Here is a 115343-nt window from a genome sequence, read left to right as displayed (position 1 = left end):
GTTCTGCTTGCATCTGGCACTTATCCTCCAACCCCAAGAGCCTTAGCACGAGAATAACGATAGTTATTAACGGGTGGTGATTGGTTAGGTTGCTGGATGAACCGTAGCACGGTGAACCATTGACTTGCTGAAACCGGGCATGAGTGAACGATGGTTCATGAATGGATGGTTGAAGGTAGTCAGCTTATCAGATGGTCAACGGTAGTTGGTCAGATGATAATTAAGCGCACAGCGCAAAGGTGATTTACGCCACGGCGTAATATGCTTGTGCCTGACTCACGTCAAGGCCAAAGCCTGGCACAATCCCAACTTGTAAAGAGGTAACGCTTTGCTGCGTCGTGAGCGGCTGACCGAGGAGCCACCCAACGGCGAAACAGGTCACTTGCCAGGCGATACACGCCAGCAAAGATCTTTGCGACAAGCGCAAAACACAGATCTTTTAGAAATCTCTTTCTTTAGGATCGATTTCTAAAATCTCTTTCTATTGCACGGGTTTTTCACTGGTATCATTGCCGAATACTCGGGTTATTACCGTGTATCCGTTCTGAACAGTCGGGTTTTTCCCGTGTATGCTTCATCTCGCTAATTTTGATAGACGGGTTTTTTCCGTATATTACGAGAGTAACAAAACGGTACTTTCAGCCCTTCACCCAACGGTAGACCGTCGCCCTGCTCACTCCGAACCGTCCATGCCGCAAAGCATAAGATTAATCTGGGATTATCCCTATCAAACAGGCATCAAATCCGGTGGTAATTGGCAGGTAAAGAAGCGCTAGTGAGCGGGGTCAAGTTGCCAAACCAACAATGATAGTGGCAATTGACACTATCACGCACATTGCGTAAAGGCTTGCGTCGTGCAGTGTTCGAAGAAGTGATAATAAAAATAATTATGATGCTGGTGTTAAGCAACCTGCCTTTATTCGAATTAAAATACCAGGCGCGTTTAATCCCAGCCTTTACTGAGAATCATCAGTGTCAAATGTCTTTGCATACGGACACTGCCCTTTAGTGACGTAGGTAAAAACATAGTAGCTGTTCTCGTACGTGCAAAGTGTCTTTCCGCTCTCCGTCTTTTCCTGCTGGGGATCGGTCATTGTGATCTGTTCTGCTGCTGCCAACTGTCAAAACAGTAGCCCACATATCACTAACATTGCTCTTCTAATATAGTCCTCCCGTTGATTTTGTTGCTAAAACCCTCGCTCCATGGCAACTGTGCACGCGGATTATAGTTCCGATGTTGATCAATTTTATCGATCGATACAATAGAAATTGATCGTTTTTATCAATTAACAATTTATAATGGCTCCTGATGAATTCTTAACTAACAACCAAAAGGAAGACCATGAAAAAATTGATTCTCGCAACGCTGATCGTTCTCCCCTTCGCCTCAAGTGCAACCACATTCACCTGTAAAGTCATTCAGGAAGGGCAGATCGATTCTGGTAGCCAGAAATCTTCAGTCGAAACTCGCCTCGATGTGCAAGACAAAAGCATGAAGGTCAGCATGGGCGGCAAAATCTGGCGGCTGGGTTTATTAGGTGAGAAAAGCATTGCGAAAATGTACGCTACGCCAGACGGTGGGATTGCAGTCACGTACATTGATAACGGCAGTGAGCCTGTTTTCGTTATGCGCCCGACCAACAATGACGGACAAACCGCTATCTATACACTTAGCTTATGTTCTGAGGCTTAAAATCAGGCGTGAGAAATCACGCCAACTTCTTCTTAATTTGGTAGAAAGTGGCGCGTGATACTCCAGCCACCCCATCACATTAGCGGGTTTGTGTCCTGCATTAAGTAATGATTAAACAACCTCTTGCGTCCTTTCATCCTAAGCTTCACCCAAAAACAGCAATTAATGAGGACGTTTGAGGTAGCACCGGAAGCATTCTCAATATTTTTCTCCCTAAGTTAATGTAACTAACTCATCGGCTGAAAGATCCTCTAACGCTCTTCTTGGACAGAATGTGGGGAGCATTCCTTTAACAACATTTCCAGTTCAATATATTTTCCTAAAAGCAAGGCGTCCTGACAGAGTTAAAACAATTCTGCTTTCATCAATACTTCTTTTGCATATAAATATTAAAAATCAAAAAGTTAAAAGAATCAGCTTACTACTATTCGATGCTACTACAATCCATTTATGGCGACGGTAATGAATTCTCTGAACCATGGCCTGTGACGTTTCTCATATCAGACAACCGCTAGGTAAGCAGAAACTGTGCAAGTTGCTTCAGTGACAGCCTTGATTCGGTTATTTCTTCTTTTAAGAAACGCTATTTGCGCTACGAATGGCCTTTTTGTAGCAAATTCACCGTCGTTGCAGATCTTTCGCTGTTAAAAAGTTGCATTTGACTGAAAAATGATCAATTTTTAAACAGTTATTCAGCTTGATATGAACTCAGGAATGGCTAGATGAATATAAAAAACGATAATAAACAGCACATTAACGTTGCGGCCTATCTTAGAATGTCTACTGAACATCAACAATATTCAATTGATAATCAGGTGCAGTTCATTCAGAAATATGCGGATGATCACAACATGATGATTGTCAGGATTTACGATGATGAAGGCAAAAGCGGTATCTCTGCCATCGGAAGAGATAACTTTAAAAGGCTTATAAAAGACGTTGTGACTGGAGAGCTAAGCGTTGAAGCTCTTCTGGTGTATGATGTCAGCCGTTTTGGACGGTTTCAGGATAATGATGAAGCTGGGTATTACAGCTATCTGCTTAAGTTTCATGGTGTAAGAATCATTTATTGCGCAGAAAATCTACCCGAACACTCACCTGAAATTCAGATGCTTACTCTGCCAGCGCTAAGGTATGCCGCCGGAGCTTACAGCCGAAACTTATCTATTAAGGTTTTTGCCGGTCATGTAAATTTGGTTCAGAGAGGTTTTTATCAGGGCGGTGTACCGGGTTATGGACTGCGACGAAAACTGGTAGATAGCGAAAGGAAAGAGAAATTCATTCTGCAGTCTGGAGAAAGAAAAAGCCTGCAAACAGACAGGGTCATCTTGGTGCATGGCCCAGATGAAGAAATAAAGATCATAAAAAAAATATTTAATCTTTTTATTTTTAATTGCTTTAATGAGTACCTTATCGCTGAAACTCTCAACCGTGAGGGAAGTACATCCAGTGATAGTGAGATGTGGAACCGTAGCAAAATACACGCGATATTGACTAATCAAAGACTGACTGGGAATTATTTCTACAACAAATCTTCGAATAAATTAAAAAGCAAGCGGATGAACAACCCAGAGAGTGAATGGATTAAATACGAAGGTTTTTTAGAACCAATAATTCCAGATGAAAAATTTCAATTGGTACAACGTATAATCCGTGAACGAAGTGCCCATCTTTCTGATAATGATGTCCTAAATTACCTCAAGGAAAAACTACTTGAGCACGGTAAGCTTTCCGGTTTCATTATTAATGAAGATCCAAATGGACCTTCAAGCAGTGTTGTATCACACCGTTTTGGCGGTTTAATTAATGCCTATCAACTAATAGGTTACACACCAGAGAAGGATTATAGCTATCTTATCATTAACCAAAAACTACGTGAAATTCACTCTTCACAAATTAAAAAAATACATGATTACTTAGCGCTACAAAATGTAGATATTGCCACCGATAATTTACTTACAGTAAACAATAATCTTAGGATATCCGTAGTACCATCCCGGTGTAAGGCAATGAAATCAGGAAGGCTTCGTTGGATTGTCAGACTTGAGCGAAGCCTTACACCTGATATCAGCATCGTAATGAGAATGAATAATAGTAACACCGAAGTTGTTGACTATTACATTCTTCCCCATTTAGAAAAAATAGAAAATATGCTGGATTTGAAAGAGAGTAACTCATTCCTACTGGAGTTATTCCGGTTTGATGATCTTCAAATTCTCATGAATTTATTATCTCCTTATCCTATGAGGGTTGCATAATGAACAACCATCCTGAAGGAATAATATTAATAAAAACCTCCTTAATTAAAATTTTAAACCCACGCTCAAGAAATAAATTTCGACATGGAGAAATAACTGAAAGCATTGATAAAAGTGGATTAAGAAAGCCAATTACCGTTAGAAAGATTAATGATAAAGAGTATGAATACGCATTGGTGTGTGGACAGGGAAGACTTGAAGCTATTAATAATCTAAATGAGGATATGATACCAGCTTTCATTATCGATATAGATGATGAGACGGCCTATCTGATGAGCTTGATTGAAAATATGGCCCGCGTGAATCCAAGAGCTGGCGAACAATTCAATCGAATAAAAGAGATGAAAGCAGAAGGGCTGACAGATAAAGAAATATCAACAGTTACAGGTTTTTCATATGGGTGGATCAGTAGTATAACCATGCTCATCGATAAAGCAGAGAACAAATTACTTGCTGCTGTTGAGTCAGGAAAAATACCGATTTCGCTCGCTGTCGAGATCGCTAAAACAGATTATCAAGGTGCACAGGAACTTTTTGTTCAGGCCTTTGAGAAAGGTGAAATCAAACATAAAGATATTATAAAGATACGAGCTATCCTTGATGCCAGAAATGAAGGTTTAAAAGGTTTCAATGGGGCTGGATTTGGATACAGTAAGAAGAAAAAAGAACTTACAACTGAGGATTTGACAAAATTATATCAAGAGAACATTGATAGTCACAAAAAAATCAAGAAAAAAGCATTATTCGTTGAGGAGAATATAATCTTGGCCCGACAAATCATCCAGGATATTATGAATGACGATGGCTTTGCGAAGTTGGTAAAAGAAGAGAACATGCTAGAACACATTAAATTAATAATCAGCAGTAGACATGAGGATTTCTAATAATGATTAATTACTGTTTCCATAATGATGCGATTGTTTTCAAACTTGATTCACTTATGCATACTAAAATCCTACCTTCTAATTTTAAGTTAAGCACTAAATACTTACAGATTAGATCCTCATTAGCAGAAGTTGGCCTTGTCGAGCCTATTATTATTTATATCGACAGCGTGAAAAACCATGTAAAAATCATTGATGGTCATCTCAGAGTTGAAGCTCTAAAAGAATTAGGTGAAAACAAGGTTAAATGCCTAATATCAAGTGTTTATGACACCTTCACACCTAATAGCCGGGTAAACAGAATTACCATTATTCAAGAGCAAAGAATGATTAAAGAAGCTCTTAATTCTGGAATTCCAATCGAAAAATTAAGCTTAGCACTTAACATGTCGGTTGATGCCATTAGAGGTAAAATAAGAGTGCTTAATGGTATTTCTCCCGAGGTCATTCACATATTCTCCAATCATCACGTCCCAAAAGCCACATTCTATATTCTCAAGCAAATGAAGCCAATGAGGCAAATTGAATGTTCGGCACTAATGATAAACGTTGAAAACTTTAGTAGGAATTTTGCACTTTCCTTACTTCATAACACACCTCCTAGTTTGTTAATAGGAAAACCAGAAAATGTGGAGACTAACACTGTTGGTCGCAGGCAAATGTTAGACAGACTTGAAAGGGAAATGGCTCAGGTACATGTCGATACCCAAAAACTCAAGGAGACTTATGGAGTGAATACACTAAAATTAGTTATAGTAAAAACACATATTACTAGCCTACTCGATAATCCCAAAATATTACAGTGGCTTCTAAAGCATAAACCAGAATTTCTGACAGAGCTGAATAAAATCTCTAGTATTAATTCTCTTGAGGATTAGGATATAAATATTAGTACACTAAAAATTTTATTTACCTAATAATTCTTTCTTATACTCAATGGGTTATCTGTCAGTTTTCAAGATGAGATAAGTCTTATGATATGGCTCTGCTGATTATGTCATTTAAAATTGACCAACCTCTAGATTACTCCAGCATGGCTCAAGGTCTACTTTTGGCACAGAGCGGCCCTTTAAAATGGGCGGCAAGCATGCCGAATTGGGATCTTCAAATGGGATACAAAGCTCTTTTATCGGTTATCGCCAACTATAAAACAAGACGCCACCTCAGCTGTTTTTTTAATCGACAAGATTTAGTTCGCTTCAACTAAAAGTCTCAAAATCATCTCCTTATAAGACCACATCGACGCAACGACAGAATGCGGCTTCGCCTTGTCTCAAAAGTTTGATCTTTGATTTTGGGACAGTTATTATTTTGATACTACCTTTTGAGACTTAGAGAACATCATGACAACTGTGATCGGATATGTGCGAGTTTCCACTAGCGAACAAAACGTTGAAAACCAGAAGCAGCAGATAGCCGATGCTGGTTATAGCGTTACTCGCTGGTTTAGTGATGAAGCGGTGAGTGGTGCAATTAAGGCAGGAGAGCGTCCAGGGTTTGGTGAATTACTCAGCTATGTGCGTGAAGGGGATACACTGATTGTGATTGCTATAGATCGCTTAGGACGTAATACGATTGATGTTCTTTCCACCGTGGAAATGTTGCAGAAAAAAGGCGTTAAAATTGTCAGCTTACGCGAAGGGTTTGACCTGTCTACGCCAGTCGGTAAAGCGATGCTCACTATGATGGCGGGATTAGCCAGTCTGGAGAAAGATTTGATAGCAGAACGAAGAACAGCAGGTATCAAACGTGCTCAGTTGGAAGGTAAACATTGCGGCAGGCCTATCAAAGCGACAGTTGAACAGGTACGAGAATTGTTAGCGCAAGGTTTAGCACCAGCAGCAGTACAGGATAGGTTAGCAATCAGCAAAGCAACCTTCTACCGACTAAAAACTGATTAATCATCTGCCTTGCTGATATTTGAGAATTCTGATGCTCGAAGAGGAGGAGCCGGAAAAATTGCGCTAAGCAATTCACATACCACCGATGTAGGCTGCTAAATGAAATATTTTTTATGATATTCTATTTATTTTTTATGAGTTTTCTTAAAAGAAATGCAACAATATTCTATTAAGGTTTTAATTAAACCTATCCTTCTATAACATCAATGATGTAATAATGACTGATTGGCTATGCTGTTATTAAGGTATACCTCTGCCAATCATTTAAAACCCTCAAAAATCACTCCTCATTCGAGAAACCATCAATAATCTAACTTATTAGATATAATTACAATGACATATATCAATTTCTAATTGAACTATTCGGATTTTTATCACATAATATCAAAATAATTTAAAAATAGAATTGCAACTTTCCTGATGAAAATCTAGACTCATAATTGATAAAACCACGAAATTAATTTAACTTTTAAAAAAACAGGCACCCATATCGGGTGCCTTTAATTTTATTATAATTCTTTTTTATCAATTTTCAATTGTGGTGTTTTTAATGCATTACGTTTTTGCATCGAAACCTGATCCTTAATGGGGATACTTAGTTTTTGTGCTATCCAAGCTTTATCTTCATGATTGGTATAATGCATATGTAGGTGCGTTATGATAATTTCTTGAAGCAATCTACGAGTCATCATATTATCTTTGACTAACAACCAAATTGACTCAATATCATTTCTATTAATTTTCTTAGTAAATTCTAACTGGATAGTTATCTCTACTAACTTACTTATCTCTGAACCAAAGTAACCTGATAGGCTTGTGTAATATGCTGTAAGATCTTTATGCCCAACTGAATACGCAATTTTCTTTATGACATTCAATGACATAACATAGCTATATGTCCAATAAAATAAACTTGCTTCTTTGGCGATTTTATCAGTAGTCCAATTTTTTTTCTCTGAAATAAGCCGGTGAACCTCGGCTATAATTTCATCTTTAAGTTCCTTAGTTATAGAATAATAAAATCCTAAAAAACGAAAACCTATAGCATAGGTTTCTCGGCCCAACTTCTCAAGCTGTGGAATAGGAATAGAACCTTTTCTGTTTCTTATAATTTGGCCTAATACCTCAACAGCTTTGTATGACCGATTAACATCAAGAAGATCCTTATTAATTGACTCTACATCCTCTTCCTCATCTTCATCTTCCAAATGCGCATCATAGATATCACGCTCCGAACTTTCTTTTTCTTTTAAGGCAGTAAGCCTTTCCTGTTCAACATCCTTTGTTTTGTCGATAACAATTTGGGGTATTTCACACGCCATTTTATTTAAGAAATCGACATCATTTTGACCAAGGGTGGCCTTCTCATGTTCCTTAAATATATTACTTAGATTAACAGTAATTCGTTCTATGATATTCTTATCTTTCGTGTGATGCGTTATAAATATAAGAATATTAGCATTTTTTTCGGTGTGAATCTTATCACATAAACGATCAATAATTATTACTGACTCATCGCTTGCTAACTCTGTTATTTTTTTTGCTGTAAAAAAGTAATAAATATACTTGTATTGAAATTTAACTGTATCAGCCCACATATATATGATTTTTGAGCGTTTCAGTTTATCCAAAATTTCCACATGTGACATCAAATAATAGTTATTTGAATAATATTCTTTAAATTCTTCCAATTCAGAATAATTGATAGCATGATTACCCTTACTATATATAAAATATGATAACTCACTTAAATAATTAAAATAGTCATTCAACTCATCTGCTTTAACATTCGCTTTATTGAAAGCTTGTATAATTAAAGAATGATAACAATGACCATAAGATGTCAGTGAAAAATTGCTTTGTGTATTTGACTCTAAAATTTGCAAAATCATTAATATAAATATCGGCTTACTTGGCACGATGTTTTTCATAAGAATTGAATCTATATTACGCTTTAGATTATCATTTAAACTTTGAATATCTTCAATATCAGATGTTTCATCTAAGCCAATTTGATTCCATTTCTCAACAAGCTCAGTTTTTTGGATATGGCTAAATTCAGCAATCTCATAAGTTGTAAAACAATCGAAATCCTTAAGAAGTTGATCACTAAATCTAATTTTTGAGTCAGCAATAATAACAATACTTTTATACGTTTCCACGAGGTTATTCAGCAACGCTCTTTGGAATTTTTCATTCATAGGTGATTCTGTTATATCATCAACTATGATAATCAACTCATTGTAATTTATAATACCTACATTATCGTATTGTTCATTTAGGAAATCATTAACTACATTTTCAATTTCGGCTACTTTCTTGAAAGAATCGCCTTTAATAAGAACCGGTATTGAACCATTCGAATGATATTGACGGAAAAGGGTTTTAGCTAAAGTTGACTTTCCTGACTGCTCACTACCAATAATTAGTGTTTTATTACCACTAATTTTTTCATGGCTTAAAACATTTTTTGAATTTACAAAGACATCATAATCATCGAATTCATATTTAGTTCTTTTTAAATCTGGATAAATAAACAAATCATCAAGATAAAGGATCTCCTTCCTTCTATGCTGAATAGTAAATCCAAGATCAAGTAAATGCAGCTTAAAATTAGTTCTCAGTGCATTTTTTTCAACTACCGTATCTTCAGTTATCGCATATGAAGATTGTGTCTTTTTTTCTTTAAGATATTTAACCACATCTTCAATGGCTTCCGAAACTTCTAAATATGCTTGTTTTTGATTTGGATAGGAAGAAATAGGTTTTGCATCGCTCGGTGTTGCATTGTAGAGCGACAAACGAGAACGTTTGAATGTACAATAGTCAAGTATTACTGGGATAATACGAAGCTCATCGTCAGAAGCTTTTCTTTCTAATGCTTTACTTAACTCAATTTCATTACAGTATTTCGAAGTCAGAAAGTCTTGTGTTATGAGAAATACAAATACATCACTTTCTTCGATTTTAGCAGATATAACCTCATCAAACTCATCACCAGCGAGCATTTCTTTATCGTACCAAACTTCAATGTCTTCATTAGGTTGAAGATACTTTAATATTTGTTCTTTATGATGTTTATCTTCATGACAATAACTAATGAACAGTTTTAATTTATTATCCATGCCAAACTCACCTTTTGAAAAGATAAATAAACACATATATCAAGTAGGTAATAAAAACAACCCCATTGAGATAAAAATAAATATCAAAATGGGTTTTCCCATCTAATTCATACATCATTTTCACAATCAAGAAAAAAATCAAAATAACCGAAAAGGCTCGCTTATAGAAAAATGAAACAGCCTTTCTGTAAAAGCTGCTGCTATTTTTGTAAAATAACCCCTCAAAAGTAAACAACTGTGTATCTGGGAATAACGAATTTAATTCTGCTTCAATTGTGTGTAAATATTTATATTGCATATCTATAAAGAAACATGCTTGGGTATAGCGTATGAATAAAACAAATGAAGCCAGTGCAAAGGTTACCAACAGTAATGCATTTCCAGGAAGCCTTTTATCATCGAGCTTGCCTACACTGACTAATAGTCCATTAATGAATTCAGCATTCACACTTTGGATCGCTATAAGCATAATGGACAAAATTAGCATAAGGAACATTAAATCCCTTTTGTTAGCAGCTGCTTTAAGCGTTTCAACATTACATTTATAATGCTCATAGAGCATATTGATTTTGGTTTCGTCCATTTGTGTTCTTTGTCAGCCCAAAGGTTAAAGTTTTTTCTTTGGCTAAGTGTATCAATTTACGCACTTTCTTTAAAATATTATTACACCATTTGAATCAATAAGTTATAAGAAGAAGGTTTTTAAACTGGTTGAATTGAAAGGCTTTTCGCAGCCCACCAATAGACATTATTTCAAATGAATTAATTAGTATTGATATCATCCGTATAAATATTTTATCATTTGGCTCACCTGGGCCAATGCTGGCCCAAGAACCTTGTAAAACTACGACTACATCAACAAAAGTGCTATAAGCATGAATTACGTATAATTCTCGGCAGTTAGGACTCCCAACTAATTCCATCGATCACATATGAAACCGAGGAAAGCGGGAACGTATGCAGATAGCGTTTTGTGATGCCGCCGGTCTTCTCGTGGCCTACCGTCTGCTGTAGGTGCAGAATATTCGACACCCATCCAGCCATTGCAGCAGAGCAGACTGAGTGACGTACCGAATGCAGTAAACGCCGTTGTCCATAATCATCAAGATACGGAATACCAAGCTGATCACGCAGATCAGTAAATACTTTGCCAATCTTTGTCATATTAGCACCTGCCACCTCCGAGAAAATTCGCTCTTTCCACTGGCGATCAACGTACTCCATGAAACCCCATTCGATTAACTTAGGGTGAATAACTACCTGCCTTGTAGCATTTTCAGTTTTCCCCTGACCTCCTTCTGCAATCAGGAAATAGTAACGCTGGCTATCTTCATCGAATTTTATTTGTGACTTCTCCAACTTTCCTATCTCACCTCTTCTCGCCCCCGTGTATGCCAGTAACAACATAATCCATTTTTGCCAGCCATCGGGCTGCTTAAGCGCCCACCCTACAAACTTTTTCATCTCCGCTGTGCTGTATGCGCCAAATCTCGCTTTCGATGGAGCAGCCACTACGCCATCAGTTGGCGACTTAGACAAAATGTCTTTGCTTTCTGTGAGGAAGGTTTTGAAGAATGATTTATACAGTTTGAGATGCTTGTGGATGGCCTCAACGCCTACCAGTTGATCCGGTGGAACATCATCGCACTCAATCAGTTGCTGGATGGTCATTGAACGGTAAGGCTGAACAACGCGCTTAGGGAGATTTTCAACCACTTCCATCACCAGCTTGATGTCCTGCTTGGTGATCACCGTTACATCAGCTCCCCCCCCCAAGACCGTTAGCAATACTTCGATGTAACGCTCATTCGCCATTGAGATCGATTTCGTCCAGTTACGCCCCTTTACGTCTTTGTACATCGCCCACGCATCAGCAAGGGTTAGCACTTTCTCAGGTTTTACTGGTGGTTGTGGCTCTAGGACCTCAGAAGAAACAACCATCGGTTGTTGGGGCAAAAGTGGATTTCTCTCTGCTTTACGTTCTGACGCAATCAGATTTGACAAGAATGATTCGAACACTGGGATCGGCGTAGCTAATGATTTAACGAAAGAAAGGTGCGGGATGATGCTAATCATCAAAGCAGATGCTTCACGATAGCTGTCAGTAGAAAGTGATTTTTTATACGAACGTCCATCCGATAAACGGATCTGGATGTAGTAGTTACCGTATCTTTTGAAGGTGTACGGAAGCGATTTTAACCTCATGGACAAGCCCTCTTTTTACCTCTGAAATCGAATTTCAAGATAAAAAGCAAGCTAACCAAATGATAAGTAGGCCAAATTTTGGCCCCTACGCTGGCATTATCCAGATCAGGTGGTACGGGTATTTCTCAGCCTTCACAAAGAAGGGCACCCCGAGTCAAATTACATAATAAAATATAACGATGGCAGCGTAGAGGATGCGTCTGCCAATAGCAAGAGCCATTCAGGTGCTCCTTGTCTTCACCAGGATTGCTCTCATCTTTTTAGCTATTCGTGCTAAATGTGATCTCTATCAACTAGCAAAACTTCATGTTCCGCGATAGTCATCCTCCGCCACATATAGTTTCTTTTATAGAAACGAAATAAGCATGGCTACGCACAGAAAAATGGCTAACTTAATGATTAGGCAAGGAATATTTCCTTATTTTACTAAAGGTCAATGTATGAAAAAGATTTTGTTGGTGGGTATGGTCGCTGCGCTTCTTGCGGGTTGCGTCTCTGAAGAGCAGCGGTTAGCGCAGTGTGAAGCAAAAGGCGTCAGCCGGGATGCGTGCTATATCGCAGACCAGAACCGTCAGGCCGCAATCAATGCCGCCGCTGAAAAACAGGCTTTAGAGAATGCCCATAATGCCGTACAACATGCGCAGGCGGCTCATGTTGCCGACCCGCTGCGGGAAGCCTCTTTTAGCGCCAATGGCATCAAAGCCACCATCAATAATGGTTTTACCCAGGCCACCATCAACGGCAAAAAAGCCAGCGTGAAGCGTTTAAATGCTAACTTCTACGAAATTCGCGGTGCCGGTTATATCCTGTCGATTACCCTTGATGAGGACGGCGTCACCGATGCGTCATGGAATAGAACCCATGGTCGCGATCATGGAATTCTGAACGTTGTCCAAAGTAGTCCTAAAGCATTCTAAAATACCCCACTTTTTTCCCCGGCGTGCCCCCCAGGAAACATCAGTCGCCATGCGGGGTTACGGCTTACGCGCGTTGATTCAACGCGCGTAACAAAACGATAAACAATTAACCATTGAGCCTTGCGCAAAAAGGCTCTATATTGGCCGCGATTTTTGATGCCCTTCTCATTTTCTTAATTAATTATTCAATCGTGGCCACGTGCTGAGCTGCGGTTGTAGGAGTGATATGATGACGGATAAAGTCCGTATTGATACTTTGAATGCCTCTTCTTTCAAAACCAACGAAACCTATCTGGCCCGTCAGGCCGACATGGAATCCAATGTCAGGAGTTATCCGCGCAAGCTGCCTTTTGCCATTACTAAGGCGAATGGGGTGTGGATCACCGATGCGGATAACAAAGAGTATCTTGATTGCCTGGCCGGAGCGGGAACGCTGGCGCTGGGTCATAACCATCCTGATGTGCTGAAAAGCATCCAAAGTGTCATTACCAGCGGCTTGCCGTTACATACCCTGGATCTGACCACGCCGTTGAAAGACGCGTTCTCAGAATACCTGCTCTCTATGCTGCCAGGTCAGGGTAAAGAGTACTGCCTGCAGTTTACCGGCCCATCCGGCGCAGACGCCGTTGAAGCCGCACTGAAGCTGGCGAAAAAAGTCACTGGCCGTAGCGGCATTATCAGCTTCTCCGGTGCTTATCACGGCATGACTCACGGCGCACTGTCCGTGACCGGCAACCTGTCGCCGAAAGAAGCCGTTGACGGCATGATGCCAGAAGTGCAGTTCATGCCCTACCCGCACCAGTACCGCTGCCCGTTGGGTATCGGCGGCGAAGCGGGCGTGAAAGCCCTGACATACTACTTCGAAAACCTGATCAACGACGTCGAGAGCGGCGTGCGTAAACCGGCTGCCGTGATTCTGGAAGCCGTACAGGGCGAAGGCGGCGTGAACCCGGCGCCGGTTGAGTGGCTGCAGCGCATCCGTAAAGTGACCGAAGAACATGGCATCCTGCTGATCCTCGACGAAGTCCAGGCAGGCTTTGCCCGTACCGGTAAATTCTTCGCCTTCGAACACGCAGGTATCCAGCCAGACATCATTGTAATGTCCAAAGCTGTCGGTGGCGGTCTGCCGCTGGCCGTGCTCGGTATCAAAAAGCAGTTCGATGCCTGGTCTCCGGGTCACCATACCGGCACATTCCGTGGCAACCAGTTGGCGATGGCTACGGGCCTCACCACCCTGCAGATCCTCAACGAGCAGAACATCGCTGATAAAGTTGCCGCCCAGGGCGAGTGGCTGAAAGCGAAGCTGGTTGAGCTGCAGAAACGTTATCCGGTAATTGGTCACGTGCGCGGTCTGGGCATGATGATCGGCATTGAGATCGTGAAACCGCACGAAGCTGCCGACCATATGGGCTGCTTCCCGGGCGACGGCGAGCTGTCTGCGCTGATCCAGAAAAAATGCTTCGAAGCCGGTCTGATTCTGGAGCGTGGCGGCCGTAACGGTAACGTTGTGCGTCTGCTGCCTTCCCTGCTGATCAGCGATCAGGAGCTGAACGTGTTCCTGGACAAATTTGAGCAGGCACTGCTTGCTGCGGGCGTTCGCCCAGTCTAACCGGAGACAATGGATACAATGTCAGATTTAAACCCGATTTTGTCGTCGTCGGCGCAAAGCATCGAAGCCTATCAACAGGCCATCGAGCAGAGCACCCAGGCGGTTATGCAGTGGCTGAAACAGCCGGAAATGTACCAGGGTAAAACGGTCGCCGAGCTGCGCGAACGTATCAACCTGGATTTCAGCCCGGAAGGGTTGGGTAACGAGACCGCCATCGAGCGTGCCGTTGAATATTTCCTGAAGGACAGCCTGGCGGTGCACCATCCGCAGTGTGTGGCGCACCTCCACTGCCCAAGCCTGGTGGTAAGCCAGGCGGCGGAAGTGATGATCAACGCCACTAACCAGAGCATGGACTCCTGGGATCAAAGCCCGTCTGCGACCATTATCGAGATAAAACTGATCGAGTGGCTGCGTACCCGTCTGGGGTACCAGCCAGGCGACGCCGGTGTCTTCACCAGCGGCGGCACCCAGAGCAACATGATGGGTCTGATGCTGGCGCGCGATGCTTTCTTTGCGCGTCAGGGCCACTCCGTCCAGCAGGATGGTCTGATGGGCGATCTGCGTAAGATCCGGGTGCTGTGCTCCGACAGCGCGCACTTCTCTGTGCAGAAGAATATGGCGCTGATGGGCCTCGGCTATCAGTCCGTTATCCAGGTGAAAACTGACGAATGTTCGCGCATGGATCTGACCGATCTGGCTGCGAAAATCGCGCAGTGCAATGCCAACGGTGAACAGATTCTGGCGATCGTTGCCACCGCAGGAACCACCGACGCGGGCGCTATTGATCCGCTGCGGGCGATTGCGGAACTGGCGGCGAAGCAGAATATCTGGGTTCACGTGGATGCGGCCTGGGGCGGCGCACTGCTGATGTCTGAAAAGTATCGCGATTACCTCGACGGTATCGAGCTGGTGGATTCCGTTACCCTGGACTTCCACAAGCAGTTCTTCCAGACCATCAGCTGCGGCGCATTCCTGCTGAAAGAAGCGCGTCACTATGAGCTGATGCGCTATCAGGCGGCTTACCTGAACTCTGAGTTTGACGAAGAGGCTGGCGTACCTAACCTGGTATCCAAATCGCTGCAGACCACCCGTCGCTTTGACGCGCTGAAGCTGTGGATGAGCCTGGAAGCGCTGGGCCAGAAGAAATACGCGGAGATCATCGACCACGGTGTGACCATGGCGCAGCAGGTTGCCGCGTATGTCACCGAACAGCCACTGCTGGAACTGGTGATGCCACCACAGCTGGCGAGCGTGCTGTTCCGCTTCCGCCCTGAACTGAACCTGGACGATGCGGCCATCGCGCTGCTCAACCAGAGAATCGGTGATGCGCTGCTGGAATCTGGCCGTGCCAACGTCGGTGTGACTGAGCATAACGGTGTCACCTGCCTGAAGCTGACCCTGCTGAACCCAATCGTGACCCTGGAGGATGTTAAAGTCCTGCTGTCACTGGTCGAACGCACGGCGCACGAGCTGCTGGCGAAGTAAGTTATTCAACCCGGCAGCGCTCTGCCGCCGGGTTTATTCCCCTTCCCCTTTAACAGGTTTTTTTCTCTTTATTCTCGTTTTGCGCAGAGGCGTAACCGTAGGCGTCATAGGCTGTGCTGTAATAGCTGACGGACGATTTCACCACGTCATTCAGAATCGCGCCTTTAATTTTGACGCCCATCTGCTGTAAACGCCCGTAGCTGACCTGGATCTCCTTCACGGTCGTTATGTTGTTACGCGCCACCAGCAACGTAGAAGCAGCAACACTCCCCACCACTGCCGCATCCGTCACCGCCAGAATGGGTGGGGTATCGACGATGACCATGTCGTAACGCTCGCTTGCCCATGCCATGAATTCACGAAAACGTCCGTGCATTAACAGCTCCGACGGATTTGGCGGATATTGTCCACAGGTCACCACATCGAAGTTGCCGCTGGTATAGGTTTGCACGGCATCATCAAAGGCCACTTTGCCTGACAGCACATTCGATAACCCTTTCTCATTACTGAGCGCGAAAATCTTGTGCACGTAACCTTTGCGCATATCCGCATCGATAAACAGCACCCGTTGATCTATCTGTGCGACCAATGCCGCCAGCGAGGTACTGACCAGCGTTTTACCGCAATCCTGGCTCGGCCCACTGAACATCAGGATGTTGTTTTCCGCATCCATCATCGCAAAATGCAGGCTGGTGCGTAATCCACGTACGGCTTCAACAAAAATATCCATCGGCCTGACCACCGGTAAAAAAGGCACTCTCGTGGTTTTATGCCGGATGTAATAGCGTAAGAAAGACTTGCCGCCCAGAGAGGTTTTGTTGCTTAGCCATTCGGAATGCGGCAAGGTGGCATAGACGTTTATCCCCTCGCTTTCGAGCTGCTCCGGGCTGGTAATGCCGCGATTCAGGGCCGCTCTTGCCAGCACCAGTCCCGTAGAGATAAAAAATCCTGTCAGGGTGAGTAACAGAATTATCATCGACTTACGCGGTTTTATTGGAGCCGGTTGCGTCACCGCCGGGTCAATAATTCGCACGTTGCCAATGGCGCTCGACTGGGAGATATTAAGCTCCTGCTGGCGAGTAAGCAGCTGGAGATAAACTGCACGACCGGTGTCCACATCGAGACTAAGGCGGAGCACTTCCTGCTGTGTCGTCGGCATCGCACTGACGCGATCGTTCAGACGTTTACGTTCCTTCTCTAACGTCTGGCGCTTTTCCCTCAAGGCCCGGTAGGTCGGGTGATCTTTTTTATAGAGCTGCGACACTTCCGCCTCCCGGAAGGTCAGCTCATTCAACTGATTATCAACGTTGACGATCTGCTCCAGCACCGCTTTGGCTTCCAGCGATAAATCCACCGAATCGCGTTGTTTACGATAGGTGTTGAGCCGTTCTTCGGCCTGCTCCAGTTCGCTGCGCACCAGCGGCATTTGCCGTTGTAAAAAGGCCAGACTTTGCGAATCCTGCGCTGCCTGCCGGGCAATGTTTTGTTGCAGGTAGCTCTGGGTAATGTGGTTCAGCGTTCTGGCAATCAGCACCGGATCGGCACCTGTCAGGCTCAATGTGAGGATGCCACTCTCTTTACTCTGTTCCGTCACGTTAAGCTGTTGGCTCAGGGCATTGATTGCCTCAAGCTGCGTAGCCTGCTTCACCCGGAAACGTGTTCCGGCAGGCGCTGACAACTCACGGACCTTAATGGTCATCCCCGCGTGTTGTACCAGCTTACCGACCGTACCCTCAATGCTATTCCCGGCCCCTTCCAGCAGATACTTTCCATTGTTTAGAGCAGTAATGGTGAGTGACATCGCTTTCCCCTGCGCGGGAGGCAGCGTCAGTGTATCGAGTCTCAGGATAGCGGGCTGCTGGCCGGTGAGCCTTGCCCAACCCTCGCCAATCAGGGGAAAGCGGATGGGCGTAATTTGATCGTATAAGCGCAACGCTCGCACGGTTCCGCCGAGGATCATGCGGGAGCGCAACAACTGAAGTTCGGCGGATGAATCCGGCGAATAAGCAGGTGAGAGTTGGTCTAACGATTTAAGCAGGCTGTTTTGTTGCTTCTCTTCTATTTGTACCATCGCGTCCGCGATATATACCGGCGATGCAAAAAGCGCGTATACCAAGCCACATAACGCAAAAAGCAGCGTACAGCTAAAAATACACACCCGATGATCGATTAACTCTCCGAGAAGACGCGTCAGATCCAGCTCATGATTATCTGCAACATAACCCTGCGCATTTACGGTTTTCGACGACATGTACGTAATCCCTTTCCTGTAAGTCGGTTGGTCCATTCCTGGCTTGCTTCGCCAAGCAGGCGAAAAACATAGTCAAACGCTTCAATGCTTTTACCGTACGGATCGGGAATTTCCTGGACCCTTAGCCACTGGCCGAACAGCAAGGCTTTACCCCGCACCTCCGGCGCCATGAGCGAGATCCGGTTAATCTGTCCTGGCTCCATGGCGAGGATCAGATCGTATTCCCGCATCATTGCCGCCGTCAGTGGGCGTGCAACGTGATCGGCCAACGACAGGCCATGCATGGCCGCAATTTGCCGGGCACGGCGATCTGCCGGATGTCCCGCCAGGCCGCACGTACCTGCAGAAGCGATGGACAATGCAGGCAAATGTTGTTGTAGGAGCCGTTCCCCAAGCGGGGAGCGGCAAATGTTTCCTGTACACACCACCAGAATCGATTGGATCATTATTCAGGCCACGATCTGATAAAACGCACGGTTTCCGTCAGGTCATGCACGCCATTGATGGTAGGCACCAACTGCGACAGAACCCGGTTCCAGCGTGAGACCGGTGCCGTGGTCACGTAGACGATATCGTAGGGCTGGAGCTGAAATTCTGTGCCGAGCACCATGGCTGACGCGTCGCGGGCATTCAGCTGCCAGATGCGCGCAATTTTGCCGTCCGGGCTTTTCCCGGTGGTGGAGCGGATCACGAAGATACCGGTAGCATCAGCCTTCTCCTGATTCAGACCACCGGCGTTGGCTAAGGCTTCTGCCAGCGTCATACCGCTGCGATCCATCTTGAGGGTGCTCTGTTTAACGACCTCGCCCATGACGAAGACTTTCAGGGCGTCATTGCGTGGGATAAACAGGATATCGCCCGGCCAGAGCAGGCGGTTTTGCGTCAGGTCGCCATGCTGCATCAGGGCATACAGCGAGATCGGCGTATCTTTGCCCTCGTGGGTGAGCACCACGTTGCGCCAGTCAGCATTAGCCGACAGCCCCCCTGCCGCATTGATAGCATCCATAATGGTCAATGGAATATTGGTAATGGGCTGTTGCCCAGATTTGACCACTTCGCCAGTGATATAGGCTTTTTGCGAACGGAACGCCGCGATACTGACATCGACCTGCGGGCTTTCAATCACCCTGTCCAGCCTGGCGGTGATCTCATTGCGCACCTGGGCAATGGTTTTACCCGCAACGTTGAGTTGACCAACGTAGGGATAAAAGATTGTGCCATCGGCACCGACCCAGTTACCGGTGTCGCTGGCGCTGCGATACTGCCCGGCCGGGGTGGTGAGTTCGGGATGATCCCAGACGGTGATCATCAGCACGTCCCCGGGGCCAATCCGGTATTCCCAGTTCTTTAACTGCTCATCCAGAGTAGGATTTGCCTGAGATTTCTCACCATTTCCCCGCAGTTGTTCAATGACGGAGGGCGTTAATGGCCAGACATCCACTTTTTTGTTTAAATCAAGCGAATCGTCGGCAACAGCAACGTTATTTTTTTCTGAAGTATTTATATGTTGACCGGGTGTAATTGTGCAGCCTGCTAATAAAAGGGCGGCAAACAATCCTGCACCGGCGCGAAATGTTGTTGTCATTAATAAATGGCACTCTATTATTGTCGATAAAAACTCATTAGCTCCCCTATAGCTCTCGTTAAAATCGCCACATAAGTATAATTAAAACATCAATTATAATCAGAGAGTTACAAGGAGTGTTGAAATAGAAAACAACAACCCGGATACATGCGGCCAGGTTGTTTTTTCGGATAAATAAAAGCCAGAGTTTTTTTCAGTTAATTAAAACACATCATAAGCATCCCGCAATGAACATAACATACTCATGTAATAACTATTAAGTCTCCGGGTGTTCATTTCGGATTTCATCAACGAAATAATAGAATTAATTAATCACTAAATAATAAAGCATTCACAACATCGATAATTGAAAAGTGACATACCTACCGTCAGGATGTGTTGATTTGTTACATTTTTTACACACCCAGCCAGCCGGCAAAACATAAAATAGACTATCTGTTGCTCGGTCACGAAACAGCAGACCAAGAGTAATGGCCACGGTTAATCTGGAGAAAAAATGACTAAAGGTAAAATTCTACTTCTGGGCGTATTGATGTCACTGGCGAGCGCGGCGTTTGCTGCCCCGCAAGCCGCAGCGGCACCCTCTGGCATCCAGGCCTATGAGGAACAGGAGTTTGTAGCCGATTTTACGAAATTCAAGATTGGTGATTTCGCCCCGGCGCAGTATCTGACACCTGAGTACACCATCAAGCAGTACAAACTGCGCAACCTGCCTGAACCGCAAGCTGGCACACACTGGACCTACATGGGTGAGAACTATGTGCTGGTGGGTGATACCGACGGTAAGATCTACAAAGCGTATAACGGCGATATCTTCTATCACCGTTAAATAATGCTTTTGCCGGGTGGCAAGATAAAAGCAAAACGGTCACCCTGAGGTGACCGTTTTTGTCTTTGCGCCCTCTCCCGGAAGAAAGGGACAGGACAGGTGCATCAGGCAGCCCCGGTAAAACAACTACACCGCACGGAAGGCGATATCCGCCGGGATCACTTCCCCCTGCCAGTAGAGCTGGGCCGCGACGCGATCCGCCAGCTGGCGATACATCTCAGTAAACTCACTGTCAGGACGGTTAACCACGGTTGGCTTCCCGCTGTCGAGATCTTCACGCAGCGTAATGTGCAGCGGCATCTGGCCCAGCAATTGGGTGTGATACTGCACCGCCAGCTTCTCTGCCCCGCCTGCGCCAAAGATCGCCTCATGATGGCCGCAGTTGCTGCAGATGTGCATGCTCATATTTTCGACCACGCCCAGCACCGGCACTTCAACCTTCTCGAACATCACAATGCCTTTTTTGGCGTCGATCAGCGCGATATCCTGTGGTGTGGTCACCACTACCGCCCCGGTAACCGGGATGTTCTGCGCCAGCGTTAGCTGAATGTCGCCGGTGCCCGGCGGCATATCCAGCACCAGATAATCGAGATCCGGCCACAGAGTCTCCTGCAACATCTGCATCAGCGCTTTGCTGGCCATCGGCCCGCGCCACACCATGGCGTTGTCGTCGGTGACCAGATAACCAATCGAGTTAGTCGCCAGACCGTAGGCCATGATCGGCGCCATATGGGTGCCATCCGGCGAGGTCGGACGCTGGTTTTCCGCGCCCAGCATATTGGGGATCGACGGGCCGTAGATGTCGGCATCCAGGATACCCACTTTCGCCCCTTCGGCGGCCAGCGCCAGCGCCAGGTTCACGGCGGTGGAGGATTTCCCCACCCCACCCTTGCCGGAGCTGATGGCGATAATGTTCTTCACGCCGTTAATGCCCGGATGGTTTTTTACCCGCTTGAGGGTGGCGATATTATGGGTCAATTTCCAGTCAATTGCTTTCGCCCCGGTGATCCGCAGCAACTCAGCGCTGGTTTGCTCTTTCAGCGTCTCAAACGCGTGCGTCCAGACGAACGGCATCTGCAGCTCAACATGCAGGGTATCATCCAGCCACGCCACGTGATGCAACGCCTTGAGCGCGGTGAGATTGTGCTTCAGGGTGGGGTGCTGAAAGTTAGCCAGCGTCCCGGCGACCATTGCGCGCAAGGCTTCCGGTGATTTGGCCTGGGATTGAGAACTCATCCCGACTCCTTTTGTTATTGTGGATAAGAGCTTTGTTGAACAAGTTTACCTGAAAGGCCGTGGTTTGTGCTTACTTAATAATGCCCCTTTTGGTACTATCAAAACCCTTTTCACTACCAAAGAAGTAATGTCCACTATGACTCAAGTCGCGAAAAAAATTCTGGTGACGTGCGCTCTGCCGTACGCTAACGGCTCAATCCACCTCGGCCACATGCTGGAGCATATCCAGGCTGATGTCTGGGTCCGTTACCAACGAATGCGCGGCCATCAGGTTAACTTCATCTGTGCAGACGATGCACACGGCACGCCGATCATGCTGAAAGCACAGCAGCTCGGGATCAGCCCGGAACAGATGATTACTGAAATGAGTCAGGAGCATCAGACGGATTTTGCTGGCTTTGACATCAGCTACGACAACTATCACTCCACGCACAGCGACGAGAACCGTGAGCTGTCGGAGCTGATCTACACCCGTCTGAAAGAGAACGGTTTTATTAAAAACCGCACCATTTCTCAGCTCTACGATCCGGAAAAAGGCATGTTCCTGCCGGACCGCTTTGTGAAAGGCACCTGCCCGAAATGCAAATCCCCGGATCAGTATGGCGATAACTGCGAAGTGTGCGGTGCAACCTACAGCCCGACCGAACTGATTGAGCCGAAATCCGTGGTATCCGGTGCCACGCCGGTGATGCGTGATTCCGAACACTTCTTCTTCGACCTGCCATCCTTCAGCGAAATGCTGCAGGCATGGACCCGCAGCGGCGCGCTGCAGGAGCAGGTGGCGAACAAAATGCAGGAGTGGTTTGAGTCCGGCCTGCAGCAGTGGGATATCTCCCGCGATGCGCCGTATTTCGGCTTCGAAATCCCGAACGCACCGGGCAAATACTTCTACGTCTGGCTGGATGCGCCAATCGGCTACATGGGTTCCTTCAAGAACCTGTGCGATAAGCGCGGCGACACCACCAGCTTCGAGGAGTACTGGAAAAAAGATTCCGACGCCGAGCTGTACCACTTCATCGGCAAGGACATTGTTTACTTCCACAGCCTGTTCTGGCCAGCCATGCTGGAAGGCAGCGGCTTCCGCAAGCCGACCAACCTGTTCGTTCACGGCTATGTCACGGTGAATGGCGCGAAGATGTCCAAATCGCGCGGGACCTTCATTAAGGCCAGCACCTGGTTGAACCATTTTGACGCCGACAGCCTGCGCTACTACTACGCGGCGAAGCTCTCTTCCCGTATCGACGATATCGACCTGAACCTGGAAGATTTCGTTCAGCGCGTGAACGCCGACATCGTTAACAAGGTGGTCAACCTGGCCTCCCGTAACGCCGGCTTCATTGCCAAACGTTTTGACGGCGTGATGGCGGCTGAACTGGCGGATCCGGCGCTCTACAAAACCTTCACCGACGCGGCTACCGTGATTGGCGAAGCCTGGGAAAGCCGCGAGTTCGGTAAAGCAGTGCGTGAGATCATGGCCCTGGCCGATCTGGCTAACCGCTACGTTGACGAGCAGGCTCCGTGGGTAGTGGCAAAACAGGAAGGCCGCGATGCCGACCTGCAGGCAATCTGCTCTATGGGTATCAACCTGTTCCGCGTGCTGATGTCCTATCTGAAGCCTGTGCTGCCGCAGCTGGCCGCGCGTACCGAAGCGTTCCTGAACACCGAACTGAGCTGGGACAGCATTAACCAGCCGCTGCTCGGCCACAAGCTGAACGCGTTCAAAGCGCTGTATAACCGTATCGAGATGAAACAGGTTGAAGCCCTGGTTGAAGCGTCGAAAGAAGAGGTGAAAGCCGCAGCCGCGCCGGTTACCGGCCCGCTGGCAGACGATCCGATTCAGGAGACCATTACGTTCGATGATTTCGCCAAAGTCGATCTGCGCGTGGCGCTGATTGAAAACGCGGAATTTGTTGAAGGCTCCGACAAACTGCTGCGCCTGACCCTGGATCTGGGTGGCGAGAAGCGCAACGTCTTCTCCGGTATTCGTTCTGCTTATCCAGACCCGCAGGCGCTGATTGGTCGCCATACGGTGATGGTGGCGAACCTTGCTCCGCGCAAAATGCGCTTCGGCATCTCAGAAGGGATGGTGATGGCCGCAGGCCCTGGCGGGAAGGATATCTTCCTGTTAAGCCCGGATAGCGGTGCGCTGCCTGGTCATCAGGTGAAATAACAAAAAAGCCGGAGATACGCTCCGGCTTTTTTTATACCTTTTACTACCCGCTGCTCTCCCCTCCCTGTGGAAGAGGCTGGGGGCGAGACGTCAAGCCGCACCCCTGGCAATCATCACGGTTTCGGGTGGTGCACCCGATGCGTCAGCCCACGCAGGAAATTACGCAGAAACTGGTCTCCGCACTCGCGGTAATTTTTATGATCCGGCGCGCGCATCATGGCGGTGATCTCCGGCATCGACACGCGATATTTCTGCTCGGTCATGATCGCCAGAATATCGTCGGTCTTCAGCGAAAAAGCGATACGCAGCTTTTTCAGCACCGTGTTGTTGTTCACCCGACGCTCGAGCGCCAGCTCAGGCGCAGACTCATCTTTGCCGCGCTTGTCATAAATAAGACCGTTCAGGAAACCTGACAGGATGATGTCCGGGCAGCGAACAAAACCCTCTTCATCCTCTTTGGTCATCCAGGTGTCGAATCCGGCAGAGGTGGATTCCATATCGGCAAGCGCAAGAATGCGCACCATGTCGTTATTGTTGGCTTTCAGGGTGTAGCGCAGGCTACGAAGAATATCATTACTGAGCATAGAGCCTTCGAGTGTCGATGATGCAATGGCGCGCAGTGTAGCAGTTTTACAGCCCTATCGCCTCTTTCAAACTTTTCAGATAGCGACGGCTGACCGGCACCGTCTGCCCGGCCCGCAGCACCAGCTCCGCCTGGCCGTTCTCCTCCAGGCGGATCTCTTTCAGGTGCGCCATGTTGACCAGGTACTGACGATGGCAGCGCAGCAGCGGCGTGCGGCTCTCCAGGGTGCGTAGCGTCAGCTCGGTAAAGCCCTCTTTGCCTTCACCGCTGGTGACAAACACCCCGCTCATCCGGCTGCTGACAAAGGCCACGTCATCCATCTGCAACAGATAGATGCGGCTGTGGCCGGTACAGGGGATAAATTTCAGCGGTTGCTGATGTTCCGCCAGCAGCGATACGTCCTGCACGTTGCGCTCCTGGCGCAGGCGGTTGAGGGTCTTTTCCAGCCGCTGCTCTTCAATGGGTTTCAGCAGATAGTCGAACGCGTGCTCTTCAAAGGCTTTGACCGCGTACTCATCAAAGGCGGTGAGAAACACGATGTAGGGGCGATGTTCAGGATCGAGCATCCCCACCATCTCCAGGCCGCTGATGCGCGGCATCTGGATATCCAGAAATAGCACGTCGGGGCGCAGCTTGTGTACTGCCCCGATGGCCTCGATGGCATTCGCGCACTCGCCCACAATTTCAATATCACTCTGCTCCTGCAGCAAAAACCGCAGGTTTTCCCGTGCCAGAGGTTCATCATCGACAATCAGCACATTCAACATGCGTGTTCCTCCAGAGGCAATCTTAAGGTTATGCGGGTAAAGCAGTCCGGCTCGCAGACAACGGTGATGCCGCAATCCTCACCAAAATGGGCGCGCAGGCGTTTATCCACCAGCCCCATTCCCAGGCCGCCGCCCTCGTGGGTCGCGGTATAGAGTCCGGCGTTGTCTTCGATATCCAGCACCAGATAGCGGTTAAAGCGGCTGGCGGTGATGGCGATTTCACCGGTGCCCAGCAGCTGCGAGGTGCCGTGCTTAATCGCATTTTCCACAATCGGTTGTAAGGTGAAGGCCGGAAGCTGCTGCCAGGCCAGTTCCTCCGGCACCGAAAGCGACACCTGCAGGCGCGACTGAAAACGCGCCTGCTCAATTTGCAGATAGGCATTCACATGCTCAATCTCATCGGCAAGGGTGACGATTTCCGACGGCCGCTTCAGGTTCTTGCGAAAAAAGGTCGAGAGAAACTGCACCAGTTGCGTTGCCTGCTCGCTGTCACGGCGGATCACCGCCTTCAGGGTGTTCAGCGCGTTAAACAGAAAATGTGGGTTAACCTGAGCATGCAGGAGCTTGATCTCCGACTGGGTGAGCAGCGCCTTCTGCCGCTCGTACTGACCGGCAAGGATCTGGGCCGACAGCAGCTGGGCTATCCCCTCCCCCAGAGTACGGTTGATGGAGCTGAACAGGCGGTTTTTCGCTTCATACAGTTTGATGGTGCCCATCACCCGCTGATTTTCACCGCGCAGCGGGATCACCAGCGTCGAACCCAACTTGCACTGTGGATGCAGCGAGCAGCGGTACGGCACTTCGTTCCCGTCGGCGTAGACGACCTCTCCGGTCTCAATCGCGCGCAGCGTATAGGCAGAGGAAATCGGTCTGCCGGGCTGGTGATGATCGTCCCCGGTGCCGGTAAAGGCCAACAGCTTTTCGCGATCGGTAATGGCGACGGCGCTGATATCCAGCTCCTGATGCAGCACCTGGGCCACCTTCATGCTGTTCTCTTCGTTAAAGCCCTGACGCAGGATCCCTTCCGTCGAGGCCGCCACCTTCAGCGCGGTAGCGGAAAAGGCGGAGGTATACTTTTCAAACATGGCCCGCTTGTCGAGCAGGATACGCATAAACAGCGCAGCACCCAGGGTGTTGGTGACCATCATCGGCGCGGCAATGCTGCTGACCAGATGCACGGCATCCTCGAACGGACGCGCAATCAGCAAAATGATCATCATCTGCACCAGCTCGGCCACCAGAGTGACCATGCCTGCGGTGAGCGGGCTGAAGACCTTATCCGGGCGACCGCGCCGCACCATCACGCTGTGGATTAGGCCGCCAAGCAACCCTTCAACGATGGTTGAGATCATACAGCTCAGCGCCGTCATTCCGCCCATCGAGTAGCGGTGCAGCCCCCCGGTCAGGCCCACCAGCCCGCCGACCACCGGGCCGCCGAGCAGCCCGCCCATCACCGCGCCAATCGCACGGGTGTTGGCAATGGAGTCTTCAATATGCAGGCCGAGATAGGTGCCAAGAATGCAAAAGATAGAGAAGGTGACGTAGCAGAGCAGCTTGTGCGGCAGGCGAACCGTGACCTGCATCAGGGGGATAAACAGGCGCGTTTTACTCATCAACCAGGCGATGACCAGAAATACACACATCTGCTGAAGCAGCAGCAACACCAGATTAAATTCGTACATGCCCACAAACCACACACAGTAAAACCGCGTAACATACACCGAAGCGCATTAACTTTCCTGGCAGCCTGAAGATAAAAATGTGTTTTCGTGTCAGGCATCACACCTTTAACCCAACATAGTCTTAAATTCACCTTCGCCGGGCAAAAAAAGAGGGATCCTTCCTGGTTCGGCATTCTGCGTCTACAGTTAATCTGGGTATGTGCAAGCCGGGGGAAAACATGGCGCTCTACACGATTGGGGAAGTGGCACTCCTGTGTGATATCAACCCTGTAACGTTACGCGCATGGCAACGACGTTACGGATTACTCAAACCACAGCGAACCGACGGCGGACACCGGCTGTTCACCGATGCGGATATCGACCGCATCCGGGAGATAAAAGGCTGGATCGATAACGGCGTTCAGGTTGGCAAGGTCAAAACGCTACTCAGCCCGGAAGGCAAGGAGGAGCAGGATATCTGGCGCGAACAGCAGGAGGTGCTGCTGCGTTACCTGCAGTCCGGCCATCTGCATCGCCTGCGCGTATGGCTCAAGGATCGCGGCAGCGAATACCCTGCACAAACCTTAATTTCGCACCTGTTTGTCCCGTTACGCCGAAGGTTGCAGTCGCAGCAGCCTACGCTGCAGGCGCTGCTTAGCGCCCTCGACGGGGTGCTGATCAATTACATCTGCATCTGTCTGGCCACCGCGCGTAAGAAGAACAGCAAGGATGCGCTGGTTGTTGGCTGGAACGTGCAGGACACCACCCGGCTGTGGCTGGAAGCGTGGATTGCCGCGCAGGAGGGCTGGCGCGTCGATGTGCTGGCGCACTCGTTGGTGCAGCTGCGCCCCGAACTGTTCGACGGGCAGACGCTGCTGGTCTGGTGCGGCGAATCCCCGACCGCAGCGCAGAAGCAGCAGCTTACCCAGTGGCAGGCGCATGGTTACCCCGTGTTCCCGCTGAAAGGCAATTAATGGTTCATTAACAGCCTTGCTTCACCGTATAATCGCTCTGTTAACATCAGGAGCACATTATGAAGGCAACCAAAGTCGCGGTTATCACCCTGTTCTTACTCATGGCCATCAGCGGTATTGGCGGCGTGATGCTGGCAGGGTATTCATTTATTGTCCGTGGCGGTGTCGGCTGAGACGCTTAGCCAGGCGCTCAAAGGCGCGATCCACCACAATCGCCGCCAGCGCCACCAGTAACGCCCCCTGGATAATATAGGCCGTATTAAACCCGCTTAAGCCGATGATGATCGGCGTCCCCAGCGTATTTGCCCCTACCGTAGAGGCAATAGCCGCGGTACCGATATTGATAATCACCGACGTGCGGATCCCGGCCAGCATGACCGGCGCAGCAAGCGGCAACTCAACGTTGCGCAGACGCTGCCAGCCGCTCATCCCCATCCCTTCTGCCACGCTGATGGCCGCTACGGGCACGGACGCCAGCCCCGCCAGCGTCGCCTGCAAAATCGGCAGTACCCCATAGAGGATCAGCGCGATGATCGCGGGTTGTTGCCCAAATCCCATCACCGGCACCGCAATCGCCAGCACAGCCACCGGCGGAAAGGTCTGCCCGACCGCGGCGATGGTCTCGACCAGCGGGCGAAACTCACGCCCCGCCGGGCGCGTAACGGCGATCCCGGCCCCGGCCCCCAGCACAATCGCCACCAGGCTTGAGATCCCTACCAGCCAGAAGTGGGCCAGCGTCAGGCTAACGAAACTTTCCTGCTGATAGACCGGGCGCGGCAGCTCAGGGAACAGCGCGCTGAACAGCGGCGCGCTGTAAGGCATCGCCACCAGCAGCGCCACAAAAAGCAACACCAGCCACAGGAGCGGCTCACGTAACCACGTCATTTACCGCCTCCGGGGTGAGCAGGTCGCGAAACCAGAGCGTACCGCAAGGCCTGTCCTGGTCGTCCACCACCGGCAGGCGTTCACTGCCGCTGCTGACAAACGCCGAGAGCGCATCCCGCAAGCTCATGGAGGCGCGCAGCGGGCTGGCATCGCCCGGCGTAATGTCCCGGCGCATCGACTCGCCCACCGTGCGCAGCGACAGCAGACGCACGCCCAGCTCGCTGCGGCCAAAAAACTCCCGCACGAACCCATTCGCGGGCTGGGTTAGCAGCGTCAGCGGCGTTCCTTGCTGCACGACTCTGCCGTTATCCATCAAGACCAGATGGTCGGCCAGCCGAAGTGCCTCGTCGATATCGTGAGTGACCAGAATAATGGTGCGGCCGAGGATGCGGTGGATACGGGTCATCTCCACTTGCAGAGCGCTGCGGGTCACCGGATCGAGGGCACCAAAAGGCTCATCCATCAGCAGTACTTCAGGGTTGGCCGCCAGCGCGCGCGCCACGCCCACCCGCTGCTGCTGCCCGCCGGAAAGTTGATGCGGGTAGCGCTCGCGCAGTACCGGCTCCAGTCCCAGCAGCGCCATCAGTTCGTCCACCCGATCGTTAATTTTTTGCCGGGACCATTTTTGCAGCTGCGGCACAGTGGCGATGTTGCGGGCCACCGTCCAGTGCGGGAACAGGCCAATGGACTGGATGGCATAGCCCATCCGCCGCCGCAGCTCCAGCACCGGCAGGCTGCGGATCTCCTCTCCGGCAAAGCGGATCAGGCCGCTGTCGTGTTCTACCAGCCGGTTGATCATCTTCAGGGTGGTCGATTTGCCCGACCCCGAGGTGCCAATCAGCACCGAAAAAGCCCCTTCGGCAAAGGTCAGGTTCAGATCGCTGACCGCAGGCTCCCCGGCAAACGTTTTATTTACATCATGAAATTCAATCATCGGTTCTCCTTCGCAGCAGGGCGATCCACAGGGCAAAGAGCGCATCCACCACCACTGCCAGCGCGATCGTCGGGATCACGCCCAGCAGCACCAGATCCAGCGCGCTGCTCAGCAGCCCCTGGAACACCAGCGCCCCGAATCCGCCGGCACCAATTAACGCCGCAATTACCGCCATTCCCACCGTCTGTACTGCCACTACCCGCAGGCCGCGCAACAGCACCGGCAGCGCCAGCGGAAGCTGGATCTGCCAGAAGCGCTGGCGGGTATTCATGCCCATGGCGTCGGCGCTCTCCAGCACCTCGGCAGGGACCTGGCTTAGCCCCGCCAGCACGCCGCGCGCCAGGGGCAGCAGCGCATACAGCACCAGCGCGATAAGCGCGGGAGTCATACCGGTTCCGGCAATTCCCAGCGACGACAGCCACGGCCAGGCGCGGGTCAGCCCGGCCAGCGGGGCAATCAGCAGGCCGAACAGCGCCACGGAGGGCACGGTCTGAATCACGCTCAGGACGGCAAATACGGGCCCCTGATATGTCGGGCGACGATAACAGAGGATCCCCAGCGGGACGCCGATCAGCAGCGCCGGCAACAGGGTGCCCAGCAGCAAGGTCAGATGCTGCGCGAGGGCGGCGTTAAAGGTATCTTCGCGGTTGGTATACTCTTTCAGCAGGGACAGCGAGTGGAGCTCACCGCTGAATAACAGCAGCAGCGGCAGGATCCAGATTTGCGCCTGCAACAGCCAGCGCCACAGCGGCTGCGCGCTGAGCCGCCGAATAGCATCGCTGCAGGCCAGCAGGCAGAGCGCCAGCCACAGCCACAGGCCGCTCCCGACCGCGGTACGCGCCAGCGGACTTTCGCTGGTGGCGAGGTGAGTAGCCGCCAGCCCGGCGCTCCAGACCAGCGCGGCAAACAGCAGCTCGCACACCACCAGGGTCGTCGCTAACGCCCATCGTCCGCGGGCGAGGGTCAACGCCAGCAGCAGGCCCAGCGGTAACAGCAGTAATGCAGGGGAAAATGACCACACCTGCCAGAGGGCACGCCCCTCCCCGGACACCAGCCGGTTAGGGGCGAAATTGACAAAAGGTAACGCGCCTGCGGCCAGGGCTATAACAGCCAACAGCAGCAGGACGCGGTTATGACATCGTATCGGCACCGAACTGTCCTGGGGCTACTTCACCAGCCCTTTCTGCTTCAGATAATCTGCCGCCACTTTTTTGGCATCCAGCCCTTCCACTGCAATGCTGGCGTTCAGCTGTTGCAGGGTTTTCTCATCCAGCGTTTCAAAGACCGGCTTCAGCCAGGCGTCCAGCTCCGGGTAGGCCTTCAGCACCGCTTCGCGCACGACCGGCGTTGGAGCATAAATAGGCTGAACGCCTTTCGGATCGGTAAGGGTTTGCAGACCCAGCGCCGCCACCGGGCCGTCAGTGCCGTAGGCCATCGCCGCGTTCACGCCCGAGGTTTGCTGGGCCGCCGCTTTGATGGTCACGGCGGTATCACCGCCTGCCAGCGACAGGAGCTGGCTCTGATCGAGCTTGAACTCATAGGCTTTTTCAAACGCTGGCAGGGCATCCGGGCGCTCGATAAATTCTGCCGAGGCGGCGAGTTTGAAATCGCCCTTCTCTTTCAGGTAGCGGCTGAGATCCTCAAGCGAGGTGAGCTTGCCTTTCTCTGCCAGGTCCTTACGTACCGCGATGGTCCAGGTGTTGTTGGCCGGGGCCGGGGTAAGCCACATCAGCTTGTTTTGTTCGGCATCGAGCTTTTTCACTTTCTCATACCCGGCCTTAGCGTTTTTCCACGCCGGGTCGTTTTCATCTTTGAAGAAAAAAGCGCCGTTACCGGTGTATTCCGGGTAGATATCCAGCTCACCGGAGGTGATCGCGCCGCGCACCACCGGGGTGGTGCCCAGTTGCACTTTATTGACGGTTTTTACGCCGTGGCTCTCCAGCACCTGCAGGATGATGTTGCCGAGCAGCGCCCCTTCCGTATCAATTTTTGACCCGACTTTTACCGGCTCTGCTGCCTGTAAAGGCAGGCTCAACGCCGCCAGTAATGCCGTTGAGCCAACAATCCCCTTTAAGATAGTCATTCCACTTTCCTCATGTTTTTGCCGCCGTTTTCAGTGGCTTGTGAGAAAAGCGTAGTCGATAAGCGCCGTTTTATCCCTGGTCCGGCAGTTTTAACGTATCAGTGAGCACGCAGGCGGCGAAACAGCGAACAGCGAGCGCTCCCGGATGACAAAGCAGACGAACAACAGCCCGACCATGAACGAGACGGTAATGGCAGTAAGACCGCGGCGGTCGGGATCGAAATCGTCTGACTCGCGCGTCAAGTTGCTCGCTGTCAGCGGTTAAGGGACAGGCATGAGACGCGGTTTAATCGCCCGGCTTGCACGCCCTTTTGCCGAGGTTGAGCGAAAAATGAACCCGAATGCGGTGTCAGAAAACACTTTTGATGAGGTGCATGTTTTGCGGCGGTAGCCAGAAATGAACTGTGAAAACCTTCACAATCTATTGCGAAAAGAGGGAGTTAAAAACGAGGATTAACCGGCTTTCAGGATGAAGGGAGGAAAATTTTGGGGCCGCTCACCAATGATGTGAGGCGGCCCCGCCTGGGTATTGCCGGATGGCAAGGTTTACAGCAGCTCGAATTCACCCTTGTTAACCCGGGCAGAATCGACGCCGATAAAGACGTTGAATTTGCCTGGCTCGGCGTCGTATTTCATCTGCTGGTTCCAGAACTTGAGCGCATCCACGTCAATCGGGAAGCTGACGGTTTTGGTTTCGCCCGGTTTCAGGTGCACCTTCTCGAAGCCACGCAGCTGTTTCACCGGACGGCCCATGGAGGCGGTAACATCCTGGACGTACATCTGGATCACCGTATCCCCTTCGCGTTTGCCGCTGTTGGTCACCTCGACGCTGGCGGTGACGTTACCGTCCGTTTTCATGGTCGGAGCCGACATTTTCACCTCAGAAACGGTGAAGGTGGTGTAGCTCAGGCCGTAACCAAACGGATAGAGCGGGCCGTTAGCTTCGTCGAAATAGCGCGAGGTGTACTTGTTCGGTTTATCCGCGTTGTACGGACGGCCGGTATTCAGGTGGCTGTAGTACACCGGGATCTGGCCGACGGAACGCGGGAAGGACATCGGCAGTTTGCCCGACGGGTTGTAATCGCCAAACAGCACGTCGGCAATGGCGTTACCGCCCTCGGTACCGGCAAACCAGGTTTCCAGAATCGCGTCAGCCTGCTGGTTCTCATCAACCAGCGCCAGCGGGCGACCGTTCATCAGCACCAGCACCAGCGGTTTACCGGTGGCTTTCAGCGCGGCAATCAGCGCCTTCTGGCTCTGAGGAAGGGTGATATCGGTGCGGCTTGAGGCTTCATGCGCCATACCCTGGGCTTCACCGACCACGGCCACCACCACGTCGGACTGCTTCGCGGCGTTAACGGCCTCGTCGATCATCTCCTGCGCCGGACGCGGATCGACCTTCACCGCCTCTTCATACTGGTTGAGGAAGGTAACGATGTCGTTATCGCCGGTGACGTTGGCACCTTTGGCGTAAATTACCTTGCCCTTGTCGCCCAGCGCATCTTTAATGCCGGTCAGCACGGTCACTGACTGATCGGCCACGCCCGCCGCAGACCAGCTGCCCATCACGTCGCGCTTGCTGTCAGCCAGCGGCCCTACTACTGCCACGGTGCCGGATTTCGCCAGCGGCAGCGTTTCCAGACGGTTTTTCAGCAGCACCAGGCTTTCGCGCGCTACGTCGCGCGCTTCCTTACGATGTAAACGGCTTTCGGCGTTGGTGTCTGACGGGTCGGACTCTTTTGGCCCCAGATGGCTGTACGGATCGTTGAACAGCCCCATGTCATATTTCACGTTAAGCACGTGGCGCGTGGCGTCGTCCAGCTCTGCCATGGTGACTTTGCCGCTTTTCACCAGACCCGGCAGGTATTTGCTGTAGTACTCGTCGCTCATGCTCATGTTGATGCCGGACTTCAGTGCCACCCGCACCGCATCTTCAGGATCGGCCGCGGTGCCATGCTTAATCAGCTCCTTGATCGCCCCGTGATCGGACACGGTGATGCCTTTAAAGCCCCACTGGTCGCGCAGGACATCTTTCAGCAGCCAGCTGTCGGACGTGGCTGGCGTGCCGTTCAGCGAGTTGAGGGCCACCATCACCGCGCCGCTCCCGGCATCGAGACCGGCTTTGTACGGCGGCATATAGTCGTTAAACAGACGCTGAGGACTCATGTCGACGGTGTTGTACTCTTTCCCGCCCTCCACTGCGCCATAGGCGGCGAAGTGCTTGACGCTGGTCATCACCGAGTAGCGATCCGCCGGGCTTTTACCCTGCATCGCTTCCACCATGGTTTTACCCATTATGGAGGTTAAATAGGTATCTTCCCCGAAGCCTTCCGAGCCGCGGCCCCAGCGCGGATCGCGGGAGACGTCAACCATCGGTGCCCAGGTCATGTTCAGACCGTCGTCTGCGGCTTCATAGGCTGAAACGCGGCCAACGGTTTTCACCGCCTCAAGGTTAAAGGAGGAGGCCAGGCCGAGACTGATGGGGAAGACGGTACGCTGGCCGTGAACCACGTCATAGGCGAAGAATAACGGGATTTTCAGGTGGCTGAGTTCCATCACCTGATCCTGCATCGCGCGGATATCCTGGCGGGTAACGGTGTTAAAAATTGCCCCAACCTGCCCGTTTTTGATCATTTCGCGAATGGCTTCTTTCGGATTATCCGGCCCGACGCTAATCAGACGCAGCTGGCCGATTTTCTCATCGACCGACATCTTTGTGAGCAGATCGGTGACAAAAGCGTCGCGGGCTTCCGGCGTCAGCGGATGATTACCAAACAGGTCATCAGCCAGCGCGGGCTGTAGCGCCAGACTTACTGCCACACCTACAGAACAGAGCCATTTCATCTCGTTTACTCTCTCATCAATAACCGCCGGATAGTCGCGGCCAGACCGTACGAAAAGCGCAGTGTGCCATAAACCCTGTGAACCTTGCAGGGTTTATTCTCTGATTTTTCTGGTGAATACTGGTTCGCTTAAACATTAATCGCGCTATGATTTTGGACGACGTATTCGACTGACCACAAGGGGTGGATGATGTCTTTTGAACAACCGCACGATAACACCGACTTTATTAATGAACTGACGCGACTGGTGGGGTCAGCCCACCTGCTGACCGACGCCGCGAAAACCGCGCGCTACCGCAAGGGTTTTCGCTCCGGTCAAGGGGACGCGCTGGCGGTGGTTTTCCCGGGCACGCTGCTGGAACTGTGGCGGGTGCTCAGCGCCTGCGTGGCGGCAGACAAAATTATTCTGATGCAGGCGGCCAATACCGGCCTGACCGAAGGCTCCACGCCGAACGGCAACGATTACGACCGCGACATTGTGATTATCAGCACCCTGCGCCTCGACAAGCTGCATCTGCTGGATAAAGGCGAGCAGGTGCTGGCCTATCCGGGGACCACGCTCTATTCCCTGGAAAAAGCGCTGAAGCCGCTGGGCCGGGAGCCGCACTCGGTGATTGGCTCATCCTGTATTGGCGCGTCGGTAATTGGCGGGATCTGCAATAACTCCGGCGGCTCGCTGGTGCAGCGCGGCCCAGCCTACACCGAAATGTCGCTGTTTGCGCGTATCGACGAGCAGGGAAAACTAACCCTGGTGAACCACCTGGGCATCGATCTGGGCGTCACGCCGGAGCAGATCCTCAGCAAGCTGGATGACGATCGCGTTAAGGACAGCGATGTGCTGCATGACGGGCGTCACGCCCACGATCATGACTACATCACCCGGGTGCGCGAAATCGATGCCGATACCCCCGCCCGCTATAACGCTGACCCGGATCGCCTGTTTGAGTCCTCCGGCTGTGCGGGCAAGCTGGCGGTCTTTGCCGTGCGGCTGGATACCTTCCCGGCCGAGAAGCGGCAGCAGGTGTTTTACATTGGCACCAACCAGCCGGAAGTGCTGACCACCATTCGTCGTCATATTCTCAGGGAGTTCACCCACCTGCCGGTCGCCGGGGAGTATATGCACCGGGATATTTACGACATTGCCGAACGCTACGGTAAAGATACCTTTCTGATGATCGACAAGCTCGGCACCGACAAGATGCCCTTCTTCTTCACCATGAAGGGGCGCACCGATGCGATGCTGGAGAAGGTGTCGCTGTTTAAGCCCCACTTTACCGACCGCTTTATGCAAAAGATTGGCAACGCCTTCCCGGCGCACCTGCCGCCGCGGATGAAAAGCTGGCGAGATAAGTACGAGCATCACCTGCTGTTGAAGATGGCAGGCGATGGCATTGCCGAAGCACAAAGCTGGCTGGCCGAGTTCTTTAAAACCGCCGAAGGCGACTTCTTCGCCTGTACGCCTGAAGAGGGCAGCAAAGCCTTTTTACACCGCTTTGCCGCCGCCGGAGCCGCGATCCGCTACCAGGCCGTACATGCCGACGAAGTGGAAGATATTCTGGCGCTGGATATTGCCCTGCGCCGCAACGATACCGACTGGTTTGAGACGCTGCCGCCGGAGATCGACAGCCAGCTGGTGCATAAGCTCTATTACGGTCACTTTATGTGCTATGTCTTCCATCAGGATTACATCGTCAAAAAAGGGGTCGATGCCCATGCCCTGAAGGCGCAGATGCTGGAGTTACTGCGGGCGCGCGGCGCGCAATATCCCGCGGAACACAATGTGGGTCACATTTACGAAGCGCCGGCCGCATTAAAGCAGTTTTATCGCGAAAACGACCCGACAAATAGCATGAACCCGGGTATTGGAAAAACAACCAAGCATAAAAACTGGAAGGAACAGGCTGAAGCAGCGGGTCATAGCCCGCAACCCACTGATCAAACCAGTTAGCCCACTGGACCTGCTGTTAAGCCCTCAGGAATCGTACTAGAGTAACCCCGGGTCGCCAGAGAAAACTTTCTCTGGCTTTTTTGCGAGGAGCGGACAGCTATGTCGGCTATTGAAACTTTTTCCGAAACTGATGTTCAGGTTCGCGATGCCGAGGCGGAGGACGCGCATGCCATTGCCGCCATCTACGCCTGGCATGTCCTTCACGGGCGCGCGTCCTTTGAAGAGGTTCCCCCTACCGTAGACGAAATGCGCCAGCGTATAAATACGGTGACCAGCCAGGGGTTGCCCTGGCTGGTGGCGCTCTATCGGGGAATTGTGGTGGGCTTCTGTTACGCCACGCACTATCGAGCGCGCACCGGATACCGTTACACCATTGAAGAGTCGATTTACGTCGAGGCCAGCACGCCCGGACGCGGCTTTGGCAGCGCGCTGTTAAGCGCCCTGATTGCCCGTAGCGAAGAGGGACCGTGGCGGCAGATGATCGCTATCGTCGGGGATGGGCCAAACAATGCCGGTTCGTTACGCCTGCACAAAAAACACGGATTCGAAGTGGCGGGACAGCTCAGAAGTGTGGGTTATAAAAAAGGCGACTGGCGCGATACGCTGATTTTGCAACGTCCCCTCAACGAGGGTGACTGGACGCTGCCGGAGTAATACACATTATTCCCGGCCTACAAACCGTAGGCCGGTATCACGTCATCCGGCGATGACAGACGACTCAATCGTTTTGTGCTGTCGCCATCTGCGCCGCTTTCTGCTTTTTATAACTCAGCGCCGCAGCCGGTACTGGCTGCACCTTCCCGGTTTCAATCCAGGTACGCAGGCGGCTGGCGTCGGCAAAGTGGGTATATTTGCCAAAGGCGTCCATGACCACCAGCGCCACCGGCTTGCCATTAAAGACCGTACGCATGACCAGACAGTGGCCGGCGGCGTTAGTAAAGCCGGTTTTAGTCAGCTGGATATTCCAGTTATCGCGGTAGACCAGATGGTTGGTGTTACGAAACGGCAGGGTATAGGCCGGATTCGAGAAGGTCGCCATCTCTTCGCGAGTGGTACTGAGCTGGCCAAGCAGTGGGTACTGCTTAGTGGCAATCAGCAGTCTCGTCAGATCCTGCGCCGTCGAGACATTATGAATCGACAGACCGGTCGGCTCCACAAAGTGCGTCTGAACCATCCCCAGTGCCTTCGCTTTTGCGTTCATCGCCCGGATAAACGCATCATAGCCCCCCGGATAGTGGTGCGCGAGGCTTGCAGCGGCGCGGTTTTCTGAGGACATCAGCGCCAGCAGCACCATGTTTTTACGGCTGATTTCGCTGTTCAGGCGTACGCGGGAGTAGATCCCTTTCATCTCTGGCGTGTGGCTGATATCGACGCGCAGTTTTTCATCCAGCGGCAGTCGTGCATCCAGCACCACCATCGCGGTCATTAATTTGGTAATCGAAGCGATCGGGCGCACCAGATTGGGGTGGCTGGAATAGATCACTTTGTTGGTATTCAAATCGACGATCATGGCGCTACCGGAGGCAATCTCCGGCTGGGTGGCAGTAGCCACAGCGGTAGGTTTAGCGATCGCCGTGGTCGCCACTGGCACAGTCAGCAACAGTGCCAGACTCAGTAAAGAAACGCGGAATTTCAGCATGGTGAGATTTCTGATAATTATTCATGCACGTAATAACGTACACCGCCCGGGTCATAGCGCGAACGCGGGCTGGCTAAGGCATCATAGCCGTCCAGATGCCTTGCTGCCAGCAGTTAATCGTGAACAGATGCTGCATTGCTGGCAATTACACCAGCAATGCAGGAGCCTCAGAAGAGACGATAACCATAACCCCAAAGAATAACTGTCAGCGCCAGCAGCACTTCCAGCAACAGGACGCCAATGGCGAGCGTTGAACCAGAGAAGCTACGGCCCTCTTCTTTGTTGATATTCAGGAAGGTAGGAATACCGATGTAGAGCAGATATCCGGTGTAAAACAGCGCCAGCGTCCCCACCAGGGCGCACAGCCAGACTAATGGATAGAGCGCCACAATCCCGCTCAGAAACAGCGGCGTTGCCACGTACCCGGCAAACACCATACAGTGCGTCAACGAAGGGCGCTGCGGATAATTACGCGCCATCCAGTAAATCACTCGCCCCATCACTGCGACACCTGCCAGCATCAGGGCATAAAACACCACCGCCAGCGCCAGGCCGGTGGTCCAGGAGAGTTTTACAATGTTGCCGTCGTCAAAATCCCAGCCAATTTGCGTGGTGCCAATAAAGGCGCAAATGACCGGCACCGCGGCCATCAGCAGCACATGGTGGGTGTAGTGATGACTGACCGTTTCGTTTTCGCTTCTTATGACGTGCATTTCACGATCGGGATGGGAAAAGAGTCCCCAGACATGGTTCATAACGCCCCCTTGTTGTCGGCCCGCTAGCGATAACTCAAGTATAATGCAGGCCTGAGATTATTTTTTGTACAGCGTAATAATGCAGCAAATTGCGGGGCGTTCTGATATGTTAATGCCTACTAAACAGGCAGTTACAAAAAGGCCTCTTTCATGCCGGAATTCATCTTTTTCAAAAAAGGAAATACCCTCTCAGCGCTTGAGAAGTCCAACGTGCAGGGAGCCAGGTTGTTGCTTGAGCAGGGTTATGAAAAACAGTTTGAAGAAATTATGGCCTCTGACAGCCAGCATGCCCTGGCGCGTCTGGCCGATATCAAAAAAGAAGAGGCCCTGACGGAACATGCCTTTATGACCTGGCCCGCTTTTGCCGCGGCGGTGGCCATCATTATGATGGTTATGGGGTATCTGTTCAGCAACTAGCGTTTCCTGCGCTACGCTTATCGTATGGATATTAATACTCTCATTGCACAGTATGGCTATGCCGCGTTGGTTGTGGGCAGCATAGCGGAAGGCGAAACCATCACCCTGCTGGGTGGCGTGGCGGCGCATCAGGGATTGTTACGTTTCCCGCTGGTCGTGGCGGCAGTCGCGCTGGGCGGGATGATCGGTGACCAGCTGCTCTATTTACTCGGGGTGCGGTTTGGTCCGGCGATCCTGCGCCGTTTTTCCCGGCACCAGAAAAAAATCGACCGCGCACAGCGGCTGATCCAACGCCATCCCTACCTGTTCGTCATCGGCACCCGCTTTATGTACGGATTTCGCATCATCGGGCCGTTGTTAATCGGCGCCAGCCGTCTGCCGCCCAAAATTTTCCTGCCGCTGAATATTGTGGGGGCTATCGTCTGGGCGCTGATCTTCACCACCTTAGGCTACGTCGGTGGCGAAGTGCTGGAGCCGTGGCTGCACTCGGTAAACCAGCACCTGCGCCACTGGTTCTGGCTGATCCTGGTGCTGGTGCTGGTCGTCGCGGTACGCTGGTGGCTGAAACGCCGGGACCGCAGCTAATTTACTCTGCCGGTTTAAACTGCGGATTGCCCAGCATAAAACCGCCATCGACGATAAACGACTGTCCGGTGGCGTAGCTGGCATCCGTATCACACAGCCAGGCCACGAGGCTTGCGATCTCTTTCGTATGCCCCGGCCGTGCCAGCGGGATATTCGGCATAGAACCCGGCTTCACTTCGCTGTCGTCCATATCGTTCATCGGCGTGGCGATGGCCCCGGGCGCGACGGCATTGACCAGAATATTGTGCTGCACCAGCTCCATCGCCATCGACTTGGTCAGGCCACCGAGGGCATGTTTGGCCGAGGTATAGGCGCTGGCATCCGGCAGCGGGGTATGCTCATGCACCGAGGTGATATTGACGATGCGCCCGCCCTCTCCCTGCTTCACCATCTGCCGGGCGGCAATCTGCGAGCAGAGAAACGCGCCATCCACATCGACCTTAAAAATGGACCGCCACTGGTCATATTCCATGTCGAGAAACGCGGCTTTGGTCATCGCCCCGGCGTTGTTAACCAGCACGTCGATACGGCCAAAGCGGGAAATCAGCGTCTCGATCGCCTTTGCGCCGTCCGGTAGCTGGCTGAGATCCAGATGAATGGCCTCTGCCCGCTGCCCGCGCGCCTCAATTTCACGACAGGTTTTCAATGCCCCTTCTTCATCCGAGTGCCAGGTGACGCCAATATCAAATCCACGCTCCGCCAGCATCAGCGCCGTGGTTTTGCCGATCCCGGAATCCGATGCCGTCACAATAGCCACACGATTGTTTGAACCCATACTCACCTCCGAAAAAGAATACAAAGAGATAAGTATAGATACTTCTCACTTTCTACCCATGCTGATAGCCGCCGCCCAGTGCGGAGGTAAGCTGGAGAGTGGCATCGATGTACTGCCCCTGTAGCGTCAGCCCGGCGAGTTGTTCCTTGAGGGCGGGTAGTCTGGCTTCGCTGACGCGTGAACCGGCGACAATCCCCGCCCTGTAGCGCGCCTGCGCCAGGGCCACCACCCGCTCGGCATCGGCTTCAATTTTCTGTTGATGCTGATTTTTTGCCATTAAGGTTTCGACTTCGCTTGCGGTACGGGCCACCTGATTCACCGCTTCCACCACCGCCTTGTTGTAATTCGCTACCGACAGGTTGCTTTGCGCCTGGGCGATATCGAGATTTGCATTCAGGCGTCCACTGTCAAAAATAGGCAGGGTCAGACCGGCGGTAACCCCCACTTGCTGCGCCGAGGAGCGGAACAGATCGCTTAAGTGCAGCGCATCCTGTTGCAGGAACGCCATCAGGTTGATATCGGGATAAAACGCGGCTTTTGCGGCATCCACGTCCCGCAGGGAAGCTTCGATATACCAGTGGGCCTCCTGTAGATCGGGGCGTCGGGCCAGCAGTGAGTAGCCCAGCGAGGAAGGCAATTTTGTCTCGACGGTGGGTAAGGCGTGCGGAGTGAGGGTTATCGACGCGGTGTTGGTCAGGGCCTGCAGACGCGCCTCAATGGCTTTCATATTGCCGTTTACTTCCGCCAGCCGCTCTTCGGTTTTACTGGCATTGATGTCGGTTTCCACCCCTTCCACGGATGAGGTAATCCCCTGCTGATACAGCTCCCGGTCGGTACTGATGATATTTTGCTGCTCCTGTTTGATGGCAGTTAACAGCTGCCCGGTCGCAGCCTGGGTCTGCCACTCCCAGTAGAGGCGCGCCACGCTGGTAGCAAGCAGCTGGCGGGTCTGTTGCAGCTCTGCCCGTTGTGCGTTGACTTTCCCGATGCGGGCCTCCACCTGGGCGCGGTTTTTGCCCCACAGATCCAGATCCCAGCCAGCGGTTAAACCCAGGGTGCCGTTAGTGTACCAGGGGCCGGTGGTGCCAGCCGCAGGGTCGGTGATCGCGAAAGGCCCCATCAGCCCCTCTGCTGACATTTTTTGCCGTTCGACATCGGCTGTAAAATCAACGTCCGGCCCTTCTGAGGCCATCGCCATTTTGGCCTGGGCTTCGGCAAGGGCAATGCGCTGACGGGCAATTTGCATATCTGGCGCGTCGGCCTGCGCTTTGACAATCAGGGCAGTGAGCTGCGGATCGTGGAATTCTTCCCACCACGTATTTTTTGGCCATAGACCGGCGGCCAGCCCGGTGGCGATGGTCGCGGCGGGGACCTGCTGTTTAAGCGATGCAGTCGTATCGTGGTGAGGGGCACAGGCAACAAGCCACAGGGAGAGAGGCAGGCAGAAGCCGTAAAAACGTGAACGTTTCATCGGGTTATTCACATAAAAAAAGAAGGCTGCAACATACGCTCACAGCGCTTCGTTTTTTTAGGAATCGGTGGCAATCCACACTTTGTCATACCTGGATATATTCAGAAAAGGCACCCGGCGCACCGCCGGGTGCCCTGGCGATCCTTAGCCTTTCAGCGAAGCGCCATGGGTCGCAATCACTTCCTGATACCAGTAAAAACTCTTCTTGCGGCTGCGCGCCAGCGAGCCTGCCCCGCTGTCGTCACGATCGACGTAGATAAAACCGTAGCGTTTGGAAAGCTCCGCTCTGGAGGCGCTCACCAGATCGATCGGTCCCCAGCTGGTGTAGCCCATTACCTCCACGCCGTCCTCAATCGCCTCGCGCACCTGCACCAGATGGTCGTTGAGGTAGCTGATACGGTAATCGTCCTGCACCATGCCGTCCGCGTCCGGCTTGTCCTTCGCGCCCAGACCGTTCTCAACAATGAACAGCGGCTTCTGATACCGATCCCAGAGCACGTTCAGTAACGTGCGCAGGCCAACCGGGTCGATCTGCCAGCCCCACTCCGAGCTGGCCAGATGCGGGTTCGGCACCATGCTCAGGATGTTGCCGCGCGCCTGCTGGTTCAGCTCGTCGTCGGTGGTGACACAGCCGGTCATGTAGTAGCTGAAGGAGATAAAGTCGATAGTCGATTTCAGCGCCTCGCGATCGGCCTCGGTGATCTCAAGGGTAATGCCATTATCGCGGAAGAAGCGCAGCATATAGCCCGGGTACGCCCCGCGGCACTGCACATCCCCGAAGAACTGCCAGGCGCGGTTCTCCTGCAGGGCTTCCAGCACGTCGTCTGGCTTGCAGGTCAGCGGATAGACCAGGCCGCCCAGCAGCATGTTGCCGATTTTCGCGTCCGGGATAATCTCGTGGCAGGCTTTTACCGCCAGCGCGCTCGCCACCAGCTGATGGTGGATCGCCTGATAAACCTCCGCCTTGCTGCTGGTCTCCGGCAGACCGACGCCGGTCATCGGCGCGTGCAAGGACATGTTGATCTCGTTAAAGGTGAGCCACAGCTTGACCTTATGCTGATAGCGGGTGAAGACGGTGCGGGCATAGTGTTCGAAGAAACCGATCACCTGACGGTTGCCCCAGCCGCCGTACTGTTTCACCAGCCCCCACGGCATCTCGTAATGTGAGAGCGTCACCAGCGGGGTGATGTTATGCGCCGCCAGCTCGTCAAACAGCTTGTCGTAAAAGGCCAGTCCGGCCTCGTTCGGCTGCTGCTCATCGCCGTTCGGGAAGATACGTGTCCAGGCAATGGAGACGCGCAGGCAGTTGAAGCCCATTTCGGCGAACAGTTTGATATCTTCCGGGTAGCGGTGATAGAAATCGATCGCCACGTCTTTAATGCCGCTGTCGCCAGCCACCCGCTCCACGACCGGGCCAAACACCCCCTGCGGCTGGACGTCAGAGGTGGACAACCCTTTGCCATCCTCCAGGTAAGCCCCTTCGACCTGATTCGCGGCAACCGCGCCGCCCCATAAAAAATCATTCGGGAAAGTTTTCATTCGGTTCTCCTGTTACTGATGGCTGACGCAAAGTAACGGTGCGCCGGCCTGGACGGCGGTTGCCGCCACGGTCGCGACATCACGGTAGTCGTCACTGTTGCTGATAATAATCGGGGTCGCCAGATCGTATCCGGCATCAAGAATGGCCTGACGGTCGAACTCCAGCAGCAGATCGCCCGGCTGTATTTTGTCCCCCACCTTCACGTGGGCGGTAAACGGCTTGCCGTCGAGCTTCACGGTGTCGATTCCGACGTGGATCAGCACTTCGATGCCGCTGTCGCTCAGCAGGCCGATGGCATGTTTGGTGGCAAATAGTGAGGCCACTTCCCCGGCGAAGGGGGCAATCACTTTGTTATCGGCAGGCACGATAGCCGCGCCCTGACCGAGCAGGCCACTGGCAAAGGTTGCGTCCGGCACATGGTCCAGCGCCAGCACCGTGCCACGCATCGGTGACAGAACAGTGTTTTCATCGAGGGTAACGGCCACCGGTGCCGTTTCTGTCGCACGACCCGGCATCCCGGCCATCATCGTCAGGACACAGCTCAGCACCAGCGCCACCAGCATGCCTGCAATCCCGCCCCACAGCGTGGCGTCCACCCCACCCGGCGGGATCATCTGCGCGATGGTGAAGATGTTGCCGAAGCCAAAGGAGTAGACATGGGTGTCGAAGAAACCGACAATCGCGCCGCCCACCGCCCCGGCCACGCAGCCAAAGATAAAGGGACGACGTAAAGGCAGGTTCACGCCATACACCGCCGGTTCGGTGACGCCAAAGATCCCGGCCGTCACTGAAGAACCCGCCAGCATCTTCTGCCGTGCATCGCGGCTGCGCAGGAAGACGCCTAACGCCGCCCCCACCTGGCCATATACCGCTGGCAGCAACATCGGCAGCATGGAGTCATGACCCAGCACGGCGAGGTTGTTGATCATCAGCGGCACCAGCCCCCAGTGCAGGCCAAAGATAACGCACACCTGCCATACCGCGCCCATCGCCGCCCCCGCCAGCCAGGGAGCAAGCACGTAGATCCACTGATAGCCGTTCGCCAGCATCTGGCTGAGCCAGGTGGCGACAGGGCCGATCACCAGAAAGGTCAGCGGTACCGTGACGCCGAGGCAGATCAGCGGGGTAAAGAAATTTTTCATCGCCGACGGCAGACGTTTGCTGCCCTGCTTTTCCAGCCAGCAGCTAACCCAGGCGGCGAGGATGATCGGAATGACTGATGTACTGTAATTAAACCAGGTCACCGGAATAGAGAGGAAGGCATTGGCCGCCGCGCCCGCCTGCTGGCTGGCCTCGAAGGCCTGAATCATGGTTGGATGCACCAGCGCCCCGCCAATCACCATAGTGATAAACGGGTTGCCGCCAAACTTTTTCCCGGCGGTGTAGCCCAGCACCAGCGGGAAGAAGAAGAACAACGCGTCACTGCTGGCAAACCAGATTTTGTACGTGCCGCTGTCGGTGGTCAGCCAGCCGCACACCACGGCCAGCGCCAGTATCCCCTTCAGGATCCCCGAGGCAGCGAGGACGCCGATAAAGGGGGTAAAAATGCCGGAGACAATATCGATAAGGTGGCCGCCGAGGCTGGTTTTTTCGCCTTTCTCCTCTGCGGCGGGTCCTGCGTCATCTGCCAGCCCGGCCTCCTGACAGACAGCCTGCCAGACGTCGTGAACGTGGTTGCCAATCACCACCTGGAACTGGCCGCCGCTTTCGACCACCATGATGACCCCGGGATTGTTCTTCAGCCCTTCAGCATCCGCGCGTTGAGAATCTTTCAGTTTGAAACGTAGCCGGGTAGCGCAATGAACCAGGCTGACAATGTTCTCTTTGCCGCCAACGTGGCCGAGAATATCCTTCGCCAGTGCTTGATATTCCATCTCTGTATCCTTCTTCGCTGCCCGCAGGCAGGGTTTGACTGAGTCCTAAAAATAAAAAAACCCGAGAACGACGCCCTTTCGGGAGCCGCGCTCAGGTTTTGCCTGCACAGTGCAGTAACAATCCGTTTGTCGTGGGGGCTTAGCGCCCCTCTTTTCTCACGCGCTCAATATGAATGGTGAGAAACATAATCTCTTCGGTAGTCAGCTCGCGCTGATAACTCTTTTGCAGATGCCGGGCAATCTTCTCGGCGCATACCCACGCCTTCGCGTAGTTGTCTTTTACCGCCGAATGCAGCGAGGCATCGTCATCCGCAACCACGGTACGGGTCAGCATCCGCTGGGCGAAAAACTTCAGATGGGTGACGAAGCGCTGATAGCTTAGCGACTCTTCGTCATACTCCAGCTGTAAGGTGTATTTCACCAGCTGCAGGATCTCCTGCATCACCCGGGTGACGTGCATCACCTCCGGCATCTCGCTGTGCAACTGGGCCGTGACCAGATGCAGTGCGATAAACCCGGCTTCATCTTCCTCCAGCGCCACGCCCAGCCGTGTAGCGATAATGGCCCGGGCCTGCTGTCCCAGCTCAAACTCGCGTGGGTAGAGCCGCTTAATGTCCCACAGGAGCACGTTTTTGATCGCCAGCCCCTTCTTCTGCCGCTCAATCGCAAAATAGCAGTGGTCGGTTAAGGTGATGTACAAGCTCTCCTGCAGTTTGCCCAGCCGCTGTGCTGCCAGCCCGATAATGCGATCGCAGGTGGTCATCACCTCCAGCGGGATCTGGCTGAGTAACTCTCCCAGCCGATGCACCAGCTCGTCGCTTTGCAGGGCAAACACTTTCTCAATGTTCTCTTTCGGGATCACGTCGCCAGGGTGCTTTTGAAAGGCCAGCCCGCGGCCCATCACGACCTGTTCGCGCCCCTGTTCATCCAGAACTACCACCACATTGTTATTCAGTATTTTGGCAATTTTCATTCCATGACCCAGAAACAAAAAAACCTGACCTCCGGCAGATGCCAGAAAATCAGGTTTTGCCTGCCGCAGCAGTAACAATCCAGTTAACGCACTTTACCAGTTTCGCGCTTCGCCTCAATGCGCCCCGCTAAAAAATGTGACGCAGATCGAACCCGGCTTATTTGGACTGGATAACCCGGGCAATCTCCGCGGAGGATTGCAGGGCGCGGATCTCCTGAAACAGTTCCAGGGCCTCGTCGTACTCTTTACGCAGGTAACTCAGCCACTGCTTGATACGCGCGACGTGGTACAGCCCGGTGTCGCCCTGCTTTTCGAGGCGGGTGTATTTCTTCAGCAGCGTCACCACCTCTGGCCAGGGCATACGCGGCTCGTTGTATTTAATCACCCGGCTGAGGTTAGGCACGTTGAGCGCCCCACGCCCAATCATGATTGAATCGCAGCCGGTCGCCGCCATACAGGCCAGCGCGCTTTCGCGATCCCAGATTTCGCCGTTAGCAACCACCGGGATGGTCAGCCGTTTGCGGATCTCGCCGATAGCCTGCCAGTTAATGCGCTCGGCTTTGTAACCATCTTCTTTGGTGCGGCCATGAACCACCAGCTCGCTGGCTCCCGCCTGCTGCACCGCATCGGCAATTTCAAACTGCCTGTCGCCGCTGTCCCAGCCCAGACGGACTTTCACCGTGACCGGCAGGTGAGATGGCACCGTCTCGCGCATCGCTTTCGCGCCGCGGTAGATCAGCTCAGGATCTTTAAGCAGCGTGGCGCCGCCGCCGCTGCCGTTGACCATTTTCGATGGACAGCCGCAGTTCAGGTCCACGCCCCAGGAACCCAGCTCGACGGCGCGGGCGGCATTTTCCGCCAGCCATTCGGGATATTGTCCCAGCAGCTGGATCCGCACCCGGGTGCCGGAGGGGGTGCGGCTCTGGTGATGCAGCTCCGGGCAGAGTCTGTAAAACGATTTTACCGGCAACAACATATCCACCACCCGCAGAAACTCGGTGATGCAGTGATCATAATCGTTAACGTCGGTCAGCAGCTCACGCACCAGCGAATCGAGCACACCTTCCATCGGTGCCAGTAATACACGCATATCAGTACCCGTAAAAAAAGACGCGCTATAGTAGCCGCTCCCGCGAAAGGTGGGAAGCGTCAGGAAAGCGATGCGTGTAGGGTTTGGGCCTTAATCGGGGATGGTTTCGTCAGGGCGCAGCGTCAGCACCTCAAAACCGTCTGCGGTCACGGCGATGGTGTGTTCCCACTGTGCAGAGAGCTTTTTGTCACGGGTCACCACTGTCCAGCCATCTTTCTTGGTTTTGATCCGGCTGTCGCCCTGATTGATCATCGGTTCGATGGTAAAGACCATCCCCTCCTGTAAAACAGGGCCTTCACCGGGTTTGCCGTAGTGCAGGATCTGCGGCTCTTCGTGCATCTCTTTGCCAATGCCGTGCCCGCAATACTCCCGCACCACGCTGTAGCCATGGCTTTCAACGTATGACTGGATCGCGTGGCCAATATCGCCCAGGGTCGCGCCCGGTTTCACCGCCTTAATCCCCTTCCACATCCCCTCCTGAGTCGTTTTCACTAACCTGCGCGCCAGCGGGGAAACCTCACCAATGAGATACATTTTACTGGAGTCGGCGATCATGCCCGCGTTTTCGAGGGTGATATCGACGTTGACAATAGAGCCTGACTTAAGGTGCTCCGACTCTTTCGGGATCCCGTGGCAGACCACGTCGTTCACCGAGGTGTTCAGCACGTACGGGTAGCCATACTGCCCTTTACTGGCGGGGCGGGACTGAAGCTGATCCACAATAAATGCCTCCGCACGATTGTTGATCTCCATGGTTGATACGCCAGGCTTGATAAACTCATCCAGCATGGTGAACACGGACGCCAGCAGTTCACCCGCGTGTCGCTGACGGGCCAACTCATCGGCACTCTTAATGAGAATTGATGGCATTGATCACCTCCAGTAAACGGTCGGAGCCAGATTTCAGCATCATCATCTTTATTTGCTGATGGTTAAGGTCAGGATAGAGTTCGCTCATCATGCCGAGGCGGATCCAGTATTCCGCCTGCGCGTTGACCGAACGCGACATGGCTTTGCTGGCATCACGAATGTCGTCATGCAGAAGATCGGAGATTTTTACGATGCCCATATATATGTTCCATTATGATTCATATATAAATCGTATATCAGGGGCGCGGCATTGTCACTTCTGGTTTGGGGAAATGCCCAACGTTCCAATAAGTAATGTCTGGTATGCTCAAAAGTCATGATGTGATCCGTAGCACGTTTAGGGTTTTAATTGTATGATGAATGCGTTTCATCAAGGGCTTTCACCATGAATAAATCACTGATAGTTGTCTGGCAGTACCTGCGCGCGTTCATCCTGATTTATGCCTGCCTGTATGCGGGAATATTCCTCGCCTCTCTGCTGCCAATTACTATTCCCGGCAGCATTATTGGCATGCTGATCCTGTTTGTGCTGCTCGCGCTGCAAATCCTCCCGGCACAATGGGTTAAACCCGGCTGCTCGGTGCTGATCCGCTATATGGCGCTGCTGTTCGTGCCCATTGGCGTGGGTGTCATGCAGTACTACGACCTGCTGAGCGCGCAGTTTGGCCCGATATTTGTTTCCTGCACTATCAGTACGCTGGTGGTCTTCTTAGTGGTCAGCTGGAGCACACATCTGGCGCATGGGGAACGTAACGTGGTTGGGCAAAAAGGACAGAAAAAATGATGGCCAATATCTGGTGGTCCCTGCCGCTCACCGTGGCGGTCTTCTTCGCCGCCCGCAAGCTGGCAGTGCGTCTGAAGTTCCCGCTGCTTAACCCCTTGCTGGTGGCGATGGTGGTGATTATTCCTTTCCTGCTGTTGACCGGCATCCCCTACGCGAACTATTTCCAGGGCAGCAAGGTGCTTAACGATCTGCTGCAACCTGCGGTGGTGGCGCTAGCGTTTCCGCTGTACGAACAGCTGCACCAGATCCGCGCCCGCTGGAAGTCGATCATCACTATCTGTCTGGTTGGCAGCCTGGTGGCGATGATTACCGGCACCTCGGTGGCGCTGCTGATGGGGGCAACCCCGGAAATTGCGGCCTCTATTTTACCGAAATCGGTGACCACCCCGATTGCGATGGCGGTAGGCGGCAGTCTTGGCGGCATCCCGGCGATCAGCGCTGTGTGCGTCATCTATGTCGGTATTCTCGGGGCGGTTTTGGGCCATACGCTGCTGAATGCCATGCGTATTCGTACTAAATCGGCCCGTGGTCTGGCGATGGGGACCGCCTCGCACGCCCTCGGTACCGCCCGTTGCGCGGAGCTGGATTATCAGGAAGGGGCATTCAGTTCCCTGGCGCTGGTGATCTGCGGGATCATGACCTCGCTGATTGCGCCGTTCCTCTTCCCGATTATTCTGGCGGTCATGGGCTAAAATTTGCGACGCGTCGCGCATTTTTCATTTGAGTTTCATAAGTTGCACACATAATGAGATCTGGGTCACATATAAAGCCTTTGTGGCTCCGTACACTACCGATCCATTAACCTTTATGAGGCAACGCCATGCATCCACGTTTTCACTCAGCTTTCACTCAGCTTGCAGAGAATTTGCAGTCAGCCCTGGCCCCGGTTCTGGCGGATGCACATTTCCCCGCCCTGCTGACGGCTGAACAGGTCACCGCCCTGAAACGTGCCACGGATCTGGATGATGACGCGCTGGCCTTTGCGCTTCTGCCACTGGCGGCAGCCTGCGCCCGCGCCGACCTGTCCCATTTCAACGTCGGTGCCATTGCGCGCGGCGTGAGCGGCACCTGGTACTTCGGTGGCAATATGGAGTTTATCGGGGCGACCATGCAGCAGACCGTGCATGCGGAACAGAGCGCAATCAGCCATGCCTGGCTGCGCGGTGAAAAATCCCTGCAGGCCATTACCGTGAACTACACGCCGTGTGGCCACTGCCGTCAGTTTATGAACGAGCTTAACAGCGGTTTGCAACTGCGTATCAACCTGCCGGGCCGCGCCCCGCATACTCTGGCCGACTACCTGCCGGACGCTTTCGGCCCGAAGGATCTGGACATTAAATCCCTGCTGATGGATGAACAGGATCATGGCTACACCCTGAGCGGCGATGCGCTGGCCCAGGCCGCTATCCTCGCCGCCAACAAGTCACACGCCCCTTATAGCCAGGCCCCGAGCGGCGTGGCGCTGGAGTGTGGCGATGGGCGCATCTTCACCGGCAGCTATGCCGAGAACGCCGCCTTTAACCCAACTTTGCCGCCGCTGCAGGGCGCACTGAACCTGCTCAGCCTCAACGGCTACGACTACCCGGACATTCAGCGCGGCATTCTTGCAGAAAAACCCGATGCTCCGCTGATCCAGTGGGACGCCACCGCGGCCACGTTGCGCGCGCTGGGTTGCACCAGCATCGACCGCGTGCTTCTGGCTTAAGTCGTTGATGCGGGCAGCAATGCCCGCACAATTGATGAAAATCCCTTCAATTAAACCGCCGTTTCTTGCGCTTACCAGACGGGTAAAGTAGCCTGAGTGAAATTTCACCTTTGGTAAGAGTCATCTGTATGTTAAAGCGCGTGTTTTACAGCCTGGTTGCCCTGATCGCCATTGTGCTGCTGACTGCGCTGGGCCTCGACCGCTGGATGAGCTGGAAAACGGCGCCCTATATCTTTGATGACCTTCAGGATCTGCCCTACCGCCAGGTCGGCGTGGTACTCGGTACCGCCAAGTACTACCGCACCGGGGTGATTAACCAGTATTACCGTTACCGTATTCAGGGGGCGCTCAATGCCTACAACAGCGGCAAGGTCAACTACCTGCTGCTGAGCGGTGACAACGCGCAGCAGAGCTATAATGAGCCGGTCACCATGCGTAAGGATCTGATTGCCGCAGGCGTTGATCCGGCGGATATCGTGCTCGACTACGCCGGTTTCAGAACCCTGGATTCCATTGTTCGCACCCGCAAGGTATTTGATACGAACGACTTTATCATCATCACCCAGCGCTTCCATTGCGAGCGCGCGCTCTTTATTGCTCTGCATATGGGCATTCAGGCGCAGTGCTATGCCGTCCCCTCCCCCAAAGACATGCTCACCGTGCGGGTGCGTGAATTTGGTGCGCGTTTGGGTGCGCTGGCCGATCTCTATGTCTTTAAACGTGAACCGCGTTTCTTAGGCCCGCTGGTGCCAATCCCGGCGATGCCGGAAGTGCCGGAAGATGCCCAAGGTTATCCGGCGGTTACGCCAGAGCAGCTGCTGGACATGCAGAAGAAGAAGCCCGCACTGCCCTAGAGCCACGCCAACGCAGCGCCGCCAGGGGAAATGACCCGGGCATAAAAAAACCCGCATTGAGCGGGTTTTTTTATGCATTGATATCTTACTTCTTACGCGCGTACTTCAGGGAGTCCAGCGCAACGGCGAAGATGATGATGGCACCCTTAATAATGTACTGCCAGTAAGGGTTCACGCCGATATAGGTCAGACCGTAGTTGATAACGGTGAAGATGATTACACCGGTTACCACGCCCAGTACGGTACCCACACCACCACTGAACGACACACCACCCACGACGCAGGCAGCAATCGCATCCAGCTCATACATAAAGCCGAGGTTGTTGGTGGCAGAGCCGATACGGCCTGCTTCCAGCAAACCACCGAACGCATAGAACACACCGGACAGGGCATAGATGACCAGCAGGTTCAGCGCCACGTTAACGCCAGAGACTTTCGCCGCTTCCGGGTTACCACCGATTGCGAAGATGTTCTTACCGAAGCGGGTTTTGTTCCACAGCACCCAGACAAAGGCCACCGCAATCAGGGCGTAGAAGGTGATGTAAGACAGGCGGAATGTGCCCAGCGCGATAAAGCCCTGCGCAAAGGTGGAGAAGCCGCTGTCAAAACCGGAGATTGGCGATGCGCCTACGAAGTCGTAGTACAGGGAGTTGATACCGTAAACGATAATCATCGTACCCAGAGTGGTGATGAACGGCGTTACGTTCAGGTAAGCAATGATGATGCCGTTAATCAGACCAATGATCGCACCGATAGCGCAGACAATCAGGATCACTAGGAAAATCGGCATGGTCGCCATTTCCGGGAACACCTTGTTGGCGTTTTCCATTGACTGCAGGAGCGTGGCCGCGACAACCGCCGCCAGGCCGACCTGACGACCGGCTGACAGGTCAGTACCCTGGGTGACGATCAGACCCGCCACGCCCAGCGCGATAATAATACGTACGGAAGACTGGGTCAGAATGTTACTTAAGTTCAGGAGACTTAAGAATGTCGGATCCTGGAAAATAATAATGGCCAGCAAGACTAAAAGAACAACGTAAATACCGCCTTCTTTCAGATAAGTAAGAAAACTTTTCTTATTTAACGCACTCATGAGAAGCCCCTAATCTTAAAGGTGCAAAGACGCAAGACGCAAAATTTCGTTTTGCGTTGTCGTTTTGGTTTCTACAATTCCGGCAACGAGACCATTGCTCATGACCAGAATACGATCTGTGATCCCTAACAATTCCGGCATTTCGGACGAAATAATAATAATCCCTTTATCTTTCTTGGCTAACTCAGCTATCAACTGATAAATTTCAAATTTTGCCCCCACGTCGATACCACGGGTGGGTTCATCCAGCATCAGAATTTCAGGCTGAGTTAACAACCAGCGTCCAATAATAACCTTCTGCTGGTTACCGCCGGAGAGCGAGCCAATTTGCGTGCGGTGTCCTGGGGTTTTTACACGCATCGAGTCAATTACCCACTGGGTATCACTCTTCATGCGGGAATTATCCAACAGACCGATTTTGTTTTTGTAGTTATGAATATTAGAAATTAACGAGTTAAAGTTAATATCCAGATAGGCGTAAATACCGGTTGAGCGACGCTCTTCCGTCACCAGCGCAAAGCCGTGGTTAATGGCTTCGTTGGCATTGTGGTTATTGATTTTTTTGCCGTGCAGGGTAATGGTCCCGCCGGATTTCTCGCGAATACCGAACAGGGTTTCCACGATATCGGTACGCTTGGCGCCTACCAGACCGGCAATCCCGAGGATCTCTCCTTTATGCAGATCGAAGGAGATATCGCGAATAGAAGGCTGACGCAGCGACGTCAGGTTGCGCACTTCCAGAATCACTTCGCCCGGCTTGTTCTCTTTGGTCGGGAAGCGCTGGTTCAGGGAACGACCCACCATCATGGCGATGATCTTGTCCATATCCAGCCCTTCCAGCGGCTGGGTGGCGATCCACTGGCCATCGCGCAGCACCGTGATTTCATCGCACAACTGGAAGATCTCTTCCATTTTGTGCGAGATATAGACGATGCCGCAACCGCGCTCCTTCAGCTTACGGATAATGGTGAACAGATGGTTCACCTCTTTCTCCGTTAACGACGAAGTAGGCTCATCCATAATAACGATTTTGGCGTTATAGGAGAAAGCCTTGGCGATTTCAATCATCTGCATCTGAGAAACGGATAACGTACCGACGCGCGCACGCGGATCGATATCAATATCCAGTTCATCAAAAATCGCTTTGGTATCACCATACATTTTGTCCTGATCGACAAATACGCCTTTGGTCGGATAACGACCCAACCACATATTGTCCATGACAGAACGCTGAAGTACCAGGTTAAGTTCCTGGTGAACCATCGAAATACCATTTTCCAGTGCTTCTTTGGCGGAATGGAAATCGATCTCTTTCCCCTGAAAAAGAATGCTGCCAGAATCTTTTTGATAGATCCCAAATAAGCATTTCAATAATGTTGATTTACCCGCACCGTTTTCACCCATTAAGGCGTGAATAGAGTGAGGCCGTACTTTTAAATTAACATTATCCAGTGCTTTAACCCCGGGAAAAGACTTGTTGATACCGCTCATTTCCAACAAGTATTCACCGGACGACTGAGTCGTTGTGCTGACCATAATTATACCTTCTCGGCCTCGCGTCGCGTGATAAAAGGGCGCAGAAACTGCGCCCAGTAGAATGCTAAAACTTATTTACCGGTGAATTGGGCCAGGTTTTCCTGATCTACGCCAACGTACGGTACGCGAACAACTTTGTTGTCGATTTTCCAGTTGGTGCCGTCAGCAGCGCCTTTGCCGTCTGCCAGGTTTTTCGCCAGATCGAAGGTAGCTTTCGCCTGGTTGTTAGCATCGTTCAGCACGGTACCGGCCATTGCGCCAGATTTTACCAGAGCCATTGCTTCAGGCAGGGCATCCACACCAAAGACCGGAATAGAGGATTTGTTGTGTGCTTTCAGGGCTTCTACTGCACCCATTGCCATCGCATCGTTGTTGGCGATAACCACTTCGATTTTGTTAGCGTTCGGGCCGGACAGCCAGGCGTCCATTTTGTCTTTCGCCTGAGCGGTGTCCCACATAGCCGTATCTAATGCCAGCTGCTGGGTTTTCAGGCCTTTGTCGTTCAGCTCTTTGATCACGTAAGTGGTACGTGCTTCAGCATCCGGGTGGCCTGGCTCGCCTTTCAGCAGAACAAACTGAATCTGACCATCTTTGTTCAGATCCCAGTTCGGGTTAGCCGCCCAGTGTTTAGCAATCAGGTCGCCCTGAATGATGCCGGATTCTTTGGAGTCGGTGCCCACGTAGAAGGCTTTATCGTAGCTATCCAGCGCTTTACGGGAAGGTTCTTTGTTGAAGAAGACCACTGGCACATTCTGGCCACGTGCTTTCTCAATAACGGTGCCTGCTGCCGCCGGGTCAACCAGGTTGATTGCCAGAGCTTTCACGCCTTTTGCCAGCAGTACGTCAATCTGGTCGTTCTGTTTTGACTGGTCATTCTGGGAGTCATTCATCAGCAGCTGCACGTCTGGCGCTGATTTACCTTCTTTCTCAATGGCTTTACGCACAACAGACATAAAGTTGTCGTCGTATTTATAGATAGTCACACCAATACGGCTATCTGCAGCGTGCGCAGTTGCACCAAAAAGCATACTTGCCATAACAGCAGACAGAGTCAACACCTTCTTATTCATGATATCTCCGGTTTTTATGCAGGGTAGTTCGTGTGAATAACGATCGGCGGGCAATGTTAATGAAACGTTAATGCCGGCCGAAGTCCACTTATAAAATTTCTATCTTCCTTGGTCGGTAACGCTCCAGAATGCGTTTTTTTGGATGTTTAACGTGCCGTGGCTATAGTGAAAATGATTATTCACCGTTACATAGCGTTTCAGTCACTAAAACGCTGACATCATAGTCAGCGCCTTGTTAACTTACTGTGAATTTACTCACAAATTGAAAACGGTTACATCACGACGAATTATAAGTTAGTGATCGGCACCACAATTTGCCGTAGAGCAACGGAGTGACGCCGCACTAAAGTCGGCATGAAACAGTGAGTTGCAGCAAGATCCAGCTTTCCCGCGGCCCCCTGTAACGCCAGCTCGGTGGCCAGCCGCGCCATAGAGGCAATCGGATAGCGCACCGTCGTCAGCTGTGGGTCTGTGTAACGGGCAATCGGAATATCATCGAAACCAATCAATGACAGATGCTGTGGCACCGCAATACCGTTGTCCTTCAGTGCCGTTAGCGCCCCTGCGGCCATGCTGTCGTTGTAGGCAAAGACCGCGGTCAACTGCAGGTTGCGCCCGAGTAGCTCCACCATGGCCGCTTCCCCGCCCTGCATATCCGGCGCGCCGGTGCCGATCCAGCTGTCCGAGGCGATAATGCCCTGCTCCAGCAACGCTTTCTGCCAGCCTTCACGCCGCATTTCGTCATCCTCAATGCGGTGGCTTGATGCAAGATAGCCGATGCGCTGATGGCCGTTATTCACCAGCATTCGCGTCGCCATCATCGCTCCGCTGACGTTATCAAGGCAGACGCAGCGGTGGGCATAGCCAGGCACGATGCGGTTGATCAACACCATGCCGGGGATCTGCTCCATCAGCGCAGATAGCTCCTCATCGCTCAAGGCTTTTGAGTGGACGATCAGGGCGTTACAGCGCTGACGAATCAACACCTCAATGGCGTTACGCTCTTTTTCTGCCTCGTGATAGCTATTGCCGATGAGCACGTTTTTCTGGTGCTCCTGGGCAACCATGTCCACGGCTTTTACCAGCGCGCCAAAGAAGGCATCCGATACATCCATCACTACCACGCCGATGGTATCGCTGACCTGGGTTGCCAGCGCCTGCGCGTTCGCATTGGGACGGTAGCCCAGCGCCGTGACGGCTTTCATCACGCACTCGCGCGTTTCAGGGCTAACCAGCGCGCTGTTGTTGAGCACACGGGAAACGGTGGCGACAGAAACGCCCGCCTGACGCGCGACGTCACGAATGGTGATCATATTCACCATCCTTATTTAGATTGCAGCAACTCACAGACACCCCCTGTGTTTAGCAAGGTGCCTATTCTGGCAGTGAGAAAGGAAGGACTACGTGAAGAAGCTCACAAGGATGAAAACGGTTACATCCGTTTTGTTAATGATTGTGATCCAGATCGTTATCCGGATGTATTACCCGGTGAAACCCCTGCAGCACGTGCGGTCAATTGCCGCCATACCCACTCCATCGGTCCCTGACGGAAATAACGCAGCCAGAAAACGGAGAACAGGATATTCACCAGCCAGACAGGTAGCACGAAGCCCATCAGTTGCAGGCGATCAAAATGCATAAACAGGCCGAGGCGATAGAACAAGGTGGTGCAGATCAGCGTCTGTAAAAGGTAGTTACTGAGCGCCATGCGCCCTACGCAGGCCACGGCCATCACCAGCCGGAAACGGCAGAGCTGCGGCCAGAAGCCATAGATCAGCGCAGCATAGCCTATCGTCTGGAAGGGCGCGCTAATCTCCCGCGGTGCCTGTAACAGAAACGCGCACCAGCGGTAGTCCCAGTTGACATACCACTGGGCGATCACCGCCGGGAGATTAATCGCCAGACCGACCAGTACCAGCCACATCCCGGTTCGCCGGTAATGACCGAGGCTAAACTCGCCTTTCAGCCAGCCGGTTCGCATCAGCGCCGCGCCAATCAGCATCATTCCCGCCAGCTGCCAGCCGTATTGCGCCCCAAGCGCCAGCAGGCTGTTGCCAATCATATCGGCCCGATTGCTGATGGCCTCCATGCCGCCACCCAGCTTCCAGTACTGCTCATACTGCAAATTGGCCGCATCCGGTACCCAGGAACGATTGGTGGAGCCGCCGGAGATAACCCCCAGCAGCAGCAGGATAGCGACGCCAATGAGGAAGAGCACCACGCCGGTGTTGAACAGGTTTTTAATATCGTGCGCATCGCGGATGATACGCCAGCAGATCAATCCCACCAGCCCGTAGGCCAACAGAATATCGCCGTCCCAGAACAGGAGGCCATGAATAAACCCGAGGAGGACCAGCAGTGAAAGACGCGCCTGGATCCAGCGTTTACCGCGTTTTAGCAGCAGCTGGAGGCCTGCCCCAAACAACAAGGCAAACAGGGTGAGGAATTTGACCTGGGCAAAGAGATCCAGCACCGCCCATGTCCAGGCGTCGCTGAGGGTAATATCGCCATACCAGGCGGGATTAAGATAAGCGGCTTTCGGCAGACCGAAGCCGCTTATATTGAGCAGCAGAATACCCAGAATAGCGACGCCACGAACGAAATCCAGCGTGACATTTCTTTCCATGTACCCTGCCCTGATGATCAGTTGTGGTGACGCACGGCGCGCAGGAACTCCTGACGGGTGTTCTGGCTTGATTTAAACAGGCCGCCCAGCGAGGTGGTCGTGGTGGCGCTGGTCGCATCACGAATACCGCGCGCTTTCACGCAGTAATGCACCGCGTCAATAGAAACCGCCACGTTATTGGTCCCCAGCAGCGTTTGCAACGCGATAAGGATCTGCTGGGTTAAACGCTCCTGCACCTGCGGACGCTGGGCAAAGAACTGCACGATGCGGTTAATCTTCGACAGGCCAATAACCGAGTCTTTTGGAATATAGGCTACGGTCGCTTTGCCGTCGATGGTCACAAAGTGATGTTCACAGGTGCTGGTCAGGGTGATATCACGCACCGTCACCATCTCATCCACCTTCATTTTGTTTTCAATGACGGTGATTTTCGGGAAATTAGCGTAATCCAGCCCGGAGAAAATCTCATCGACATACATTTTGGCGATGCGACGCGGGGTTTCCATCAGACTGTCATCGCTGAGATCGAGATTCAGCAGCTGCATGATTTCGGTCATATGCCCGGAAATAAGACGTTTACGCGTTTCGTTGTCCAGATCCTGAACCGGCGGGCGCAGCGGGGTTTCAAGGCCGTGCGCAACCAGCGCTTCATGGACGAGGGCTGCTTCTTTACTCATTGATGACATTCTTTTCTCCTGCAGGTGTGGCGCGCTTCTGCCCTACATGGGGCAAAATGTGCCGTCATTGTGCGCGAGGCGGCGAGCATAATCCAGTATTCACCGCGATAATTATTGCAATTGCCGTTACCTTTCAACCTGACGCTGCCAGACCAGCCCGCCCGCCACGAAAAGCGCGATGCCCGCCAGGCCCAGCGCAGGCTCCAGTTGGTGGGTAAGCCAGCTCGACAGCGCCGAGGTCATCGGGCCAACAAGCTGCCCAACCGCATAGCCGGTGGTGAGTAATCCGGCCATGTAACGCGTATGATTCGGTGCCAGTTCACGCCCGTAAAGCAGCGAAAGCTGTACCGCACATAAAAATCCGCCGCCCACCAGCAATGCACCGGTCACCAGACCGGCCATTCCCGGCAGCAGCCAGGCGGCAATCACGCCCACCGCCTGCAGCCATACCACCAGCGCCAGTCGGCGATGGGTCGTGGAGACATGGCGCAGCGCGATACTCAGGGCAATGCCCAGCACCGAGGCTACGCCGAAAACTGGCCAGACAAACTGGGCGAACGCGCTGCCAGGGAAACGCAGCGCCGCCATCTGGGACAAAAACGTCGCCGGGAGGATGTAACCAAACCCGGCGAGACTGTAGCTCCACACCAGACGACGCAGATCGCGGGTCAGCGTCAACGGCTCCGGCGTCGTGCCAGGGCGATGCAATTGCCCGGCACGCGGCAGATAGCGGGCCACCAGCGCGATCAGTACCAGCGCCAGTACGCCGTAGATTTGCCATGCGGCACTCGCCGATAAGCCCTGCGCCTGGATCCACACCGCCAGCAAGCCGCTAAGCGTAATGCCCGCCCCCGGCCCCGCAAAGACTGCGGCACTGAGACCTGGCTTACCGAAATGGGCCAGCCGTTCGTTGGTCCAGGCAGCGATCAGCACCATCGACCAGCCGCTCATGCAGCCAATCACAAACCGCAGCAGGCCGTGAACGACGGCGTTATCCGCAATGGCCGAAAGCAGGGTTAGCATCACTGCGCCAACGATGCCCAGCCACAGGCGGCTTTCGACAAATCGGTGCGCGCGCATGGCATCCCACGCCCCCACCAGATAGCCGAGGTAGTTCATCGCCGCCACCAGTCCGGCGCTGGTCAGGGTTAGTTGCCCTGCCGCAATCATCAGCGGCACCTGTGGTGTAAAGGCAAAGCGCCCTATTCCCATCGCCACCACCAGAACCACAAAACCGCTGAGCGCGATACGCAGCGCCATGACCACTCCAGTTGTTAAAGTTTCGTAAATTCATGATGCAGTATATGTCGTTAATGCGGAAGTGAAAGTTACTCACGCGTTATTGAATTAACTGTATTATGAGGTCTATCTATCGAAACACCTTCCTGAAGGAGCCTTGCATGGAACTGCTCGAAGAGCACTACTGTTTTGAAGGTCGACAACAGCGCTGGCGTCATGACTCCACGGTGCTGAACTGCGCGATGACGTTCAGCATTTTTCTGCCTCCGGTTACGCGTGCGGCAAAACCGCCGGTGCTGTACTGGTTATCCGGCCTGACCTGCAACGATGAGAACTTTACCACCAAAGCGGGCGCCCAGCGGGTTGCAGCGGAGCTGGGGATCGCGCTGGTGATGCCCGACACCAGCCCGCGCGGTGACGATGTGGCAGACGATGCCGGTTACGATCTGGGCAAAGGCGCCGGGTTCTACCTGAATGCCACCCAGCAGCCCTGGGCGCGTCATTACCGGATGTACGATTATCTGCGCGATGAGCTGCCAGCGCTCATCCAGGCGGAGTTTGCGGTCGCCGATCGCTGTGCCATCAGCGGCCATTCGATGGGTGGCCACGGTGCGCTGGTAATGGCACTGAAAAATCCGGGCAAATACGTCAGCGTGTCGGCGTTTGCGCCTATCGTGAACCCATGTCAGGTGCCGTGGGGGCAAAAAGCCTTCACCCATTATCTGGGCGAGAATACAGAAACCTGGCAGGAGTGGGATAGCTGTGCGCTGATGCTGGCCAGCCAGCCGGAACAGGCGATCCCGACGCTTATCGATCAGGGTGATGCCGATCAGTTCCTGGCGAGCCAGTTACAGCCAGCAGTGCTGGCGGAAGCTGCGCGCCAGAAGGCCTGGCCGCTGACGTTACGCATCCAGCCAGGCTACGATCACAGCTATTACTTCATTGCGTCCTTTATAGAAGATCATCTGCGCTTCCATGCGCAGCAGTTGTTAAAGTAAGGGCAGACTTCACGTCCTCACTCGCCCCTCTTCCGCAGGGAGAGGGGTCTGTCACAGGCCGGGCAAGCGCAGCGCCGCCCGGCGCATTCACGATCAGAACTGGTAATCCACCGCCATAAAGTAACGGCGTCCTTCTTCGGTGTAGCTGTAGTCGTCGCGGCTGAGATCTTTATCCAGCAGGTTCATGACACCTGCACGCAGCTTGACGTTTTTAGTTGCCTGCCATGCGCCACCGGTGTTCCACACCACGTAGCCACCCGGCGTTGCTTCGCCATCGGTAACAGTGCGTTTCTCACCCGTATAATTGCCCTGCACGTAGAAGGACCACGCCTGCGTTGCCTGCCAGTCAAGCGTGCCGTTTGCGGTATGGAACGGCAGTTCCGAGAGCGGCTTGTTGCCGCCGTTGCTGATATCACGCCCGTCGTTATAGGTGTAATTCAGCGTCATGCGCCAGTCTTCGGCGATCGGGAATTTCACTTCCGTTTCCAGGCCGCGGATCCGCGCCTTATTGACGTTGTAATAACGGAAAATCGGCTCACCGTCGGCATTCAGTCCGACATAGTTCGGGTAACCCTGCGCCTGGTTGACGTTGGCCGTACGGAGGATGCTGATACGATCGTCCACATCGTTCTGGAAGGCAGTAATGCTGCCCTGCACGCCTTCTAACCAGCCCTCTTCCCCGCTGTAGTAAAGACCCAGCTCGAAGCTTTCGCTGGTTTCCGGCTTCAGATCCGGGCTACCGACAATTTCACAGGCCCCACGGCAGGAGCCGGTGGTCCAGTCTGGGCTCAGCTGCAGCAGCGAAGGCGCTTTGAATGCTGTCGCCCAGCCACCTTTTACCGTCAGGGTATCGGTCGCGTTGTAGACCAGATAAGCACGCGGACTCCAGTGATCGCCGTAGGTTTCGTGGTCATCCATACGCACGCCGGTGGTCAGCGCCAGCGGCTCGAAGATACGCCATTCATCTTCAATAAAGAGTGCATACTGGCTGGCCGAGGTGCTACTGCTGCTACCGCCGGTAATGTTAACCGGATCCTTCAGCTTGTCGTGACGCCATTCTCCCCCGAAGGTGAGCAGCTGGTTAATCTCTCCCAGCGGCAGGACGTATTTACCGTCAACAGAGTTGCTTTCGGAGGTGATAGGGTTGGCGTTGCCCGGGTTCTTGTTATCAACCTTTTCGCCGTAGAATTTCAGTTCGCTGTTGCCCATTCCCCAGCGGCCATTGTGGCTCAGGGAGTAGTTCTGGCGCTCAAGACGGTTCTGATCCAGCGAGTCGGAATCACGGTCCTGGCGGTCAAAACCGTAGCCAGCGGTGAAATCGTGGTTCTCGTTCGGGGTCCAGGCGAATTCCACGTTGGCATCGCGGCTGGTGAAGCCTTCGATACGGGGAGTTTCCCCGGAGGCGCTGGTTGTCGAGGTCTGCGGATCGTCTTTATCGCGTTTGGACAGGCTACCAAAGGCTTTCAGACCGAGGACGCCATCCACCAGCGGGCCGCTGGTATAAAACTGGCCGCCATAGGTGTCGCCGCGATCGCGGTGTTCCTGAATCGTGGAGTCGGCGGTGAGAGTACCGGTCCATTTCTGGCCGATCTTTTTGGTAATGATATTGACCACGCCGCCCAGGGCATCAGAGCCGTACAGGGAGGACATCGGCCCGCGCACCACTTCGATACGTTCGATGGCGTCAACCGGTACCCAGTTGAGGTCGAAATCGTTATGACGGAATACGGCGTTGCGGGAGTTGACGCGTTTACCGTCAACCAGGATCAAGGTATAGCTGCTGTCCAGACCGCGGATACTGACGCCCTTACGGTTGTCCCCTTCGTCAGTTAATTGCACGCCCGGAACCTCTTTTAACACATCTTTCAGGTTCTGCACCGGCTTACGTTGCAGATCCTGCTGAGTGATGACGCTGATACTGGCCGGGGCATCTTTCAGGTTTTGCTCGTTGGCCGAGGCAGTCACCACCATAGTGTCGCCAGATTCCGCCGCAACAACCGGCAGGGCCAGGGACAGAGCAGACGCGCACAGCCCTCCCCGAACGAAGGGATTCAACCTAAACATTCCATATCTCCATGAGGTAAACACAGCAAAATCAAATATGTACTGCTCACATTGCATTGCGTGCCGCCCGCTTCTCTGGCGGGTCAGCCGGGTAATTTTTTGCAGGTGTGGGCACAGCATCTTCCCCTGACCAGGGCGACGATGCTGACTCCTTCATCCTTTTGATTACTATGCTAATGATAAAGCAAACGATAACTATTATCAATTCAATTGTTAAAAGTTATGTCAAGACTACATAGTATGGAGATAAAAAAAACCCGCTCGAGTGAGCGGGTTAAAGAGAGGCGTTGCGGTTATTTTTTGAAGCTATTCGGGAATTCCATTTCGCTATAGCTGACAAACTTCGATCCCTTCGTCAGCTTGTAGCCGAACCAGATGATCAAGAACAGTGGGATACCAATATAGGTGGCTGCCACGCCGCCCCAGTCGATGGTGTCGGCCAGGAAGGCTTCGTAGTTCTGGCCCAGGGTAATGATCAGACACAGTACAAAGGCAAAGATCGGACCCAGCGGGAAGAACCCGGAGCGGTACGGCAGGTTGTTAATGTCGTAGCCCTGCTTCACATAGCCGCGACGGAAACGGTAGTGGCTGATAGCGATACCCAGCCAGGCGATAAAGCCCGTCATCCCCGAGGTATTCAACAGCCACAGGTAGACCGTCTGGTTACCAAACATTGAGGTCAGGAAACAGAGACAGGCAATCACGGTGGTGGCATACAGCGCATTACGCGGCACGCCGCCTTTGGACAGCTTAGCGAAAATACGCGGCGCTTTGCCATCACAGGCCAGGGAGTAGAGCATACGGGTAGAGGCATACATCCCGGAGTTACCCGCCGACAGTACCGCCGTCAGGATCACCGCATTCATCACCGCCGCCGCAGAGAGCAGACCGGCATGCTGGAACACCAGCGTAAACGGACTGACGCTGATATCTTTCACGTCGTTACGCAGCAGGCTTGGATCGGTATACGGAATGATCAGGCTGATAATCAGGATTGCGAACACATAGAACAGCAGGATACGCCAGAAGACCTGCCGCACCGCGCGCGGAATGTTCTTCTCCGGGTTCTCGGATTCACCGGCGGCAATGCCGATAAGTTCAGTCCCCTGGAAGGAGAAGCCAACGATCATCGCCACGCCAATCATCGCCGAGAAGCCCCCGGCAAAAGGCGCATCGTCAAGAGTCCAGTTGCTCCAGCCCGCAGGTTCAGTGCCTTTGAAGATGCCGACAATCATCGCCACACCCACGGCGATAAAGATGATCACTGTGGCGACTTTGATCAGCGAAAACCAGTATTCCGCTTCGCCAAAACCGCGCACGGAGATGTAGTTAAGCAGGAAGATCAGCCCCAGGAAGATAGCGCTCCAGATCCAGCCCGGCGTATCGGGGAACCACCAGGTCATCACCAGTTGCGATGCCACCAGATCCACGGCGATAGTCACCGCCCAGTTATACCAGTAGTTCCAGCCCAGCGCGAAGCCAAAGCCCTCTTCCACATATTTCTGACCATAGGTAGAAAAAGAACCGGATACCGGCATGTACGCCGCCAGTTCGCCCAGGCTGGTCATCAGGAAATAGACCATCAAACCGATCAGGATATAAGAAAAGAGCGCGCCGCCAGGACCCGCTGCAGAAATGGTCGCCCCAGAGGCGACAAAAAGACCTGTACCGATAGAACCGCCAATGGCAATCATCGTCAGGTGACGCGCCTTGAGTTCGCGACGTAGCGCGGGCGCTTCTGTGGTTTTAGTTTCGGAAACCATATGAAAATGCTGTCCATTCAAAAAATGAGGCGCGATTGTAGCAGACGATCGCCAGCGCTTCCGGCACAAATGCCCTGTTATAAGAGAGCTTCATGACCGGGCCAGGATTATAAGTAAAGCAGAGAATTAAATCGGTGCGAGGACGCGATCCCGGCGGGCAGAACGCCGCCGGGCGGGCTTACATTTCACAGTAACGCAGAAAACGCTGTAAGGAATTCGAGAGGTGCTTCTGGCGATGATGGATACGCCACAGGGTACGCACCAGCTTGTTCGGCAGCGGAACGGGGATCTCCACCAGCGTGCCGCTCTCCAGCTGTTCGGCAATCACCCGACGCGACAGGCAGCTGATGCCGAGGCCGTGGCGCACCGCATGTTTGATCGCCTCTGAATTGCCCAGCTCCATACCCATATGAAACTGCGGCAGATGCGACAGCAGCAGATAATCGACGATCTCCCGCGTGCCGGATCCCTGCTCGCGTAAAATCCACGGCGCCTGCGCCAGCCGTTCCAGCGTCACCTCCTGCTGTAATAAAGAAGAGGCCGGCGAGGCGAAGACCACCAGCTCATCCTCCAGCCAGGGGTCGGCAATGATGTCGGCGTTGTGGCACGGGCCTTCGATAAGACCGATATCAACCCGAAAATCGATCACGGCGTTGATCACATCCTGGCTATTGCCGACGCTCATCTCCAGCGGTAACCCCGGGAAATCACGGCGGTAGCGGGCAATCACCTCCGGCAGAATATAGTTGCCGATGGTGCTGCTGGCAAAGACGCGAATGGCGCCATTATCTTCACGAAACAGCTGTTCAATCTCGATGGTCTGCTCCAGCAGGGCCAACGCGCGGGGATAGAGCAAGCGCCCGTGTTCGTTGACCACCAGCCGCTTCCCTACCCTGTCAAAGAGCTGAACCCCCAGTTGGCCTTCAAGATCGGTCAGGGCGGCGCTGACCGCAGACTGCGACAGCGCCAGCATCTGCGAGGCCTGCGTGGTCGAACCGCTTTTCAGCACCTCAGCAAAGACCTCAAGCTGGCGTAACGTAATGTGCATAGTTGTCGTCCGATAAGATAAGCGTCCTGCTTACCACTTATAAAGATTAATTATAAATATATAATCAATTTTATTTTTAAACCAGCGCGCCGTAATCTTTAGCCAGAGAAAAGGAGAAGGTTATGACAACACTCACTCTGGAACATCATCGTACAGTGTGGCACTACATCCCGGGTTTAGCGCTGAGCGCGCTGGTCACCGGCGTTGCGTTATGGGGCGGCAGTATTCCGGCGGTTGCCGGGGCGGGATTCAGCGCCCTGACGCTGGCCATCCTGCTGGGGATGGTCATCGGTAATACGGTCTATCCGCAGATTTACAAGCCGTGTGATGGCGGCGTGATCTTCGCCAAACAGCACCTGCTGCGCCTCGGGATCATCCTTTATGGTTTTCGCCTGACCTTCGCGCAGATTGCCGATGTGGGGGTCAGCGGGATTGTCATCGACGTATTAACCCTGACCAGCACTTTTACACTGGCCTGCGTTATTGGCCAGAAAGTGTTCGGGCTGGACAAACAGACCAGCTGGTTGATTGGTGCCGGGAGCAGCATTTGCGGTGCCGCGGCAGTGCTGGCGACCGAGCCGGTAGTGAAGGCCGAGTCCAGTAAGGTGACGGTTGCGGTCGCGACAGTGGTGATCTTCGGTACGCTGGCGATCTTCCTCTATCCGGCGATGTATCCGCTGGTGGCGCACTGGTTTAGCCCGGAGACCTACGGGATTTACATCGGCTCGACGATGCACGAAGTGGCCCAGGTGGTAGCAGCCGGTCACGCCATCAACCCGGAAGCGGAAAATGCGGCGGTGATCGCCAAAATGCTGCGGGTGATGATGCTGGCCCCCTTCCTGCTGATCCTGGCGGCAAGGGTAAAACACCTTGCCCCGGCAGGCAGCGGCGAGAAGAGCAAAATCACCATTCCGTGGTTTGCAATCCTGTTTATTGTGGTGGCGGTGTTCAACTCGTTCCATCTGTTGCCAAAAGCCGTGGTGGATATGCTGGTGACGCTGGATACGGTGCTGCTGGCCATGGCGATGGCGGCGCTGGGCTTAACCACCCACGTCAGCGCCCTGAAAAAAGCCGGGGCTAAACCGCTGCTGATGGCGCTGCTGCTCTTCGTCTGGCTGATTGTAGGCGGGGGAGCCATTAACCTGGCGGTTCATAGCCTGCTGGCATAAACCACTTCATCCTTCTCCTGTTAACCCGCTATCATAAGCGTTTGTGGGTTAACAGGAGTCCCTGTATGAAATATGTTGGAGCACACGTCAGTGCTGCTGGCGGCCTGGCGAATGCCGCCATTCGTGCCGCCGAAATTGAGGCGACCGCCTTCGCCCTGTTCACCAAAAACCAGCGCCAGTGGCGTGCCGCCCCCTTAACCACTCAGGTGATTGATGAGTTCAAAGCGGCCTGCGAAAAATACCATTTCACTTCCGGCCAGATCCTGCCGCACGACAGCTACCTGATTAACCTCGGCCACCCGGTTCAGGAGGCGCTGGATAAGTCACGTGAGGCTTTCCTCGATGAGATGCAGCGCTGCGAGCAGCTCGGTCTGACGCTGTTGAACTTCCACCCGGGCAGCCATCTGACGCAAATTGATGAAGACGCCTGCCTGGCGCGGATCGCCGAGTCGATCAATATCGTGCTGGAGAAGACGCAAGGGGTAACGGCGGTGATTGAAAATACCGCCGGACAGGGCAGCAACCTCGGTTTCCGCTTTGAACATCTGGCGGCCATTATTGACGGTGTGGAAGATAAAACCCGCGTTGGCGTCTGTATTGATACCTGCCATGCCTTTGCCGCCGGTTACGATCTGCGCAGCATGGAAGAATGTACAAAGACCTTCGCGGAATTCGAACGGATTGTTGGCTTTGAGTATCTGCGCGGAATGCACCTCAACGATGCGAAAAGCGCCTTTGGCAGCCGCGTTGACCGCCACCACAGCCTGGGTGAAGGCAACATCGGCCACGATGCGTTCCGCTTTATCATGCAGGACCCGCGTTTCGACGGCATTCCGATGGTGCTGGAAACCATTAACCCGGATATCTGGGCGGAAGAGATCGCCTGGCTGAAAGCACAACAGTACACCGAGGCCACCGCATAAGGATGAACGAAAGGGAAACGCCGATCCTGCGGCGCCCCCCTTTTATTCAACAGCCTGACAAGACCCTTGATCTCAGCCGTTCGCGCATTGCTGCACACCTCATGGAGTGAATGCGCAAAGGGGCAATCACAGACAAGGGTTGTATCCTCACCGAACAGGATGATTGTGTCGCGCTCGCGCCATCCATATGGATGTACGGGGTATGGCCGACATTCGCTTCCCTTAATCTTCCTCTCATCCGGGAGCTATTCAGTACGCAGCGGGTGGGGTGGCGTGGCGCGGAACATCGCCCGTCGCCTGCCGCGGTAGTGTCGCTACCCGCCCTGCCCCCTTCTGTTCGACAAAAGCGTTTGATTCGTTGCACGTTTAAATGCAAAAAAAAGGGCAGAGTCGCCTCTGCCCTTTTTGAATGAAGAATGCTTATGCGGCTTTCGCAGCAACTACCTCAGCTTCCGGGCGTTTCAGCACCGCGTAAGAGAGACCTGCCACCAGCGTACCGGCGATAATTGCAAGCAGGTAACCCAGCACCGGGGTAATCGCACCCGGGATCAGCAGAACAAACAGACCACCGTGCGGCGCCATCAGTTTTGCGCCAACCGCCATGGAGATGGCACCGGTCACGGCACCGCCGACGATACAGCACGGCAGAACGCGCATCGGGTCACGAGCCGCAAACGGGATAGCCCCTTCGGTGATGAAGCACAGGCCGAGAACCAGCGCCGCTTTACCCCCTTCCTGCTGCGCCTTGTCGAATTTACGACGGGCAACGAGGGTCGCCAGGCCCAGCGCCAGCGGTGGCACCATGCCCGCAGCCATGATGGCCGCCATCGGTGCATAAGTCTGGGTACTCAGCAGGCCAACACCAAACGCATAGGCTGCTTTGTTCACCGGACCACCCATATCGGTACACATCATCGCCCCGAGGATTGCACCCAGCAGGACCGCATTGGCGGTACCCATGGTTTGCAGCCAGTGGGTCAGGCCTTCGAGGATACCCGCAACCGGTTTACCGATCAGGTAGATCATGGCCAGACCAACAATCAGGCTGGAGAACAGCGGAATGATCAGGATCGGTTTCAGGGCTTCCATGCTTTGCGGCAGTTTCAGCTTCGAACTAATCAGCTTCGCCACGTAGCCTGCGAGGAAGCCGGCGATGATCCCGCCGATAAAGCCAGAACCGGTGCTCACCGCCAGCATACCGCCGATCAAACCCGGGGTCAGACCTGGACGGTCAGCGATGGAGAACGCAATGTAACCTGCCAGCACAGGCACCATCAGCGCGAACGCCGAGCCTCCACCAATCTGCATTAATGCCGCTGCCAGGGTGTTTGGCTCTTTGAACGCCTCGATACCAAAGGCGAAAGAGAGCGCGATACAGAGACCACCCGCCACAACCATCGGCAGCATGTAGGAGACGCCTGTCAGCAGGTGACGATAGGCACCGGCAGACTCTTTCTTGCCTTCGGAAGCCGAAGACGCGGTATTACCCGCAGGCTGGAACAGTTTCGCTTCTGCCTGCGCTTTATCCAGTTCCTGGGCCGTTTTCTTCAGCGCCAGACCGGTTGAGGTGCGATACATCGGTTTACCGGCAAACTTCGCCAGATCCACTTCGATATCCGCCGCCACGATCACCAGGTCCGCTGCCGCCACCTCTTCCGGGGTGATAGCATTGCCTGCGCCCACTGAACCGCGGGTTTCAACTTTTACCCACCAGCCGCGTTTTTTGGCTTCGGTTTCAATGGCTTCTGCGGCCATAAAGGTGTGCGCTACGCCAGTTGGGCAGGCAGTGACCGCCACCACGCGTTTCGGACCGCTGGTCACAGCCGTTGCCGGTTCCGCCGCGACAGGTGCGGTATACAGCGCCGCATGGCCTTTCGCTTCGCTCAGGAACAGTTCCGGGTGGGCGACTGCGCGATTGATATCGCCCAGCCACACTTTTTTGCCGTTCAGTGAACTGTCGGCCGGGATCGTGTCGCCCAGTACAATGACCAGTTCGGCATCGCCCGGGTTATCGATAAAATCAAGGTGTGCTTTATGCCCCGCTGAACCCAGCAAGGTTTTCGCCATATAAGCGCGCGCCTGTCCGAGTGCAGAGTCAATAATCAGCAGCGTTTTCATTATGCCTCTCCTGCTGTCAGTTAAAGGGTTTCAAGTCAACGCGCGCCATCATCGCGGCTAACTGGGTACGATCGGTAATCCCGACATTGCTCTGGCTGACAGCCAGGGCAGCAACGGCGGTGGCAAGACGTAATGTGTGTTCACTGGATTCGCGCATCAGCAGGCCATAGATCAACCCGCCGACCATCGAATCACCTGCTCCCACGGTACTGACCACTTCCATCGATGGCGGTTTGGCGATCCATTCGCCGGACGCGTTAACCCACAGCGCGCCCTCTGCGCCCAGAGAGATCACCACATGCGCGATACCCTGCTCACGTAAAGCGTGGGCGGCGTCAATCACATCTTTTAAGTCTGGCAGCTTACGGCCAGCCCAGATCTCAAGTTCGCGACGATTAGGTTTCACCAACCACGGCGCTGCTTTCAGACCCGCCACCAGCGCATCGCGGCTGCTGTCAAAGATGATGCATGGGCACTGGCTACGCAGGCGCGTCATCCAGTCGGTAAAGGCTTCCGGGCTGACGCCGGACGGCAGGCTGCCGCTGACGCAGACCATGTCGAACTGACCAAGCCAGGTCAGGGAGTCATTCACAAAACGCTCCCAGTCGGCCTGGGTGACTTCAAAACCGGAGAAGTTCAGGTCGGTCACTTCGCCATCTTTTTCGGTCAATTTCACGTTGATGCGGGTACGGCCCTGCACCACCTGAAAACGGTTGGCGATCCCCAGCTCGCTGAACAGCTGCTGGAAACCATCCTGGTTATCTTTGCCAAGGAAGCCGCCGACGGTGACGTCAATCCCGAGATCCTTCAGCACTTTTGCAACGTTAATCCCTTTACCTGCCGCGTGCAGGCCAGTGGTACGCACGAGGTTAACTTCGCCGCGTTCGATTTCCGGGCAAAAGCCCACGAGGTCGTAAGCCGGGTTCAGCGTAATAGTGGCAACACGTCTGCTCATTATGCGCCCTCCCCCAGACCGGCCGCGATGGCATCGCCAATCGCTTTCAGCGCCTGTTCAGCATCCGCACCCTGCGCGGTGAAACGCAGGCGATGGCCTTTCTTCACGCCCAGCGCAACCACTTTCATCAGGCTGCGACCGTTGGCCGGTTTACCGCTGCCGTCGAGGTTGGTGACGGTAACGTCGCTGTTGAACTGCTTAATGGTATTCACCAGCATGGTGCCCGGACGGGCATGCAGACCATGTTCGTTACGTACCACAAATTCAGCGCTCAGCAGCTCATCGGTATTCACATCATCGCTGGTCAGCAGCGCCAGCAAGGTAGCGGCATCGGCTTTCAGCAGTTGTTCAGCTTTTTTGTTCAGCAGCAGGTCGCTCAGGCGCTTCAGCACCTCTACCGGCTGTTCATCGGCCATGGAAACAGTCACCAGCATGGCGGTGGTGTCTCCGGCGGTATCAAACGCGGTAGCCGCACGGCTGACGGCGATAGCGCTGCGCAGGTTGCCTTCAGCACAGTCGTTCAGCCAGACGCCCTGACCGAGGTTCAGCGGTTTGTCGTTAATCGCATGGGCAACAAAAGTGGTATCGACAGCACCCGCTTCTTTCAGGCGACCGGCGTTGAGCGCCTGCAGGGTCACCAGATCGGAAGCCACCACGTCCAGGGTCAGCATGTCGTTATCCAGTTTCAGGGCTTCGCTCTGCTTTTCACCCATCAGCAAGGCACGCAGCTCTTCGGCGGTGGTCGCGGATTTGAGTTGTTCAGCCACCGCGTCATCGCTCAGCACGTGCGTCAGCTGACGCAGCAGGCCGAGGTGTTCGTCGCTGCTGGCGGCGATACCAATGGCGACATAGGCTACCTGGCCTTCACCCCAAAGCACGCCCTGCGGGAACTGATAAACCTGAACGCCGGTTTTCAGTACCTGGTCACGGGTATCGGTGGTGCCATGCGGAATGGCGATGCCATTGCCAAGGAATGTTGAGGTTTGCTGTTCGCGAGCGAGCATGCCGTCAACATAGCCGTTGCCGACATTGCCTGCCTGCACCAGCGCTGCGGCGATCTGCCGGATAGCCTCTTCTTTTGATCCGGCCTGCTCGCCCGGATGGATGTCCTGCACGGATAACTGGAACATGATTCTCCACTCCTGCTGAAATTGAATCGATTCAGCTTAGATAAGAAAAAATACGCTATTTGGGTTGGCAAACAGATACCGGATAGCGCTGAAACGTTTCAAGAAGTCTTGCTCTTTCTACAAAAGCTTGCAAGTAAAGTTACAATTCAGCATACAAAAATTAGATGTGCAGCACGTTTTATTGGCAGGCAGCGCATTTTTACAAATCTGTTTTGAAATCCACCGCTCTGTTTCAGCAACTTCAGCAAAATCGGAAAACCTTTTGAAAGGGGATTTTGATTTTTCGTGGGATGAATGATCCGGTTTTCTGTCTATTTTCTGACAAGCGGCGTAAACTCCGCCTTTCTTCATATCACTGATACAGAAACATGCACACGACCCCCGCCGCCGTCCCCCGGAAGTCATTTGATTTGACCTCATCGGCGTTTTTGATTGTTGCCTTCCTCACCGGTATCGCCGGTGCGTTACAAACTCCTACGCTGAGTCTGTTCCTCACGAACGAGGTTCATGCCCGTCCAGCAATGGTTGGCTTCTTCTTTACCGGCAGCGCCATCATCGGCATTCTGGTCAGCCAGTTTCTGGCCGGGCGTTCGGATAAGAAAGGTGACCGCAAGTCCCTGATCGTTTTTTGCTGCCTGATGGGCGTTTTTGCCTGCCTGCTGTTCGCCTGGAACCGTAACTATTTTGTGTTGCTGTTTGTCGGCGTGTTTCTTAGTAGCTTTGGCTCCACCGCCAACCCGCAGCTCTTTGCCTTAGCCCGCGAACACGCAGACCATACCGGCCGCGAAGCGGTGATGTTCAGCTCGATCCTGCGCGCTCAGGTGTCACTCGCATGGGTCGTCGGGCCGCCGCTGGCTTACGCCCTGGCGATGGGGTTTGGTTTTCCGGCAATGTATCTCAGCGCCGCGGTGGCGTTTGTGGTCTGTGGGGCGATGGTCTGGTTTTTCCTGCCGACGATGCGCAAAGAGCCGAAGCTGGCGACCGGGGTGCTGGAATCACCGCGCCGCAACCGTCGCGACGCCCTGCTGCTGTTTACCATCTGCACGTTAATGTGGGGCACCAACAGCCTGTACATCATCAATATGCCGCTGTTCATCATTAATGAGCTGCATCTGTCCGAGAAACTGGCGGGGGTGATGATGGGGACGGCGGCCGGGCTGGAGATCCCGACCATGCTGATCGCCGGTTACTACGCAAAACGCTTCGGGAAACGCTTCCTGATGCGCATTGCTGCCGTTGCCGGACTCCTGTTTTACGTCGGGATGTTGACCGCCCACTCCCCCGCGCTGCTGCTGGGGTTACAGCTGCTAAACGCGATCTATATCGGCATTCTCGCAGGGATCGGCATGCTCTACTTCCAGGATCTGATGCCGGGACAGGCGGGTGCTGCGACCACGCTATACACCAATACCACCCGCGTGGGCTGGATTATCGCCGGCTCCATGGCCGGGGTCGTCGCCGAGATCTGGAGCTATCACGCCGTGTTCTGGATTGCGCTGGGGATGTGCATCCTGACGACGCTCTGCCTGACGCGCATTAAGGATATTTAAGGCGCGGTGAGCGTCTCGAGGTCAAGCAGCCAGGTCATGGCCTGGGTACGCGAGGTGCTGCACATTTCGAGCGACGGCTGCAGGCTGGCGCACACTTTGGGCCGCAGCGGCGAGCCAAAGATTTTGCAGCGCTGTTGCGCGTCAAGCTGTACGCAGGGGGTATTGGCAGGTTTGCCGTTGGGCATCCCGGGGATGGGGCTGGAGATGGAGGGCGCGGTGCAACATGCTCCGCAGTCCGAACGGCAATCCATATACGTACGTTACCTGAAAGAAAGCCGCTCCCGCGGGCGTGACGCGCACAGTAACACCTTTTGCGTATTGATAGCAAAAGCCACGAAATCCACTTGCCTGAAATGCCGCGCGCGAGTACTTTGACGCGATATTTTTGACCTTCCCGTGAACAGGATTACTGCAATGCCAAGAGCGAACGAAATTAAGAAAGGTATGGTGCTGAATTACAACGGCAAGCTGCTGATTGTGAAAGACATCGATATTCAGGCACCCAGCGCCCGTGGCGCAGCAACGCTGTACAAAATGCGTTTTGCTGATGTGCGTACCGGTCTGAAAGTTGAAGAGCGTTTCAAAGGCGACGATATCGTGGATACCGTTACCCTGACCCGTCGTTATGTCGATTTCTCCTACGTTGACGGCAACGAATACGTATTTATGGATAAAGAAGACTACACCCCGTACATCTTCACCAAAGATCAGATTGAAGAAGAGCTGCTGTTTATCCCGGAAGGCGGGATGCCGGATATGCAGGTTCTGACCTGGGATGGCGTCCTGCTGGCGCTGGAGCTGCCGCAGACTGTCGATCTGGAGATCGTGGAAACGGCCCCGGGCATTAAAGGTGCTTCCGCCTCCGCGCGTAACAAACCTGCGACCCTGACCACCGGTCTGGTCGTGCAGGTGCCGGAATACCTGTCCGCAGGCGAGAAAATCCGCATCCATATCGAAGAAAAACGCTATATGGGTCGTGCTGACTGATCCTGCACGCTGTTTTGCCGGGTAGCGGCTTCGCCTTACCCGGCCTGCAAAAGCACGTATAAAAAAACCGGCTCAATGGCCGGTTTTTTTGTCGGCCCGGTCAGCATAACGCCGCCGGGCAATAGCTGTTACAGCAGCTCAGGATATTTGGTCATCTTCAACGCCAGCTCCACGCCGCGCACTTCCGCCATCCCTTTCAGACGCCCAATCGCGGAATACCCCGGATTGGTTTTCTTACGCAGATCGTCCAGCATCTGGTGTCCGTGATCCGGGCGGAACGGAATCGGACGCAAATCGCCTGCCCGCTTACGACGTTGCTCCTCACCCAGAATCGCATCGACGACCGCCACCATGTTCACGTCCCCGCCAAGATGCGCCGCTTCGTGGAAGGTTTTCGGGTTATCTTCCCGACAGGTTGCCCGCAGGTGGGTAAAGTGGATGCGGTCACCGAAGGTTTCAATCATCTGCACCAGATCGTTATCGGCCCGAACGCCGTATGAACCTGTGCACATGGTAAAGCCGTTGTTGATGCTATCGACCGTCTCTTTCAGCCACTGCATATCTTCAATGGTGGATACAATACGCGGCAGGCCGAGGATAGGACGCGGCGGATCGTCCGGGTGGACCGCCAGACGCACGCCCACCTCTTCCGCCACCGGCACGATGGCCCGCAGGAAGACCGCCATGTTTTCCCGCAGCTGCGCTTTGTCGATGTTGCCATACTCGGCCAGACGCGCGCGGAACTGGTCGAGAGTGTAGCCCTCTTCCGCCCCCGGCAGGCCGGCGATAATGTTGCGGGTCAGCTTTTCAATATCGGCCTCGCTGGCGGTGTCGAACCACACCTGCGCCTGCTGCTGCTCTTCCGCGGTGTAATCAGCCGCCGCGCCTTCGCGCTTCAGGATGTGCAGTTCGAACGCGGCAAAGGCGATCTGGTCAAAACGCAGCGCTTTTGAGCCGTCCGGCATTTCATATTCCAGGTCGGTACGGGTCCAGTCGAGGATAGGCATAAAGTTGTAGCACACGGTATCAATACCGCAGGCCGCCAGGTTGCGGATGCTCTGCTGGTAGTTCGCAATCCAGGTCTGGTAGTTGCCGGAGTGGGTTTTGATCTCTTCGTGAACCGGAATACTTTCCACCACCGACCAGGTTAGCCCTTTCTCTGCCAGCAGCGCCTGACGCTGTTTGATCTCCTCCACCGGCCACACCTGGCCATTGGGGATATGGTGCAGTGCGGTGACGACGCCCGTTGCGCCAGCCTGACGCACATCATCAAGAGAAACCGGATCTTTCGGCCCGTACCAACGCCAGGTTTGTTCCATTGATTCACCCTCTAAAGTTGTTATACCAATATTATCTATCGTAATGACGACTACCATACATGCATGATCAGGCAGGTCAATGCGTCTCGCTATATTGATTGATCCATCTCACAGTTCCCGGATATTTACGGCTCACCAATTCAATTTGTTGTCATATAACTTTACACTGGCATTGTTAATTAATGGTTAATCAGGTGTGTATTTCATGAAGACAATTGCCTCCACCGCGCTACCCGCTCACGTGTTACAGCCGCAGTACGATCGTCAGGCGCTACGCTCCCGTATCGTCCATTTCGGCTTTGGTGCCTTTCATCGTGCGCATCAGGCGCTCCTGACCGATCGGGTGCTGAACGCCAGAGGCGGTGACTGGGGGATATGTGAGATTAGCCTGTTTAGCGGCGATACGCTGATGAGCCAGCTGCGCGCGCAGGATCATCTGTTTACGGTGCTGGAAAAAGGCGCTGAGGGTAATCAGCCAATTATCGTCGGGGCAGTGCATGAATGCCTGAACGCCAGGCTTGATTCGTTGGCCGCCATTATTGAGAAATTTTGCGAGCCGCAGGTGGCAATCGTCTCCCTGACCATTACCGAAAAGGGCTACTGCATCGATCCGGCCACCGGCAAGCTGGATACCCGCAATGAACGCATCATGCACGATCTGGAGCATCCTGATGCGCCACACTCCGCGCCGGGGATCCTCGTCGAAGCCCTGCATCGCCGTCGCGAGCGGGGTCTGTCGCCGTTCAGCGTACTCTCCTGCGATAACATCCCCGATAACGGCCATGTGGTGAAAAACGCGGTGCTGGGCATGGCCCACAAGCGTTCCCCGGAGCTGGCTGAGTGGATCGCCGATAACGTCAGCTTCCCCGGCACCATGGTGGACAGGATTGTCCCCGCCGCCACCGATGATTCCCTTGCAGAGATCGCCCATGAAGTGGGAGTTGACGATCCCTGTGCCATCAGCTGTGAGCCATTTATCCAGTGGGTGGTCGAGGATAACTTCGTCGCCGGTCGCCCGGAGTGGGAAGTGGCGGGCGTGCAGATGGTGCAGGACGTCCTGCCGTGGGAGCAGATGAAGCTGCGTATGCTTAACGGCAGCCATTCCTTCCTGGCCTACCTCGGTTATCTGGCCGGTTTCGCCCATATTAACGACTGCATGGCCGACAGCGCGCTACACGACGCCGCCCGCCGCCTGATGCTTGAGGAACAGGCACCGACCCTGCGCATCACCGGGGTGGATCTGACCGCCTACGCCGACAGCCTGATTGACCGCTTCGCCAACCCGGCGCTGAAGCACCGCACCTGGCAGATTGCCATGGACGGCAGCCAGAAACTGCCTCAAAGGATGCTGGAGAGTATTCGCCTCCACCGCCAGCGTGACACCGCCTGGCCGCTGCTGGCCCTCGGCGTCGCGGGCTGGATGCGCTACGTCAGCGGCGTGGATGATGCAGGCCACGCCATTGATGTACGCGATCCGCTGAGCGATAAGATCCGCGCCATTGTAGAGACCAGCAGCGAAGAGGAGCGCGTTACCGCCCTGCTGGCGCTCATTGAAATTTTCGGCACCGACCTGCCGCAGGATCCGCAGTTTGTAGAGGCCATCACCCTGGCTTACCAGCGCATTAGCCAGTCGGGCGCGCGCCAGGCCATTATCGATACGCTCCAGATTTAACCTCTGGTGCGCTTAAGGCGAGCGGGAGGCCTCCCGTTCGCCCTCCCCCCTTCTCAGGGGTGTTCTTTTGCGCCAGGATTATTGATAATTGTTATAGCATTACATTTATCACCCCTGGAGCACCTGTGACTAAAACCAACCTCATTACGGGCTTTCTCGGCAGCGGGAAAACCACATCGATACTGCACCTGCTGGCGAATAAAGATCCTGCTGAAAAATGGGCCGTGCTGGTCAATGAATTTGGCGAGATCGGCATTGATGGCGCACTGTTGGCCGATAACGGGGCACTGGTCAAAGAGATCCCCGGGGGATGCATGTGCTGCGTGAACGGTCTGCCGATGCAGGTGGGGCTTAACACCCTGCTGCGTCAGGGCAAGCCCGACCGGCTGCTGATTGAACCCACCGGGCTGGGCCACCCGAAGCAGATCCTCGATCTGCTGACCGCCCCGGTCTATGAACCCTGGATCGATTTGCGCGCCACCCTGTGCCTGCTCGACCCGCGTCAGCTACTGGACGAAAAATATGTCCAGAACGAAAACTTCCGCGATCAGCTCGCCGCCGCCGACGTCATCATTGCCAATAAAGAGGATCGCGCCACCGCAGAAAGCCGCGCCGCGCTGGATATCTGGTGGCAGCACTTCGGCGGCGAACGTCAGCTCTCCTGTACCACGCAGGGAAATATTGATGGTGCCCTGCTCGATCTGCCGCGGCGTAATCTGAAAGCGTTACCTGCCAGCGCCGCCCATGCCCACAGTCAAGGCGAAAAACAGGGTCTGGCCGCGCTGAGTCTGCCTGCTCACCAGCGCTGGCGTCGCAGCCTGAACAGCGGCCAGGGTCACCAGGCCTGTGGTTGGGTGTTCGATGCGGACACCTGCTTCGACACCATCGGTTTACTGGAGTGGGTGCGGCTGGCACCGGTTGAACGCGTGAAAGGTGTTATGCGTATTCCCGAGGGGCTGTTACAGGTCAATCGCCAGGGTGCCGATTTTCACATCGAAACGCAGGGTGTAACGCCACCGGACAGCCGAATAGAGTTAATTAGTGCGGTTAACACCGACTGGAACGCCTTACAGTCCAGCTTGTTGAAGCTTCGTTTAAGTTCGGGCAACTAACGTTGCCCTGGTTTAACTGCTTACGGCTTAATGATGAAAACCCGACTATTACCTGTTTTATTGCTTAACCTTGCTGGCCTGGGCCTCTTTTTATCCTGGTATCTGCCGGTCAACCACGGTTTCTGGTTCCCGCTGGACAGCGGGATATTCCACTTCTTTAACCAGAAACTGGCAGAGAGTCGCCCCTTCCTGTGGCTGGTGGCGATCACCAATAATCGGGCCTTTGACGTATGTTCCCTGTTGGCGATGGGCTACCTGATGCTGACCTTCTGGCGGAACGAGAGCGCGGCCGGGCGTCGGCGCATTCTGATGATTGGCCTGGTGATGCTGCTGACTGCCGTGGTTCTGAACCAGCTGGCGCAGGCTCTGATTCCGGTGAAACGCTCAAGTCCGACGCTATTTTTCCCGGACATCTACCGCGTCAGTGAATTACTGCATATTTCGACAAAAGATGCCTCGAAGGACAGTTTCCCGGGCGATCACGGGATGATGCTGCTTATTTTCACCGCTTTTATGTGGCGTTATTTTGGTCATAAGACTTTCGCATTAGCCCTCATTATTTTTATGGTTTTCTCTTTTCCACGGGTAATGATTGGCGCGCACTGGTTCAGCGATATTGCCGTCGGTTCTCTTTCAGTGGCGTTGATTGGGCTTCCATGGTGTCTGATGACCCCACTGAGCGACCGTTTAATAGCATTCTTTGATCGCTACCTGCCTGGCTGATTCAACATTTTTAAAACAAGTTACTAACCGAAATTAACAGTATCAATGAGGGATCAATGCAGATCCCTCATGTATTATTTGCTTGCACTGCCCCAGCCTGTCATTTTCCTGTCATAATAATCACGTTAGAAATTAACAGTTTGGTTATTACTTAACCTAAATTACCCCGCAATTTTGCTATCCCGGCAGCAAACTTTTGGTATCACATTTTCTTATAAAAATTTGGCAATTTTTGCTCGCAATGACCGTGTCGATCGGGTACTCTCAAACTCGTTTTACCTCAGCGCTACAATTATTATCGTTGTAAATAAATTTGTGCGATTCGCCACAGATTTGACCATAAAGAATTGTCTGATAGTGCGCAGGTATTTAGTCTCGTCTCGCTTGGCATTTTTTATAACGATATTTGTCGTTAAGGACTTCAAGGGATAATAAACAACATGGTCAAATCTCAACCGATCTTGAGATACTTCTCACGGGTAATCCCGGCGATTGCAGTAGCGGTTCTGCTTTCAGCTTGTAGCGCATCGAATACCGCAAAGAATATGCATCCTGAGACGCGTGTTGTGGGGTCAGAAGACACCTCTTCACTGCAAGCCTCTCAGGATGAATTTGAAAAAATGGTCAGCAATCTGGATATCAAATCCCGATTAATGGACCAGTATGCTAGCTGGAAAGGCGTGCGCTATCGCCTTGGCGGCGATACACGTAAAGGGATTGATTGTTCCGGCTTCGTACAACGTACTTTCCGCGAACAGTTTGGTTTAGAACTTCCGCGTTCAACCTATGAACAACAGGAAATGGGCAAATCGATCTCGCGTAGCAGCTTGCGCACCGGCGATTTAGTGCTGTTCCGGGCGGGTTCAACCGGCCGTCATGTCGGCATCTATATTGGTAACGACCAGTTTGTCCACGCGTCCACCAGCAGTGGTGTGACGATCTCCAGTATGAACGAGCCCTACTGGAAGAAGCGCTACAATGAAGCGCGCCGTGTATTAACTCGCAGTTAACCGCCAGTGCTGTCCGTTTCCCTTGACTGACAGCATGCTAAAAAAGCACTGCTACGGCAGTGCTTTTTTTTTATAACTCAACAACACATTCAGGGCTGGTCGTTCCAGGCTATAGTCTGGTAGTAGCGTGAGTTTAGCCGTCATGATAACGCGGGCGGCATATCAGGATCCGATTACATTTATGTTTACCCGCCATTTATCAACCCGACGAAAAGTGCTGATGCTCAGCGTGCTTGCCGGACTTATTGTCGCCCTGCTCTGCGGCGGTATGCAGTTTTTTTTCAGTTATCACAAACGGGATGTGAAATACGATAACCTGATTACCGACCTCCATGACTACATGGCAGATTATTTTAAAGAGCTGCGCATCTCCATCGATGGGTTGCAGCCGCTGACCTTAAGCCAGTGCCACGAGGTCAGCGCCGAATTGACCTCCCGCGCCGCATTCAGCCTTAACGTCCGTGCCTTCCTGCTGGTAAAAGATAAAATTGCCTTCTGCTCGTCAGCAACCGGGCCGTTGAATGTCCCCCTCAGCGAACTGGTGCCGAATATCGACGTGAATAAAGATGTTGATATGGCTCTGCTGCCCGGTACGCCGATGATGCCGAAAAAACCGGCCATTGTGTTGTGGCACCGAAACCCGCTGCTGGACAGTGGCGGCGTATTTACTTCTATTAATCTCAACCTGACTCCCTACCTGTTATATACCGCCCGCCAGGATGAATTTGCCGGTATTGCCCTTATTATCGGCGATACCTCTTTTTCGACTTATTCAAACCGGCTGATTCACATTTCGGATCTGGATAAACACCCCGTGCGCTCCAGCCGGATTGAAGGACTGCCGCTGACCATTAATCTGTATGCCGATACCTGGACGATGGCCGATCTCTATTTTGCCCTGCTGTTTGGTCTGATGTGCGGCTCCAGCATCGGGGTGCTCTGTTTCTATGGGCTGATGAACCACGCCAATCCGCGAAAAGAGATCCTCACCGCGATTAAGCAGAACCAGTTTCACGTGGTCTATCAGCCGGTCGTGGACGCGAACAATCTGCAGATGGGCGGCGTGGAGGTATTGATGCGCTGGCACCATCCCGGTGCCGGGGAGATCCCGCCGGATGCCTTTATTGGCTTTGCAGAAGCACAGAAGTTAATTGTGCCGCTCACGCTGCATCTCTTCGACCTGATCCTGCGCGACGCCCCGGCGCTGAAAAAACGCCTTCCGCCAGGTTCCAAGCTGGGCATTAATCTCTCCCCGGGCCACCTGCACGCCGACAGCTTCAAGGAAGATATGCGTAAATTCGCCGCCTCGCTGCCGCCGGATCATTTCCAGATTGTGCTCGAAATTACCGAGCGCGATATGCTGAATCAGCGGGAAGCCACAAAGCTCTTTGAATGGCTGCATCTGGAAGGATTTGAAATCGCGGTGGATGATTTTGGTACCGGGCACAGCGCCCTCATCTACCTTGAGCGTTTCACCATGGACTATCTGAAAATCGACCGCGGCTTTGTCAACGCCATCGGCCTGGAGACCGTGACTTCCCCGGTGCTGGATACCGTGCTGACGCTCGCCCGGCGGCTGAATATGGTGACCATTGCCGAAGGTGTCGAGACGCCCGAGCAGGCGAAGTGGCTGCGCGATCACGGCGTCAATATGCTGCAAGGCTACTGGATCAGCCGCCCGATGCGCCTGGAGCAGCTGCTGGTCTGGCAGCCTGACGTTCACCCCGACAGCGAATAATTTCCCAACCACCGCTACGTCACTTATTATTCAGGTATCCTGCCCGGCCAGACTGCAAGAGGAAAATGTCGCGGAATGATTGTGCGCATAATAGTACTGCTGATGGCGATGATGAGTGGACTCAGCCAGGCGCAAACCATTAAAGAAAGCTACGCGTTCGCGGTGATTGGCGAGCCGAAATATGCCATCAATTTCGATCACTACGATTACGTTAACCCTGCCGCGCCAAAAGGGGGCAATCTTACCCTTGCCGCCAACGGCACCTTCGATAACTTCAACCGCTATGCCCTGCGCGGCGTGGCGGCCGAGCGTACCGACGCCCTCTACGATACCCTTTTTACGACGTCTGACGATGAGCCAGGCAGCTATTATCCGCTGGTTGCCGAGCAGGCCCGCTACGCCGATGATTTTGCCTGGATGGAGTTGACCCTCAATCCACTGGCGCGTTTTCATGACGGCACACCGGTGAAGGCCAGCGACGTGGCTTTTACCTTCCATAAGTTTATGACCGAAGGGGTGCCACAGTTCCGGCTGGTCTATAAAGGGGCTACGGTGACGGCCATCGCCCCGCTGACGGTGCGCATCACGCTCGCCAACCCTAACAAAGAGGACATGCTGAGCCTGCTTACCCTGCCGGTCATGCCTGAAAAGTTCTGGAAAGATCATAAGCTCAGCGATCCCCTCTCCACCCCACCGCTGGCGGGTGGGCCATACCGCATTACAAGCTGGCGTATGGGGCAATATCTTATCTACTCCCGGGTGAAGGATTACTGGGCGGCCAACCTGCCGGTGAACCGGGGCCGCTGGAATTTCGATACCCTGCGCTACGACTACTATCTGGACGACAACGTGGCCTTCGAGGCGTTCAAAGCGGGCGCGTTTGATATGCGGGTAGAGAGCAGCGCCAAAAACTGGGCCACGCGCTACATCGGGAAAAACTTTGACCGCGGCTTTATCGTGAAAGAGGCGCTTAAAAATGATTCCGCTCAGGACACGCGCTGGCTGGCCTTTAATATTCAGCGCCCGGTATTCAGCGATCGCCGGGTCCGCCAGGCCATTACCCTCGCCTTTGATTTTGAGTGGATGAACAAGGCGCTGTTCTACGGCGCCTACAGTCGGGTTAACAGCTATTTCCAGAATACGGAATACGCGGCTAAGGGCTACCCTGATGCCGCGGAGCTGACGCTCCTCGCCCCGCTGAAGAGCGCCCTCCCCGCCGAGGTGTTTACTACCGTCTTTCAGCCGCCGGTCTCTAAAGGCGATGGCTACGATCGTAACAACCTGCTGAAAGCCAGCCAGCTGCTGGACGAGGCCGGGTGGACAATCAAAAATAAGCAGCGGGTTAACACGCAAACCGGCAAACCGCTCAGTTTTGAACTGCTGTTGCCCTCCGGGGGGAATAACCAGTGGGTGCTGCCGTTCCAGCACAACCTTGAACGGCTGGGCATTACCATGAACATTCGCCAGGTGGATAACTCACAAATCACCAACCGGATGCGCAACCGCGATTACGATATGATGCCGCGCCTGTGGCGGGCCATGCCGTGGCCGAGCTCGGACCTGCAGATCTCCTGGGCCTCCCAGTACATTGACTCAACCTATAATTCACCGGGAGTGAAAAACCCGGCCATCGACGCACTGATTGCGCAAATCGTTGCCGCGCAGGGCGATAAAGAGAAGCTGCTGCCCCTCGGGCGCGCGCTGGATCGGGTCCTGACCTGGAACTATTACATGCTGCCAATGTGGTTTATGGGCCAGGATCGGGTGGCCCGCTGGGATAAATTTGGTCTTCCGGCCCAGCGCCCGGTCTACTCCCTCGGGTTCGAAAACTGGTGGTATGACGTTAACAAAGCGGCGAAATTACCCGCCGAGCGGCGTTAAGGATACGCAATGGGCGCTTATTTACTTCGTCGTTTACTGCTGGTGATCCCCACCCTGTGGGCGATTATCACCATCAACTTTTTTATCGTGCAGATTGCCCCGGGCGGCCCGGTGGATCAGGCGATTGCCGCCATCGAATTCGGTAACAGCGGGGCGATGCCCGGCGGGGGCGATGAAGGCATGCGCGCCAGCCACGCCCGCACCGGGGTGGGCAATATCAACGAGAGCCACTATCGCGGTGGACGGGGTCTGGATCCCGAAGTGATCGCCGAGATCACCCAGCGTTACGGCTTTGATAAACCAATCCATGAGCGTTACTTCAAAATGCTCGGGGACTATCTGCGCTTTGATTTTGGCGACAGCCTGTTCCGTAGCGCCTCGGTACTGCATCTGATTAAAGAGAGCCTGCCGGTTTCCATCACCCTGGGCCTGTGGGGCACCCTGATTATCTACCTGGTCTCGATCCCGCTCGGCATCCGTAAAGCGATGGATAACGGCAGCCGGTTCGATATCTGGAGCAGTACCTTCATTATTATTGGCTATGCGATACCGGCGTTTCTGTTTGCCGTTCTGCTGATTGTCTTTTTTGCCGGGGGGAGCTACTTCGACCTCTTCCCGCTACGCGGGCTGGTCTCGACCGATTTCAGCAGCCTGCCGTGGTACGAGAAAATTACCGACTACCTGTGGCACATTACCCTGCCGGTGCTGGCGACGGTGATCGGCGGGTTTGCGGCCCTGACCATGTTGACCAAAAACGCCTTCCTTGATGAGATCCGCAAGCAGTACGTGGTGACCGCCCGCGCCAAAGGGGTCAGCGAGCGGGGCATTCTGTGGAAACACATTTTTCGCAACGCCATGCTGCTGGTGATCGCCGGTTTTCCCGCCACCTTTATCAGCATGTTCTTTACCGGCTCCCTGTTAATTGAGGTGATGTTCTCCCTTAACGGGCTGGGGTTGCTCGGTTACGAGGCCACCGTCTCGCGGGATTACCCGGTGATGTTTGGCACGCTCTATATTTTCACCCTGATTGGCCTGCTGCTGAATATCCTCAGCGATATCTGCTATACGCTGGTCGATCCGCGTATTGATTTTGAGGGTCGCTGATGCCGCGCTTAAGCCCCATCAATCAGGCCCGCTGGGCCAGGTTTCGTCACAATCGCCGCGGCTACTGGTCGCTGTGGATTTTCGCCCTGTTTTTCGCCCTGAGCCTGTGCTCGGAGCTGGTTGCTAACGATAAACCCCTGCTGGTGCACTTTAACGATCGCTGGTACGTCCCGGTGATCAAAGAGTACAGCGAAAGCGACTTTGGCGGCCCCTTTGCCACCGCAGCGGATTATCAGGATCCCTGGTTACAGGCGCAGCTCAACGAGCACGGCTGGGTGCTGTGGGCCCCGGTCCGCTTTGGTGCCACCAGCATTAACTTTGCCACCACCACGCCCTTCCCGTCCCCGCCTTCGGCACAAAACTGGCTGGGCACCGATGCCAACGGCGGGGATGTGCTGGCGCGCATTCTCTACGGCACGCGGATCTCCATTCTGTTTGGCCTGATGCTGACCCTGTTTTCCAGCGTGATGGGCGTGCTGGCCGGGGCGATCCAGGGCTATTACGGCGGTAAAATCGACCTCTGGGGCCAGCGGTTTATCGAGGTCTGGTCCGGGATGCCGACGCTGTTCCTGATTATTCTGCTTTCAAGCGTGGTACAGCCTAACTTCTGGTGGCTGCTGGCCATCACGGTGCTCTTTGGCTGGATGGCGCTGGTGGGGGTTGTGCGCGCGGAGTTCCTGCGCACCCGTAACTTTGACTACATTCGCGCCGCCCAGGCGCTGGGGGTCAGCGATCGCGGGATCATTTTCCGTCATATGCTGCCGAACGCAATGGTGGCGACCCTGACCTTCCTGCCGTTTATCCTGTGCAGCTCCATCACGACCCTTACCTCGCTCGATTTTCTCGGCTTCGGCCTGCCGCTGGGTTCGCCGTCGCTGGGCGAGCTGCTGTTACAGGGGAAAAACAATTTGCAGGCGCCGTGGCTCGGCATCGCCGCTTTTCTCTCCGTTGCCGTGCTGCTCTCGTTGCTGATTTTTATTGGCGAAGCGGTGCGCGATGCCTTTGACCCTAATAAGGCGGTTTAAGATGACCCAGCCTCTCCTTCACATTGACGCCCTCTCCATCGCATTTCGCCAGCAGGGCGAGCTGCGTACCGTGGTCAATGATGTCTCCCTGCACATAGATGCCGGGGAAACACTGGCGCTGGTGGGGGAATCTGGCTCCGGGAAGAGCGTTACCGCGCTTTCCGTCCTGCGCCTGCTCCCCGCCCCGCCGGTAGTCTATCCGCAGGGCGATATCCTGTTTCATGGGCAGTCGCTGCTGCATGCCGACGAGCGCACCCTGCGCGGGGTGCGGGGCAACAAGATCGCCATGATTTTCCAGGAGCCGATGGTGTCGCTGAACCCGCTGCACACCCTCGAAAAACAGCTCTATGAAGTACTCTCCCTGCACCGCGGCATGCGCAAAGAGGCGGCACGCGGAGAGATGCTCGACTGTCTCGAACGCACCGGGATCCGCAACGCCGCAAAACGGCTGGCCGATTTTCCTCATCAACTTTCCGGCGGTGAACGCCAGCGGGTGATGATCGCCATGGCACTGCTGACCCGCCCGGAGCTGCTGATTGCCGATGAACCGACTACCGCGCTGGACGTCACGGTACAGGCGCAGATCCTTCAGCTGTTACGCGAGCTGCGTGACGAGCTGAACATGAGCCTGCTGTTTATCACCCACAACCTCAGCATCGTGAGAAAGCTGGCCGACCGGGTCGCGGTGATGCAGAACGGCTGCTGCGTGGAGCAGAACCGGGCCGCGACGCTGCTTGCCGCACCTGAACACCCTTACACCCAGCGGCTGCTCAACAGCGAGCCAGCCGGCGATCCCGTCCCGCTGCCGGATGCGTCACAACCGCTGCTGAGCGTGAAAGATCTCTCGGTGGCTTTTCCGGTGCGCAAAGGCCTCCTGCGTCGGGTGGTGGATAACAAGCAGGTGCTGAAAAACGTTAGCTTTAACCTGCGCCCCGGTGAAACCCTGGGGCTGGTAGGCGAGTCCGGCTCCGGTAAAAGCACTACCGGACTGGCGCTGCTGCGCCTGATCGCCTCCAGAGGGGAGATTGTGTTTGATGGTCAGCCGCTGCATCGCTGGGATCGCCGTCAGATGTTGCCCGTCCGCCACCGGATGCAGGTGGTGTTTCAGGATCCAAACTCCTCCCTGAATCCACGTCTTAACGTGCAGCAAATTATCGAAGAAGGGCTGCGGGTGCATCAGCCCACGCTCAGCGTGCAGGCGCGGGAGGAGGAGGTCATTCGGGTGATGGGCGAAGTGGGGCTGGATCCGCAGACCCGGCATCGTTATCCTGCCGCCTTTTCCGGCGGCCAGCGTCAGAGGATCGCCATTGCTCGCGCGCTGATCCTGCGCCCGGAGCTGATCATTCTGGATGAACCCACCTCATCGCTGGACAAAACCGTACAGGCGCAGATCCTGGCGCTGCTGAAAGATCTGCAGGAGAAACACCGGCTGGCCTATATCTTTATCAGCCACGACCTGCAGGTGGTACGCGCGCTGTGTCACCAGGTGATTGTGTTACGTCAGGGAGAGGTGGTCGAGCAAGGGGAGTGTCAGCGCGTGTTTGCCGCGCCGACGCAGGAGTACACGCGTCAGCTATTAGCGTTACGCTGACGCTCAGACAGGATCCTGGCCTGCTACGGATTCGGCAATCGCCACCCCGAAGTTTTTCAGGCGGCAGGTCGCCGCGAACTCGTCCTGGCTTTTCACGAACAGGCACGGCTCGCCTTCGCACTCCAGTACCGAGCTGTAAAGCTCAATGTCCGTCAGCGCCTGGCTCAGCTTTTCCATTACCGGCCATGCGTTGCCCTCTTCCGGGCTTAGCAGCTTAAGCGCCACCAGACAGTTATCACTGTTTGCTCCGCTTTGTGGAATCGGTTCAACTTTGGAACCTGCAAAACCCGCCGACCAGCGATAGCTCTGCGGCAAGCGATGCACAATGGAGAGCTGTAATGTATTCACGTTTGTTCCCCGGAAGCAAAATATACTTCACAATCTATTTACATTTATAGTAACACATCAACACTTACCTGCTCTGTTTTTAATAAGAAAACGCTTACACCTGTTTCCACGGGGGTTGGCGTCTAATTTATCAGGGCTTTTTGACAGTGTTTCAGGTTGATAGCGGCGCTATATGTACCCGTTTCTGTGATCTAACACAACCTTTTTAACTACAAGGCTGTGACTATTTACACAAATAGATTTTACATAAAAGAAACAAACAGGGGAGCGGTGAAACGTGCTTTGCTTGACCAACATCAAAAAAGGGCCCCGTCGGGACCCTTATCGCTGCACTATTTTACTGCTTTTCGTGGCCGGCTGGCGTAGAGGCAGAAAAGGATCGAGCAGGTCGCGCACAAGGCAATTGACCAGAGCATCGGCCAGGCGGTGGTAAAGGTCGCCAGGGAGAGCAGCGCCCCGACAATGGCGCCAATCCCGAAGCGGAAGGTGCCTGCCAGTGAAGAGGCCGTCCCGGCCATATGCGGGAACTCATCAAGGATCACCGCCATCGCGTTGGACGACACTATCGAAATACAGCCCACAAAGGCCGCAATCCCTATCACCAGCGTCCAGAAGCCCACATCAAAGAAGGCCGTCACCACCATCCACACCGCCATGACGAACTGGATCCACAGACCAATGCGGAACATGTTCAGCGCCCCCACCCGACGGACGAAGCGGCTGTTGATCATAGTCAGCACAAAGATGAAGACCACGTTCAGCGCGAAGTAGTAGCCGAAATGCTGCGGGGAGACGTGGTTGAGTTCGATGTAGACAAACGGCCCGGCGCTGAGGAATGAGAACATCCCGGCAAAGCTGAAGCCGCTGGCCAGCATATAGCTCAGCACGCGCTTATGGCGAAACAGTGAGGCAAAGTTGCCAAGGGTGGTACGGATATGAAACTTCTGCCGATGCTCCGCAGGCAGGGTTTCCTTTATAAAGAAGAAGATCATCGCCGAGGCCAGCAGGGCCGCCAGCGCCAGAAGCCAGAAAATCGCGTGCCAGCTGAACCACACCAGCACAGCCCCCCCGACCATCGGTGCCACCAGCGGCGCCACGGTGGTGACCAGCATGACGAAGGACATCATGCGGGAGAACTCTTCTTTGGGGTAGATATCGCGCATCAGGGCATTGATGACCACGCTTGCGGCCGCTGCCGCCAGGCCGTGGAAGAAACGCATCACAATCAGGTGATCGATGGACTGCGCCATCGCACAAGCCGCCGCCGCACCAGCAAACACCAGCGTCCCGCCCAGCACCACCGGTTTGCGGCCCAGGCTGTCGGCCATAGGGCCGTACAGCAGCTGGCCGAGGGCAAAGCCGAGAATATAGGTGCTGAGGGTCATTTGCGCGCTACCCGCCGGCACGCCAAATTGCTCAGCGATCACCGGCAGCGCAGGCAGATACATGTCGATGGACAGCGGCATCAGCATAGCCAGTAGACCAAGGATAAAGACAATGCTGAACGACGATTGTGGCCTGGTGGTCACAGTTAGCTCCTGAAATTAGCGTGAAGAGAGGCCAACGCTGGCAATTTCTTCTTCCGTCAACGGGCGGTATTCGCCTGGCTCAAGATCCGGGTCAAGGGCGATCGCCCCAATCCGTTCGCGATGCAGACCCACAACGTGGTTACCCACGGCAGCAAACATGCGTTTTACCTGATGGTAGCGCCCTTCGCTGATGGTCAGACGCACTTCGGTAGGGGTGATCACTTCCAGCACGGCGGGCTTAGTCAGATCTTTTTCATTGTGCAGCTGAACGCCGTGGGCAAATTGTTCTGCCGTGCTGTCGCTCACCGGGGATTCCAGCGTCACCAGGTAGGTCTTCTCACAATGGTGGCGCGGGGAAGTAATACGATGCGACCACTGACCGTCATCGGTCATCAGCACCAGGCCAGTAGTGTCGATATCCAGACGCCCGGCAGCGTGCAGTTTGTGCGCCACTGGCTCGTCGAGGAAATAGAGCACGGTCGGGTGATCGGGATCGTCAGTCGAGCAGACATAGCCTTGCGGCTTATTGAGCATGAAGTAACGCGGGCCGTTCTGCTGGGTCAGCGAATTGCCGTCATATTCCACCTGATGCTCGGGCTGGAGTTTGAACGCGCTGTCTCGCACAATATCGTCATCCACAGTAACGTGGCTGCCGCGAATCAGACGCGCAGCAATAGCGCGGCTTACGCCGAGTTGCTGAGCGATAAACTTATCAAGTCGCATGAAATAATTTTAGCCTTAAAGGTGCCAGGAGCCGGACGGGGCGCCCGGAAAAGAAGCAGTTAACAACAGCCCAGTATAACGGGCTATCCGCGCCACTCAAGGGAAAAAGTTTCGTGGCATACTATATGCGGGATAACAAAGCTGAGTAACCATGACCTTTACACTTCGCCCCTATCAACAGGAAGCCGTGGACGCCACCCTCGCCCACTTTCGTCAGCATAAAGAACCGGCCGCCATCGTCCTGCCCACGGGGGCGGGCAAAAGCCTGGTGATCGCCGAGCTGGCGCGCCTGGCGCGCGGTCGCGTGCTGGTGCTGGCGCACGTCAAAGAACTGGTGGCGCAAAACCACGCCAAGTATCTGGCGCTGGGCCTGGAGGCTGATATTTTTGCCGCCGGATTGCAGCGTAAAGAGAGCCAAGGCAAAGTGGTGTTTGGCAGCGTGCAGTCGGTAGCGCGCAATCTGGACAAGTTTCAGAGCGAGTTCTCGCTGCTGATCGTGGATGAGTGCCATCGTATCAGCGATGACAACGACAGTCAGTATCAGCAGATCCTGACCCATCTGAAGAGCGTGAATCCGCACATCCGTCTGCTGGGGCTGACCGCCACCCCGTTCCGCCTCGGAAAAGGCTGGATCTACCGCTTTCATTATCACGGCATGGTACGTGGCGATGAAAAGGCGTTGTTCCGCGACTGTATTTACGAGCTGCCGCTGCGCTACATGATTAAACACGGTTACCTGACGCCGCCAGAGCGGCTGGATATGCCGGTGGTGCAGTACGATTTCAGCCGGTTGCAGGTGCAGAGTAACGGCCTGTTCAGCGAAGCGGATCTTAACCGTGAGCTGAAAAAGCAGGATCGTATTACCCCCCACATCATCAGCCAGATTGTGGAGTTTGCCGCCGATCGCAAAGGGGTGATGATCTTTGCCGCCACCGTGGAACACGCCCGGGAAATCACCGGCCTGCTGCCCGCCAGCGAGGCCCGGCTTATCACCGGCGAGACGCCGGGCAACGAACGCGACCAGCTGATTGAGGCGTTTAAGGCACAGCAGTTCCGCTATCTGGTCAACGTGTCAGTGCTCACGACCGGGTTTGATGCCCCACACGTCGATCTGATTGCTATTCTGCGCCCCACCGAATCCGTCAGCCTTTACCAACAGATTGTCGGCCGCGGCCTGCGTTTAGCCCCCGGTAAAACCGATTGCCTGATTCTGGATTACGCTGGCAACCCACACGACCTGTACGCCCCGGAAGTGGGTGCGCCAAAAGGAAAAAGTGACAACGTACCTGTGCAGGTGTTTTGTCCCGGCTGCGGGTTTGCCAACACCTTCTGGGGCAAAACGACCGCCGACGGCACGCTGATTGAGCACTTTGGCCGACGCTGTCAGGGCTGGTTTGAAGATGAAGACGGCCATCGGGAACAGTGTGATTACCGTTTCCGCTTTAAAAACTGCCCGCAGTGCAATGCTGAAAACGACATTGCCGCCCGTCGCTGTCGTGCCTGCGATGCGGTGTTGGTCGATCCCGACGATATGCTGAAAGCGGCCCTGAAGCTGAAAGACGCGCTGGTGCTGCGCTGCAGCGGGATGGTGCTGGCTCATGGCGCGGACGAGAAAGGCGAATGGCTGAAAATTACCTATTACGACGAAGATGGCGCCGATGTCAGTGAGCGCTTCCGTCTGCAGACGCCCGCCCAGCGTACCGCCTTTGAGCAGCTGTTTATCCGTCCGCATACCCGCACGCCCGGCGTGCCGCTGCGCTGGATCACCGCGGCCGATATCGTTCATCAGCAGCCGTTGCTGCGCCACCCTGACTTCGTGGTAGCGCGGAAAAAAGGCCAGTTCTGGCAGGTGCGCGAAAAGGTTTTTGATTATGAAGGCCGCTATCGGCGGGCTAACGAATTGCGTGGATAAAGGGACTTTTCATTGATGTGCAGGCCATTTGAGTATAAAATGCCGCCCGCTTCACATCCGTGAGGCAGAACACTTACCTGCTGCTGGGTCGCCTGTAGCAGGAATAATATGTACAGAGAGAAATCAATGTTAACTATCAATGTAGAAGTACGTAAAGAGCAGGGCAAGGGTGCGAGCCGCCGCCTGCGTGTAGCAAACAAATTCCCTGCCATCATCTATGGCGGCGAAGCTGCGCCAATCGCAATCGAACTGGACCACGACAAAGTGTGGAACCTGCAGGACAAGCCTGGTTTCTATGGCGAAGTTCTGACCCTGGTTGTTGACGGTAAAGAAGAAAAAGTGAAGGTTCAGGCTGTTCAGCGTCACCCGTTCAAGCCAAAACTGGCTCACATCGACTTCGTTCGCGCGTAATCGCTTACAGGTTGAGAAAAAACCCCGCTTTGCGGGGTTTTTTTATGGCCGTTATTTACCGCCGGAGGTGCGACGCTGCAGCTGGTCGCGCAGGTTTGGCGGGGTGCCTTTAATGGTCAGCGTGTCGGTCGCCGGATCCCAGAAAATGCGCTCGCCGAGCAGCATGGCATCAAAGTTAATGGTTAACCCACCACCGCTACCGGCAAACTTGGTGAGCTGACGCAGCGTGCTGCGATCCGCCGGGAAGCTCTCTTCCAGCTCATAGCCTTTCTCAGCCGTAAATTCCTGGAAACTCACTTCGCTGACGCCCGCTAACTCTTTTGACAGCGACTCCAGGGCGATCTCTTCTCCCGCCTGCAGCTGCTCGTTACAGTAAGCGTAAACCTGCTGACGCACGTTCTGGCGTTCCGCTTTATCCAGCTCGGCTTCTGCGGTGAAATCATCTACCGCCTGCAGCAGGCCTTTGTTCTGCGCCTTGGCGTTCAGCCCTTCGCTGGCACCGAGGAAATCCATAAAGAAGTCGGCCACCTTGCGCCCTACCCGCCCTTTCAGGAAGGTCAGATAGCGGGTCGATTCCGGATTGGTTTCCCATTCCGTCAAATCGATACGCGCCACGATATCCGCGTGGTTGATGTCCAGATAGTGGGTGGAGCTGATATCCAGCTGCTCATTAACGCGCATGCTGCTTAAGTTGTTCAGCACCGCCACCAGCAGATACTCCACCGCCAGGTAACGATAGTGGCAGAACAGGACGATCCCGCCATCGGCAAATGGATACTTTGCCAGCTCATCGCGCAGGCGGCCGGTGGCGGCCCGGCTGAAGGCGAGGAAATCCTCGTCGCCCTGACGTTGCAGGCGCAGCGCCTGCGCCAGTTCACTCTCTTCACTGAACAGGCCATAGGCTTTGTTTTTAGCGCTGTAAACCCGGTGCAGCTCCGCGATCATGTCAACAGCGGTAGGCGTAGGCTCCAGTAACGAATCGCGCAGCACCAGCTCAAGGGTTTGCTCATCACGCTTGATAAGCTGGTGCAGGGCAATCTGGTTGATATCCAGACTCATGATAAACTCTCCTTTTAGACCGGGCCGTATTCAACCACCCGCCAGACATGTATGCAACCGAAGATAAAAAAGGGGAAAAAAAGCTGTTGCTACGGTAATATGTTGCCCTTTCCTTCACAAACAGATTTCGATTTATGCCACAACTCTCCCGCTATAGTGATGAACACGTTGAACAAATGCTCAGTGAGCTGCTCAACGTACTGGAAAAACATAAGGCACCCACCGACCTTTCCTTGATGGTTCTGGGAAATATGGTGACTAACCTTATCAATACCAGCGTTGCGCCGGCCCAGCGCCAGGCAATCGCAAAATCTTTCGCTCAGGCCTTACAGTCCTCGGTTAACGACGACCAGGCACACTAAGGGAAACGAACGACAGTTTATGGTGACGAATCGTCAGCGCTACCGTGAAAAAGTCTCCCAGATGGTTAGCTGGGGGCACTGGTTTGCCCTGTTCAACATTCTGTTGGCGATGGTGCTTGGCAGTCGTTACCTGTTTGTCGCCGACTGGCCGACAACGCTTGCCGGGCGTATCTACTCCTGGATGAGCGTCATTGGCCATTTCAGCTTCCTGGTATTCGCCACTTATCTGCTGATCCTGTTCCCGCTGACGTTTGTCGTCATGTCGCAGCGGCTGATGCGGTTTATCTCCGCCATTCTCGCCACGGTGGGCATGACGCTGTTACTGATCGACAGCGAAGTCTTTACCCGTTTTCACCTGCATCTTAATCCTGTCGTCTGGGAACTGGTGATTAACCCCGACCAGAACGAAACGGCACGTGACTGGCAGCTGATGTTTATCAGCGTGCCGATTATTTTGCTGATTGAGATGCTGTTTGCCACCTGGAGCTGGCAAAAGCTGCGCAGCCTGACGCGTCGTCGTCGCTACGCCAAACCGGTTGCAGCCCTCTTCTTCGTGGCCTTTATCGGCTCGCATTTCATGTATATCTGGGCTGACGCCAACTTCTACCGCCCAGTCACCATGCAGCGCGCGAACCTGCCGCTCTCCTATCCGATGACGGCCCGCCGCTTCCTTGAGAAACACGGCCTGCTTGATGCGCAGGAGTATCAGCGCCGCCTGATCGAGCAAGGCGATCCCGAAGCGGTATCGGTACAGTATCCGCTCAGCGATCTGCGCTACCGTGACATGGGCCAGGGTCAGAACGTCCTGCTGATCACCGTTGACGGGCTGAACTACTCGCGCTTTGAGAAGCAGATGCCAGCGCTGGCGGAGTTTGCCGATAAGAACATTAACTTTACCCAGCATATGAGCTCCGGTAACGCCACCGATACCGGGATCTTCGGCCTGTTCTACGGTATCTCGCCGAGCTATATGGACGGCGTACTGTCGTCGCGTATTCCTGCGGCGCTGATTACCGGTCTGAACCAGCAGGGTTACCAGCTGGGGCTCTTCTCGTCTGATGGCTTCAGCAGCCCGCTGTACCGTCAGGCACTGTTGTCCGACTTCTCGCTGCCGGCCACCCAGAGTCAGTCCGACGCCCAGACCGCCGGGCAATGGATCAGCTGGCTGAACCGCTATGCGCAGGACGATAACCGCTGGTTCTCCTGGGTTGCCCTCAACGGCACCACGCTGGATAACAGCAACCAGAAAACCTTTGCCCGCCGCTACGCCCAGGCAGCAGGCGATGTGGATGCCCAGATCGCCCGGGTACTGAACGCCCTGCGTGAGTCCGGCAAGCTGGAGAACACGGTAGTGGTAATCACCGCAGGTCACGGTGTGCCGCTGGGCAACGAGCGCACGGATGTTGACTGGTCGCGCCCTCGCCTGCACGTTCCGCTGGTTATCCACTGGCCGGGGACGCCATCGCAGCGCATTAACATGCTGACCGATCATAAAGATGTGATGACCACCCTGATGCAACGCCTGCTCCATGTCAGCACGCCAGCCAATGAGTATTCCCAGGGTCAGGATCTGTTCAGCGCCACACGTCGCCATAACTGGGTGACCGCTGCCAGCAACAATTCGTTGGCTGTCACGACGCCAGCCCTGACGCTGGTACTGAACAGTAACGGCAGCTACAAGACATACAACCTGCAGGGTGAGAAACTCAACGATCAGACGCCGCAGCTCAGCCTGCTGCTCCAGGTGCTGACGGATGAAAAACGGTTCATTGCTAACTGATTTAAAATTAATCAGTTAGCCTGGACTGGCCTTGCATTAAGCGCGGAAATGGGTAGTATAAATTCTCATGCGTCGGCACGTAGCGCAGCCTGGTAGCGCACCGTCATGGGGTGTCGGGGGTCGGAGGTTCAAATCCTCTCGTGCCGACCAAAAATCCCAAAAAAACCAACCTTTTACGGTTGGTTTTTTTATGCCTGGCTTCAGAGATAACACTTCAATGCGCGCTTAAATTTCCGGCGTCTTTTTATACCCTGTCAATATCAGCATCAGGCTCTCTTTCGAATCCGCCGGGCTGAACTCGTAGTGGTTGCCCTGTCGGTCGCCCCCGATGTACCAGGAGATTTCCGTCTTTCCTGCGGCCAGCGCTTTACGCACCGCCTTGTCGACATCCACCATCCGGTACTCACGCTTGTTGTTGAGATACAGTTTTGCATCGGAGCTGTAGTTGCAGGCAGGCCGTTGTTTCCAGCTGACGGTAGCCGGATCCCAGTCGTTGCTGGCCGGGTAGAAGAAGATTTGATCCGCGCCGTTGGCTTCGACTTTCCCGCCATAGATACGAATTTTGTACTTGAAGAGAGAGGGATCCTGGCCTGTCGGCAGCGGTGGGATCGTGAATTTAACCAGGCTCAGGGTCTCGCTATTGTGGGTTCGCCCCCCGTTTTGCCAGTTATCCTGGACTAATAAGGTCTGCGCCGGGGCGCTCGCCGTCTCGCTGCTCACCCGGACGTTCGCCAGCGCCTTCGAATAGCCGTAAGGCACGTTGGTGCCGCAATCCATGCCCTGATTCATGCACATCTCCGTCATAAAGCGGGCGCCCTCTTCGGTCCAGCCGTTCATAAAGTCGGCATGAGCGGTATAGAGGCTACCCCAGTGCTCCTCGCGCGCATCGCCATTCATGGTGGGATCGAGCGACAGCTGCGCTTTCGCCGTATCCAGAGAGGTGATGCCGTGCAGCACCCAGGCCACGTTCATGTTTACCGTCGGGATCTTCACCGGGAAGCCGGAAGGACAATCCCCTTTCACATCGTAGGCGGCGTTAGCCATCCCGTGGTGCGGCTTGAGGTTAATGCCATCCCAGCAGTTAGGGAACTGAATGCCGATATTGAACTGCACCGCATCTTTGGCTTTTCTCAGGCCACAGACTTCACCGACTTTATTGGTGTAGCCTTTGCCGTTGGCGCATAAAAAGGTGATCCGGGAGTTGGGTTTAGTGCCGCGGTGATCGCCCGCCAGCAACGCCAGCCCGGCCGGGAACGGGCTGAGTGGGTACTGATCGACCTGCGAAGCCTGATAGTAGGTTTTTTGGTAGGCGGGCTTTACCACCGTCCCATTTGGCAGGCGCAGCGACGGCACCCAGTAGGCTGAGCTGTCGGCTTTGTTATCGCAGGTGGTGTCCGGTTGCTTACGCAGCGACGAAGAGGTGGAATGGGCATCCGTGCGGGTATTGCCAAAGAAGTCATGCCACATCGCCTGGTTGGCTTTGCCGAACATCATGATGGCATCATCGCCCAGGGTGTGGTTATACGCGCAGACAACGTGCGCCTGCGGGGCGGCATGCGCATAAAGCGATGGCAGCAAAAGGGCGGATGCCAGCGCGGTATAAACTGTGGTCCTTTTCATAGAGATCTCCTGATAGAAAGGCCCACATTGGTAACAAAACGGCGTTCACTCTCCGAATGATTTACGAAATGATTTTCCGCTGTAACGTGCTTTACAACGCTGCCGGACGCTTAAGCAGATACCCCAGGGTTATCAGGCAGATAACGGCCCCCGTATAGAAAGTATATTCCGCGCCCCACGTTTCCCAGATGATGCCCGCTCCGAGGCTGGCAATCAGCAGCGCCACGCCGCTCACCATGCTGAACAGGCCAAAGGCGGTTCCGCGCAGGTCGGCGGGGGCTGTTTTCGCAATCATCGCCGTCAGCAGCCCCTGCGTCATCCCCATATGGATGCCCCACAGCGCCACGCCGACGATGATCCCCACCCAGTGGGTGCTCAAGGCCAGCACGATATCTGCCGCGATCAATACCACCAGCCCCCCTTGCAGCAAACGGGTATGGCTCATGGCATCGGAGAGTTTACCGAAGGGATAGGCTGAAAAGGCGTATAGCAGGTTCATGGCGACCATCACCAGCGGGATCAACGCCAGCGGGATACCGGATTGCTGGGCGCGCAGCACCAGAAATGCCTCGCTGAAGCGGGCCAGGGTAAAGACTGCCCCCAGGCCGACCACCCACCAGCAGCGGGCACCGAGGCGTTTCAGGTTCTCTTTTTTAATTGGATTGGTGCGTTTGTGGGCGACAGGAGAGGCGGGTTCATGCAGGCCAAAAAAGAGTAGCGCGACGGCAAGTACGCCAGGAATCACGGCGATCCAGAAAATGGTGCGGAAATCGTTATGCCACAACAGCATCATGCCGACCGCCAGCAGCGGGCCAAGAAACGCGCCGAGGGTGTCCATCGACTGACGCAGCCCGTAGGCGGCACCCCGTAGTTCGGGTGGCGTTACGTCGGCCACCAGCGCATCACGCGGTGCGCCGCGGATCCCCTTCCCTACCCGGTCAATTAACCGTGCCCCAAGGATCATCCCCGACGAGGAGGCGAGCGCGAACAGCGGCTTGCTGGCCGCCCCCAGCCCGTAGCCCAGCAGCGCCAGCCCTTTGCGTTTCCCCAGATAGTCGCTGATGGCACCGGAGAAAACCTTGATAATCAGCGCCGTGGCTTCCGCCAGCCCTTCGAGCAGGCCAATGAAGATGACGCTGGCCCCCAGCGTGGTCACCATAAACAGCGGCAATAAGCTATGGATGATCTCCGAGGAGATGTCCATCAACATGCTGACGCCGCCAACGATCCAGACCCCTTTGGGGATCTGGCTCAGCGTGGAAAACCGGGAGGCCATGCTCCGCTCCTGCTACCGGGAAAACCGTCATTTAACCCGAAAAAGTAGCAGAAGGGAATGTGAATCAATATCGTAAAAGCGAAGCGCGAAAGCTTAGTGCTTATCGCTACCACCGAGGAAAAAGATCCCCAGCGGGATGGCCAGCAGAACGGTAAAGACCGTGCTGTAAACTAACACCATTGCCGATTGCAGAACGTACATGCTGGTGGTCCACGACGTCAGCGGAATGTTGTACTGCTCAACCACACCGATGATCGTTACACGGCCTACCCCCATTACCGCGATGAGAAACACCGTCAGCAGTGCCAGCAGAAATTTTTTCCCCGCTGGGGTGTTAAGTTTTTGGCGTACCATGCGTCTCTTCCTTTACAGATGAATAACAATGATTGCCGCTCACCCTACCACGATCGTGCCTGTCGCACCAATCCAGAATTTAAAACCACAACAAAGGCAAATTTTTAGTGATATAAACCAGATAAAAATAAAATAAAGGCAAAAAACACCACTTATGATAGTGTAAGCAGGAACCGTTTGACATAAAAAGGAATGACTGTGAAAAACGCACCTAAAAGCATCGTCGCCCTTCTGGCGTTGGCCTGCGCCAGTGCCTATGCCGCCCCTGCCGCTCAACCCCTTGAGAAAACGGCCCCGTATCCGCAGGCGGAGCACGGGATGAAGCGCCAGGTTATCGACCTGCCCGCCCAGAAAGATGAAGCGAATTACAAAGTAGAACTGCTGATCGGCCAGACGCTGGACGTGGACTGCAACCTGCATCGTCTGGGCGGCCAGTTAACCAGCAAGACGCTGGAAGGCTGGGGCTACGACTATTACGTCTTTAATAAGGTCACCTCGCCGGTCTCCACGATGATGGCCTGCCCGGAAGGGAAGAAAACCGCTAAATTTGTGACTGCGAATCTGGGTGAGCACAGTCTGCTGCGCTACAACAGCAAGCTGCCGATTGTGATCTATACGCCGGACAACATCGAGGTGAAATACCGCGTCTGGCAGGCAGATGAGAAGATCGAAAACGCCGTCGCGCGTTAATAAAAAAGCCGGGTTATGTTAACCCGGCTTTTTTTACATCAGAGCGCGATATCCGCGACCGGTTTGCTTTCCGGCTTAGAGGTCGCCTGCGGCTTAGAGGTCGCCTGCGGCTGAGCCTGAGGCGCCGCATCCGGGGCCTGCGGCTTTTCATACTTCAGCTGCAGAACGCGGCTGGTGTACTCCAGCTCCTGCTCGGTAGCATCGATGTTGCCGTTCAGCGCCGTACCGTAAGATGGAATGATCGTTTTCAGCTTCGCCTGCCACTCCGGGCTGGCGACTTTGTCTTTGAACACTTTTTCCATCAGATGCAGCATGATCGGCGCGGCAGTGGATGCGCCCGGAGATGCACCCAGCAGCGCGGCTACGGTGCCTTCTTTATCGCTAACCACTTCGGTGCCCAGACGCAGCACGCCGCCTTTCTCCTCGTCACGCTTGATGATCTGCACGCGCTGACCCGCCTGCCACAGACGCCAGTCCGCTTGCTTCGCGTCCGGGTAGTACTCTTTCAGCGCTTCAAAGCGATCGTCATCGGAGAGCATCACCTGGCTAATCAGGTATTTCACCAGATCGAAGTTATCCAGACCAACATCAACCATTGGCCCCACATTCGAGGTGGTGGTAGAGCTCAGCAGATCCCACAGCGAACCGTTCTTCAGGAACTTGGTCGAGAAGGTCGCAAACGGCCCGAACAGCACCACGCGCTTACCGTCGAGAATACGGGTGTCGATATGCGGCACTGACATCGGCGGTGCGCCCACGGAAGCCTGACCATATACCTTCGCCAGATGACGGTTCACCACGTCCGGGTTTTCAGACACCAGGAACTGACCCCCAACCGGGAAGCCCGCGTAGTTTTCCGCTTCCGGGATACCGGTCTCCTGCAGCAGCTTCAGCGCCGCGCCGCCGGCACCAATAAAGACGAACTTCGCCTTGATGACGTGCTCTTCTTCATTGTGCTTGAGATCGGCAACGGTCACGCTCCAGGTGTTGTCTGCGTTACGCTTAAAGCCACGCACTTCGCTGTTCAGCGACAGAGTGAAGTTCTCTTTTTTCTGCAGAGAACCCACCAGCTGACGGGTAATTTCACCGTAGTTAACGTCGGTACCGATTTCGGTACGGGTCGCGGCCACTTTCTGGTTGGGGTCGCGCCCTTCCATCACCAGTGGCGCCCACTCCTTGATCTGAGCGTGATCTTCGGAGTATTTCATCCCACGGAACAGCGTGCTTTGCTGCAGGGCAGCATAACGGCCGCGCAGGAAGTTAACGTTATCGTCACCCCAGACAAAACTCATGTGCGGCACAGTGTTAATAAAGCTGTGCGGATCATGCATTACGCCGCTGTTAACCTGGTGAGACCAGAACTGACGGGAGATCTGGAACGCTTCGTTGATCTCCACGGCTTTCTCAATGCTGATAGAGCCGTCTTTTTTCTGCGGGGTGTAGTTCAGCTCCATTAAAGCCGAGTGGCCCGTACCGGCGTTATTCCAGCCGTTAGAGCTTTCCTGGGCTACGCCGTCCAGACGTTCAACCATGGTCATTGACCAGTCCGGCTGAAGCTCCTGCAGATAGGTTCCCAGCGTGGCGCTCATGATCCCGCCGCCAATTAACAGAACGTCCGTTTCCTGGTCCTGCGATGCCTGAGCCTTCGCCGCCATCGGAGCAGCGCTAAAGCTTGCCGCCGCAGCCAGCAACAGGGCAGTCATTTTTTTCATAATTAATGCCTTCGTAATAAGCGTATTGTTCGCTATTTATGCAGATGAAGTCGAGTGCGGCGCCACGGTAGCAACATTTAAATATTGTTTAAAGGTTAAATAATTATTGTAATTATGATAATCAATGTCGCTATGTTTGTAGGGTCAAGGCGCTGCTGCGCTGGAAAGATGCGCATTTTCCCGCTACTATGCAGCCCTTTGTGATCGACCGCACAGATCCAGCCAACCGCCACTAACTTGCGAAAAACTATGTCTCATACCCATGCCTCTCCCCGGACCTTATCGGTCCTGCGTTCCCCGTCGCTGTTAATGCGCGAAACCCTGGCCGGTGTGATCACCGCGCTGGCATTAATCCCCGAGGTGATCTCCTTCTCGGTAGTGGCGGGTGTCGATCCGAAAGTGAGCCTGTTCGCCTCGGTGGTGCTCTGTCTGTCGCTGTCGGTGATAGGTGGACGTCCGGCGATGGTGACCGCTGCCGCAGGCTCGGTGGCGCTGGTGATTGGGCCGATGGTGCATCAGCATGGCGCGCAGTATATTCTGCCGGCGGTACTGCTGGCGGGCCTGATCCAGATCCTGTTCGGCGCGCTGGGAATGGCGCGCCTGATGCGCTTTATTCCCCAGTCGGTGATGACCGGGTTTGTGAACGCGCTGGGGATTTTAATCTTCTTTGCCCAGGTGCCCCATTTCTGGAGCAGAAGTCCGTTGATTGTCGGTCTCTTTGTTCTGACGCTGCTGATTGTGCTGTGGGCACCCCGCTACATTAAAAGTATCCCTTCCCCGCTGATCGCCATTGTGGTCCTGACGCTTTACACCGTCACCAGCGGCCAGCTGCTGCCAACCGTGGGCGACGAAGGATCTATCGGCGGCGGCCTGCCGGGTATCACTCAGATGCTGGTGCCCCTCAACCTGCAAACCCTGAGCATTATCTGGCCCTGCGCGCTGAGCATTGCCTTCGTCGGCCTGATGGAGTCGCTGCTGACGGCAAAACTGGTGGATGAACTGACGGCCACGCCGTCCAGCAAGCGCCGCGAGAGCATAGGGCTGGGCGTAGCCAATATCCTGGCGGGCTTCTTTGGCGGGATCGCCGGGTGCGCGATGATCGGTCAGACCATCGTTAACGTCGAAATGGGTAAAGGTCGCAGCCGCGTCTCCACCCTGGCGGCCGGGCTGGTGTTGCTGCTGTTGGTCACCGCCCTGAGCGAAGTAATGGCAAAAATTCCGATGGCGGTGCTGGCGGGGATCATGGCTATTGTCGCCATCAAAACCTTTAACTGGCAGAGCATTCGCCCTGCCACGGTGAAAGGTGCCCCCGTTGCGGAAACCCTGGTGATGCTGGTGACCGTCGCGGCCACCGTCTCAACCGGCAATCTGGCCATTGGCGTGCTGGGTGGGATTATCCTCATGGCGATCCTCCCTGCCCGTCTGCGCCGCCACAGCGCCGCTACAGCAGAAACAGCGTCGCCAGCCCAAGAAAAATAAAGAACCCGCCGGTATCGGTAATGGCGGTGATCATCACGCTCGACCCCACTGCGGGGTCGCGTCCGAGGCGGGTCATCACCATTGGAATGATGACCCCCATCAACGCCGCCACCAGCAGGTTCAGCACCATTGCCAGGGTCATTACCCCACCCAGCGCCATATCGTCGTACAGCCACCAGGTGACGCCCCCCATAATGCCGCCCCACACCAGACCGTTAATCAGCGCCACGCCAAGCTCACGCAGGATCAGGAAGGTAAAGTTGCCGGGCTGAATGTGCTGTAGCGCCAGGGCGCGCACAATCATGGTGATGGTCTGGTTACCGGTATTGCCGCCAATGCCTGCCACAATAGGCATCAACGAGGCCAACGCCACCAGCTGCGAAATGGTATGTTCAAACCCGTCGATCACCCGCGAGGCGATAAAGGCGGTGCAGAGGTTGATCGCCAGCCAGGCCCAGCGGGTTTTCACCGCCTTGCTTACCGGAGCATAGACATCCTCTTCCGCGCTAAGGCCCCCGAGGGCACGCATATCGTTATCGGTCTCTTTATAGACCACATCCACGATCTCATCGATGGTCAGTCGCCCCATCAGCTTACCCACCGCGTCTACTACCGCGGCGCTGAGCAGGTTGTCGCGCTCAAAGGTACGGGCCGCTTTCTCGGCGTCATCTTCCGGGGAGAAGAGCATCGGCTGGGTGTCCATCACCTCGCTGACTTTGCTCTGGGCGCTGTTAAGCAGAATGGTCTGTAGCGCCAGCTCGCCGAGCAGGGTTTTATCCCGGGAGGTGACAAAAAGTTTATCGGTGTTTTTCGGCATTTTGCCGAGCCGACGCAGGTAGCGCTGTACCGTGCCCAGGGTCACATCCGGGCGCACCGTGATGACGCTGAACTCCATGATCGCCCCGACGCGGTCCTGCTCATAGTGCAGGACCTGGTGCACGCGGGCGCGTTCCTGCGGTGGCAGCGACACCAGCAGGCGTCCGGTCAGGTTACGCGGCAGATGCTGAACGAGGTAAATCTGGTCGTCGATATCCAGGGTGCGCAGGGCATCAAGGATCGCATGGTCGCTCATCTCATCGATAAGATCTTCCCAGACGTTCTCCGAGGCCTCTACCAGGACTTGCCCACGTTCGTGATCCTGCACCAGCCGCCACAAGGCATGGCGCTCTTCCGAAGGTAATGCTTCGAGGGTGTCAGCCAGATCCGGTGGCGGTAAATGCGCTACCAACGCCCCTACCTCAGCAATATCGTCGGCTAATGTGCCGACGTCATATTGCTCAGCCAGGGTCAGTTTACCCAGCAGAGTGGACGTGAGCGCTTTGTCGGTGGTCATCAGCCAGATCAGGCGCGCACGCTCTTCATCGCGCAGCCGTGCGCTGTTTTTGCTTAATGCAGACATTAATCATAAATCCATTAAATGAGTTGGCATTAAGCATAGCGCGGGCTTTTGTAATTTTTAATAAACGGATGAGAGGAAAGAATAAAAAAGCAGCAGTCATGAGGGGGAATGGCCCGGCGGCGTTGCGCCTGCTCGGGCTGATATAACGCAGGCCGGGTGAGGTGAAGCCGCCACCCGGCACATTGACACTCAGGCGGTACGGGCCACCGCATCACGCGAGGCGGCATCGCGCTCGGCGCCGGTCAACTCACTCAGCTGGCCGCTGCGCATCTCCAGCAGACGGTCGGCATGAATAAAGTAGTGATCGTCATGGCTGATCGCGAAAATAGTTTTGCCCATCTGCTGCATCAGCGGCAGCAGTACCTGGTAAAACTCGCGGCGGAAATGCGGGTCCTGATCGGCAGCCCACTCATCCAGCAGAATGATGTCGCGCTCTTCCGCCAGCGCCAGCAGCAATGCCACGCGCTTCTTCTGCCCTTTCGACAGCTTGAGGTTAAGGATCTTGCCATCCTGCAACTCCAGCTTGTGCGACATTTGCAGGTGCGCCAGCCACTTCTCCACCAGCGCCGGATCGGCCTGTTTGCCTTCCGGGCCAAGCAGTTGATCGAACAACCACACGTCGGTGAACACGGCGGAAAACAGCTTGCGGTAATCTTCCGGTTTTTCGGCGCTGAGCGGTTTACCGTCCAGCAGGATCTCCCCCGACTGCGGCTGATACAGGCCGGTCAGCAGCATCGCCAGCGTCGATTTACCGCTGCCGTTGCCGCCAATCAGGAACAGCAGTTCGCCGCGGTTGAGGGTTAAGTTCACCGGCCCGACGGAAAAGGCATTGTCCTGATACTGAAAGGTAACGTTACGCAGCTCCAGGGTCTGCCAGTCCGGGAAGGCCTGCGGACGTGGGAATTCGGCTTTATAGGGCGCGAGAGAGAACTTGCGCAGCTTGTTAAAGGCCACCTGGGCGCTGAGCAGGGTCGGCAGCGCGCCGACGGCTGAGAGCAGCGGCGTGCGCAGGAACAGCAGCGTCAGCGAGTAGGTGGCAGCGACGTTGGTATCTGCCCAGCCGAGGCTGTTAGCCATCCAGAAGACCAGGCCAATCGCGCCCAGCATCATAATATTTGACCAGTTAACCGCGCTGAGGTGGAAGGTATCGGCGCGCACAATGTGGTGGCGATATTCGCGGGCATCCGGGATATAGAGATTATTAAAGATATGCTCGGCGCGCTCGCGATTGAGGGTCAGCTCTTTGCGCCCTTCCAGCACCGTCTGATAGTCGTTATAAAGCTTATCTTCGGTTTCACGCAGCACCGCCATGTGCTTATAGACCCGCGACACCAGCATGTAGCCGCCCCAGATGGTGATCACAATCCACAGGGCGGTGATTGCCAGCATTTTGGTGGAGAGCCAGGCCAGATAGGCCGCCGAGCCGAAGGTCAGGATAATCCCCTGCACCAGCTCCGGCAGACGCACAAAAGCGATGGTGATTGAACGCACATCGCTGGTCAACCCGGCCAGCAGTGAGGCGCTGCCCAATTGCTCGACACGTTCAACCTGGGTATCCAGAATACGCTTGATAAACTCGCTGCGCAGGCGGTAAACAAAGTGGTGGCCGAGGGTGGTGAGCGCCAGCTGCGAACCCAGAGTGACGGCCATCAGCAGCACCAGCAGCCCGAGAAATTCCGGCAGCACCATCAGGGTGGTGTCCACCGTTTCAATTAAACGCAGGTTAATGAAGGCGATAAGCCCAATACCCAACGCGGCGCTGAGCAGGCTCAATGCCATCACCGCGATAAACGGCCAGCGGTATTGACGCCAGACCAGAAACAGGAGTTCCATACAGAGCAATCCAGACAAGAAAAATCAGCCAGCAGTGTAAACTGCCCGCCACTTACATCAAGAATAATTCTTATTTTTATTCGTTATTCGCCGCCTGCCGGAAGGTGAGGTTGTAGCGACAGTCGCCCGTGAGGGGATGCACCCCCGGCTTAAGCGGCTGAATGCCATGATAAAACAGGCGGGAAGGCCCACCCCACACCACCACATCACCGTGCTCCAGCAGCAGGCGTTGAAGCGGATCGTTGCGACGTAATCCGCCGAACTGGAAGACCGCGGGCAGGCCGAGCGATACCGAAACAATCGGCGCCCGCAGGTCTGCCTCGTCCTTATCCTGATGCAGAGAGAGTTTAGCCCCGACGGCGTAGCGGTTGATAAGACAGGCGTCCGGCTGAAAGTCAGGATAACCAGCCGCGCAGGCCGCATCATGGCACAGAGCGGCAAAAACATCCGGCATCGGCGGCCAATGCGCGTCGGTCAGCGGATCGACGGGTGAATAGAGGTAGCCGCGCGTGTTGGTGGTCCAGCCCAGTCCGCCGCAGTTGGTCATCGCCACCGACATCGTGTATCCCCCGGGGGTGACCATCTGCCGAAACGGCGACGCGCTGGCGACCTGTTCGATCCCCTGCATTAAGGCGCTGGCCCGCGCCTGGGCAAAGCGGCGCAGGATCACTGCCCCGGGTGCCAGCGGCTCCTGCCAGGGTTCAGCATCAGCAAAAAGATCCAGCATTACACCTCCTCTTTGTTGGCTTCGCGACGCAGCAGCGCCGCCTTGCGAACTGTGCCCCAGCGGTAGCCCGACAGCCCGCCGTCGCGACGAATCACCCGGTGGCAGGGGATGACAATCGCAAGCGTATTAGCAGCGCAGGCCCGGGCCACTGCCCGCACCGCGCCGGGATGGCCAATGGCGTTGGCCACCTGCTGATAGCTTGCGGTTTCGCCCACGGGAATGGCGCGCAACGCCTGCCAGACCTGACGCTGGAAGGCGGTGCCGCGAATATCCAGCGGCAGGGCGAGAGCGACATCGTGGTTATCCACGCTGGCGATCACCTGGGCAACGCGCGCGGCGAAGGCGGCATCGGCCTGTTCTCGCCGGGCGTGGGGGAAGAGTGTTTCGAGTTCGTCGATCAGGGCGCTGTCATCATCCCCGGGTAAAATGGCGCAGACACCTCGCACGCTCTCAGCCACCAGACACCGCCCCAGCGTGCAGTGACTCAGGGCGTAGCGTACGGTGGTATCGTCCCCGCCGTTGCGGTACTGCTTCGCGGTCATTCCCAGGGTGGCATCTGCCTTGCGATAATAGCTGCTGCTGTCCGGGAACCCCGCCGCCAGCACCGAATCGGTAATTTTATCGCCCTGCGCCAGCGCGTGACGCAGCCGTTTCGCCCGGGCCGCCTGCTGCCAGGCTTTCGGGGTCATGCCAGTAAACGCTTTGAAAAGTCGGTGAAGGTGATACGGACTCATCCCCACCTCTTGCGCCAGCGTCCCAAGGGTCAGAGGCTGCTCCTGCTCCAGTAACCGGCAGGCTTTTTCGATGGTGGCGACCCGCTGCGCCTGCGGGTCCTGTTGATCCGGGCGGCAGCGTTTGCAGGGACGAAATCCCGCCTGCGCTGCCTGGCCGGCATCGGCGTAAAAGCGAACGTTTTCACGCAGGGCGTGGCGCGCGCGGCAGGAGGGACGGCAGAAGATGCCGGTAGTCTGTACGGCAAACACAAACTGACCATCGGCATTGCCATCGCGGGCCAGCACCGCCAGCCAGCATTGATCGTCATTCATCGGGTTCGGCTTTTTCATGATCGGCTCCTTATCTAAGCATACGCCTAGCCTGCCTGAACGCCACCCGACAAAAACCCGCAACCTTGCTTTTTAATTCGCCCCGTTGACGAGGAAGCTGGCGAACTGCGGGGACATCCAGGTTTTGAACCCTTCCCCTTCGCGGGTGATCATATAAACCGCCAGCCCTTGTTCACGCACAATCTCTTTGGCTTTTTCTGTGCCCAGCACCATCAGGCCGGTATCCCAGGCATCGGCTTCGAGCGCCGTGGGGGCAATCACCGTCACCGACACCAGATTATGCGTAATCGGGCGGCCGGTCTGGGGATCGATCACATGGGAAATACGTTTACCGTCCAGCTCATAATAGTTGCGGTAGCTCCCGGAGGTGCTGATGCCGTGTCCGTTGATATCGACAATGGCCTGGACCGCATTTTGCTGATCGGTGGGTTTCTGGATCGCCACGCGCCAGGGCTTATCGCTGGCATTCATGCCGCGGCTGACCAGCGCGCCACCCACCGACACCAGATAGCGCGGGATCCCCTCCTCGGCCATCAGCCGGGCCAGGTGATCGGCGGCATACCCCTCCCCGACCGTCGAGAGATCAACATAGAGATCGGGGATGTCTTTTTCGAGGTATTGCTTGCCGGCCTGATTAATGACCGTCAGATGTTGCAGGCCCGTTTGCGCCCGGGCATCGTCAATCTGCGCCTGGTCAGGGGTTTTCACCGGCTGCTTGTTCGGGCCAAAGCCCCACAGATTCACCAGCGGGCCGACGGTGATATCCATCGCACCGTTGGTTTTGTACCCCACCCGCAGCGACTCGGTGACAATATCCGCCATCGCTTCGCTCACCGGCCAGGGAGAAGTGCTTTGGGACTGGTTAAAGCGCATCAGGGCAGAGTCGTTTTTATAGGTGGACATCAGCTGGTCGTCGCCATCCAGCTGGGACTGGATCTTCCCGCGCAGCTCTTCAGCCCGGTCAGCAGAGAGATCAATGACGCTAACGCGCCAGAAGGTGCCCATGGTTTTCCCTTCCAGCACCGTCGCAGCGGCGGTGTCGGCCTTAGCCGGAGGAGTGGGATCATCACATGCAGACAGCATTAAGAGCGTCGCCAGAAAACCGGCGCGCAGAAAAGTAATTTCCATTCGTTATTATCCTCAAGCCTGAGACCGGCAAGAGTACACTAAAAAACACGCTTTGTAAGGGCCTGATAGTAAGGCTAAAAAAAGGGGCCATTTGGCCCCTTTTGCAATAGTACGTAAGACTTAGAACTGGTAAACCAGACCCAGCGCTACGATGTCATCAGTGCTGATGCCGGCACGGTCGGTGAAGGCATTTTCATCCAGCAGGTTGATTTTGTAATCAACATAGGTGGACATGTTTTTGTTGAAGTAGTAAGTCGCGCCAACATCAACATATTTCAGCAGATCCTGGTCGCCATTACCTTCGATGTCCTTACCTTTGGACTGCAGGTAAGCCACGGATGGACGCAGACCGAAGTCGAACTGGTACTGTGCTACCACTTCGAAGTTCTGTGCTTTGTTAGCGAAGCCATAAACAGCGTTAGTGCCGCCGGACTGAGAGTCACCGAAACGGGTCGCGTTGTAAGTCTGGGTGTACTGCGCTGCCAGATACAGGTTGTTCGCGTCGTATTTCAGGCCACCGCTGTACACTTCAGCATGGTCGCCACGGCCGTAAACGCGCGGGCCGTTCTGATCTGCGGTACGTTTGGAGGATGCTGCTGCCGCGCCTACGCTGAAGCCTTCGCCCAGGTCATAGGTCAGGGAGCCGCCGAAGCCGTCGCCGTTCTGTTTCAGCAGGCTACGACCGGTGTCGTTTTCACCGCTGACGCTGCCGTTTTTACCCTGGTACTGCAGAGCAAAGTTCAGGCCATCAACCAGACCGAAGAAGTCCTGGTTACGGTAGGTTGCAACGCCGTTACCACGGGATTGCAGGAAGTTGTCGGAACCGTAGGTGTCGCCGCCGAATTCTGGCAGTACGTCGGTCCAGGAGGTGACGTCGTAGATGACGCCGTAGTTACGACCGTAGTCGAAAGAACCTGCTTCAGCGAATTTCAGACCAGCGAAGGCCACACGTGTCCAGGACTGGTTGTCGCTCTCGGTGGTGTTGCCCTGAATCTGGTATTCCCACTGACCGTAGCCAGTAATCTGGTCGTTAACCTGAGTTTCGCCTTTGAAGCCGAGACGCATGTAGGTCTGATCGCCATCAGCGCCGTCGTCATCAGAGAAATAGTGCAGACCATCTACTTTGCCGTAGAGATCTAATTTGTTGCCGTCTTTGTTATAAATTTCAGCCGCATTCGCTGCGCCTGCTACCAGCAGTGCTGGCACCAGGAGGGACAGTACTTTAACTTTCATTATTTTAACCCTCTGTTATATGTCTTTTATTACCACTGCTTACTGATTAACCCTCTTAACCAGTCGGCAATCTCATTCTCCTCAAAAATACAGAATAATCCAATAAGAATATGATACGAAAACTTTTAAGATGTTTCATATTGCCGTATAGATGTTTCAATTTGTAAAAACAAGGGAACTTTTTGGGCGCACATAAAGCCAAAAAATAAAGCACCAAAAATCAAAAAGTTAAAATTAAGCATACAAATCAACGAGTTAAGAAAAAATAAATTATAGCACTGATTGACAAAACAAAATGACGCCTCGCTACTAAAATATCTCTCGCTATCATCATTAACTTTATTTATTACCGTCATTCAAATTTGAATGTCTGTTTATCCAGAATTGAACCGAATGCACTGCATTCGGTTTTTTTTTACCTTTCTTTACGCAAATCTGAATTATTTGTGCTACCCACCCGAAACTATAACGACTATTAATTAAATCATTGCGCGCTATTTTTAGACGCAAAAAATGGACGGGTAATTTAATTTCTTGTTAATTCGTGCGATTTTTTTTCCGTATTGTCCCTTATTTGTACAATATCAGTCTGACCGTACAGATTTAACTCACCCCGCCTTCCTCGCACAGCGAAGCGAAAAAGTCAGCCTCTAAGGTGGCGTGAGGCTGGAAATTCGATTATTACGCTTTATACTGCCCTACTCGCCTGAAGCGCAGCCATAACAGGTTAAACACATCCATGAGTCAGTCTGATACCACAGCCGCGAACAAATTCTCCCTGCTTCCGGGCAGCATTACCCGTTTCTTTCTTCTATTGATCGTTGTGCTGTTAGTGACCATGGGCGTAATGGTGCAGAGCGCGGTGAACACCTGGTTAAAAGACAGAAGTTATCAGATTGTCGATATCACCCATGCGCTCCATAAACGCATCGACACCTGGCGTTACGCAACCTGGCAGATTTACGACAACATCGCAGCCACGCCAACCACCTCATCCGCAGATGGGTTGCAGGAGACGCGCCTGAAGCAGGATGTTTACTATCTGGAGAAAGCGCGGCGCAAAACCGAAGCCCTGATCTTTGGCTCCCACGACAGCGCCACGCTGGAGATGACCCAACGCATGTCGACCTATCTCGATACGCTGTGGGGCGCGGAGACGATTCCCTGGTCGATGTACTACCTCAACGGTCAGGACAACAGCATGATCCTGATCTCCACCCTGCCGTTGAAAGATCTCTCTTCCGGTTTTAAAGAGTCCTCGGTCGGCACGGTAGTCGACTCCCGGCGCGCAGAGATGCTGCAGCAGGCCAATGCCCTGGACGAGCGCGAAAGCTTCTCTTCCCTGCGCCGGCTGGCCTGGCAAAATGGCTACTACTTTACCCTGCGCACCACCTTTAATCAGCCGGGCCATCTGGCGACGGTGGTGGCCTTCGATCTGCCGATTAACGACCTGATCCCCCCGGATATGCCGCTCGAAAGCTTCCGTCTGGAGCAGGACACCGCAGCGCAAAACCTGCGCGCGCCGACGGACAAAGAAAGCCCGGATAGCGTCTCTATCTCCTTTAATGGCTCGAAAATCGAGATTGCCTCCTCGCTGAACACCACCGGCATGCGCCTGGTCTGGCAGGTGCCTTTCGGTACGCTGCTGCTGGATACCCTGCAAAATATTCTGTTGCCGCTGCTGCTTAATATCGGTCTGCTGGCGCTGGCGCTGTTTGGTTACAGCACCTTCCGCTCGCAGCCGGGTCGCCAGAGCGATGTTCCCGTTGCCGCTGGCACCAGCAATGAGCTGCGCGTTCTGCGCGCCCTGAATGAAGAGATTGTCTCAGTGCTGCCGCTCGGGCTGCTGGTGCATGACCAGGAGGCCAACCGCACGATAATCAGCAATAAAATTGCCGATCACCTGCTGCCGCACCTGAATCTGCAAAACATTACCAGCATGGCCGATCAGCATCAGGGCGTGATTCAGGCGACCGTCAATAATGAGCTGTACGAAATCCGCCAGTTCCGCAGCCAGGTGGCGTCACGCACGCAGATCTTTATCATTCGCGATCAGGATCGCGAGGTACTGGTCAATAAAAAGCTCAAGCAGGCACAGAGGCTGTACGAGAAGAACCAGCAGGGCCGGGCGGCATTTATGCAAAATATCGGCGATGCCTTCAAACTGCCGCTGAAGGCACTGGCCAGCGAAGCGGCCCAGTTAACCAGCCCGGAAAGCCTGCAACTGTCGAGCCATGCCGATACGCTGGTTCGGTTGGTGGATGAGATCCAGCTCGCCAATATGCTGGAAAATGACAGCTGGAAGAGCAACGCAACCCTGTTCTCGATTCAGGACCTGATCGATGAAGTGGTCCCGGAAGTGCTGCCGGTGATCAAGCGTAAAGGGCTGCAGCTGCTAATCAACAACCCGCTGCGGGCCAACGATGAACGCCACGGCGACCGTGACGCGCTGCGTCGCATTCTGCTGATGCTGATCCAGTACGCCGTCACGACAACCCAGATCGGCAAAATCACCCTTGAAGTGAGCAGCGATGAATCGGCCGAGGACCGCCTCACTTTCCGTATCCTCGATACCGGCGAAGGGGTCACTGCCAGCGAAATCGATAATCTGCACTTCCCGTTCCTGAACGATACCCAGGGTGACAACTACGGCAAAGCTAATGCCCTCACCTTCTGGCTCTGCGATCAGCTGGCGCGTAAGCTCGGTGGTCATCTGAATATCAAAGCCCGTGAATCGCTGGGCACCCGTTATTCACTGCACGTGAAGATGCCTGCGACACCGCAGGATGCGGAAGAGGATGAACGTCTGCTGGATGAGGTGGTGATCATGGTAGACGTCACCTCCAATGAGATCCGCAATATCGTGGTGCGTCAGCTGGAAAACTGGGGAGCGACCTGTATTTCCCCGGATGAAAGACTGGCAAGTCAAGAATATGATCTCTTTTTAACAGATAATCCGTCTAATCTTACTGCCTCGGGCTTGCTTTTAAGCGATGATGAGCCAGGCGTGCGAAAAATTGGCCCCGGCCAGGTGCGCGTCAACTTTAATATGAGCAATGCCATGCAGGAAGCTGTACTACAACTTATAGAGGAGCAACTGGCGCAAGAAACGATCCCGGAATCCCCACTGGGCGGCAATGAAAATGCCGAATTGCAGGCTAGCGGCTATTATTCTCTCTTCGTAGACACAGTACCAGATGATGTTAAGAGGTTGTATACTGAATCCGCCGCGAACGACTTTGCGGCGCTGGCTCAGACAGCACACCGGCTCAAAGGGGTGTTTGCCATGCTTAATCTGGTTCCAGGCAAGCAATTATGTGAAACGCTGGAACATCTTATTCGCGAGAAAGATGCCGCCAGCATAGAAAAATACATCAGCGACATTGACGACTATGTCAAAAGCTTGCTGTAGCAAGGTAGCCTTATACATGAACAATATGAACGTAATTATTGCCGATGACCATCCGATTGTACTGTTCGGTATTCGCAAATCACTTGAACAGATCGAGTGGGTGAATGTAGTCGGCGAATTTGAAGATTCCACAGCACTGATTAATAACCTCCCGAAACTTGATGCGCACGTGCTCATCACCGACCTTTCCATGCCTGGAGATAAATACGGTGACGGGATCACGCTGATCAAATACATCAAGCGTCACTTCCCAAGCATTTCGATCATCGTGCTGACCATGAACAACAACCCGGCCATTTTAAGCGCCGTGCTGGATCTCGATATCGAAGGGATTGTCCTGAAACAGGGCGCACCTACCGATCTGCCAAAAGCGCTGGCCGCGCTGCAGAAAGGGAAGAAATTTACCCCGGAAAGCGTCTCCCGCCTGCTGGAAAAAATCAGCGCTGGCGGTTACGGCGACAAACGTCTGTCACCGAAAGAGAGCGAAGTATTGCGTCTGTTCGCAGAAGGTTTCCTGGTTACCGAAATTGCCAAGAAACTGAACCGCAGCATCAAGACCATCAGTAGCCAGAAGAAATCTGCAATGATGAAACTGGGCGTGGAAAACGATATCGCTCTGTTGAACTATCTCTCCTCCGTGACTCTGAGTCCGGCAGATAAAGAGTAACCGGCAGGTCAACGTAAAAAGGCAACGTAAGTTGCCTTTTTTTATGCCCCACGTTCAGGCAGTTGGGGATGTTCATCCCACCCCAGCCCTCTGTTTCCAGGAAGAAGAAGCACCCCGTAGGCCCGCGCCAGCGGGCAATAAAAAAGCCCACAAGTGGGTAATGCCAGTCAGTTAAACGATTCGGTATTCCTAAATGACTGAAGTGGACAGGTTCCGTTCACTAAAGCACCTCTGCTTTGTGCCCCCTCCGCTGCGGCGAACGTGCCAGGGGGCTCGCCACCCACTCCCTGGCTACCCCTGCTCCCGGCAGGCTATGCCCTCTCGGCCAGCGGTCAACGCTTCG

Annotated in this window: 96 protein-coding genes, 1 tRNA gene, 1 pseudogene and 1 riboswitch; of the genes and pseudogenes, 44 read left to right on the top strand and 54 right to left on the bottom strand. The window is 54.4% G+C overall.

The window, feature by feature from the left end:
• Positions 1–1342 precede the first annotated feature (1342 nt).
• From ACF8PE_RS11160 to ACF8PE_RS11135, 6 genes are all read left to right on the top strand, one after another.
• Complete coding sequence (locus ACF8PE_RS11160; protein ID WP_392494856.1) at positions 1343–1693, top strand: hypothetical protein; 351 nt, start codon at positions 1343–1345, stop codon at positions 1691–1693.
• 722 nt (positions 1694–2415) lie between these two features.
• Positions 2416–3951 (top strand): recombinase family protein, encoded by a 1536-nt coding sequence (locus ACF8PE_RS11155; protein WP_392494855.1) that lies wholly within the window; start codon positions 2416–2418, stop codon positions 3949–3951.
• Complete coding sequence (locus tag ACF8PE_RS11150; protein WP_392494854.1) at positions 3951–4835, top strand: ParB/RepB/Spo0J family partition protein; 885 nt, start codon at positions 3951–3953, stop codon at positions 4833–4835. Before ACF8PE_RS11155 ends, ACF8PE_RS11150 begins: the two co-directional genes overlap by 1 nt.
• A 2-nt stretch (positions 4836–4837) precedes the next feature.
• Complete coding sequence (locus ACF8PE_RS11145; RefSeq protein ID WP_392494853.1) at positions 4838–5713, top strand: plasmid partitioning protein RepB C-terminal domain-containing protein; 876 nt, start codon at positions 4838–4840, stop codon at positions 5711–5713.
• Positions 5714–5814: 101 nt separating this feature from the next.
• Positions 5815–6042 carry a hypothetical protein gene (locus tag ACF8PE_RS11140; protein ID WP_392494852.1) on the top strand — a complete coding sequence of 76 codons (228 nt, stop codon included), beginning with the start codon at positions 5815–5817 and terminating at the stop codon, positions 6040–6042.
• Positions 6043–6178: 136 nt separating this feature from the next.
• A complete protein-coding gene (locus tag ACF8PE_RS11135; protein WP_392494851.1) occupies positions 6179–6736 on the top strand; it encodes a recombinase family protein in 558 nt (185 codons plus the stop codon).
• Between the two features lie 509 nt (positions 6737–7245).
• On the opposite strand, the gene ACF8PE_RS11130 is transcribed toward ACF8PE_RS11135, so the two are convergent.
• The 3 genes from ACF8PE_RS11130 to ACF8PE_RS11120 all read right to left on the bottom strand — a co-directional run bounded on the left by ACF8PE_RS11130 (position 7246) and on the right by ACF8PE_RS11120 (position 12066).
• A complete protein-coding gene (locus tag ACF8PE_RS11130; protein WP_392494850.1) occupies positions 7246–9861 on the bottom strand; it encodes a TIR domain-containing protein in 2616 nt (871 codons plus the stop codon).
• 7 nt (positions 9862–9868) lie between these two features.
• Positions 9869–10444, bottom strand: coding sequence for a hypothetical protein (locus ACF8PE_RS11125; RefSeq protein WP_392494849.1), 576 nt, complete (start codon positions 10442–10444; stop codon positions 9869–9871).
• Between the two features lie 317 nt (positions 10445–10761).
• Complete coding sequence (locus ACF8PE_RS11120) at positions 10762–12066, bottom strand: tyrosine-type recombinase/integrase (protein ID WP_392494848.1); 1305 nt, start codon at positions 12064–12066, stop codon at positions 10762–10764.
• Between the two features lie 67 nt (positions 12067–12133).
• Positions 12134–12228: riboswitch (TPP riboswitch) on the bottom strand.
• 278 nt (positions 12229–12506) lie between these two features.
• On the opposite strand from ACF8PE_RS11120, the gene ACF8PE_RS11115 reads away from it, so the two are divergent.
• From ACF8PE_RS11115 to ACF8PE_RS11105, 3 genes are all read left to right on the top strand, one after another.
• A complete protein-coding gene (locus tag ACF8PE_RS11115) occupies positions 12507–12983 on the top strand; it encodes a hypothetical protein (RefSeq protein WP_032612525.1) in 477 nt (158 codons plus the stop codon).
• 226 nt (positions 12984–13209) lie between these two features.
• A complete protein-coding gene (locus ACF8PE_RS11110) occupies positions 13210–14592 on the top strand; it encodes a diaminobutyrate--2-oxoglutarate transaminase (protein WP_032612527.1) in 1383 nt (460 codons plus the stop codon).
• Between the two features lie 18 nt (positions 14593–14610).
• On the top strand, positions 14611–16077 hold the full coding sequence (locus ACF8PE_RS11105) for an aspartate aminotransferase family protein (RefSeq protein WP_032612528.1): 1467 nt from the start codon (positions 14611–14613) through the stop codon (positions 16075–16077).
• A gap of 49 nt (positions 16078–16126) precedes the next feature.
• Here ACF8PE_RS11105 and ACF8PE_RS11100 read toward each other — a convergent pair whose 3' ends face one another.
• Genes ACF8PE_RS11100 through ACF8PE_RS11090 form a run of 3 tightly spaced genes read right to left on the bottom strand, consistent with a single transcriptional unit; the run spans position 16127 to position 19913 of the window.
• Positions 16127–18328 (bottom strand): polysaccharide biosynthesis tyrosine autokinase, encoded by a 2202-nt coding sequence (locus tag ACF8PE_RS11100; RefSeq protein ID WP_130588503.1) that lies wholly within the window; start codon positions 18326–18328, stop codon positions 16127–16129.
• Positions 18310–18774 (bottom strand): protein-tyrosine-phosphatase, encoded by a 465-nt coding sequence (locus tag ACF8PE_RS11095; RefSeq protein ID WP_032612533.1) that lies wholly within the window; start codon positions 18772–18774, stop codon positions 18310–18312. The genes ACF8PE_RS11100 and ACF8PE_RS11095 overlap by 19 nt, the downstream gene beginning before the upstream one ends.
• Positions 18774–19913: a polysaccharide export protein gene (locus tag ACF8PE_RS11090; RefSeq protein WP_051916046.1), complete on the bottom strand. Its 1140-nt coding sequence runs from the start codon at positions 19911–19913 to the stop codon at positions 18774–18776. Before ACF8PE_RS11090 ends, ACF8PE_RS11095 begins: the two co-directional genes overlap by 1 nt.
• A 496-nt stretch (positions 19914–20409) precedes the next feature.
• Here ACF8PE_RS11090 and ACF8PE_RS11085 point away from each other — a divergent pair, with 496 nt between their 5' ends.
• Positions 20410–20742: an RcnB family protein gene (locus ACF8PE_RS11085; protein WP_032612537.1), complete on the top strand. Its 333-nt coding sequence runs from the start codon at positions 20410–20412 to the stop codon at positions 20740–20742.
• A gap of 126 nt (positions 20743–20868) precedes the next feature.
• On the opposite strand, the gene apbC is transcribed toward ACF8PE_RS11085, so the two are convergent.
• Positions 20869–21978: an iron-sulfur cluster carrier protein ApbC gene (gene apbC, locus ACF8PE_RS11080; RefSeq protein ID WP_032612540.1), complete on the bottom strand. Its 1110-nt coding sequence runs from the start codon at positions 21976–21978 to the stop codon at positions 20869–20871.
• 136 nt (positions 21979–22114) lie between these two features.
• Between apbC and metG the strand changes: the two genes are divergently transcribed.
• Positions 22115–24148 (top strand): methionine--tRNA ligase, encoded by a 2034-nt coding sequence (gene metG / locus ACF8PE_RS11075; RefSeq protein ID WP_103792162.1) that lies wholly within the window; start codon positions 22115–22117, stop codon positions 24146–24148.
• A 113-nt stretch (positions 24149–24261) separates the two neighbouring features.
• Here the strand turns inward: metG and ACF8PE_RS11070 are convergent, their stop codons facing one another.
• The 3 genes from ACF8PE_RS11070 to ACF8PE_RS11060 are packed head-to-tail and all read right to left on the bottom strand — an operon-like array spanning position 24262 to position 27180.
• Positions 24262–24732 carry a DUF1456 family protein gene (locus tag ACF8PE_RS11070; protein WP_032612542.1) on the bottom strand — a complete coding sequence of 157 codons (471 nt, stop codon included), beginning with the start codon at positions 24730–24732 and terminating at the stop codon, positions 24262–24264.
• 46 nt (positions 24733–24778) lie between these two features.
• On the bottom strand, positions 24779–25498 hold the full coding sequence (gene btsR / locus ACF8PE_RS11065; RefSeq protein ID WP_059307536.1) for a two-component system response regulator BtsR: 720 nt from the start codon (positions 25496–25498) through the stop codon (positions 24779–24781).
• Complete coding sequence (locus ACF8PE_RS11060) at positions 25492–27180, bottom strand: sensor histidine kinase (protein ID WP_191152409.1); 1689 nt, start codon at positions 27178–27180, stop codon at positions 25492–25494. The genes btsR and ACF8PE_RS11060 overlap by 7 nt, the downstream gene beginning before the upstream one ends.
• 218 nt (positions 27181–27398) lie before the next feature.
• Here ACF8PE_RS11060 and mlrA point away from each other — a divergent pair, with 218 nt between their 5' ends.
• Complete coding sequence (gene mlrA, locus ACF8PE_RS11055) at positions 27399–28133, top strand: HTH-type transcriptional regulator MlrA (protein WP_392494847.1); 735 nt, start codon at positions 27399–27401, stop codon at positions 28131–28133.
• A 59-nt stretch (positions 28134–28192) separates the two neighbouring features.
• Complete coding sequence (locus tag ACF8PE_RS11050) at positions 28193–28306, top strand: protein YohO (RefSeq protein ID WP_071886432.1); 114 nt, start codon at positions 28193–28195, stop codon at positions 28304–28306.
• Here ACF8PE_RS11050 and ACF8PE_RS11045 read toward each other — a convergent pair.
• The 5 genes from ACF8PE_RS11045 to bglX form a co-directional block, all read right to left on the bottom strand.
• Complete coding sequence (locus ACF8PE_RS11045) at positions 28281–29018, bottom strand: ABC transporter permease (protein WP_059307533.1); 738 nt, start codon at positions 29016–29018, stop codon at positions 28281–28283. The genes ACF8PE_RS11050 and ACF8PE_RS11045 overlap by 26 nt on opposite strands.
• Positions 29002–29952 carry an ABC transporter ATP-binding protein gene (locus ACF8PE_RS11040; RefSeq protein ID WP_392494846.1) on the bottom strand — a complete coding sequence of 317 codons (951 nt, stop codon included), beginning with the start codon at positions 29950–29952 and terminating at the stop codon, positions 29002–29004. Before ACF8PE_RS11040 ends, ACF8PE_RS11045 begins: the two co-directional genes overlap by 17 nt.
• Entirely contained in the window at positions 29945–31102 is a 1158-nt protein-coding gene (locus ACF8PE_RS11035) for an ABC transporter permease (RefSeq protein ID WP_130588500.1), read from the bottom strand. Before ACF8PE_RS11035 ends, ACF8PE_RS11040 begins: the two co-directional genes overlap by 8 nt.
• Before the next feature lie 15 nt (positions 31103–31117).
• Positions 31118–32035 (bottom strand): ABC transporter substrate-binding protein, encoded by a 918-nt coding sequence (locus tag ACF8PE_RS11030; protein WP_392494845.1) that lies wholly within the window; start codon positions 32033–32035, stop codon positions 31118–31120.
• Positions 32036–32581: 546 nt separating this feature from the next.
• On the bottom strand, positions 32582–34879 hold the full coding sequence (gene bglX, locus ACF8PE_RS11025) for a beta-glucosidase BglX (RefSeq protein ID WP_392494844.1): 2298 nt from the start codon (positions 34877–34879) through the stop codon (positions 32582–32584).
• 189 nt (positions 34880–35068) lie between these two features.
• On the opposite strand from bglX, the gene dld reads away from it, so the two are divergent.
• Both dld and ACF8PE_RS11015 read left to right on the top strand, forming a co-directional pair.
• Positions 35069–36826: a D-lactate dehydrogenase gene (gene dld / locus ACF8PE_RS11020; RefSeq protein WP_280713410.1), complete on the top strand. Its 1758-nt coding sequence runs from the start codon at positions 35069–35071 to the stop codon at positions 36824–36826.
• A gap of 99 nt (positions 36827–36925) precedes the next feature.
• On the top strand, positions 36926–37480 hold the full coding sequence (locus tag ACF8PE_RS11015; protein WP_032612560.1) for a GNAT family N-acetyltransferase: 555 nt from the start codon (positions 36926–36928) through the stop codon (positions 37478–37480).
• A 64-nt stretch (positions 37481–37544) separates the two neighbouring features.
• Here the strand turns inward: ACF8PE_RS11015 and pbpG are convergent, their stop codons facing one another.
• Positions 37545–38465, bottom strand: coding sequence for a D-alanyl-D-alanine endopeptidase (pbpG, locus tag ACF8PE_RS11010; RefSeq protein ID WP_392494843.1), 921 nt, complete (start codon positions 38463–38465; stop codon positions 37545–37547).
• A gap of 167 nt (positions 38466–38632) precedes the next feature.
• Entirely contained in the window at positions 38633–39220 is a 588-nt protein-coding gene (locus ACF8PE_RS11005; RefSeq protein ID WP_032612563.1) for a Yip1 family protein, read from the bottom strand.
• Between the two features lie 150 nt (positions 39221–39370).
• Between ACF8PE_RS11005 and ACF8PE_RS11000 the strand changes: the two genes are divergently transcribed.
• The gene (locus ACF8PE_RS11000; protein ID WP_144882971.1) at positions 39371–39637 is read left to right on the top strand and encodes a hypothetical protein; all 267 of its coding nucleotides are present in this window, start codon (positions 39371–39373) and stop codon (positions 39635–39637) included.
• A gap of 24 nt (positions 39638–39661) precedes the next feature.
• Positions 39662–40222, top strand: a complete 561-nt coding sequence (locus ACF8PE_RS10995) for a DedA family protein (protein ID WP_144882972.1) — start codon at positions 39662–39664, stop codon at positions 40220–40222.
• A 1-nt stretch (position 40223) separates the two neighbouring features.
• Here the strand turns inward: ACF8PE_RS10995 and ACF8PE_RS10990 are convergent, their stop codons facing one another.
• From ACF8PE_RS10990 to ACF8PE_RS10955, 8 genes are all read right to left on the bottom strand, one after another.
• Positions 40224–40997 carry an SDR family oxidoreductase gene (locus ACF8PE_RS10990; RefSeq protein ID WP_059307525.1) on the bottom strand — a complete coding sequence of 258 codons (774 nt, stop codon included), beginning with the start codon at positions 40995–40997 and terminating at the stop codon, positions 40224–40226.
• A 52-nt stretch (positions 40998–41049) separates the two neighbouring features.
• Positions 41050–42468: a multidrug resistance outer membrane protein MdtQ gene (gene mdtQ, locus ACF8PE_RS10985; protein ID WP_270734881.1), complete on the bottom strand. Its 1419-nt coding sequence runs from the start codon at positions 42466–42468 to the stop codon at positions 41050–41052.
• Positions 42469–42612: 144 nt separating this feature from the next.
• Positions 42613–44007 carry a glycoside hydrolase family 1 protein gene (locus ACF8PE_RS10980; protein ID WP_150871811.1) on the bottom strand — a complete coding sequence of 465 codons (1395 nt, stop codon included), beginning with the start codon at positions 44005–44007 and terminating at the stop codon, positions 42613–42615.
• Positions 44008–44019: 12 nt separating this feature from the next.
• A complete protein-coding gene (bglF, locus tag ACF8PE_RS10975; protein ID WP_150871814.1) occupies positions 44020–45882 on the bottom strand; it encodes a PTS beta-glucoside transporter subunit IIABC in 1863 nt (620 codons plus the stop codon).
• Positions 45883–46021: 139 nt separating this feature from the next.
• A complete protein-coding gene (licT, locus tag ACF8PE_RS10970) occupies positions 46022–46855 on the bottom strand; it encodes a BglG family transcription antiterminator LicT (protein ID WP_059307521.1) in 834 nt (277 codons plus the stop codon).
• Positions 46856–47012: 157 nt separating this feature from the next.
• Entirely contained in the window at positions 47013–47945 is a 933-nt protein-coding gene (dusC, locus tag ACF8PE_RS10965) for a tRNA dihydrouridine(16) synthase DusC (RefSeq protein ID WP_392494842.1), read from the bottom strand.
• A 90-nt stretch (positions 47946–48035) separates the two neighbouring features.
• Entirely contained in the window at positions 48036–48815 is a 780-nt protein-coding gene (gene map, locus ACF8PE_RS10960) for a type I methionyl aminopeptidase (protein WP_032612581.1), read from the bottom strand.
• The gene (locus tag ACF8PE_RS10955; RefSeq protein WP_032612583.1) at positions 48796–49014 is read right to left on the bottom strand and encodes a ParD-like family protein; all 219 of its coding nucleotides are present in this window, start codon (positions 49012–49014) and stop codon (positions 48796–48798) included. Before ACF8PE_RS10955 ends, map begins: the two co-directional genes overlap by 20 nt.
• Before the next feature lie 186 nt (positions 49015–49200).
• Here ACF8PE_RS10955 and ACF8PE_RS10950 point away from each other — a divergent pair, with 186 nt between their 5' ends.
• From ACF8PE_RS10950 to sanA, 4 genes are all read left to right on the top strand, one after another.
• Positions 49201–49599: a CidA/LrgA family protein gene (locus ACF8PE_RS10950; RefSeq protein WP_032612585.1), complete on the top strand. Its 399-nt coding sequence runs from the start codon at positions 49201–49203 to the stop codon at positions 49597–49599.
• Positions 49596–50291, top strand: coding sequence for a CidB/LrgB family autolysis modulator (locus ACF8PE_RS10945; protein WP_032612587.1), 696 nt, complete (start codon positions 49596–49598; stop codon positions 50289–50291). The genes ACF8PE_RS10950 and ACF8PE_RS10945 overlap by 4 nt, the downstream gene beginning before the upstream one ends.
• Positions 50292–50419: 128 nt before the next feature.
• Positions 50420–51304 (top strand): cytidine deaminase, encoded by an 885-nt coding sequence (gene cdd, locus ACF8PE_RS10940; RefSeq protein WP_223610297.1) that lies wholly within the window; start codon positions 50420–50422, stop codon positions 51302–51304.
• A gap of 128 nt (positions 51305–51432) precedes the next feature.
• Positions 51433–52158, top strand: a complete 726-nt coding sequence (gene sanA, locus ACF8PE_RS10935; protein WP_032612592.1) for an outer membrane permeability protein SanA — start codon at positions 51433–51435, stop codon at positions 52156–52158.
• Positions 52159–52243: 85 nt separating this feature from the next.
• On the opposite strand, the gene mglC is transcribed toward sanA, so the two are convergent.
• The 7 genes from mglC to ACF8PE_RS10900 form a co-directional block, all read right to left on the bottom strand.
• A complete protein-coding gene (gene mglC, locus ACF8PE_RS10930; protein WP_032612605.1) occupies positions 52244–53254 on the bottom strand; it encodes a galactose/methyl galactoside ABC transporter permease MglC in 1011 nt (336 codons plus the stop codon).
• A 15-nt stretch (positions 53255–53269) separates the two neighbouring features.
• Entirely contained in the window at positions 53270–54790 is a 1521-nt protein-coding gene (gene mglA / locus ACF8PE_RS10925) for a galactose/methyl galactoside ABC transporter ATP-binding protein MglA (protein ID WP_392494841.1), read from the bottom strand.
• Between the two features lie 71 nt (positions 54791–54861).
• Positions 54862–55860 carry a galactose/glucose ABC transporter substrate-binding protein MglB gene (mglB, locus tag ACF8PE_RS10920; protein WP_032612609.1) on the bottom strand — a complete coding sequence of 333 codons (999 nt, stop codon included), beginning with the start codon at positions 55858–55860 and terminating at the stop codon, positions 54862–54864.
• A gap of 287 nt (positions 55861–56147) precedes the next feature.
• On the bottom strand, positions 56148–57173 hold the full coding sequence (galS, locus tag ACF8PE_RS10915) for an HTH-type transcriptional regulator GalS (RefSeq protein ID WP_032612612.1): 1026 nt from the start codon (positions 57171–57173) through the stop codon (positions 56148–56150).
• A gap of 155 nt (positions 57174–57328) precedes the next feature.
• The gene (gene yeiB / locus ACF8PE_RS10910; RefSeq protein ID WP_103792176.1) at positions 57329–58486 is read right to left on the bottom strand and encodes a DUF418 domain-containing protein YeiB; all 1158 of its coding nucleotides are present in this window, start codon (positions 58484–58486) and stop codon (positions 57329–57331) included.
• Between the two features lie 17 nt (positions 58487–58503).
• Entirely contained in the window at positions 58504–59172 is a 669-nt protein-coding gene (gene folE / locus ACF8PE_RS10905) for a GTP cyclohydrolase I FolE (RefSeq protein ID WP_032612616.1), read from the bottom strand.
• A gap of 117 nt (positions 59173–59289) precedes the next feature.
• Entirely contained in the window at positions 59290–60423 is a 1134-nt protein-coding gene (locus tag ACF8PE_RS10900; protein WP_223610299.1) for a YbfB/YjiJ family MFS transporter, read from the bottom strand.
• A 140-nt stretch (positions 60424–60563) separates the two neighbouring features.
• Here ACF8PE_RS10900 and fghA point away from each other — a divergent pair, with 140 nt between their 5' ends.
• Positions 60564–61400: an S-formylglutathione hydrolase gene (gene fghA / locus ACF8PE_RS10895; protein WP_150871838.1), complete on the top strand. Its 837-nt coding sequence runs from the start codon at positions 60564–60566 to the stop codon at positions 61398–61400.
• A gap of 93 nt (positions 61401–61493) precedes the next feature.
• Here fghA and cirA read toward each other — a convergent pair whose 3' ends face one another.
• The 3 genes from cirA to yieE all read right to left on the bottom strand — a co-directional run bounded on the left by cirA (position 61494) and on the right by yieE (position 66275).
• A complete protein-coding gene (gene cirA / locus ACF8PE_RS10890) occupies positions 61494–63464 on the bottom strand; it encodes a catecholate siderophore receptor CirA (RefSeq protein ID WP_103792177.1) in 1971 nt (656 codons plus the stop codon).
• Positions 63465–63757: 293 nt separating this feature from the next.
• Positions 63758–65227, bottom strand: coding sequence for an amino acid permease (locus tag ACF8PE_RS10885; protein WP_032612625.1), 1470 nt, complete (start codon positions 65225–65227; stop codon positions 63758–63760).
• Between the two features lie 178 nt (positions 65228–65405).
• Positions 65406–66275 (bottom strand): DNA-binding transcriptional regulator YeiE, encoded by an 870-nt coding sequence (gene yieE, locus ACF8PE_RS10880; RefSeq protein ID WP_032612627.1) that lies wholly within the window; start codon positions 66273–66275, stop codon positions 65406–65408.
• Between the two features lie 122 nt (positions 66276–66397).
• On the opposite strand from yieE, the gene ACF8PE_RS10875 reads away from it, so the two are divergent.
• Together ACF8PE_RS10875 and nfo are read left to right on the top strand one after the other, a co-directional pair.
• Positions 66398–67444, top strand: coding sequence for a YeiH family protein (locus ACF8PE_RS10875; protein WP_059307512.1), 1047 nt, complete (start codon positions 66398–66400; stop codon positions 67442–67444).
• 65 nt (positions 67445–67509) lie between these two features.
• The gene (nfo, locus tag ACF8PE_RS10870; RefSeq protein WP_148569216.1) at positions 67510–68367 is read left to right on the top strand and encodes a deoxyribonuclease IV; all 858 of its coding nucleotides are present in this window, start codon (positions 67510–67512) and stop codon (positions 68365–68367) included.
• A gap of 420 nt (positions 68368–68787) precedes the next feature.
• Here the strand turns inward: nfo and fruA are convergent, their stop codons facing one another.
• Genes fruA through fruB form a run of 3 tightly spaced genes read right to left on the bottom strand, consistent with a single transcriptional unit; the run spans position 68788 to position 72570 of the window.
• A complete protein-coding gene (gene fruA / locus ACF8PE_RS10865) occupies positions 68788–70485 on the bottom strand; it encodes a PTS fructose transporter subunit IIBC (RefSeq protein ID WP_032612635.1) in 1698 nt (565 codons plus the stop codon).
• Positions 70486–70501: 16 nt separating this feature from the next.
• Complete coding sequence (fruK, locus tag ACF8PE_RS10860) at positions 70502–71440, bottom strand: 1-phosphofructokinase (RefSeq protein WP_032612637.1); 939 nt, start codon at positions 71438–71440, stop codon at positions 70502–70504.
• The gene (gene fruB, locus ACF8PE_RS10855; protein WP_032612640.1) at positions 71440–72570 is read right to left on the bottom strand and encodes a fused PTS fructose transporter subunit IIA/HPr protein; all 1131 of its coding nucleotides are present in this window, start codon (positions 72568–72570) and stop codon (positions 71440–71442) included. Before fruB ends, fruK begins: the two co-directional genes overlap by 1 nt.
• 368 nt (positions 72571–72938) lie before the next feature.
• Here fruB and setB point away from each other — a divergent pair, with 368 nt between their 5' ends.
• Positions 72939–74120: a sugar efflux transporter SetB gene (setB, locus tag ACF8PE_RS10850; protein WP_032612642.1), complete on the top strand. Its 1182-nt coding sequence runs from the start codon at positions 72939–72941 to the stop codon at positions 74118–74120.
• Here the strand turns inward: setB and ACF8PE_RS10845 are convergent.
• Positions 74117–74371 (bottom strand): YkgJ family cysteine cluster protein, encoded by a 255-nt coding sequence (locus tag ACF8PE_RS10845; protein WP_077226275.1) that lies wholly within the window; start codon positions 74369–74371, stop codon positions 74117–74119. The two genes, setB and ACF8PE_RS10845, sit on opposite strands and share 4 nt — an antisense overlap.
• A gap of 163 nt (positions 74372–74534) precedes the next feature.
• On the opposite strand from ACF8PE_RS10845, the gene yeiP reads away from it, so the two are divergent.
• Positions 74535–75107 carry an elongation factor P-like protein YeiP gene (yeiP, locus tag ACF8PE_RS10840; protein ID WP_014884579.1) on the top strand — a complete coding sequence of 191 codons (573 nt, stop codon included), beginning with the start codon at positions 74535–74537 and terminating at the stop codon, positions 75105–75107.
• Positions 75108–75235: 128 nt separating this feature from the next.
• Here the strand turns inward: yeiP and uxuA are convergent, their stop codons facing one another.
• Positions 75236–76426 carry a mannonate dehydratase gene (gene uxuA / locus ACF8PE_RS10835; protein WP_130588473.1) on the bottom strand — a complete coding sequence of 397 codons (1191 nt, stop codon included), beginning with the start codon at positions 76424–76426 and terminating at the stop codon, positions 75236–75238.
• Positions 76427–76631: 205 nt separating this feature from the next.
• On the opposite strand from uxuA, the gene ACF8PE_RS10830 reads away from it, so the two are divergent.
• The 9 genes from ACF8PE_RS10830 (at position 76632) to yejF (ending at position 88282) form a co-directional block, all read left to right on the top strand.
• Positions 76632–78098: a mannitol dehydrogenase family protein gene (locus ACF8PE_RS10830; protein WP_392494840.1), complete on the top strand. Its 1467-nt coding sequence runs from the start codon at positions 76632–76634 to the stop codon at positions 78096–78098.
• A gap of 125 nt (positions 78099–78223) precedes the next feature.
• Complete coding sequence (locus tag ACF8PE_RS10825) at positions 78224–79210, top strand: CobW family GTP-binding protein (RefSeq protein ID WP_392494839.1); 987 nt, start codon at positions 78224–78226, stop codon at positions 79208–79210.
• A gap of 33 nt (positions 79211–79243) precedes the next feature.
• The gene (locus ACF8PE_RS10820; RefSeq protein WP_032612654.1) at positions 79244–79933 is read left to right on the top strand and encodes a phosphatase PAP2 family protein; all 690 of its coding nucleotides are present in this window, start codon (positions 79244–79246) and stop codon (positions 79931–79933) included.
• 440 nt (positions 79934–80373) lie between these two features.
• A complete protein-coding gene (gene mepS / locus ACF8PE_RS10815; RefSeq protein WP_059307505.1) occupies positions 80374–80943 on the top strand; it encodes a bifunctional murein DD-endopeptidase/murein LD-carboxypeptidase in 570 nt (189 codons plus the stop codon).
• A 181-nt stretch (positions 80944–81124) separates the two neighbouring features.
• A complete protein-coding gene (locus ACF8PE_RS10810) occupies positions 81125–82681 on the top strand; it encodes a cyclic di-GMP phosphodiesterase (protein WP_155167079.1) in 1557 nt (518 codons plus the stop codon).
• Positions 82682–82756: 75 nt separating this feature from the next.
• Positions 82757–84562, top strand: coding sequence for an extracellular solute-binding protein (locus ACF8PE_RS10805; RefSeq protein WP_392494838.1), 1806 nt, complete (start codon positions 82757–82759; stop codon positions 84560–84562).
• Positions 84563–84571: 9 nt separating this feature from the next.
• Positions 84572–85666 carry a microcin C ABC transporter permease YejB gene (locus ACF8PE_RS10800; protein ID WP_059307503.1) on the top strand — a complete coding sequence of 365 codons (1095 nt, stop codon included), beginning with the start codon at positions 84572–84574 and terminating at the stop codon, positions 85664–85666.
• Positions 85666–86691 (top strand): ABC transporter permease, encoded by a 1026-nt coding sequence (locus ACF8PE_RS10795; RefSeq protein WP_103792184.1) that lies wholly within the window; start codon positions 85666–85668, stop codon positions 86689–86691. Before ACF8PE_RS10800 ends, ACF8PE_RS10795 begins: the two co-directional genes overlap by 1 nt.
• A 1-nt stretch (position 86692) precedes the next feature.
• A complete protein-coding gene (gene yejF / locus ACF8PE_RS10790) occupies positions 86693–88282 on the top strand; it encodes a microcin C ABC transporter ATP-binding protein YejF (RefSeq protein ID WP_077226281.1) in 1590 nt (529 codons plus the stop codon).
• Positions 88283–88285: 3 nt separating this feature from the next.
• Here the strand turns inward: yejF and ACF8PE_RS10785 are convergent, their stop codons facing one another.
• The 3 genes from ACF8PE_RS10785 to rsuA all read right to left on the bottom strand — a co-directional run bounded on the left by ACF8PE_RS10785 (position 88286) and on the right by rsuA (position 90882).
• Entirely contained in the window at positions 88286–88630 is a 345-nt protein-coding gene (locus tag ACF8PE_RS10785; protein WP_032612669.1) for a YejG family protein, read from the bottom strand.
• 332 nt (positions 88631–88962) lie between these two features.
• The gene (locus ACF8PE_RS10780; protein WP_032612672.1) at positions 88963–90159 is read right to left on the bottom strand and encodes a Bcr/CflA family multidrug efflux MFS transporter; all 1197 of its coding nucleotides are present in this window, start codon (positions 90157–90159) and stop codon (positions 88963–88965) included.
• Positions 90160–90174: 15 nt separating this feature from the next.
• Positions 90175–90882 carry a 16S rRNA pseudouridine(516) synthase RsuA gene (gene rsuA / locus ACF8PE_RS10775; protein ID WP_059307500.1) on the bottom strand — a complete coding sequence of 236 codons (708 nt, stop codon included), beginning with the start codon at positions 90880–90882 and terminating at the stop codon, positions 90175–90177.
• 151 nt (positions 90883–91033) lie between these two features.
• Here rsuA and ACF8PE_RS10770 point away from each other — a divergent pair, with 151 nt between their 5' ends.
• On the top strand, positions 91034–92794 hold the full coding sequence (locus ACF8PE_RS10770; protein ID WP_392494837.1) for a DEAD/DEAH box helicase: 1761 nt from the start codon (positions 91034–91036) through the stop codon (positions 92792–92794).
• Positions 92795–92920: 126 nt separating this feature from the next.
• The gene (rplY, locus tag ACF8PE_RS10765) at positions 92921–93205 is read left to right on the top strand and encodes a 50S ribosomal protein L25 (RefSeq protein WP_032612678.1); all 285 of its coding nucleotides are present in this window, start codon (positions 92921–92923) and stop codon (positions 93203–93205) included.
• Between the two features lie 51 nt (positions 93206–93256).
• Here rplY and yejK read toward each other — a convergent pair whose 3' ends face one another.
• Positions 93257–94264 carry a nucleoid-associated protein YejK gene (gene yejK / locus ACF8PE_RS10760; protein ID WP_032612679.1) on the bottom strand — a complete coding sequence of 336 codons (1008 nt, stop codon included), beginning with the start codon at positions 94262–94264 and terminating at the stop codon, positions 93257–93259.
• A gap of 134 nt (positions 94265–94398) precedes the next feature.
• Here yejK and ACF8PE_RS10755 point away from each other — a divergent pair, with 134 nt between their 5' ends.
• The 3 genes from ACF8PE_RS10755 to ACF8PE_RS10745 all read left to right on the top strand — a co-directional run bounded on the left by ACF8PE_RS10755 (position 94399) and on the right by ACF8PE_RS10745 (position 96556).
• Complete coding sequence (locus tag ACF8PE_RS10755) at positions 94399–94626, top strand: YejL family protein (RefSeq protein ID WP_032612681.1); 228 nt, start codon at positions 94399–94401, stop codon at positions 94624–94626.
• A gap of 19 nt (positions 94627–94645) precedes the next feature.
• Positions 94646–96406: an LPS biosynthesis-modulating metalloenzyme YejM gene (gene yejM / locus ACF8PE_RS10750; RefSeq protein WP_392494836.1), complete on the top strand. Its 1761-nt coding sequence runs from the start codon at positions 94646–94648 to the stop codon at positions 96404–96406.
• Between the two features lie 73 nt (positions 96407–96479).
• A tRNA-Pro gene (locus ACF8PE_RS10745) sits at positions 96480–96556 on the top strand.
• 75 nt (positions 96557–96631) lie between these two features.
• Here the strand turns inward: ACF8PE_RS10745 and ACF8PE_RS10740 are convergent.
• The 3 genes from ACF8PE_RS10740 to ACF8PE_RS10730 form a co-directional block, all read right to left on the bottom strand.
• Positions 96632–98026 carry a DUF1996 domain-containing protein gene (locus tag ACF8PE_RS10740; RefSeq protein WP_150871861.1) on the bottom strand — a complete coding sequence of 465 codons (1395 nt, stop codon included), beginning with the start codon at positions 98024–98026 and terminating at the stop codon, positions 96632–96634.
• Positions 98027–98117: 91 nt separating this feature from the next.
• Positions 98118–99302, bottom strand: coding sequence for an MFS transporter (locus ACF8PE_RS10735; protein ID WP_163603196.1), 1185 nt, complete (start codon positions 99300–99302; stop codon positions 98118–98120).
• A gap of 93 nt (positions 99303–99395) precedes the next feature.
• The gene (locus tag ACF8PE_RS10730) at positions 99396–99656 is read right to left on the bottom strand and encodes a DUF2534 family protein (RefSeq protein ID WP_032612688.1); all 261 of its coding nucleotides are present in this window, start codon (positions 99654–99656) and stop codon (positions 99396–99398) included.
• Positions 99657–99848: 192 nt separating this feature from the next.
• On the opposite strand from ACF8PE_RS10730, the gene eco reads away from it, so the two are divergent.
• On the top strand, positions 99849–100346 hold the full coding sequence (gene eco / locus ACF8PE_RS10725) for a serine protease inhibitor ecotin (RefSeq protein ID WP_032612690.1): 498 nt from the start codon (positions 99849–99851) through the stop codon (positions 100344–100346).
• Between the two features lie 38 nt (positions 100347–100384).
• Here eco and mqo read toward each other — a convergent pair whose 3' ends face one another.
• The gene (gene mqo / locus ACF8PE_RS10720; RefSeq protein WP_392494835.1) at positions 100385–102058 is read right to left on the bottom strand and encodes a malate dehydrogenase (quinone); all 1674 of its coding nucleotides are present in this window, start codon (positions 102056–102058) and stop codon (positions 100385–100387) included.
• A 132-nt stretch (positions 102059–102190) separates the two neighbouring features.
• On the opposite strand from mqo, the pseudogene ACF8PE_RS10715 reads away from it, so the two are divergent.
• Positions 102191–103537: pseudogene (locus tag ACF8PE_RS10715) on the top strand (SulP family inorganic anion transporter).
• On the opposite strand, the gene mgtE reads toward ACF8PE_RS10715, so the two are convergent.
• The 6 genes from mgtE to ACF8PE_RS10685 all read right to left on the bottom strand — a co-directional run bounded on the left by mgtE (position 103500) and on the right by ACF8PE_RS10685 (position 110921).
• Entirely contained in the window at positions 103500–104936 is a 1437-nt protein-coding gene (gene mgtE / locus ACF8PE_RS10710; RefSeq protein WP_032612695.1) for a magnesium transporter, read from the bottom strand. The pseudogene ACF8PE_RS10715 and the gene mgtE overlap by 38 nt on opposite strands.
• Before the next feature lie 189 nt (positions 104937–105125).
• Positions 105126–106769, bottom strand: coding sequence for a multidrug ABC transporter permease/ATP-binding protein (locus ACF8PE_RS10705; protein WP_200142071.1), 1644 nt, complete (start codon positions 106767–106769; stop codon positions 105126–105128).
• A gap of 76 nt (positions 106770–106845) precedes the next feature.
• A complete protein-coding gene (alkB, locus tag ACF8PE_RS10700) occupies positions 106846–107496 on the bottom strand; it encodes a DNA oxidative demethylase AlkB (protein ID WP_032612699.1) in 651 nt (216 codons plus the stop codon).
• Positions 107496–108560: a bifunctional DNA-binding transcriptional regulator/O6-methylguanine-DNA methyltransferase Ada gene (ada, locus tag ACF8PE_RS10695; RefSeq protein WP_392494834.1), complete on the bottom strand. Its 1065-nt coding sequence runs from the start codon at positions 108558–108560 to the stop codon at positions 107496–107498. The genes alkB and ada overlap by 1 nt, the downstream gene beginning before the upstream one ends.
• A 72-nt stretch (positions 108561–108632) precedes the next feature.
• Positions 108633–109688 carry an FAD:protein FMN transferase ApbE gene (apbE, locus tag ACF8PE_RS10690; RefSeq protein WP_032612703.1) on the bottom strand — a complete coding sequence of 352 codons (1056 nt, stop codon included), beginning with the start codon at positions 109686–109688 and terminating at the stop codon, positions 108633–108635.
• Positions 109689–109808: 120 nt separating this feature from the next.
• Positions 109809–110921, bottom strand: a complete 1113-nt coding sequence (locus ACF8PE_RS10685; RefSeq protein WP_032612705.1) for a porin OmpC — start codon at positions 110919–110921, stop codon at positions 109809–109811.
• 739 nt (positions 110922–111660) lie between these two features.
• Between ACF8PE_RS10685 and rcsD the strand changes: the two genes are divergently transcribed.
• Both rcsD and rcsB read left to right on the top strand, forming a co-directional pair.
• Positions 111661–114333 carry a phosphotransferase RcsD gene (rcsD, locus tag ACF8PE_RS10680; RefSeq protein ID WP_059307491.1) on the top strand — a complete coding sequence of 891 codons (2673 nt, stop codon included), beginning with the start codon at positions 111661–111663 and terminating at the stop codon, positions 114331–114333.
• Between the two features lie 16 nt (positions 114334–114349).
• Complete coding sequence (gene rcsB, locus ACF8PE_RS10675; RefSeq protein ID WP_032612710.1) at positions 114350–115000, top strand: response regulator transcription factor RcsB; 651 nt, start codon at positions 114350–114352, stop codon at positions 114998–115000.
• The last annotated feature ends 343 nt before the right edge of the window (positions 115001–115343 follow it).

This window comes from Leclercia sp. GLN_9 (assembly GCF_043105735.1).
GTDB classification, from domain to species: domain Bacteria; phylum Pseudomonadota; class Gammaproteobacteria; order Enterobacterales; family Enterobacteriaceae; genus Enterobacter; species Enterobacter adecarboxylatus.
This window is presented reverse-complemented; position numbering and strand designations above follow the sequence as displayed.

What these genes read in the sequence shown, in the direction of transcription:
- apbE (WP_032612703.1), bottom strand. Translation starts at nt 109,688, where the DNA reads ATGGAAATTACTTTTCTGCGCGCCGGTTTTCTGGCGACGCTCTTAATG.
- yejF (WP_077226281.1), top strand. Translation starts at nt 86,693, where the DNA reads ATGACCCAGCCTCTCCTTCACATTGACGCCCTCTCCATCGCATTTCGC.
- eco (WP_032612690.1), top strand. Translation starts at nt 99,849, where the DNA reads ATGACTGTGAAAAACGCACCTAAAAGCATCGTCGCCCTTCTGGCGTTG.
- bglX (WP_392494844.1), bottom strand. Translation starts at nt 34,879, where the DNA reads ATGAAATGGCTCTGTTCTGTAGGTGTGGCAGTAAGTCTGGCGCTACAG.
- yejK (WP_032612679.1), bottom strand. Translation starts at nt 94,264, where the DNA reads ATGAGTCTGGATATCAACCAGATTGCCCTGCACCAGCTTATCAAGCGT.
- fruA (WP_032612635.1), bottom strand. Translation starts at nt 70,485, where the DNA reads ATGAAAACGCTGCTGATTATTGACTCTGCACTCGGACAGGCGCGCGCT.
- galS (WP_032612612.1), bottom strand. Translation starts at nt 57,173, where the DNA reads ATGATCACCATTCGTGACGTCGCGCGTCAGGCGGGCGTTTCTGTCGCC.
- ACF8PE_RS11145 (WP_392494853.1), top strand. Translation starts at nt 4,838, where the DNA reads ATGATTAATTACTGTTTCCATAATGATGCGATTGTTTTCAAACTTGAT.
- ACF8PE_RS11045 (WP_059307533.1), bottom strand. Translation starts at nt 29,018, where the DNA reads ATGACGTGGTTACGTGAGCCGCTCCTGTGGCTGGTGTTGCTTTTTGTG.
- ACF8PE_RS11160 (WP_392494856.1), top strand. Translation starts at nt 1,343, where the DNA reads ATGAAAAAATTGATTCTCGCAACGCTGATCGTTCTCCCCTTCGCCTCA.
- mglB (WP_032612609.1), bottom strand. Translation starts at nt 55,860, where the DNA reads ATGAATAAGAAGGTGTTGACTCTGTCTGCTGTTATGGCAAGTATGCTT.
- ACF8PE_RS11125 (WP_392494849.1), bottom strand. Translation starts at nt 10,444, where the DNA reads ATGGACGAAACCAAAATCAATATGCTCTATGAGCATTATAAATGTAAT.
- ACF8PE_RS10730 (WP_032612688.1), bottom strand. Translation starts at nt 99,656, where the DNA reads ATGGTACGCCAAAAACTTAACACCCCAGCGGGGAAAAAATTTCTGCTG.
- ACF8PE_RS11095 (WP_032612533.1), bottom strand. Translation starts at nt 18,774, where the DNA reads ATGATCCAATCGATTCTGGTGGTGTGTACAGGAAACATTTGCCGCTCC.
- folE (WP_032612616.1), bottom strand. Translation starts at nt 59,172, where the DNA reads ATGTCATCAATGAGTAAAGAAGCAGCCCTCGTCCATGAAGCGCTGGTT.
- mepS (WP_059307505.1), top strand. Translation starts at nt 80,374, where the DNA reads ATGGTCAAATCTCAACCGATCTTGAGATACTTCTCACGGGTAATCCCG.
- pbpG (WP_392494843.1), bottom strand. Translation starts at nt 38,465, where the DNA reads ATGCTGAAATTCCGCGTTTCTTTACTGAGTCTGGCACTGTTGCTGACT.
- ACF8PE_RS11090 (WP_051916046.1), bottom strand. Translation starts at nt 19,913, where the DNA reads ATGACAACAACATTTCGCGCCGGTGCAGGATTGTTTGCCGCCCTTTTA.
- ACF8PE_RS11000 (WP_144882971.1), top strand. Translation starts at nt 39,371, where the DNA reads ATGCCGGAATTCATCTTTTTCAAAAAAGGAAATACCCTCTCAGCGCTT.
- ACF8PE_RS11140 (WP_392494852.1), top strand. Translation starts at nt 5,815, where the DNA reads ATGGCTCTGCTGATTATGTCATTTAAAATTGACCAACCTCTAGATTAC.
- ACF8PE_RS11130 (WP_392494850.1), bottom strand. Translation starts at nt 9,861, where the DNA reads ATGGATAATAAATTAAAACTGTTCATTAGTTATTGTCATGAAGATAAA.
- mglA (WP_392494841.1), bottom strand. Translation starts at nt 54,790, where the DNA reads ATGGTCAGCACAACGACTCAGTCGTCCGGTGAATACTTGTTGGAAATG.
- nfo (WP_148569216.1), top strand. Translation starts at nt 67,510, where the DNA reads ATGAAATATGTTGGAGCACACGTCAGTGCTGCTGGCGGCCTGGCGAAT.
- ACF8PE_RS11155 (WP_392494855.1), top strand. Translation starts at nt 2,416, where the DNA reads ATGAATATAAAAAACGATAATAAACAGCACATTAACGTTGCGGCCTAT.
- apbC (WP_032612540.1), bottom strand. Translation starts at nt 21,978, where the DNA reads ATGAGTTCTCAATCCCAGGCCAAATCACCGGAAGCCTTGCGCGCAATG.
- alkB (WP_032612699.1), bottom strand. Translation starts at nt 107,496, where the DNA reads ATGCTGGATCTTTTTGCTGATGCTGAACCCTGGCAGGAGCCGCTGGCA.
- ACF8PE_RS10755 (WP_032612681.1), top strand. Translation starts at nt 94,399, where the DNA reads ATGCCACAACTCTCCCGCTATAGTGATGAACACGTTGAACAAATGCTC.
- dld (WP_280713410.1), top strand. Translation starts at nt 35,069, where the DNA reads ATGTCTTTTGAACAACCGCACGATAACACCGACTTTATTAATGAACTG.
- mdtQ (WP_270734881.1), bottom strand. Translation starts at nt 42,468, where the DNA reads ATGAAACGTTCACGTTTTTACGGCTTCTGCCTGCCTCTCTCCCTGTGG.
- yeiB (WP_103792176.1), bottom strand. Translation starts at nt 58,486, where the DNA reads ATGGAAAGAAATGTCACGCTGGATTTCGTTCGTGGCGTCGCTATTCTG.
- mlrA (WP_392494847.1), top strand. Translation starts at nt 27,399, where the DNA reads ATGGCGCTCTACACGATTGGGGAAGTGGCACTCCTGTGTGATATCAAC.
- ACF8PE_RS11120 (WP_392494848.1), bottom strand. Translation starts at nt 12,066, where the DNA reads ATGAGGTTAAAATCGCTTCCGTACACCTTCAAAAGATACGGTAACTAC.
- yieE (WP_032612627.1), bottom strand. Translation starts at nt 66,275, where the DNA reads ATGCACATTACGTTACGCCAGCTTGAGGTCTTTGCTGAGGTGCTGAAA.
- fruK (WP_032612637.1), bottom strand. Translation starts at nt 71,440, where the DNA reads ATGAGCAGACGTGTTGCCACTATTACGCTGAACCCGGCTTACGACCTC.
- ACF8PE_RS10740 (WP_150871861.1), bottom strand. Translation starts at nt 98,026, where the DNA reads ATGAAAAGGACCACAGTTTATACCGCGCTGGCATCCGCCCTTTTGCTG.
- btsR (WP_059307536.1), bottom strand. Translation starts at nt 25,498, where the DNA reads ATGTTGAATGTGCTGATTGTCGATGATGAACCTCTGGCACGGGAAAAC.
- rsuA (WP_059307500.1), bottom strand. Translation starts at nt 90,882, where the DNA reads ATGCGACTTGATAAGTTTATCGCTCAGCAACTCGGCGTAAGCCGCGCT.
- fghA (WP_150871838.1), top strand. Translation starts at nt 60,564, where the DNA reads ATGGAACTGCTCGAAGAGCACTACTGTTTTGAAGGTCGACAACAGCGC.
- ACF8PE_RS11105 (WP_032612528.1), top strand. Translation starts at nt 14,611, where the DNA reads ATGTCAGATTTAAACCCGATTTTGTCGTCGTCGGCGCAAAGCATCGAA.
- fruB (WP_032612640.1), bottom strand. Translation starts at nt 72,570, where the DNA reads ATGTTCCAGTTATCCGTGCAGGACATCCATCCGGGCGAGCAGGCCGGA.
- ACF8PE_RS11150 (WP_392494854.1), top strand. Translation starts at nt 3,951, where the DNA reads ATGAACAACCATCCTGAAGGAATAATATTAATAAAAACCTCCTTAATT.
- ACF8PE_RS10735 (WP_163603196.1), bottom strand. Translation starts at nt 99,302, where the DNA reads ATGGCCTCCCGGTTTTCCACGCTGAGCCAGATCCCCAAAGGGGTCTGG.
- ACF8PE_RS10770 (WP_392494837.1), top strand. Translation starts at nt 91,034, where the DNA reads ATGACCTTTACACTTCGCCCCTATCAACAGGAAGCCGTGGACGCCACC.
- ACF8PE_RS10990 (WP_059307525.1), bottom strand. Translation starts at nt 40,997, where the DNA reads ATGGGTTCAAACAATCGTGTGGCTATTGTGACGGCATCGGATTCCGGG.
- cdd (WP_223610297.1), top strand. Translation starts at nt 50,420, where the DNA reads ATGCATCCACGTTTTCACTCAGCTTTCACTCAGCTTGCAGAGAATTTG.
- licT (WP_059307521.1), bottom strand. Translation starts at nt 46,855, where the DNA reads ATGAAAATTGCCAAAATACTGAATAACAATGTGGTGGTAGTTCTGGAT.
- ACF8PE_RS11005 (WP_032612563.1), bottom strand. Translation starts at nt 39,220, where the DNA reads ATGAACCATGTCTGGGGACTCTTTTCCCATCCCGATCGTGAAATGCAC.
- yejM (WP_392494836.1), top strand. Translation starts at nt 94,646, where the DNA reads ATGGTGACGAATCGTCAGCGCTACCGTGAAAAAGTCTCCCAGATGGTT.
- ACF8PE_RS11115 (WP_032612525.1), top strand. Translation starts at nt 12,507, where the DNA reads ATGAAAAAGATTTTGTTGGTGGGTATGGTCGCTGCGCTTCTTGCGGGT.
- ACF8PE_RS10875 (WP_059307512.1), top strand. Translation starts at nt 66,398, where the DNA reads ATGACAACACTCACTCTGGAACATCATCGTACAGTGTGGCACTACATC.
- ada (WP_392494834.1), bottom strand. Translation starts at nt 108,560, where the DNA reads ATGAAAAAGCCGAACCCGATGAATGACGATCAATGCTGGCTGGCGGTG.
- ACF8PE_RS10805 (WP_392494838.1), top strand. Translation starts at nt 82,757, where the DNA reads ATGATTGTGCGCATAATAGTACTGCTGATGGCGATGATGAGTGGACTC.
- ACF8PE_RS10950 (WP_032612585.1), top strand. Translation starts at nt 49,201, where the DNA reads ATGAATAAATCACTGATAGTTGTCTGGCAGTACCTGCGCGCGTTCATC.
- ACF8PE_RS11030 (WP_392494845.1), bottom strand. Translation starts at nt 32,035, where the DNA reads ATGACTATCTTAAAGGGGATTGTTGGCTCAACGGCATTACTGGCGGCG.
- rplY (WP_032612678.1), top strand. Translation starts at nt 92,921, where the DNA reads ATGTTAACTATCAATGTAGAAGTACGTAAAGAGCAGGGCAAGGGTGCG.
- sanA (WP_032612592.1), top strand. Translation starts at nt 51,433, where the DNA reads ATGTTAAAGCGCGTGTTTTACAGCCTGGTTGCCCTGATCGCCATTGTG.
- ACF8PE_RS11100 (WP_130588503.1), bottom strand. Translation starts at nt 18,328, where the DNA reads ATGTCGTCGAAAACCGTAAATGCGCAGGGTTATGTTGCAGATAATCAT.
- mqo (WP_392494835.1), bottom strand. Translation starts at nt 102,058, where the DNA reads ATGAAAAAAATGACTGCCCTGTTGCTGGCTGCGGCGGCAAGCTTTAGC.
- uxuA (WP_130588473.1), bottom strand. Translation starts at nt 76,426, where the DNA reads ATGGAACAAACCTGGCGTTGGTACGGGCCGAAAGATCCGGTTTCTCTT.
- ACF8PE_RS10945 (WP_032612587.1), top strand. Translation starts at nt 49,596, where the DNA reads ATGATGGCCAATATCTGGTGGTCCCTGCCGCTCACCGTGGCGGTCTTC.
- ACF8PE_RS10845 (WP_077226275.1), bottom strand. Translation starts at nt 74,371, where the DNA reads ATGGATTGCCGTTCGGACTGCGGAGCATGTTGCACCGCGCCCTCCATC.
- ACF8PE_RS10995 (WP_144882972.1), top strand. Translation starts at nt 39,662, where the DNA reads ATGGATATTAATACTCTCATTGCACAGTATGGCTATGCCGCGTTGGTT.
- ACF8PE_RS10810 (WP_155167079.1), top strand. Translation starts at nt 81,125, where the DNA reads ATGTTTACCCGCCATTTATCAACCCGACGAAAAGTGCTGATGCTCAGC.
- bglF (WP_150871814.1), bottom strand. Translation starts at nt 45,882, where the DNA reads ATGGAATATCAAGCACTGGCGAAGGATATTCTCGGCCACGTTGGCGGC.
- ACF8PE_RS11070 (WP_032612542.1), bottom strand. Translation starts at nt 24,732, where the DNA reads ATGCTCAGTAATGATATTCTTCGTAGCCTGCGCTACACCCTGAAAGCC.
- dusC (WP_392494842.1), bottom strand. Translation starts at nt 47,945, where the DNA reads ATGCGTGTATTACTGGCACCGATGGAAGGTGTGCTCGATTCGCTGGTG.
- ACF8PE_RS10980 (WP_150871811.1), bottom strand. Translation starts at nt 44,007, where the DNA reads ATGAAAACTTTCCCGAATGATTTTTTATGGGGCGGCGCGGTTGCCGCG.
- ACF8PE_RS10685 (WP_032612705.1), bottom strand. Translation starts at nt 110,921, where the DNA reads ATGAAAGTTAAAGTACTGTCCCTCCTGGTGCCAGCACTGCTGGTAGCA.
- map (WP_032612581.1), bottom strand. Translation starts at nt 48,815, where the DNA reads ATGCCATCAATTCTCATTAAGAGTGCCGATGAGTTGGCCCGTCAGCGA.
- ACF8PE_RS11110 (WP_032612527.1), top strand. Translation starts at nt 13,210, where the DNA reads ATGATGACGGATAAAGTCCGTATTGATACTTTGAATGCCTCTTCTTTC.
- cirA (WP_103792177.1), bottom strand. Translation starts at nt 63,464, where the DNA reads ATGTTTAGGTTGAATCCCTTCGTTCGGGGAGGGCTGTGCGCGTCTGCT.
- mgtE (WP_032612695.1), bottom strand. Translation starts at nt 104,936, where the DNA reads ATGTCTGCATTAAGCAAAAACAGCGCACGGCTGCGCGATGAAGAGCGT.
- rcsD (WP_059307491.1), top strand. Translation starts at nt 111,661, where the DNA reads ATGAGTCAGTCTGATACCACAGCCGCGAACAAATTCTCCCTGCTTCCG.
- ACF8PE_RS11015 (WP_032612560.1), top strand. Translation starts at nt 36,926, where the DNA reads ATGTCGGCTATTGAAACTTTTTCCGAAACTGATGTTCAGGTTCGCGAT.
- metG (WP_103792162.1), top strand. Translation starts at nt 22,115, where the DNA reads ATGACTCAAGTCGCGAAAAAAATTCTGGTGACGTGCGCTCTGCCGTAC.
- ACF8PE_RS10820 (WP_032612654.1), top strand. Translation starts at nt 79,244, where the DNA reads ATGAAAACCCGACTATTACCTGTTTTATTGCTTAACCTTGCTGGCCTG.
- setB (WP_032612642.1), top strand. Translation starts at nt 72,939, where the DNA reads ATGCACACGACCCCCGCCGCCGTCCCCCGGAAGTCATTTGATTTGACC.
- ACF8PE_RS11050 (WP_071886432.1), top strand. Translation starts at nt 28,193, where the DNA reads ATGAAGGCAACCAAAGTCGCGGTTATCACCCTGTTCTTACTCATGGCC.
- ACF8PE_RS11135 (WP_392494851.1), top strand. Translation starts at nt 6,179, where the DNA reads ATGACAACTGTGATCGGATATGTGCGAGTTTCCACTAGCGAACAAAAC.
- ACF8PE_RS11060 (WP_191152409.1), bottom strand. Translation starts at nt 27,180, where the DNA reads ATGTACGAATTTAATCTGGTGTTGCTGCTGCTTCAGCAGATGTGTGTA.
- ACF8PE_RS11040 (WP_392494846.1), bottom strand. Translation starts at nt 29,952, where the DNA reads ATGATTGAATTTCATGATGTAAATAAAACGTTTGCCGGGGAGCCTGCG.
- rcsB (WP_032612710.1), top strand. Translation starts at nt 114,350, where the DNA reads ATGAACAATATGAACGTAATTATTGCCGATGACCATCCGATTGTACTG.
- ACF8PE_RS10900 (WP_223610299.1), bottom strand. Translation starts at nt 60,423, where the DNA reads ATGGCGCTGCGTATCGCGCTCAGCGGTTTTGTGGTTCTGGTGGTGGCG.
- ACF8PE_RS10830 (WP_392494840.1), top strand. Translation starts at nt 76,632, where the DNA reads ATGAAGACAATTGCCTCCACCGCGCTACCCGCTCACGTGTTACAGCCG.
- ACF8PE_RS10800 (WP_059307503.1), top strand. Translation starts at nt 84,572, where the DNA reads ATGGGCGCTTATTTACTTCGTCGTTTACTGCTGGTGATCCCCACCCTG.
- yeiP (WP_014884579.1), top strand. Translation starts at nt 74,535, where the DNA reads ATGCCAAGAGCGAACGAAATTAAGAAAGGTATGGTGCTGAATTACAAC.
- ACF8PE_RS10955 (WP_032612583.1), bottom strand. Translation starts at nt 49,014, where the DNA reads ATGGGCATCGTAAAAATCTCCGATCTTCTGCATGACGACATTCGTGAT.
- ACF8PE_RS11085 (WP_032612537.1), top strand. Translation starts at nt 20,410, where the DNA reads ATGACTAAAGGTAAAATTCTACTTCTGGGCGTATTGATGTCACTGGCG.
- ACF8PE_RS10795 (WP_103792184.1), top strand. Translation starts at nt 85,666, where the DNA reads ATGCCGCGCTTAAGCCCCATCAATCAGGCCCGCTGGGCCAGGTTTCGT.
- mglC (WP_032612605.1), bottom strand. Translation starts at nt 53,254, where the DNA reads ATGAGTGCGTTAAATAAGAAAAGTTTTCTTACTTATCTGAAAGAAGGC.
- ACF8PE_RS10705 (WP_200142071.1), bottom strand. Translation starts at nt 106,769, where the DNA reads ATGGAACTCCTGTTTCTGGTCTGGCGTCAATACCGCTGGCCGTTTATC.
- ACF8PE_RS10885 (WP_032612625.1), bottom strand. Translation starts at nt 65,227, where the DNA reads ATGGTTTCCGAAACTAAAACCACAGAAGCGCCCGCGCTACGTCGCGAA.